Here is a 95,198-nt window from a genome sequence, read left to right as displayed (position 1 = left end):
CCCCAAACCCCCAACCAATTCGACCCGGGGGGGCCGTTTTTGTTTAAAACCCCCCCCGGGGGGGGGGCGGCCCCCCCCCCCCCCCCCGCGGCGGAGCGGTCCTACAGCCAGCCGGGGACCACGAAGACCCCCCAGGTCAGCAGGGGCGCCACCAGGATCATGGACATGCCCCACTGCATGAGCCGCCGGAAGACGCGGTCGCGCTGGTCCGGGGCGGAGTTGGCCACCACGAGCGCCCCGCTGGTGGAGAAGGGCGAGGAGTCGACCACCGAGGAGGAGATCGCCAGGGCGACGATCATCCCGACCGCCCCCACCTCGCCCGCCAGGAGGAACGGCACGGCGAGCGGGATCAGGGCGCCGAGGATGCCGGTGGTGGAGGCGAACGCGGAGACGGCTCCGCCGATCACGCAGATCAGCAGGGCCGCCACCAGCGGGACTCCGATGGCGGCGACGCTGCCGCCCAGGAAGTCGATCGTCCCCATGCGCTCCATGAGGCTCACGTAGGTGACGATCCCGCAGATCAGCAGCACGGTGGACCAGGCGACCCGGTCGACGGCGCCCTTGGCGCTGCGGGGCGAGAAGACGCTCAGCACCACCGCCACGCTGATCGCGGTCAGGCCGACGTCGAGGCCGAAGGCGAGCACGCCCACGCCCAGGGCGACGATGCCGAGCAGGGTCAGCCCCCGGTCCCGGTCCAGGGCGATCGGCGCCTCCTGCGCCACGGCGGTGCCCCCGCCGCCGGCGTCGGTCCTGGTCGCGGTGGCGGTCCGGGCCGCCGTGCCGCCGGAGGCCGGGGCGGCCCCGCCGCCACCGTCCCCGGTTCCGCCCCCGTCCCCGGTCCGGGCGGGGGCGGGGGCCGTCCCGGCGGCGGGGACGTCGCCCTCGCGGCGGCCCAGCAGTTCGCGGCCGCCGAACATGAAGAAGACGGCCACGCTGAGCAGCAGGTTGAAGACGAACGACGCCGCGAAGAGCAGCGGCGGCGACCCCTCCAGGCCGTTGCGCGCCACGACGCCGTTGGTGATGGTGCCGAAGATGCTGATGGGCGAGAACCCGCCCGCGCTGCCGCCGTTGATGATCAGCAGGCCCATGAGCACCGGGTCGATCCGGTGGCGCCGGGCGAAGCCCAGGCCGATCGGCGCGACGATCGCGATGGCGGCGGGGACCACCGCGCCCGCCGCGGTGAGGGCCGCGGTGACGCCGAACATCACCCAGGGGATGAGGGCGACGCGTCCGCCGACGGCGCGGACGGCCACTTGGACCAGCCAGTCGACGGTGCCGTTGTTCCGGGCCATGGCGAACAGGAAGGTGACGCCCACCAGGACGACGAACAGGTCCCCGGGGAAGCCCCCGAACACGTCGTCCGTGGCCTCCCCGGCGACGGTGAGGGCGACGACGAAGGCGGCGAACAGGGCGAGGGCGCCCATGTGGACGGAGGTGACGGTGGCGAGGAGGAAGACCAGGACGAGAACGAGGATGGAGATGACTTCTGCTGGCACGTGCGCGGCCCCCTTGTGAAGGCTCGACGGCGGAGAGTCGGTCGAACATGGCCCGGTGGGCCGGATGCGGCGGCCGCGGGGGTCGGGGGGACCGGCGCGTGGCTGACACCGACATCACTGTGATATTTCACTATGTGAAATATTGATTCTGCTTAGCAGAAGTATGTCTTCCGGTTTTGACTGCGTCAACTGTTGCTTGAGATGTGAGTCACAGTAAAGTGGCGCCACGGGGGGCTCGCAAGGGGGTTGTGATGGTCGGCGTGAACTTTTAGGATCCATTTAGTGGAATCAAGTTTCCACAATGCGGATGCTCTCCGAGAGGATCGCCATGGATGACACCACCGGACGCCACTTCCTCCAGATCCCCGGCCCCAGCAACGTCCCCGACGAGGTCCTGCGCGCCATGTCCGCGCCGACCATCGACCACCGGGGCCCCGACTTCAGCGCGCTGTTCGGCGAACTCCTGCGCGACCTGCGACCGGTCTTCGGCACCGCCGAACCCGTCATCGTCTACCCCTCCTCGGGCACCGGGGCCTGGGAGGCGGCCCTGGTCAACACGCTCTCCCCGGGGGACCGCGTGGTCGTCTTCGAGACCGGCCACTTCTCCACCCTGTGGGGCGGGATGGCCGCCAAGATCGGCCTCGACGTCCAGGTGATCCCCGGCGACTGGCGGCGCGGGGCCGACCCCGACCGGCTCGCCGAGGTCCTCGCCGCCGACACCGGGCACGGGATCAGGGCCGTGTGCGCCGTGCACAACGAGACCTCCACCGGCGTGGTCAGCCGCATCAGGGAGGTCCGCGAGGCCATCGACGCCGCCGGCCACCCCGCCCTGCTGCTGGTCGACACCATCTCCTCGCTCGGCTCGGTCGACTACCGCCACGACGAGTGGGGCGTGGACGTCACCGTCTCCTGCTCGCAGAAGGGCCTCATGCTGCCCCCCGGGCTCGCCTTCAACGCCGTGGGCCCCAAGGCGCTGGAGGCCTCCCGCACCGCGCGCCTGGCCCGGTCCTACTGGGACTGGGCGCCGATGCTGGAGGCCAACGGGCGGGGCTTCACCCCCTACACCCCGGCCACCAACCTCCTCTACGGCCTGCGCGAGGCGCTGCGCCTGCTGAACGCGGAGGGGCTCCCCGCCGTCTTCGCGCGGCACGACCGCTACGGCCGGGCCGTCCGCGCCGCCGTCCGCGCCTGGGGCCTGGAGGTGCTGTGCGCGGACGAGCGCGAGTACTCGGGCGTGCTCACCGGGGTCCTCGTGCCCGAACACCACGACGCCGACCACGTCCGCAGGGTGATCCTCGACCGCTACGACATGTCGCTGGGCGCCGGGCTGGGCCGCCTGGCCGGACGGGTCTTCCGCATCGGCCACCTGGGCCACACCAACGACCTCACCATCGCCGGGGCCCTGGCCGGGGTGCAGATGGGGCTGGGCCACGCCGGGGTGAAGGTCGCCGGCGACGGCCTGTCGGCGGCACTGGAACTGCTGGACGAGCACTGACCCGTCCCCGCAACGGACACAGGAGCGATGGAGGCCACATGACCAGCACCACCGACACGACCGCCGCCGACGGGCTCGCGGGGGAGGCCGCGGACCTGCTCCGCAGGGAGGGGGTGACCGACGCGCGGTTCGACGACTACTCGCGCCACCTGTTCTCCCGCGACGCCAGCATGTACACCATCACCCCGCTGGGGGTCGTCTTCCCGCGCGACGCCGACGAGGTGGCCGCCGTGGCCTCGGTGGCCGGCCGCCTGGGCGTCACCCTCACCCCCCGCGGCGCGGGCACGAGCCTGGCCGGCCAGACCGTGGGCGCCGGTCTGGTGGTCGACATGTCCCGGCACATGCGCGCCGTCCTCGACCTCGACCCCGAGGCGCGCCGGGCCCGCGTCCAGCCCGGCGTCGTCCAGGACGAGCTGAACGCGGCGGCCGCCCCGCACCGCCTGATGTTCGGCCCCGACACCTCCACCAGCAACCGCGCCACCGTCGGCGGGATGATCGGCAACAACTCCGCGGGCAGCGGCTCCCTGCGCTACGGCATGACCATCGACCACGTGCGCACCCTGGACGTGGTCCTGGCCGACGCCTCCCGCACCACCCTGGGGCCGCTCACGGCGGAGCGCCGCGCCGCCCTGGCCGCCCGCCCCGGCCTGGAGGGCGACATCCACCGCGGGCTGGCCCGCGTCCTGGCGGAGAACGCCGACGCCATCGCCACCGGCTTCCCCGACTTCTGGCGGCGCGCCTGCGGGTACCGGCTGGACCGGCTCGCCCGGGACCCCGACTTCGACCTCGCCCGGTTCGTCGTCGGCTCCGAGGGCACCCTGGCGCTGGTCACCGAGGCGCTGGTGGACCTCGTCCCCAGACCGGCGCGGACCGTCATCGCCGTCGGCCACTTCACGAGCGTGCCCGACGCGATCGCCGCCACAGGGGACGCCCTGGAGCTGGAGCCCGCCGCGGTGGAGCTGATGGACCGCACCATCCTGGACCTGTCCCGGCAGCGCATCGAGTACGCCCCGCTGGGGAGCATCCTGCGGGGCGACCCCGACGCCCTGCTGTTCGTCTCCTTCACCGGCGACGACGAGGCCGAACTGGTCGACCGGCTGCGCCGGCTCGCCAAGGCGTGGAAGGCGAACGGCCACGGCTACCACACCCTGGAGGCGGTCACCCCGGCCCAGCAGTCCGCCCTGCTCAAGGTGCGCAAGTCCAGCCTGGGCCTGCTCATGGCGGCGGGCAGCGGGACCCGGCGCCCGCTGGCCTTCGTGGAGGACACCGCCGTCGACCCCGTGCACCTGGTCGAGTACACCACCCGGTTCAAGGAGATCCTGGACCGGCACGGGATGGAGGCGGGGTTCTACGGCCACTGCTCCGTGGGCTGCCTGCACATCCGGCCCTTCGTGGACCTGGCCGTCCCCGGCGAGGCCGAGCGGATGCGCGCCGTCGCCGAGGAGGTCCGCGACCTGGTCACCGAGTACGGCGGCGTGAACTCCAGCGAACACGGCGACGGCCTGGCCCGCAGCGAGTTCAACCGGAAGATCTTCGGGCCCGACCTGTACGCGGCGATGCAGGACGTCAAGCGGATCTTCGACCCGGACGACCTGCTCAACCCCGGCAAGATCGTCAACGCGCCCCCGATGACCGACCACCTGCGCGACGCCGCCCTGCCGCCGGCGCCGCCCCTGCGGACCCGGCTGTCCTTCGAGGTCGTGGGCGGCATGCGCGGGGCCGCCGACCGGTGCATGAACATCGGCCTGTGCCGCAAGACCTCCACCGGGGCCATGTGCCCCTCCTACATCGCCACCCGCGACGAGGAGCACGCCACCCGGGGGCGGGCCAACGCCCTGGTCAAGGCCCTGTCCGAACCCGACCCGGCCGCCGCGCTGGGCGGCGAGCGCCTGCACGAGGTCCTGGACCTGTGCCTGATGTGCAAGGCGTGCAAGAGCGAGTGCCCGCTCGGCGTGGACATGGCCAAGCTCAAGAGCGAGACCCAGTCCCACTACCACGACGTGCACGGCGTCCCGCTGCGCACGCGCATCTTCGGCTCGGTCCGCACCCTGTACCGGCTGGGGTCGGCCACCGCCCCGCTCAGCGGCCTGCCGAACCGGTGGCCGGTGCTGCGCCGCCTCATGGAGCGGGCCACCGGCATCACCGCCCGGCGGCCCCTGCCGGCCTTCGAGCGCCGGAACCTGGTGCGCTGGTTCCGGCGCCGGAGCGCCCCGGCGGGCCCGGCGCCCATGGGGGAGCTGACGTTCCTGGCGGACTCCTTCGCCACCTATACCGAACCGGGGATCGGGCGGGCCGCCGTCGAGCTCCTGGAGCACGCCGGGTGGCGGGTCCGCCTGGAGAGCCGGGGCTGCTGCGGGCGCTCCAGCCTCTCCAAGGGCCTGGTCGACGACGCCAAGGCCAAGGTCGGCGGCCTCGTCGGGCTCCTCAGCGAGGGCGCGGCGGCGGGCACGCCCATCGTGGGCTGCGAGCCCTCGTGCGTGCTCACCCTCAAGGACGAGGCCGCGTCGATGCTGCCGGGCGACCCCCGGGTGGCCGACGTCGCCGGGCGGGTGCGCCAGGTGGAGGAACTGCTCACCGAGGCCCTGGACGCGGGCCGGATCGCCCTGTCCGCCGACTCCTGGCCCGCCGGTCGGCGTATCCTCTTCCACGGGCACTGCCACCAGAAGGCGGAGGTGGGCACGGGCGCCACGGTGGAGCTGCTGCGCCGCATCCCCGGCGCCGAGGTGGTCGAACTCGACGCCGGGTGCTGCGGGATGGCCGGGTCGTTCGGGTTCGAGGCCGAGCACTACGAGATGTCGATGAAGGTCGGGTCCGACCGGCTCTTCCCCGCGATCGAGGCGGAGGGGGAGGACACCGTGGTCGCGGCCACCGGCGTCTCCTGCCGGCAGCAGATCGGGCACGGGACCGAACGGCGGGCCTGGCACCCCGTCGAACTGGTCGCGGCGGCGCTGGCGCCCCGGGACCCGGACGGCGGCGGCACCGGGCGGCGGTGACACCGGACGGCGGGGCCCCGACCGGAGCCCCGCGCGATCGAGACGAGGGAGGGACCATGGACCGGTCCACCGCGACCGGCACCGGCACCGGCACCGGCACCGGCGCCGGAACCGGCGACCAGCGCATCGTCAAGCCGCCGAGCATGGTGGACCTGGCCGCCCGCTCCATCCGGCGGATGATCCTGGCCGGGGAACTGCTGCCCGGCGACCGGGTCGTGGAGAACCGGCTCACGCAGCAGCTGGGCATCAGCCGGCCGCCCCTGCGCGAGGCCCTGCGCCGCCTGGAGCACGAGGGGCTGATCCGCCAGTCCCCGCACCGCGGCGCGGTGGTCACCCCCCTGACCCTGCACGACGTCTACGAGATCATGACCCTGCGCCAGCGGCTGGAGCACATGGCCGTCGAACTGGGGGTGCCCGTCACCGACCCCGGACGGCTGGAGCGCTGCCGCGCGGCGCTGCGCCGCATGGAGGCCGCGGCCGACGCCCTGGACGAGGCCGAGCTCTCGGAGTCCAAGTTCGAGTTCCACACCGCCGTCGTCGGCCTGTCGGGCCACCGGCGCCTGGAGGAGGCCTACCGGTCGATCCAGTTGCAGATGCAGCTGTGCATGGTGCTCAACAGGCACGCGCGGGCGCACCGCAACGAGACCGCCGCCAGCAACGTGCTGCGCCACCACCGCCTGCTGCGGGTCATCGAGGAGGGCGACCCGCAGGCCGTGCTCGCCGAACTGGCCCGGCACGGCGACCGGACCTTCCTCGACGACCTGCCCGGCGACCTGGAGACCGGCAGCGAACAGGCCCTGGCCTGGCTGAGGAGGGAACAGGCCGGGGGCGGCGGGACCGCTCGCTGAGGGGCGCCCCCGGAGGCGGCAGGCGTTCGGCAGGAGGACGGCAGGCCGCCGCGGAAGAGTGCGCGGTGGAGGTGATCCACCGATGATCTTCATCGAACTGTTCGTGCCCCGCGGCACCCTGGACGGGGACCGGCGCCGCCGGCTGGCCGAGGCCCTGGGCGACGTCACCCGGCTGGCCCGGGGAGAGGACATGCAGGACGGGCTCAGGCAGGCCGTCGGCTCCCTGCTCCAGGTGGTGGTGCACGAGCCCGAGGTCTGGGTGGTCGACCAGGGCGTCGCAGCGGACGGGGCGCCCCGGTACGTCGTCCGGGCCCACGTCCCCGGGCCGTGGCGCAAGGCGGTGGCCGGGGCCGTGGTCGAGTACGTGACCGAGGCCGTGGCCGAGGTCGAGGACGACCCGCGCCGCCCCTACCGGGAGCCGGTGGTACAGGTCCAGGTGGTGGGCGTGGCCGAGGGCTCCCTGGGCGTCCTGGGCAGGGCCGTGGACTCGGCGGCCATCGTCGACCTGATGAACGAGCCCCGCCGGGAGGACTACGAGCAGGGCCGGGCCCTGCTCGACCCCGTGTGCGGGGTCTACGTGGTGCTCGACGAGAGCGCGGTCACCCTGGAGCGGGACGGCGTCCTGCACGGGTTCTGCTGCGCCGGGTGCCGTGACGCGTTCATCGAGAAGGAGGAGAAGGCGGCGGCCCGGGCGTGAGCGCGGCCCGCTCGCGGCGCAGCAGGGCGAGCGCCGCCTCCGGGGCCAGCGCGGCCCCGGCCTCGATCCGCGGGAGGTGACCGGCCAGGGCGCGGGTGACCCTGACGACGTCGGGGTGCCCGTCGCCCGGCCCGCCGCGGACCACCCGGGCGGCCCCCAGCACCCGGGCCGCCCGCTCCGGTGCGCCGGCCAGGAGCAGCAGGTCGGCCACACCCACGCCCACGTGGGCGAGCATCGGCGGATCCGCCATGGACACGACCAGGTCGAACGCCTCGGCCAGCCGGGGCGCCGCGGCGTCGGCCGCACCGCGCGCCACCTCCAGGAACCCGGCGGCGGTCGCGTACAGGATGCGGTCCGGCGCCCGGGAGTCCCGCGCCAGGTGGGAACAGGAGTCCAGCAGCTCCCCGGCGGCCGCGAGGTCTCCGTCGTGGCGCTCCAGGTCCGCCAGGCACACGCGGGCGCGCGCCGCCCGCCGGGCGGACCCGCCCCCGGCGGCCGCCTCCCGGAGCTCGGCGCGGGCGGTCTCGGGGTCCCCGGCGTCCACGGCCATCATCGCCCGCCACACCTGTTCCCCGACCCCGAGCCCGCGGGCCCGCGCCAGGTGCCCGCGCGCCTCCTCCAGAGCACCGGCGGCCGAGCAGGCCGCGGCCAGGGACAGCGAGGCCGTGGCCGTCCACCAGGGGTCGCCCGCCTCGGCGAACCCGGCCAGCGCCCGTTCGAGGTCCGCGCGCACTCCGGCGGCGTTCCCGGCGGCCCCCTGGAGAAAGGACGACACCTGCCGCACCAGGCCCCGCTCCCACGGGTCGGGCGCGTCCAGGTGCGGGGCCAGCGCCGCTCCGGCGTCGGCGACCGAGCCGTCGGCCAGGGCGAGCAGGGCGGTCGCGACCGCCCCCTCGGGGGAGCCGGCCCCCGGAGCGGAGGCCGCCCCGGCGGCCGACTCCCCGGCGAACAGCACGTTCAGCAGGTACAGGGCGCAGGTGCGCGGCCCGGTGGGCCGCAGCAGCCGGGCGGCCGCGGCGTGCTCGTCCCGGACGAGCCAGAACAGGCCGAGCACCGACCCCAGCCGCTCGGCCGTGCCGGTGTCACCGCTTTCGTACGCCCAGGCCAGCGCGGCCACCAGGTCGTCCAGGTCGGCGGCCAGCGCCGCAGCGCCCTCGCGCTGCCCCGGACCGCGCAGCCCCGCCCCGAGGTCCTCGGCCACCGCCAGCAGGGCGGCGGCGTGCGCGGCCCGCGCGCCCTCCAGCCGCCCGGCGGCGGCCAGCCGCTCCCGGCCGAACTCCCGCACGGTGTCCAGCATGCGGTACCGGCCCCCGGCGGAGTCCAGCAGGGAGCGGTCCACCAGGGCGTACAGCGCCGGCGCGGGCACGCCCAGCCGGGCGGCCGCGCCCGCGGTGAAGGGGGCGGCGAACACCGACAGGAGCTCGGCGGCCTCCCGCTCGGCCGGGGCGAGCAGGTCCCAGCTCCAGGCGATGACCCCGCGCAGGGTCCGCTGGTGCGGCGGCGCGGTGCGGTCGCCCCCGGTCAGCACGGCCAGCCGGTCGGTCATCTGGGCGGCCAGGTCCGCCAGGGGCATCGACCCCAGCCGGGCGGCGGCCAGCTCGATGGCCAGCGGCAGCCCGTCCAGCGCCCGCCACACGGCGGCGGCCTCCTCCGTGGGGGAGAAGTCCGGGTCGGCGGCCCGCGCCCGGTCGGTGAACAGCCGGCCGGCCGCCTCGGGCGCCAGCGGCGGCACCGGGAGGCGGGCCTCCCCGGCCACCCCGAGCGGCTCGCGGCCGGTGGCCAGGATGCGCAGCCCCGGGCAGCGGGCGGCCAGGTCGGCGGCCAGCCGGGCGGCCGCGTCGACCACGTGCTCGCACCCGTCCAGCACCAGCAGGGTCTCGGTCGTGCCCAGCGCGTCGGCCAGGGTCTCGACGGGGGAGCGGGACGGGCGCAGCCCCAGGGCGCGGGCGGCGGCGTGGGGGACGTCCTGCCCGGCGGCCACCGGGGTCAGGGACACGGTCCGCACCCGCACCCCCGAGGCGGTCCGGGCGGCCTCGGCCGCGAGCCGCGACTTGCCGACCCCGCCGGGCCCGGTGAGGGTGACGAGCCGGTGCCCGGCCAGGCGTTCCCGCAGCCGGGCCAGGTCCGCCTCCCGCCCGACGAACGAGGTCAGCGGTGCGGGCGGCTCTCCTGGGACGCTCCGTGCGGGTTCGCCGCGCAGCGCCCTCAGGTGGGCCCGCCGGACGCGGGGGCCGGGGTCCACGCCCAGCTCCTCCGCCAGCCGGGCCCGGTGCGCCTCGTAGGCGGCCAGGGCCTCGGGGGTCCGCCCGTCGTCGGCGAGCACCTCGATGAGCAGCGCCAGGGGCCCCTCCCGCAGGGGGCGGGCCGCGGCCAGCTCCTCCAGCTCGGCGGCGAGCGCGGCCGGGTCCGCGCCGGGCAGCGCCAGCGCCGCCCCGGCCCGGTCCTCGCGGGCGTCCAGCCGCAGCCCCGTCCACCGCTGCACGACGGCGGCCGCGTAGGGCGGATCGCCCGCGTCGGCCAGGGGCTCCCCGCGCCACAGGCCCAGGGCGCGGTCCAGCGTCCCGGCCGCGGCGGCGGGCCGCCCCCGGCGCAGCTCCTCCCGGCCCTCGCGGACCAGGCGCTCGAAGAGCAGGGCGTCCACGGCGTCGTCCGGCACGTCCAGCAGGTACCCGGCGGGGACCGAGCGCAGGACCGAGGGGTCGGGCAGGGCCCGGCGCAGCCGGGACACCGACGAGTGCAGGGCCGCCTCGGGGTGCTCGGGCGCCGCGGTCCACAGGGCGCCGATGAGGGCGCCGTGGGTCAGCGGCCGCCCCGCCTCCAGGGCGAGCCGGGCCAGCAGGGCCCGTGCCCGTGCCCCGCCCACGGCCAGCCCGTCCGCGCGGACCGGTCCCAGCACCCCCACACGCATGCCCGTATTCTCCCGCACGGGAGGAGGGCCCGTGCCGTGGGGGCCGGGGGCGGGCCCGGGGTGTTCAGCGGGTGCATTCGTGCGGCGCCCGGTGGGGCCGGACCGGGGCCGGCCGTCCGAGCACGGGCGGCGCGGCGAGAGGAAGCCTCGCGGCCGCGCCCCGGAATGATCCGCCGAACACGCCCTAGAGTGGTCGCCCATGAGCACCCCCTCTCTCCGCGCAGTGGAGATCACCCCCGACAACGTCCGCGCCGCGACCGGGATCCGCGTCCGCGCGGACCAGGACGCCTTCGTCGCCCCCGTGGTCCTCTCCCTCGCCGAGGCCTACGCCTCCCGCACGACCGCCTGGCCCCGGCTGATCCTGGACGGGGACCGGCCCGTCGCCTTCGTCATGGCCAATTTCGACCCCGACGAGGAGGACCCCGACCACCGCTGCGGCATCTGGCGGCTCAACGTCGCCGAGGACGAGCAGGGCAGGGGCCACGGCCGCTTCGCCGTGCAGGCCGTCCTGGACGAGGCCCGCCGCCGCGGGCAGAAGCGGGTCACCGTCTCCTGGGTCCCGGGGGAGGGCTCGCCCGAGGAGTTCTACCTCCGGCTGGGCTTCCGTAAGACGGGCCGGGTAGTGGAGGGCGAGACCGTGGGCGAACTCCTCCTGGAGTGAGCCTCACCCCGGCACCCCGGGGCCGGGGAGCCACCAGGGGGATGCCGGGGCGGCGGTGGCCGTATCCGGCCACCGCCACCCGGTCAGTGCAGGCTCTGCCCCAGACCGCCGTCCACCGGCAGCTCCACGCCGGTGGTGAAGGTCGCCTCGAAGCCGAGGAACAGCACGGCCCGCGCCACCTCGGCGATCGTGCCGTGCCGCTTCATCGGGGTGGCCTCGTCGCCGATCCGCCCCATCTCCGCCTTCTCGGCCTCGGTGGCGTTGGTGAACCCTCCCGAGGGGGTGTGGATGAAGCCCGGCGCGACCGTGTTCACCCGGATCCCGCGCGGCAGCAGCTCCGAGGCGAGCACCCGGGAGAACGCCCTCACCGCGGCCTTGGTCCCGCTGTACACGCCCATGCCCGCGGTGCCCGTCAGGTTGGTCACCGAGGTCGTGAACACGATCGACCCGCCGTCGGCCAGCAGCGGCAGCAGCCGCTGCACGGTGAAGAACGGGCCCTTGGCGTTGATCGAGAACATCCAGTCGTAGGACTCCTCGGTGGTCTCGGCCACCGGGCCGAGCCCGGAGACACCGACGTTGACGTGCAGGAAGTCGATGCCCCCCAGGTGTTCGCGCACGCTCTCGGCCAGGGCGTCGGTGTCGGCGAGGTCGGCGGCGTTCGCCCGCACCGCGTGCACGGCCGGGCCGAACCTGCCGCGCACCTCCTCCAGGTTCTTCTCGTTGTTGCCGGTGAGCAGCACCCGGGCCCCGCCGGCCAGCAGCTCCTCGACCACGCCCAGACCCATGCCGTGCGTACCGCCGATGACCACGGCCCGGCGGCCCTCGTAGACGCCCATGTCGTCCCCGTTCGCTCGTGGGGCGGCCGGTCGCCGCCCTCGATGGGACCACGGTGCCCGCGGCCGCCACGGGTGCCCTACGGGAACGCTACGGTTGACGCATGCGCGTGGGGGTGTTGGGTCCGCTGGAGGTCCGGGCGGGGGACGGGAGCCCCGTCGCGGTCCCCGACACCCGGGTCCGCGCCCTGCTGGTGCTCCTGGCGCTGGCCCGGGGGCGGGTGGTGTCCGCCGACCGGCTGGTCGCCGACCTGTGGGGCGAGCGCCCGCCGGCCCGGCCCGCGGCGGTGCTCCAGGCCCGCGTCTCCCAGCTGCGCGGGGCCCTGGAGCGCGGCGAACCCGGCGGACGGGCCCTGGTGCGCCACCGGCCGCCCGGCTACCTGCTGGAGGGCGCCGACCTGGACCTGGACCGGTTCGAGGACCTGCTGGACCGGGCCCGCGGGGCCGCCCCGCGCGAGCGCGCCGACCTGCTCTCCCGTGCCCTGGACCTGTGGCGGGGGCCGGCCGCCGCCGGGTTCGCCGAACTGGACGGGGTCCGGGAGGACGCCGCCCGCCTGGAGGAGCGGCGGCTGACGGCGCTGGAGGACCTCGCCGAGGCCCGCCTGGAGCTGGGCGAGCACGCCGGGCTGGCCGACGACCTGGCGGGCCCGGCCCGCGAGCACCCCTACCGGGAGCGGCTGCACGCCGCCCTCCTGCGCGCCCTGTACGCCGCCGGGCGCCAGGGCGAGGCGCTCACCCGCTTCGAGGAGCTGCGCACCCGCCTGGCCGACGACCTGGGGGCGGACCCCGGGCCGGAGCTGACCGCCCTGCACCGGGCGGTCCTGCTCCAGGACCCGGGGCTGAAGCGGGAGCCCGCGCCGCCCGCCGGGAACCTGCCCGCCCCCGCGGCCGAGCTGGTCGGGCGCGACACCGAGGTCGCGGCCGTGCGCGGCCTGCTGGAACGCCACCGCCTGGTCACCGTCACCGGGCCCGGCGGGGTGGGCAAGACCAGCCTGGCCCTGGCGGCGGCCCGCGGCGCCGCCGCCGACCCGGCCCTGCCGCTGGACCTGGCCGCCCTGGACCGGGACCCGTGCACCGCGCTGGCCACCGCCCTGGGCGTGCGCGACGGGGAGGGCGACCTCACCGGCCGGATCGCCGCGCGGCTGCGCGGCCGCCGCGCCCTGCTGGTCGTGGACAACTGCGAGCACGTCGTGGACGAGGTCGCCGACCTGGCCTCCGTCCTGCTGGCGGCCCTGCCCGACCTGCGGATCCTGGCGACCTCCCAGGTGCCCCTGGCCGTGGCGGGCGAGTACCTGTACCCGCTGGCGCCCCTGGGCACCCCGGCCGACGACACCCCGGCCGCGCTGGCCGCCTCCCCGGCGGCCCGCCTGTTCCTGGCCCGCGCCGACGCCGCGGGCGCCCGGCCCGGCACCGACGCGGACACCGTCGCCGCCGTGGCCGCGATCTGCCGCCGCCTGGACGGCATCCCCCTGGCGCTGGAGCTGGCCGCCACCCGGCTGCGCCACCTGGGGGCCGTCGAGCTGGCCGCCCGCCTCGACGACCGGTTCGCCCTGCTGGGCGGGGGCCGCCGGGACGCGCCCGCCCGCCAGCGCACCCTGCGCGCCGCCATCGACTGGAGCTGGGACCAGCTCACCGACCCCGAGCGCGCCCTGCTGTCCCGGCTCGCGGTGTTCGCCGACGGCTGCGACCCGGCCGCCGCCGAGGCGGTCGGCGAGGGCTCGCTGGACCTGGTCGGCGCCCTGGTGGACCGGTCACTGGTCGTGGCGTCCACCCGCCCGGAGGGGACCCGCTACCGGCTGCTGGAGTCGGTGGCGGTGTACTCCCTGGAGCACTTGGCCGCGGAGGGCGGGGAGCACCGGGCCCGGGCCCGGCACGCCGCGTACTACGCCGGCCTGGCCGAGGGGGCCGACGCCCGCCTGCGCGGGCCGGGCCAGGCGGAGGCGCTCGCCCTGTTGGACCGGGAGGAGGCCAACCTGCGCGCCGCCTCGGACTTCGCCGTCCGGGACGGCGACACCGCCACCGCCCTGCGCCTGGCGGTCGCCCTCACCTGGTACCGCTACCTGCGCGGCCGCACCGCCCTGGCCCGTACCGCCCTCGACACCGCCCTGGCCCTGCCGTCCCCCGCCGGGACCGCCGGGGAGGGGGAGGCACGCGCGCGGGCGACGGTGCTGCGGGCGGCGCTGGCCCGGCCCGCCTCCGACGACGAGTGGTGGCACGACGACACGGACGCCCACCTGGACCGGGTCGCCGACCCCGCGGTCCGGGCCCGGCTGGCCTGGTTCGCCGCGTTCACCCGGTCGGGGCTGGGGGACCCGGCCGCGGCCGCGGCCCGGGTCCGGGCGGCGCACACGGCGGCCCTGGCCGCCGGGGACCGCTGGAGCGCCGCGCTGGCGCGGGTCCTGCTGGCGCTGGCGGCGTTCGGGCGGGGGGATCTGGCCGCGGCCCTGGCCGACGGCCGCGCCGCCGAGGCCGACCTGCGCGACCTGGGGGACCCCTGGGGCCTGCTCCAGGCCTTCGACGCCCTGGCCCAGACCGCCGAGGCGCTGGGCGACCTGGACGAGACCGCCCGGCTGCACGCCGAGGGCCTGCGGATCGCCGAGGACCTGCGGCTGTGGCGGGACGTGTCCCGGCACGCCTCCGGGCTGGGGCGCACGGCCCTGCTCACCGGGGACCTCGACCGGGCCGACACCCTGCACGAACGCGCCCTGCGGCTGGCCGAGGAACAGCACGACACGGTCGCGGCCCAGTACGCGGACGCGGGCATCGCCCTCACCGCGCGCCGCCGGGGCGACCTGGACCGCGCCGAGGCGTCCCTGACCCGGTGGCTGGAATGGAACCGGCGCACCGACGGGCACATCGGCGCGGCGTTCCTGCACACCCAGCTCGGCTATATCGCGGAGCAGCGCGGCGAACCCGCCCGCGCCCTGGAGCTGCACGCCCGCGGCCTCGAGCACGCCCGGCTCAGCGGGGACCCCAGGGCCCTGGCGCTCGCCATGGAGGGCGAGGCCGGGGCGCGCTCCCTGGTCGGGGAGCACGCCGCGGCCGCGGACCTGCTCGACCGGGCCGCAGCCCTGCGCGCGAGCGCAGGGGCGCCGCTGGCCGGGATCGAGCGGTGGGACGTGGAACGCGCCCGCGCGCGCCTGGCGGCGCACGCGGGCGCGGGCGAAGGGGACGGTGAACGGGGAACCGTCCCCGCGGTCAGCGGGTGATGTCGTCCGGGCCGTGCGCGGGCCCGTGGTCGAACTCCCGCCAGGGCTCGTCCGGCACCGGCGGGTACGAGGGCCGCAGGTCCGCCGGGACCGGGCGGTCGGCGGCCGCTTCCACACCCCGGGCCGCGAGCAGTCCCGCCACCGCGTCGCGCAGCTCCGGCAGCATCGCGTACAGCACGTCGCCGGGGCAGGCGGTCGCGTTGAAGTCGCGGTGCCCCAGGATCGCGCTCCGCGGGTTCAGCCCGTAGGCCGCGCACAGCCACGCCAGCGTCTCCACCAGGGAGTTCCGCAGCGGAGCGGTCGGCGCGACCGAGGTGTAGGTGCCCTCGTTCTCGATGCCGACGCACGTGCTGTTGTTGCCGGCGACGTGCGCGCCCACCACGTGTTGCCCCGCGGCGATCGCGGGCAGGGTGCGGTCGCGGCCCTCCATCACGTGCCCGCCGCGGCTGATGGTGAGCTGCTGTCCCGTGTCCGCCCAGCCGTTCGTGTCCATGTGGTGGTTCTGGATCGCCCGGGACAGGGAGTAGGCGTGGGCCAGAGAGTGGTCGGTGCTGTTGGCGGTCGCGGTGTGGTGCACCACGATGTACAGCGGCGGGGAGGCCAGCACCTGGACCGGGCTCGACGGCGGCCGCGCGCCCCAGGCCGCGCGGCCGTGCACCGAGGGCGCGGCGGCGGCCGGGGAGGCGGGGCCCAGCAGGGCGGCACCGCCGAGGACCGCGGCGCCGGTGGTCAGCGCGGCGCCGCGCAGGACGGCGCGCCGACCGGGTCCGTGGGGGTATGACATGGGGGGTTCCCTCGCTATCTCACGGTTCGTGTCCGTTCCACTGCGGAAGTGGAACACGCACCACTGCAACACGGCCGTGAAAGGCGGTCAAAGGGTGACCCGGTACCTTTTCTGACCGGTTCCGGTCAGCGATCCCGGCCCGTGCGGAGGTGGCACGACGGCGCTTCCGGGTGTATCGCGAAGGGCTTTACCATCGGCGTTCCCTGCGCTTCCCGGACCGTTCCGGGCGCCATTCCCCGCCGGCCCCCCGGTGCCCCGGGAAAGGGAAGGGCGCGGTCCTTTCCCGGGAAAGGACCGCGCCCGGCGCACCGGCGGGGCTCAGCCCACGGGCTCGGGGGCGCGGGCGCCGCCGAAGATCTTGGGCAGCCGGCCGCTGCGGTGCAGCCACCAGTCGGCGATCAGCGTGAACAGGGGCGGGACGGAGGCGGCCAGCGCCAGCAGGGTGGGCCACACGCCCCAGCGCAGGTGGACGGCCGAGACAAGGCAGACCACCACGTAGAGGATGAAGGCGATCCCGTGCAGCATGCCGAAGAGCGCCACGCCCTGTTCGTTTCCGCTCCCGAGGTATTTGACGTACATGCCCGCCAATAGGCCGACCCAGGTCAGGGCCTCGACAATGGCGATCACGCGGAAGACGATCGCGTTCACCAGGGCTGCGATGTTCACGGATTCCCTTTGGTCACGATGGTGTGGACACGGGTGATCCCGTCCATGTTCGTACCGGGATCGGTCCCAGGCTAGGGCACGGTTCCGGGCACCCGGTTCCGGGGTCGCGGGTCCCCTCCGGTGCCTCCCCGGGGGAGGAGTCGGAGGACGGCGGTCGCCCCGCCCCGCCGTGCCCCCCCGGCGGGGGCCGTCGTTCCAGGGGGAGCGGCTCCGGGGCTCCTCGAACGGTTAGGCTAGGCTGGCCTTATCCGGGCCGGTCGGCCGAAGGGGGCGGCCTGTCCGCCCCACGGCCCGCCCCGGCCCCTCCCCATCACGACACCCAGGGAGCGACGGCGGTGACACCCCCGACGACCCGCCCGCACGGCGGCGCGCGGACCGCCGCCGAGCCCCCCGGTCCCCGCCGCACGCGCACGGGCCCCGCCCCCTCGGCCCGGCGGGGCCCCGTCCGGGGCCGTGGCGCCCGCCGGGCGCCGCCCGACCCTCGCCCCGACCGCGCCGATCGCCCCGGCCTTCGCCGGTCCGCGCACCGGCCGGGTGCCCACCGCCCGGCCCGAAGACCCCTCCGTCCCGTAACGGAGCCCCGACCGCTGAGGAGCATGGAATGACCACCCCGACCCACGAGCGCCGCCTCGAGAAGTACCCGCTGCGGCCGCGCGTGCTGGAGGTCGCCGAGGTCGAGCGCATCACCCCGCGCATGATCCGCGTCCACCTGTCCGGCCCCGACCTGGAGGGGATGCGCAGCGACAACTTCGCCGACCACGTCAAGCTGTGGTTCCCCAACGAGGACGGGGAGCACGTCCTGCCGGTGGTCGAGGACGACCGCTGCCTCAACTTCCGCGCCCCGGGCGTGGTCTTCCGCGACTACACCGTGCGGGCCCTGGACGGCGGGCGCCTGACCGTCGACTTCGTCTCCCACGACCACGGCCCCGCCGGCCGCTGGGCGCAGGCCGCCCGGCCCGGCGACAGACTGGGCGTGCTGGGCCCGCGCGGCACGGCGTGGATCACCGGCGAGTTCGACTACCACGTGCTGCTGGTGGACGAGACGGCGCTGCCCGCCGCCGCCCGCTACGTGGAGGAGCTGCCCGCCGACGCCCGGGTGTTCGCGTTCTTCGAGGTGGTGGACGCCGCCGAGGAGCAGAAGCTCGACGCCCCCGAGGGGGCGCGGATCACCTGGCTGCACCGGGGCGACGCCGAGGCCGGTACCACCGACCTGCTGTTGGAGGCGTTCTGGGCGCTGGAGCTGCCCGAGGGCGACGGGATGGTGTACGCGGCCGGGGAGGCGACCACCCTCAAGCCGATCCGCCGCCTGCTCAAGGAGCGCGGGTTCGTCCGCGACGTCACCTGCGAGGTGGACGGGTACTGGCGCCGGGGGACCTCCAACCTCGACCACCACGAGGCCGACGACGACGAGTAGCCGGCCCCCCGCACGGCCGCGCCGTGCCCTCCCGCCGGGCGGGTCAGCAGTTGGGCAGGTTGTACGAGGGGTAGTGGCCCGCGTAGGTGTAGAACTTGCCCCCGCGGGTGCGGTACCAGTGGTTCCCGTGCTTGTTGATCAGGGAGCACTCCAGGAGCACGTACTCGCCGGGTGCGACGGTGTCGACGGCGTGCGCGCTCGCGTACGGCTCGGTGCGCACCGGGGCCGTGGTGATCGGGTAGCCGTACACGTAGGCCCACGCGGGCGCGGGCATCAGGGTCGCGGCGAGCGCGCCGGCCGCCGCCACCGCGCCGACCTTCTTGAGCATGCTCTTCATGGGGGGTCCTCTCCTCGGTCCGTCGCGAAAACGGAAATGAAGCGGTGAAATCCCGGGAGGCCGACCTCCGGGGCACGGTCATGCAAGCAGAGGGCCGGAGAAAAAACAAGGCCGATTTCCCTTTCCCGGGGAAAGCCGATGCGGGGGGCTTTTCCCCTGCTCGTCGCCCCCGGGCCCGGGGGCGTACCGGGGGAGGTGCGAGGCCCCTGCCGCGGCGCCGCCCGCGGAGGCGGCCGGTGGCCCCGGCGGTCCGACCGTGCCGTTCGCACCTTTCTGACCTGTGAATACGTGGAGATGGAAGGCCGGGGGGGCTCGGGTCTCCGCTCCGCTCGGGGCGGGATGCCCGCGCCGCGGCGGTGTCCGTCCTCAAATAAAGCTCAAATGGTCGCCTTCGCCGTCGAGGGGGAATCCAGGGGTCCCTAATATAGGGTCGGCCCCTTTCTGTGCCCGAAAAAAAGGGGCCTCCTCCTTTTCTCTCCAACGGGGTTCTCCCGGGGGTGTCCCCGGCGATTTCCGGCGAAGCTCAAATTTTGCTCAACCGGACTCCCGCCCCCGCCGCCCGGCGCCGCCCCGGGCCTACAGTTGCTCTCGCTCCGGCCGGAGTGTGAACCACGACACGCCCCCGAGACTCAGGAGAAACCATGAAGGCCTCTCTCGCGCGCATCGGCGACCGCCTCCTGGAGGGGCTGGCGCCCAAGGCCACGGCCAAGGCCGACCAGTTCGAGTGCAGCTACACCACCTACCGCTGCCGCCTGCCGTACTGCGGCGGCAGCGGCTACTACCTCTCGCGCGACTACAAGTACCAGTGCAGCGACGGCAGCTACCGCTGGGACCCGGTCGGCTGCTGCCGCTGACCCCCTCGGTGGCGGCCCGGCAGCGGGCCGCCACCGGCTCCGCACACTCCCCTCCCGAGGCACACCTTGCTCCCGCTCACCGCACTCTTCCTGCAACTGGCCGTCGCCGGGATCTTCCTCGCCTCCGGGCTCGCCAAGGTCCGCGGCCGCGACAACGAGACCACCTGGGCGGTCCTCGCCGAGCGCCTGCGCCTGCGCCGGCTTCCCGTCCGTACGGCCTCGGCCGCCCACAGCGCCGTCGAGCTGGCGATCGGGCTGGTCCTGCTGACCGGGACCTGGGCCCGTGTGCCCGCCCTCGCCGCGGCCACCGCGCTGTTCGCGGCGTTCACGCTGCTGGCCCTGTACTCCGCCCGCGCCGGGACCGCCGTGCCCTGCTCCTGCTTCGGCAGGGCGCGCACCGACCTGGGCTGGCCGCACGTGTGGCGCAACCTCGCCCTGACCTGCGCGGCGGCGACCGGCCTGGGCTGCGCGTGGGCCTCCGCCGGGGCGCCCCCCGCCTCGTGGGGGGAGATCGGGCTGGCCGCCGCCGCGGCCGCCGCGGTCACGGCCGCGACCGTCTCTTTCGACGACCTGGTCGACCTCTTCGCCGCCGGCACCGGGGAACGGCCCGGCGTCCGGACCCCCCGTTCGTGAACCTGGAGACAACCGTGGCAATCCTCATCGCGGCGGTCGTGCTGCTGACCGCCCTGACCCTGTTCAACCTGATGCTCACCCTGGCCGTCGTGCGGCGCCTGCGGCAGTCGGAGGGGTCCCCCCGGGCCGGGGCCACCCCGCCCGCCGACCTCGCGGACATCCCCGCCGGGATGGAGATCCCCGACTTCAGCGGTGTGAGCACCACGGGGGAGGCCGTCACCTCGGCGGGGCTGCGCGGCCGGATGGCCCTGTACGCCTTCTTCGACACCGGCTGCGGCTCGTGCAAGGAGCAGCTGCGCCCGCTGGTGGACTTCGCCCGCGAGGTGGGACTGCCCCGCGAGCAGGTGATCGCGTTCGTGGGCGACTCCCGGGGAGAGGCCGACGCCTACACCTCGGTCCTCGAAGGGCACACGACCGTCGTCATGCAGACCATCCACCACGAGGCGGGGCAGGCGTTCTCGCTCACCGGCATCCCCGCCTTCGTCTTCGCCGACGCCTCCGGCCGGGTCGCCCGCTCCGCGGTGGCGGTCGAGGACCTGCGGGCCGCGCTCGTGGGGGTGTGATGGGCGGCTCCGGGGCCGACCGCGCCCGCCCGCGGGGCCCGGGGCCGCGCGCCGTGTTCGTCCGGACCCGGCGCTCCCTGGAGATCGCCTGGCGGGCGGCGCCGGTCGCGCTGGCGGCCTACGGGCTGCTGAACGTCGCGGCCGGGCTGCTGCCCGCGGCCGTCACCCTCCTCACGAAGTGGCTGCTGGACACCCTCCAGTTCGGCGCCCAGGCCCCCGGCGTGCCCGGGGCGCTGGCGGGCGAGCCGGTCCGGGTGGTCGTGCTCCTGGGCGTGTGCACCCTCTCCACCGCCCTGTCCGGCCACCTGGTCACCTACCTGGGAGGGCGCATCCGCCGCGAGGTGGGCCTGCTCGTGCAGCAGCGCCTCTACGCCAAGGTGGACGGGCTCGGCGGACTGCGCCGCTTCGAGGACCCGGCGTTCCTGGACCGGCTGCGCCTGGCGCAGACGTCGGCGAGCTCGGCCCCCGAGGAGATCATCGAATCCCTCTTCGGGATCGTCACCACCGCGCTGACGGTCGCGGGCCTCCTCGGCATCCTGGTGACCATCAGCCCGGTGGTCACCGCGGTCACGGTGCTGGCGGCGCTCCCGGCCCTCTTCGTCCAGCTCTCGCTCAACCGCAGCCGGGCCGGGATGATGTGGCGGATGAGCCCCCGCCTGCGCCGCCAGGTGTTCTACCGCGCCCTCATGGTGAACCCGGCGGCGATCAAGGAGGCGCGCCTGTTCGGGGCCGGCGGCTTCCTCCTGGACCGGATGGGCCGGGAGACCGCGGAGGTCAACCGGGCGGAGGAGAGGGTGGACCGCAGGACGGTGGCCGCCCACGCGCCGCTGGCCCTGCTCGGGGCCCTCGTGCCGGCGGGGGGACTGGTGTGGATGGTGGGCGCGGCCGTGCGGGGGGATTTCACCATCGGGGACGTGTCCGCCTTCGTGGCCGCGGTCGCCGGGGTGCAGAGCGCCCTGACGGGAACAGTCGAGACCCTCTCCCGCGCCTACCAGGCGCTCCTGCTCATGGGCCACTACGACGACGTCATGGACACCCCTCCGGACCTGCCCGTGCCCCGCTCCCCGCGCCCCGTCGGGCCGCTGCGCACCGCCGTCCGCCTGGAGGACGTGTGGTTCCGCTACACCGACGACGGGCCGTGGGTGCTCAGGGGGGTCTCCCTCACCATCCCCGCCGGGCGGTCCCTGGCGCTGGTCGGGCTCAACGGCGCGGGCAAGAGCAGCCTCGTCAAGCTCCTGTGCCGCATGTACGACCCGACGCGCGGGCGCGTGCTCTGGGACGGCGAGGACATCCGGGAGACGGACCCGCGGGAACTCCGGGCGCGGATGAGCGCCGTGTTCCAGGACTTCATGGCCTACGACCTGTCCGTCCGGGAGAACATCGCGATCGGCGCCCTGGAGCACGCCGACGACACCGGTCGGATCCGCGAGGCGGCACGCGACGCCGGGGCGGACGGGTTCGCGGCCGACCTGCCGAGCGGCTACGACACGATGCTCTCCCGCGAGTTCTACCAGGGGGAGGCGGACGAGGAGTCGGGCGTCACCCTCTCCGGCGGGCAGTGGCAGCGGCTGGCCGTGGCGCGGGCGCTCATGCGCCGGGGCAGGGACCTGCTGATCGTGGACGAGCCGACCTCCGGCCTGGACCCCCAGGCCGAACGGGAGGTCCACGACCGGCTGCGGGAGCTGCGGAGCGGGACGACGACCGTGCTGGTGTCGCACCGCCTGGGCGCGATCCGGGGCGTGGACCGGATCGTGGTGCTCCAGGACGGGCGGATCACGGAGGAGGGGCGGCACGCGGAGCTGATGGCCCTGGGCGGGGAGTACGCCCGGCTGTTCGCCCTCCAGGCCGAGGGGTACACCGGGCCCGGCGAGGACGCCGGGAACGGGGGCACCGGTGATGGTGACCGTGGCCACGGGGGCACCGGGCGGGACCTGCCCGGGACCGCGCCCGGTCCCGCCGCGGAGGCGATCGCATGACGGCGGCGGGCTGGCTCGCCGCGGCCGCGCTGCTCCCGGTGCTGGCGGCGGTGTACCTGCGCGGGGCTTACGTGGTCGTCACCGTGGACGGCCAGAGCATGGCGCCCGCCCTCGCCGCGGGCGACCGGGTCCTGGTGCGGCGCGGCCGTCGCGGCCTGGAACGCGGGACGGTGGTCGTCGTCGGGCGGCCCTCGCGGGAGAGCGGGTGGCGCGACGCGGCACCGCTGGGCCGCCGGGTCGCCGCACAGGGCTGGTACATCAAACGCGTCGCCGCCAGGGCGGGGGAGGACTACCCCGCGGCCGTCGGCATCGACGGCCCGGTCCCCGCCGAACACCTCGCCCTGCTCGGCGACAACACCGGCAGCATCGACTCCCGGCACCACGGGCCCTGCCCCGAGCACCAGGTCCTCGGAGTGGTGGTCCGCAGGCTGGGACCGCCCCCGCAGACCACCCCCTGACCCCCGCCCGCCCCGGGAGGGCGGGCGGGGGCACGGGGCGCCGTCGGGGGACGGCGCCCCGCGCGGGGGCGGCCGCTCAGCGGAGGGCGTCGGCGACGACCCCGGCGGCGGCCGCGATGAGCTCGTCGCGGCGTTCGGCGTCCTCCTCCTCGCGGCTGGACATGACGGCCACCACGATGGGCTCGTCGCCCTCCCGGGGCCACAGCAGGCCGATGTCGTTGCGGGTGCCGTAGCTGGCGGCGCCGGTCTTGTCGCCGACGGTCCAGCCCTCGGGCACGCCCGCGCGGATGGTCGCGTCGCCCGTGGTGTTGCGCAGCAGCATGTCCACCAGCACCTCGCGGCGGTCCTCGGGCAGGACGTCGCCCAGCGTGTACGCCCGCAGGCTGGTGGCCATCGCCCGCGGGGTACTGGTGTCGCGGACGTCGCCCGGGGTGTACTCGCTCAGGTCCGGCTCCCAGCGCTCGGCCTCGATCACCTCGTCGCCGATCCCGCGCAGCGCGTCCTCGAACCCCTGCGGGCCGCCCAGCTCCTCCAGCGCCAGGTTGGCGGCGGTGTTGTCGCTGTAGCGGACCGCGGCGTCGACGACCTCCAGGAGCGTCATCCCCGTGTCCACGTGCTGCTCGGTGATGGGAGTCCACCCCACCAGGTCGTCCTCGGTGTAGGTGACGACCCGCTCCATCTCCTCCAGGGTGTTGCGCTCCAGGAGCGCCCCCGCGGACAGGGCCTTGTGGGTGGAGGCGTACGCGAACCGCTCATCGGCGCGGTGGGCGATCTCCGCCCCGGTGCCGGTGTCGACCGCGTACACCCCCAGGCGGGCGTCGAACTCCTCCTCCAGGGCGGTCAGCTCCGCCGAGACGTCGACGGGCACGGCGGAGGCGGCGGAGGCGGGCGCGGACGGCGACGGGGACGCCGCGGGTTCGGGGCCGGCGCCCCCGCAGCCGGCCAGCGGGAGCAGGGTCAGCAGGGCGGCCGGGGCCAGGTGTCGCACGGAACGGGTCATCGCTCAAAGGATCCATTCGTGTTCGGAGGGTGTCCGTGTGGGGGCGCGGGCGGCCGCCGGCCGCGCCGCGCCCCCCGGGGGGAGTCAGCCGAGTTCGTCGACCACGATCTCGGCGGCGTCGGCGACGAGCTCGTTGATCGGCTCCGCGTCCTGGGCGTCCTGCGCGGTGAAGACGGAGATGACGATCGGGTCGGCGCCCTCCTCCGGCCACACGACCGCGATGTCGTTGCGGCCGCCGTAGCCGGCCGACCCGGTCTTGTCGCCGACGGTCCAGCCCTCGGGCACGCCCGCGCGGATGGTGTCGTCGCCCGTGGTGTTGCGGACCAGCAGGTCGATGAGGACGTCCTGCTTCTCCTCGGGCAGGGCGTCGCCCAGCGTGTACGCCTCCAGGCTGTCGGACATCGCCCGCGGGGTGCTGGTGTCGCGGACGTCGCCCGGGGTGGCCTCGTTGAGCTCGGTCTCGTAGCGGGCGGGCTCGGTGACATCGTCGCCGATCGCGCGCAGGTCCTCCTTGAAGCCCTCCACGCCGCCGAGCTCTTCCAGGATCAGGTTGCCGGCGGTGTTGTCGCTGAAGCGCACCGCGGCGTCGATGATCTCCATGCGGGTCATCCCGGTGTCGACGTGCTGCTCGGTGACGGGGGAGTACTCCACCAGGTCGTCCTCGGTGTAGGTGACCACCTCCTCCATCTCCTCCAGGGTGTGCTCGGCGAGCAGCGCCCCCGCGGCCAGGGCCTTGAAGGTGGAGGCGTACGCGAACCGCTCATCGGCGCGGTAGGCGACCTCCTCGCCGGTGCCGATGTCGACGGCGTAGACGCCGAGGCGGGCCCCGTACTCGGCCTCCAGAGTGGCGAACCCGGGGTCGGCCGAGGGCGACTCCGAGGGCGCGGCCGACGCGCTCTGGGGCTCGGCCTCGGAGGTGCCGCAGGCGGTGAGGGCCAGCAGCGCCAGGGTGGCGGCGGCCGGTCGCAGTCCGTTGAGACGGGTGGTGCGGGTGAGCATCGGTGGTGCCTTTCGTCTGCGGATGAGCGTGCCGGGTCCGGGGAACGCCGGGCCGGTGCGGCCTCGCCAGCAGTCTGTCCCCCGAGACCTCATGCCGTCCAAGACGGCAATCGCCGTTTCCATGCGTTTCCGGCATAATCTCGGCTCATGGATCTGGTCGGTGCCTGTCGGGCCTTCGTGTACGTGAGCGATCGGGGCGGTTTCACCCCGGGCGCGGCCGCCGCGCGCATTCCGCAGCCGGTGGCCAGCCGCCGGGTGGCGGCCCTGGAACGTCATCTGGGCGGCCAGCTGTTCGACCGGTCCACGCGCAGGGCCGTGCTGACGCCGTTCGGGCGGGAGGTGCTGCCCGCGGCGCGGCGCCTGGTGCGGTTGGCGGAGGAGCTGGAGTACGACGCCGAACGGGCCCGGCACAGCCCCCTGCGGCTGGCGGTGCCGGAGACGTGCGCGACCCGGGACCTGGCGGCGCTGGGCGCCGCGGGGCGCGACGCGGGGCTGCGGCTGGACTTCCGGCCGGGGCCGCCCGCGGTGCGCGCGGCGGCGCTGCGCGACCGCGAGGTGCGGGCGGCGGTGGTGGCGGTGCCGCCGGTGGACGCGGCGTGGCGGGTGCCGCTGGGGGTGGGCTCGGCGACGGCGTTCGAGGTCCGGACCCTGTACCTGGGGACGCTGCGGGTGGGGCGCGGGGAGCGCCCCGGCGGCGGCCGCCGGCTGTGGATCCAGCCGGAGGACGACGTGCCGCACGTGCGCGATCCGCTGTCGCGCTCGCGCGACGCCCTGGGACTGGGGCCCGGACAGGTGCTGGTCGCGTCGTCCCTGGCGGACGCGGCGACGGAGGTCCTGGTCCGCGGCGACCTGCTGCTGTGCCCGGCGGGACAGGCGGAGGCGCTGGGGCTGTACTGGTGCGCGCTGGGCGAGCCGGTGGTGGAACGCGGCTACGATCTGGTGGCCCAAGGGCAGGAGGAGACGGAGCGGCTGCGGGCTCCGCTGGCCGCGGCCCTGGCCCACTGCCTGGACGCCGTACCCGACCCCGCCGTTCCCGCCGCCCCCGAAACCGCCGCCGTCCCCGACCCCGGGAGGACCCCGTGACCGTCGCCACCACCACCGCCCTGCTGCGCGGGCTGCGCCGTGAGCTGGAGGAGGGGGGACTGCGGGGCTCCTTCCTGGTGCGGGACCTGCGGACGGGGGAGGAGATCGGGATCGAGCCCGAGGAGGAGTTCCCGTCCGCGTCGCTGGTGAAGGTGCCGCTGGCGATCGCCGTGCTGGAGCGGGTGCAGGCCGGGGAGCTGGACGGGGCGGAGCAGGTCCCCGTGGACCCGGGGAGGGTGGAGACCTTCGGGCCGATCGGCATCTCCCGGTTCCGCCACCCGGCCCGGGTGGCGGTGGAGGACCTGGTCTACCTGAGCACGTGCCTGAGCGACGGCGCAGCCGCGGACGCCCTGCTGGCGCTCACCCCGCCGGAGCGGGTGGCGGCCTCGCTGCGGGCGGCGGGGATCGCGGGCATCACGGTCCGGCACACGATGGAGGAGCTGCACCACACGCCGGTCGACCGGCTGAACCCCGACGAGGGCCACCTGGCGCACAGCCTGGCCATCGAGGCGGGGACGGCGGGGCGGGGGCACCGGATCCCGCAGCTGGACGTGGCGCGCGCGAGCACGGGGTCCGCGCGGGCCTTCACCGACCTGCTCCAGGCGCTGTGGACCCCGTCGAAGATCCACCCGGAGGTGGCGGCGCGGGTGCGGGGGCTGATGGCGCACAACGTGCTGCGGCACCGCCTGACCCCGGACTTCGTGTCGGACGCCACGACGTGGTCGTCCAAGACGGGGAGCCTGCTGAACCTGCGCCACGAGGTGGGCGTGGTGGAGCACGCCGACGGCGCGGTGTTCGCGGTGGCGGCCCTGACGGAGTCCCGGGTCCCGGCGGTGCACCAGCCGGGCGCGGAGGCGCTGATGGCACGGGTGGCGCGCACCCTGCGCGACCGGCTCCGCTCCGGCTGAGGCGGCCCGGCCGGGTCACAGCGGGTGCAGGCCGGCGGCGGCGTGGCGGCGGACCACCTCGGTGAGCCGGTCCAGGGCGGGGGAGCGCAGGTTCCAGCGCTGCCAGTAGAGGCGGACCTCGACGGGGTGGTCGGGGGCCAGGTGGACCAGCTCCCCGGCCTCCAGGGCGTCCCGGCACTGCCCCTCGGGCACGGCGCCCCAGCCCATGCCCAGGTGGACGGCGCGGGCGAAGTCCTGTGAGGCGGGGATGTAGTGGCGCGGCCCGCTCGGGGCCAGGCCCAGGGTCTCGCGCAGGAAGCGGTCCTGGAGGTCGTCGCGCCGGTCGAAGGTGACCATGGGCGAGCGCGCCAGGAGTCCGGGGTCGCCGCGGCCGCCCAGGTGGCGGTCGTCGAACTCCGGCGTGCACACCACCAGGTAGCGCAGGACGCCCAGCCCCTCCACGGTGCAGCCCTGGACGGCCTCGGGGGTGGAGGTGACCGCGGCCATGACAGTCCCCGAGCGCAGCAGGGAGGTGGTGTGCTCCTCGTCCTCGCGGTGGACCTCGAACGCCACCCCGAGCTCCCCGGTCACGACGGCCAGCGCCTCCAGGAACCAGGTGGAGAGGCTGTCGGCGTTGACGGCGACGGGCAGCAGGCGGTCCCCCTCGTCCGCGCCGAGCTCTCCCAGGGCGTCCTCGTCGAGTACCAGGACCTGGCGGGCGTGGCGCAGGACCACGTCCCCGGCCGGGGTGGTGGCGACCGGTGTGGTGCGCCGGACCAGCACCTTGCCGACGGCCTGCTCCATGGCCCGGACGCGCTGCGACACCGCCGAGGGGGTCACGTGCAGGGCCCGGGCGGCCGCCTCGAAGGTGCCCTCGTCCACCAGGGCGGTGAGGGTGCGCAGGTGCTCGAACTGGAAGGGCATCTTAAGCCTCTCTTAGGGGTTCTAAGAAAGTTTAGCTTTACTGCACATCGGTCGCGGGCCTAGCGTTCTCTCCGTGAACGCGACTCTTCTCCCCGCGATGCTCGGTCTGGGTACCGGGCTCGCCCTCATCGTGGCCATCGGCGCCCAGAACGCCTTCGTCCTGCGCCTGGGCATCTCCGGGCGCACCGCCACGGTCCTGCCGGTGGTGCTGGTCTGCTCCCTGTCCGACGCGCTGCTCATCACGCTGGGCGTGCTGGGCATCGGCGCGGTGATCACGGCCCTGCCCGGGCTGGTGACGGTGGTCCGGGTACTGGGGGCGGGGTTCCTGCTCGTGTACGGGGCGATGGCGGCCCGGCGGGCGCTGCGCCCGGACGGCGGCTCGCTGGAGGCGAGCGCGGGCGAGGTGGTGGGGCGCGGCGCGGCCATCGCGACCGCGGTGGTGCTGACCTGGCTCAACCCGCACGTGTACCTGGACACGGTGCTGTTCCTGGGCTCCCTGGCCAACCAGTACGACGGGGCCCGCTGGTGGTGGGCGGCCGGCGCGGTCAGCGCCAGCTTCCTGTGGTTCTTCTCCCTGGGCTTCGGCGCGCGGCTGCTGCGGCCGGTGTTCGCCCGCCCGGGGGCGTGGCGGGTGCTGGACGGGGTGATCGCGGTGGTCATGCTGGCGCTGGGGGCGCGGATGGCCCTGGGCGGCTGACCGGGAACAGCGGCGCCCGGCTCCGGTCGGCGGAGCCGGGCGCACGGTCGGACCTCAGGCGCGGCGGTAGCGCAGCATGGTGGCCTGGGAGTCGAACACCCGGGACTCCACGAGCTCCAGGCCCAGGCGGCCGACGGAGGCGGGGAAGGCGGGCTTGCCGCCGCCCAGGACGACCGGGTGCACGAAGACGCGGTACTCGTCGACGAGCCCGTGCCGGGTGAGGTCGGCCGCCAGGGCCGAGCCGCCGAACAGGACGAGTTCCTCCCCGGCCGCCTTGAGCTCGGCGACCTTGTCCACGCCGTCCACCACCCGGGTGTTCCAGTCGGCCTTGTCCAGGGTGCGCGACACCACGACCTTGGGCTTCTCCCGCCAGACGGGGGCGAAGGCCAGGTCGTGGGGGTCGTCGGAGTGCTTCTCCGCCTCGGGCCAGAAGCCCGACATCATGTCCCAGACGACCCGGCCGTAGAGGAAGGCGTCGGCGCGCTCGCCCAGGGCCCGGGAGTCCTCGGACAGCTCCGGCCCCATGACCGGCCAGTCGAACTCTCCGTTCGGGCCCTCGATGTAGCCGTCGAGCGACTGGTGGACGAAGTAGGTGAGCTCGGCCATGGGGGCTCCTGCGGGTTCGGTGCCCGGTCCTGTCCGCCGGGCGCGCGCCCACGCTAACGCCTCCCTGCGACAACCGGCCCCTCCTCCCCCCCGACAGCGCGGCGCCCCGCCCCGGACGGTCCGGGGCGGGGCGCTCGGCGGCGGGCTCAGCCCGCGGTCTGCGGGCTCCGGCCGGGACCTGAGTCCTCGGCCTCGGCGACGACCTGTTCCACGGGTTCGGGCAGGTCCAGGCTGTCGCGCAGGCGCACGCGGGGCAGCAGGACGCCGACGAGGACGCCCACCACGGCGATGCCGGTCGCGACGAGGAAGATGTCGCCGGTGGCGGAGCCGTAGGCGCCGGCGACGATGTCGCGGAGGAAGGGCGGCATGGCGTCCAGGTTGAGAGTGCCGCTGCCGGACGCGGCGGCCCCCGAGGCGTCCACCCCGGCGGCGGCCAGGCCCTCGGTGATGCCGGTGGCGACCCGGTTGGCCAGGACGGCGCCCAGGACGGAGACGCCGATGGTGCCGCCCAGGGAGCGGAAGAACGTGATGGCGCCGCTGGCGGCGCCCAGCTCGCGCAGGGGCACCGAGTTCTGCACCACCAGGACCAGGTTCTGCATGGACAGGCCCACGCCGGTGCCCACCAGGAGCATGCCCAGGCCCACGTAGGGCAGGGGGCTCTCGGCGTCGATGGTGGACAGCAGGAAGAACCCGACGGACAGGGTCACCAGACCGGTCATCACGTAGGACTTGACCCGGCCGGAGCGGGAGACCATGCGCCCGGAGACGGTGGAGGAGACCAGGACGCCCAGCATCAGCGGAATGGTGAGCAGGCCGGCCTCGGTGGGCGAGTAGCCGCGGGCGAGCTGGAAGTACTGGCCCAGGAACACGGCGCCGCCGAACATGGCCATGCCCACGGCGACGCTGGCCAGGATGGCGACGGCGGTCTCGCGGCGCACCACCAGGTGCAGCGGGATGACCGGCTCCGACACCCGGGACTCGACCCACACGGCCAGGCCGAGCAGGAGCGCGGCACCGCCGACCATGGCGGCGCTCTGCCAGGAGATCCAGGCGAAGTCCCCGCCGACGAAGGTGATCCACAGCAGCAGGACGCTGACCCCCGCGGCGATGAGCGTGGCCCCCACGTAGTCGACCTTGGTGTCGGGGCGGCGCACGTCCTCCAGGTGCAGGGTACGGGCCAGGACGACCATGGCGACGAGCATGAAGGGAACGCCGATGAGGAAGCACCAGCGCCAGCCCAGCCAGGAGACGTCGGTGATGGCGCCGCCGATGAGGGGGCCGCCGACGGTGGCCACGGCCATGATGGCGCCGATGTAGCCGTTGAACCTGCCGCGTTCCTTGGGGCTGACCAGGCTGCCGATGACGACCTGGACGAGGACCTGCGAGGCGCCCATGCCCAGGCCCTGGAGGGCGCGGAAGGCGATCAGCTGGCCGGTGGTCTGGGCCAGGCCGCACAGCAGCGAGGCGACGATGAAGATGACGATGGAGAGCTGTAGCAGCCGCTTCTTGTCGAAGAGGTCGGCGAGCTTGCCCCAGACCGGGGTCGAGGCGGTGGAGGCCAGCAGTGCGGCGGTGACGACCCAGGTGTACTGCGACTGGGTGCCGTTGAGGGAGCCGACGATCTGGGGGAGGGCGACCGAGACGATCGTGCCGCTGAGCATCGTGACGCCCAGGACCATGAGCAGCCCGGTGAGGGACCGGAGGACGGTCGGGCGGGCCCCGGTATCGGATAACGGACGTGCTGCGCTCACATGCACCCCTGCGAAGAAAAGTAAACGGAGTTGACCTGCTCACCAGCATACATGCACACCGCGCAAATATGCCTTCAGGGCAATTTTTCAGTCCGTGTAACATGTCACCATGGACGTCTCCCCCGGTCTGCGCGAACGCAAGAAGGAGCGGACGCGGCTGCGCATCCACCGGGCCGCGCTGCGACTGATCGTCGAACGCGGCCTGGACGCCGTGACCGTCGAGGAGATCGCCGCCTCCGCCGAGGTCTCCCGGCGCACCTTCTCCAACTACTTCGCGGGCAAGGAGGACGCCTGCCTGTACGGCGACACCGCCCACATGGAGGACTTCCTCACCGTCCTGCGCACCCGCCCCGCGCACGAGTCGGCCTGGACCGCCCTGCGCGCCACCGTCCGCACCGTCTACGACACCCGCGACCTGTCACCGGACCGGGAGTGGGCGCAGAGCACCCGCCTGGCCCTCAAGCACCCCGCCCTGCTGGGACGGCGGCTGGCCGGGCAGCAGGGGTTCCTGCACGAGATGGCCGCGCTCCTGGGGGACCGCGCCCTGCCCGCCGGGATGCACCGCCCCGGACTGCTGGCGTCGGTGTTCCTGTCCGCCCTGCTGCACGCCCTGCACGAGTGGACCCAGGAGGGCACCGGCACCCTGGACGAAGTGGTGGACTCCGTCCTGGACGAGGTCGGCGCCGCCTTCACCGATCCCGCACCGCCGCCCTGATACTGGGGGCATGGACGAACGCCCGCCGCTGCCCGCCACCACCTCACCGCAGGAGGGCGCGCGCACCCCGGCCGCCGCCGTCCTGCCCGCGGGGAGCCTGGAACAGCACGGCCCCCACCTGCCGCTCACCACCGACACCCTCATCGCCTGCGCCCTGGCCGAACGCGTCGCCGAAGCCCACGCGCTGCGGCTGCTGCCCCCGCTGGCGTTCGGCTGCTCCCACGAGCACGCCGCCTGGCCCGGCACCGTCAGCGTCTCGGCGGCCACCCTGCACGCCCTGGTCACCGACATCGCCGACTCCCTGGGCGGCGTCCCGCTGCTGATCGTCAACGGCCACGGCGGCAACCACGTGCTCGCCAACACCGTCCAGCAGTCGGGCGGGCGCATGGCCCTCTTCCCCGGACCCGGCGAATGGGAGGCCGCCCGCACCGCGGCGGGCATCACCACCACCAACGACCAGGACATGCACGCCGGGGAGCTGGAGACCTCCGTGCTGCTGCACACCCACCCCGACCTGGTCCGCCCCGACTACGCGCGGGCCGACCACCGGGCCGACGAACGCGACCACATGGGCACCCTCGGGCTGGCCGCCTACACCGCCAACGGAGTGGTGGGCCTGCCCTCACGGGCGAGCGCCGCCAAGGGGGACGCCCTGCTCGCCCACCTCACCCGGCGGGCCGCCGGACACCTGGCCGCCCTGGAACAGGCGCGCCGCCGCCACGGCGACGCCCGGTAGCGCCGCCACCAGCGCCAGCACCCCGTAGACCACCGACACCGTCAGGCCCTGGCCGGCCCCCAGCCCGGCGGCGCCGAACGCCGCCGCCGTGGCGGCCTCGCGCGGGCCCCACCCGCCCACGTTCACCGGCAGGCTCATCGCCGCCAGCGCCAGCAGCGCGAGCGGCACCAGCCGCGGCGGCGGGGCGTCCACACCCGCCAGGTGGGCGGCCACCAGGAACAGGGCCACGTGCCCGGCCAGCGCCGCCGCCGACAGCGCCAGCACCGCCGGGGCCCGCCCCAGCAGCCCGGCGCGCACGTCGCGGACCGTCGAGGCCAGGAGCCGGCCCGGGCGGGAGTCCCGGAGCCGGGGGAGGAGGGCCGCCGCGGCGAGCAGGGCGGCGACCGCCGCGAGGAGCAGCAGGGAGGAGACCGCCGCGGCCCGGCCCGGACCCCACAGGGCGGAGGGCAGGGTGAGCACCAGCACCGCCACGGCCAGGCACAGCACCACCTGCCCGGCCAGGCGTTCCAGCACCACGGCGCGCACCCCGCGGCCCAGGTCGCCGTTGGCGCGGCCGTGGCCGACCGCCCGGTGGGCGTCGCCCAGGAACCCGGCGGGCAGCACCGCGTTCAGCAGCAGCGCCAGGTAGTAGTCGGCCACCGCCCGGGCCGGGGACAGCCGCAGGCCCACCGCCCGCGCCACCACCAGCCAGCGGGACGCGCACAGCACCGTGGTGACGGCGCCCAGGGCCAGGGCCGCGGCGACCGCGCCGGCGTCCACCACCGCCAGCGCGGCCGTGAACGCCTCCAGCGGGTACCACCACAGCACCCCGCCCAGGATCAGGGCGCCCGCGCCCGCCCGCAGCACCGCGCCCCGGCGGCGGCGCCACCACCCCCGCGCGCCGGGGACCGGTGCGCCGCGGGCACCGGCACCGCCGGGGGCGGCGGGCGCGTGCGGGGGCGGGCGCAGCGTCACGACCGGTCCCCGGGGGGCATGAGCAGCAGGTCGTCGTGGTGGACGACGACGGTCAGCCGCTCCCCGTCCAGCTGCTCCCGGCGGCGGGCGAGGTAGTCCTCCAGCGGCAGGCGCGGCTCCTGTTCGGCGGCGGCGCCCACCCAGCCCTCCAGCCACATCCGGGTCACCGGCGCCGGGTCCGGCCCCAGCCGCCACGGGCTGGGGAAGGTCGTCGCCCGGTACCCCCGGCGGGCGAACGCCTCGATCGCGGCCTCCACGGCGTCGGGGCCCAGGCGCCCGCCCCGGCGCTGGTGGGCGTTGAACGCGGCGGCGACCGCCGCGTCCAGCGGGTCCTCCGGGGTGAGCACCACCCGGCCCGCCACCGACAGCGTGAACCAGGCGGGGCGGCCGGTGCCCGCGACCGCGTCGGCGACGGTGAGGACCTCCTCCCCGGTGAGGACGTCCAGCAGGGCCGAGCCGGCCACCAGCGTGGCCCCCGCCAGGTCGTCCGGGCGCAGCCGGGCCAGCTCCAGCAGGCGGGCCTCCACCCGGGGCGCCGGGACCCGGCCGCCCGCCAGGGCCAGCAGGCGCGGGTCGCGGTCGAACAGCATCCAGTGCCGCACCCCGGCCAGGCGCGGGACGGTCCAGCGGGCCAGCGACCCGGTGCCGCAGCCCAGGTCGGCGACGACGGCGCCGTGCGCCGCCAGGGCCGGCAGCGGGCCGCGGGAACGGGCGCGGGCGTCGGCGCCCTCGCGGGCGGCCAGCCAGCGCGGTGTGAACTCCTGGGTGTCCGCGGTGCTCACGGGGTCACCTCCCGGTCGAGGACGGCGCTCACCGAGCGGGCCGTCTCCTCCCATCCTGCCAAGTCGGCGCGGCGCCGGCGGGCCGAACGCCGAAGCCGTTCCCGCAGCGCCGGATCGGTGAGCCAAAGGCGCAGCGCACGGGCCAGGGCGTCCGGATCCCCGGGCGGGACGAGCAGGCCGGGCCGGGCGCCGGTCCGGTCGCGCCCCAGGGCCTCGGGCACCCCGCCCACGCCGGAGGCCAGGACGGGGACGGCGCGGGCCAGGGCCTCGGTGACGACCATGCCGTAGGTCTCGGCGCGGGTGGGCAGCACCAGCAGGTCGGCCGCGGCGTAGGCGGCGTCCAGGTCGGCGCCGGTGAGCGGGCCGGGCAGGGACACGCGGCCGCCCAGGGGCCGGGCCGCCTCCCGGACCCGGGCCGCCCACGCGCCGCCGCCGGCGGCGGGCAGGCCGGGGCAGGCACAGGTCCAGGGCAGGTCGCGCACCCGGTCCAGGGCGGCGAACAGGAGGTCGTGGCCCTTGCGGGGCGTGGGGGAGGCCGCGCACAGCAGCCGCGTCCCGTCGCCGGGGACGGCCTCGGGGGCCGGGTCCACCCCGGGCGGGGCGACGGCCACCCCGCTCAGGCCGTGGCGGGCGGCCAGGTCCCGGGCCGCCGCCGCGCCGGTGGCGATGACGGCCGCCGCGCCGCGCAGCACCGCCCGCTCCCGGGCCTCCAGGTCGGCGGCCTCGGCGGGGGCCAGGCCGGTCTCGTCGGCCAGCGGCAGGTGGACCAGCACCACGATCCGCGACCGCCCGGCCCACGGCAGGACCGCCTCCGGCACACCGCAGGCCACCAGGCCGTCCAGCAGCACCGTCGACCCCCGGGGCAGGCCCGCCAGCAGCCGCTCCAGGCCCGCCCGGTCACGCTCGTCCGGCCGCGGCCACGCCCCGGGCACCTCCACCCGGTCCAGGCCCAGGACCTCGGCCAGGCGCAGGTCGTAGGTGTGGCCGCCGCTGGGGGCGGAGGGCTCGGGCACCACGAAGACGGTCAAAGGTCCCTCTCGTAGGAGGCCCACGCCACGTGCGACTCGTGCAGCGTCACCGCCACCCTCGCCAGCCCCCGGGCCGGGGCGTCCAGCCGCTCCACCAGCCGGTCGGCCACCACCCGGGCCAGGAACTCGGTGGTGGTGTTCACCCCGGCGAACCCGGGCACCTCGTCCAGGTTGCGGTGGTTCAGCTCCCCCACGATCCCGGCCAGGACCCGGGAGAACTCGCCGATGTCCACCACGACCCCGTCGGCGTCCAACTCCGCGCGGTACACGGTGGCGTCCACGACGAACGTCGCGCCGTGCAGGGCCCGGGCGGGCCCGAACACCTCGCCGCGGAAGCTGTGGGCGACCATCATGTGGTCGCGGACCGTCACACTGAACACCGGGGGTCCTCCCAGGGGTAGACGATGCGGTGGCACAGGGCGGGCAGGGAGCCGTCGGCCAGCCGCGGCAGCACCGACGGCAGGTCCTCGAAGGCGCTCTCCCCGGTCAGCAGGGCGTCGAAGGCCGGGTCGGCGAGCAGCCGCAGGGCCAGCCCCAGGCGTTCGGCGTGGTCGTAGCGGGAGCGGCGGGCGGGCGAGATCATCCCGACCTGGCTGGCGCGCACGGCCAGCCGCTGGGAGTGGAAGTCCCCGCCCAGCGGCAGGATGACGCGCCGGTCCCCGTACCAGCTCAGCTCCACGACCTCCCCCTCGGAGGCGAGCAGCTCCAGGGAGCGGGTCAGCCCGGCCTCGGTGGCGCTGGCGTGGAAGACCAGGTCGCAGTCGCCCATGGCCTCGGCGGGCGCGGCGAACCCCACCCCCAGCGCGTCGGCGGTGCGGGCCCGCCCGGGGTCCACGTCCACCAGCTGCACCCGCGCGCCGGGGATCCGCGAGGCCAGGCGGGCCACACAGCAGCCCACCATCCCGGCGCCCACCACGGCGATGCGGTCGCCGACGAGGGGGGAGGCGTCCCACAGGGCGTTCACGGCCGTCTCGACCGTGCCGGCCAGGACCGCCCGCTCGGCGGGCACCCCCTCGGGCACCGGGAAGACCGCGTCGGCCGGGACGGTGAACAGGTCCTGGTGGGGGTGGAGGCTGAACACCGTCCGCCCCACCAGGTCGCCGGGCCCCTCCTCGACGGTGCCCACGTTGAGGTACCCGTACTTGAGGGGGCCGGGGAAGTCCCCCTCCTGGAAGGGGGCGCGCATCACCCGGTACTGGCCGGGCGGGACGCCGCCGCCGAACACCAGGGTCTCGGTGCCGCGGCTGATCCCGGAGCAGCGGGTGCGCACCAGCACCTCGCCGGGCCCGGGGTCGGCCAGGGGCTCCTCGCGGATCTCCCCGTGGCCGGGGGACCGGATCCAGAACGCCCGCGCTGTCCGCGCCATGGTCCTCCTCGTCTGGCTCGTGGACGCCGTCCGTCCCACCCTCTCAGCCGTCAGGCCCGGTCGCGGTGCAGCCGGGCGATGTCGCGGCCGAAGGACCACACCAGCAGGGCCAGGGCGGCGGCGACCACCGCCGCGGCGGCCGCGGTCGGGACCACCGGTGCCAGGGCGGCCACCAGCGCCACCCCCTGGACGGCGGCCACCGCCTTGCGGGCCCGACTCGGCGGCAGCGGCGCGGCCAGCCAGGGCGCCCACCGGGCGGCCGCGGCGAACACGTACCGCATGGCGCCGATCCCCAGGGTCCAGGGGCCCAGCAGCGGTGCGGCGGCCAGGCTCAGGACCAGCAGCAGGAACGCGTCGGCCTCCATGTCGAAGCGGGCCCCGAAGGCGGTGGCCGTGCCGGTGCGGCGGGCCACCGGCCCGTCCACCAGGTCCCCGGCCAGGGCCAGTGAGGCCACGGCCACCACCGGCCAGGGGGCGGCGCCGTCGGCCAACAGCCCGGCGGTGGCGGCGATGAGGGTGCACCGGGCCAGGGTGATCGCGTCGGCGGGCCCGAACCGGTGCCGGGCCCGCGCGGCGGCCCGCGCCACCAGGGCGGCGCCGGCACCGGCGACAGCTGCGGCGACCGCCCAGCCGGCCGGGCCCAGCCCGACCGTGGCGGTCAGCACCGCCAGCACCGCGAGCTGTCCCGCCGCCGCGCAGGCGAGTGCCCGGTGCGGTGAGCGCCGGTCCGGGCCGCGGCCGGGCGCCGGTGGCGGCGCGGGCGCGGTGGCGGCGGGCTCAGGCATCGGGCAGCTCCGGCGCGGGCAGGTCGTGCCCCAGCCGCTCGCGCTTGGCCACCAGGTAGGGGAGGTTCTCCGGCCGGACCGGGGCGAGCAGGCGTTCGCGCACGGCGACCTTGACCCCGTGCGTCTCCAGGGCGCGCGCCTTGTCGGGGTTGTTGGACAGCAGCCGTACCGACCGCACCCCCAGGTGGCGCAGCACCCGGGCGGCGGGGCCGTAGTCGCGCACGTCCACGGGCAGGCCCAGGACGGTGGCCGAGTCGACGGTGTCGAGCCCGTCGGCGTCCTGCAGGGCCAGGGTGCGGACCTTGTCGAGCAGTCCGATGCCCCGGCCCTCGTGGCCGCGCAGGTACACCACCACGCCCCGGCCCGCGGCGGTGACCACCCCGACGGCGGCCGCCAGCTGGTCGCCGCACTCGCAGCGCAGGGCCCCGAACACGTCGCCGGTCACGCACTCGGAGTGGATCCGGACGGGGACCTCGTCGCGGTCGCGGACCTCGCCGTGCACCAGGGCCAGGTGCTCCCCGCGGTCGCCGGGATCGCGGAAGGCCACCAGGCGGAACGGCCCCCACCGGGTCGCCAGTTCCGCCTCGGCGGCCTCGTCCAGCGCGTCGTCGTTCATCTGCGATCCCCTCGGGCCGTGTCTGCAAGGGACTGCGGACGGGGGAGCCGCTCGGCCTGTTCTCGGACCCGCCCGGTACAACCAGCGCCTGCCCGGGCTTTCGCGATCCGAAACGCGTGTGCTACCTGCCGCCCACTCCCATCAGCCCGTCCGCCAGGGAGCGGCGTGCCACGAGGTAGACGACGAACAGCGGGACGGTGGAGACCACGACCGCGGTGAGCAGCCCGGGCACGTCCACCCGGTACTCGCCCTGGAACTCGTACAGGCCCATCGTGATGACCCGCCGGCCGGCGGACTGGGTGAGGATGAGCGGGAAGAGGAACCCGTTCCAGGCCTGGAGCGCGGAGTAGACGGCGACGGTGCCCAGCCCGGACCGGGACATGGGGACGACCAGCTGCAGGAAGGTGCGCACCGGCCCGGCGCCGTCCAGCGCCATGGCCTCGTACAGCTCCTCGGATATGTCGCGCATGGACCCGACCAGGATCAGGACGCACACCGGCAGGGCGAAGGCGGCGGTGGGCAGCACGATCGCGGTGAGGGTGTCGTACAGCCCCAGGCGGACGATGATGAGGTAGACGGGGATGATGACGGCCTGGGCGGGGATGGCCAGGCCCAGCAGGAACACGCGGAAGGCGGCGTCGGTGACGCGGGTCCGCGAGCGCACGACCGCGTACGAGGTGGTGGCGGACAGGACCACGACCAGGGCGACGACGGCGAGGGTGACCAGGGCGGTGTTGCCCACGAACCCGAGCAGGCCCTTGTCGATGGCGGCGGCGTAGTTGCCCAGGGTGGGGTCCGAGGGCAGGGCCAGCGGGCCCTCGGGCACGTAGTTCTCGCCGCGCTGGATCGTGGCGACGAGCAGGGCGTACAGCGGCAGCGCCACCACGACCAGCCAGACCAGGGCGCCCAGCCCGCCCAGGACGTTGGGGCGCTCGCCCACGCCCCGGTACCGGACCGGTGCGCCGCCGCGCGCCCGCCGGGGCGCGGCCGTGCGGCGCCCCTCCACAGCGGTGCGTTCCTCCACGACGCTCACATCCCCTCCCTGGTGCTGCGCATCGAGCCGAACCCGGTCAGGCGCACCATCACCAGGGCGATGAGGGTCGCGACGATGACCAGCGTGAACGCGATCGCGCTCGCGTAGCCCAGCTCCCAGCTGCGAAAGCCCGCCCGGAACATCAGGTACGGGACGATGGTGGTGTCGGTGCCCGGGCCGCCGTCGGTCATGATGAGCACCGTGTCGAAGTAGGTGAGGGACCCGACGACCATCAGCACCGAGGAGGTGGTCATCGTGTTGCGCAGCTGGGGCAGGGTGATGTGCCAGAACATGCCCAGCCGCCCGGCCCCGTCCATGCGCGCCGCCTGGTAGAGGGTCGCCGGGATCTGCCGGGCCCCGCCCTGGTAGAGCAGCATGTGCAGCGGGATGAACTGCCAGGCGGCGACGAACACGATCACCCAGAACGCGCTGCCGCCCCCGCCCAGCGGGTCCAGGGTGCCCAGGCCCAGGGCCGGTCCCAGCCAGGCGGGCGGGCCGAAGTTGGGGTCCAGCAGGGCCCGCCAGATGATGGCCACCGCCGCCGAGGACAGCAGCAGCGGCAGGAAGAAGACCGCGGACAGGATCGCGCGGCCGCGCTGGCGCCCGGCGGCCCACACGCCCAGGAGCAGGCTGATCGGCGTCTGGAGGGCCCAGCTGGCGACGGTCAGCAGCAGGCTCAGGCCCACGGCGCGGTGCATGAGCGGGTCGCCGGCGAGCCGGGTCCAGTTGTCGAGCCCGGCGAAGGCGGGGGTGCCCAGCCCGCCCCAGTGGGTGAAGGACAGGTACGCCACCAGCAGCATGGGCAGGGCGGCGAACAGCGCGAAGAACACGACGCCCGGCAGGGCCCACAGGGGGCCGGGCCGCCCGGTGCGGGGGGCGGCCCGGCCCTGGGTGCGCGCGCTCACAGGGCGGCCAGGGCGTCGACGAACTCCTGCGGGGTGCGCTGCCCGTTGAACAGGGCCTCGATCTCGGTGACCATCGGGGTGGCGACCTCGGGGGTCAGGGCCTGGTCCCAGGACAGCTGGAAGTGGGGGGCGTCGCGGACCAGCTCGTACTGGAAGACGGCGAACTCCGGGTTGGGGCTGTCGGCCAGGACCTCCTCGGCGTCGGCGGTGGTGGGCACCTCGCCGTTGGCGACCATGTCGGCCACGTACTCGTCCTGGGCGGTGTAGGAGAGGAACTCCAGGGCGTGCTCCAGGTGGGGGCTGTCGGCGGTGACGGAGAAGTAGTTGGTGGGGTTGCCGACGATGTTGGCGGGGTCGCCCTCGCCGCCCGGGATGGGCGGGAAGGCGACGTAGCCCAGGTCGTTCTCGGCGAACTCGCGGGCCTGGTCCAGGTGGGTGGAGTACTCCCACGACCCCATCAGGTGCATGGCGGCGCGGCCCTCGGAGAGCAGGGTGGAGGCGCCGCCCTCGGTGTAGCTGACCGAGGCGTAGGAGTCGCCGAAGGCGCCGCGGTCGACCAGGTCGGCGACCATCTCGGCGGCCTCCAGCACGGCCGGGTCGCGCCAGCCCTCGGAGTCGCCCTCGGCGATGCGGGCGAACACCTCGGGGCCGCCGATGCGGTCCACCAGGTACTGCAGCCACATCTGCTCGGTCCAGGGGTCGGCGCCGGCCAGGGCGAAGGGGGTGACGCCGGCCTCGGTGAACTCGTCGACCAGGGTCAGCACGTCGTCCCAGGTCTGCGGGGGCTCGACGCCGACCTCCTCGAAGACGGCCCGGTTGTAGAAGAGGACGACGGGCTGGGTGCCGCGCAGGGGGATGCCGTACTGGACGCCGTCGACCTTGCCCGACTCCAGGACGGAGGGCAGGAACGCCTCGGCGAGTTCGGGGTCCTCGGCCAGGAGATCGTCGAGGGGTTCGAGCAGGCCCTGTTCGGCGTAGGGGGCGATGCTGCCCGAGCCCCAGTTGAAGAACACGTCGGGCCGCTGCGGGGAGCCCATGGCGGTGCGCAGGCGTTCGACGTAGTTGTCGCCGGGCACCTGGTCGATGACCGCCTGGACGCCGTCGGCGCCCTGGTCGGCGTTGAAGCGTTCGACGGCGCCCTCCTGCACGACGACGAGGGTGTCCTGGTACATCCACACGTGCATCTCATCGGAGCCCTGGGCGGCTCCCCGGCCGCCGCAGGCGGTCGCGGTGAGCAGGGTGAGCGCGGCCAGTGCGGCGGCCGTGCCGACTCGGGGGGTGGTCATCGCGTATCCCTTGGTCGAAACTTTCGGAATTTATTCCGAAACTTGTGGTGCCCGAATGTACGACGCGGCGTGAACCACGTCAATATCCGTTGTGGCCCCGATCACCACCGAATCGGGAGCGGCGGTGCTGAACAGCGCCGGGGCGCGTAGTATCGGGCGGCGTGAGTACTCAGTCGAACCAGGAAGCCCCCGACGGAGCGATCACCGGGCCGGTGACCATCGCGAAAATTGCGGAGGCCGCCGGGGTCTCCGTCCCGACCGTCTCCAAGGTCCTCAACGGCCGCGCCGACGTCGCCGAGGACACCCGGGCCCGCGTGGAGGAGCTCATCCGCACACACGGGTACCGGCGCCGGCGCGCCTCCGGGGGAGGCCGCTCCGCCCTCATCGACCTGGTGTTCCACGAGCTCGACAGCGCCTGGGCCATCGAGGTGGTGCGCGGGGTGGAGAACATCGCCCGCGAGGAGGGGCTGAGCGTCGTGCTCACCGAGTCCGGCGGCCAGACCCCGCGCGACGACTGGGTCGACGCGGTCCTGGCCCGCCGCCCCACCGCCGTCGTCCTGGTCTTCTCCGACCTGGCCGCCGAGCAGCGCACCCGGCTGTCGGCGCGCGGCATCCCCTTCGTGGTGGTCGACCCCGCGGGGGACCCGGGGCCCGACATGCCCGCGGTGGGCTCGGCCAACTGGAGCGGCGGGCTGGCCGCCACCCGCCACCTCGTCGACCTGGGGCACCGGCGCATCGCCGTCATCGGCGGACCTCGCGAGGTGCTGTGCAGCAAGGCCCGCATCGACGGCTACACCTCGGCCCTGGACGCCGCGGGCATCCCCGTGGACCCCGAGCTGATCCGGCACGGGGACTTCCACGTGGAGAGCGGGCGCGACCGCGGCCGGGAGCTGCTCGCCCTGGACGACCCGCCCACGGCGGTGTTCGCCGGCAGCGACCTCCAGGCCATGGGCCTGTACGAGGCCGCGCGCGAGCTGGGGGTGCGCATCCCCGAGGACCTCAGCGTCGTGGGCTACGACGACCTGCCGGTGGCCCGCTGGGTGGGGCCGCCGCTGACCACGGTCCGCCAGCCCCTGACCGAGATGGCGGAGGAGGCCACCCGCATGGCCCTGGTGCTGGCCCGCGGGGGGCGCCCGGCCAACCTGCGCCTGGACCTGGCCACTGCCCTGGTCGTGCGCGGCAGCACCGCGCCGCCGCCCCGGCGCTGAGCGCTACCCGGCCTGTCCGGCCTGCTCCGGCTGGTCGGGCAGGGTCACGGCGATCTCCCCGCCCAGGGAGTGGCCGCCCTCCAGCTTGAGGCGGTCCCCGCTCCAGAACCGCCCCGGGTCGTAGTACCCGGGGCGGCGCCCGGCGGGCAGCAGCCCCATCGCCTCGTAGGTCAGGGCGATGACCTCGGCGCAGTAGGCCGACTCCAGGGCGCGCTCGGAATGCCCGGAGTCCTCGCCGCGGCGCAGGAAGGAGGGCAGGCGCAGGGGCAGCCGCCCGCGCGCCCACCGCCCGGCCATCTGCGCGGTGGAGGGGAAGGGGGTGCCGTCCAGGCGCGCGATCGCCCGCAGCACGGCGTCCTCGGCCTCCCGGCCCACCTCGGGGTCGATCTGGCGCAGCCAGCCGCGCTGGCCGTACTTGCGCCCCCACACCAGGACGGCGTCGCGCAGGTCGTGCAGCTGCACGCCGCGCTGGTGCCTGCCGGTCCACATGTCGGGCAGGGAGCGGCCCAGTTCGGCGTGCCACATCAGCGGGGGCAGGTCCTCGATGACCACCGACATGCCCACGTGGTTGACGGGGCTGTTGGTGGTGATCTGGATGGCGCGGTCGGCCGCGCTCGTTCCGCGGAACACCCACACATCGCCGGTGCGGGTCAGCTCCAGCGCCCGGTCCAAAGAGATCTCGCTATCGGCCACACCGCTAGCCTAGGCACATGCGATGGTGGAAAGTACTCGGAGCGGCGGCTTTCGTGGGTGTGGCGGCCACGGGCGTGGCGATCGCCCGCGCGGAGCGCCAGCGCCGCGCCTACACCCCCGACCAGGTCCGCGACCGGCTGCGGGACCGCGTGGCGCAGGTCTCCGACACCGCCGACCAGGCCCCCGACCAGGACGTTCCCCCGGAGGCCGGGCAGGGGAGGGCGGGGTCGGCGCTGAGCCGGCTCGCGCGCCGCGTGCGCGCTCTGGCCGCGCGCCTCCGGCGCCGGTCCCCGGCTCCCACCGGCCGCTGAGGCCGGTCCGCGCCCTGCGGGGCGTGGCCGGATCCGGTCACCCCCCGCGCGTGTCCCGCGCCCCCCGTACCGCCGCGACGATCCGCTCCGCCACCGCGGCGGGCTCCTCGTGCTCCCAGAAGCGCAGCACGGTCCAGCCGGCCTCGCCCAGGCGCCGGTCGGTGTCGGCGTCGCGCTCGCGGTTGGCGCGCACCTTCTCGGCCCAGTAGGCGGCGTTGGTGCGCGCCGTGGTGTGGTGCTCGGGGCAGCCGTGCCAGAAGCAGCCGTCGACGAACACCGCGATCCGGCGGCGGGTGAAGACCAGGTCGGCGGTGCGGCGCAGCGCGGGCAGCGGCCGGGCCGAGACCCGGTAGCGCAGCCCGGCGGCGTGCACCAGCCGCCGCACGGCCAGTTCGGGGCCGGTGTCGCGGCCCCTGTTCGCGCGCATGCTCTTGCGCACGCCCTCGTTGAGCGCCCTGGCGGGCCGGGGAACAGCCATGCGCCGCATCCTAGGCCGGCCCGGGCGGGCCGTTGCCGCCGCCGGATGTTACCGGCCGGTGTTACCAGTGGGTATTACTGACTGGTAGGTTTGCCGCTGGTGCGGCGGGCATGCCGTTCCCATGGCCTTCGAGGGGGGAGTGCGGTGCGTCGGGACGCCCTGATCCGGATCCGGCCGGTGCCCGAGGCGGGCTTCCGGCTGTTCGTCCTGCACCACGCGGGCGGTTCGGCACAGGCGTACCGCCCCTGGGTGCGCCACCTGCCCGACGACTGGGACGTGTGCCTGCTCCAGGCCCCCGGCCGTGAGGGCGACGACACCGCGTTCCGCGACGCCCGCGCGCTGGCCCGGCACCTGTACGCCCTGATCAGCGCCGACCACGACCGGCCCTTCGGGCTGTTCGGGCACAGCATGGGCGCGCTGGCCGCCTACGAGACCGCGCTGCTGGCCCTGGCCGGGGACGGTCCCGCGCCCGCCTGGCTGGGGGTCTCGGGCTGGAGCCCGGCTCCGGGGCCGGAGTGGATCGAACCCCGCCACCTGCTGCCCGCCGACCGCCTGCGGGCGGGGCTGGCCCGGATGGGCGGCACCCCCGCGGCCACCCTGGAGGACCCCGAGCGGTGGCGGGCCGCCGAACCGCTGATCCGCGCCGACCTGGAACTGGTCGACACCTGGCGCCCGCGCCCGGACACCCCGCCGCTGCCGATACCGGTCTCCGCGCTGGCCGGGGCCGAGGACGCCGGGATGCCGCCCGCGCGCATGGACGCCTGGCGCGAGCACGTGACCGGTCCGCTGGTGCGGCACACCCTCCCCGGCGGCCACTTCTACTTCGTCGGCCGCATCGGTGAGGTGGCCGGGCTGATCACCGCCGACGTCCGCGCCGCCGTCGGGGCCGACGCCTAGCACCCGTTCCCGAGTGCTCTACGACGGCGCCGGGCGGGGGCGGCGCCGGTCGCGGGCCGTCCGCGGCGGTCCGGAAGAACGCGGTCTAGGAGGGCAGGTCGCCCGTGGCCAGGGCGACGGTGGCGGCGGCCGACGGTGCCGCGCGGTGCGCACCCGGCACGGCGCTGAACGTCCTGTGCGGCTCCGGCCCGGGCACCTGCGCCGGGCTGGCCCGCGACCTGGCCGCCGCCGACACCTCCGGCGACTTCACCACCGGGACCCGGGCCTGGCTGGACGGGCTGATCGGGCGGGGCCGCTACACCGAGGACGTGTGGGCCGGGTGAAGCGGGGCGCCCGGGCCCGTCCCCCACGGCGGACCCGGGCGCGCGGTCCCGGCCGGGTGGCGGGGGAGTCGGCCGCGGCGCCCCCCACGACTGGGAGCGCTCCCAGGCCGGGATTCCACGATAGGCGATCCGAAGACCCTGGGTAAAGAGGGGATGACGAACCGTTTCCCCCGGCTTGGGCCGGAGCGGGTAGGCCGGGCCCCGGCCGGGACCCGGCGCCCTGCCCCAACGGATGCCCACTCTTGTCCCCCGACCCCTGTCCCGGTGCTCGCACGGCCGCTACCGTTGTGGTATGAGCCTTGAGCTGCCGACCGAACGACTCCAGATCAGGGAGTGGGAGCTGGACGACGCCGAAGCCGCCCTGAAGATCTACGGGGCCGCCGAGGTGGCGCACTGGCTCACGCCGGAATGGCAACCGGTGAACGACGCGAACGCGATGCGCTCGGTCCTGCACGCCTGGATCGAGGCCGGACCCAACCTCATCCCGCCCGCCGGGCGCTGGGCCATCGTCCGCAAGGAGGACGGCGAGCTGGTGGGCGGGCTGTCCCTCAAACTCCTGCCGCCCTACGAGGAGGACTTCGAGCTCACCTGGGCGCTGCGCCCCGACGTGTGGGGGCAGGGGTACGCCACCGAGGCGAGCCGGGCCGTCATCACCTGGGCCTTCGGGCAGGGCATCGAGGAGATCTTCGCCGTCGCCCGGCCCAACAACGTGCGCGCCGTCGGGGTGGCCCGGCGGCTGGGCATGGAGTGGGTGGGCGAGACCGAGAAGTACTACGACATGCGCCTGCAGGTCTTCCGCCTGCGGCCGAGCTGACGGACCGGGACGAGGGCGGCCCGCCGGGACCGGAGCAGGGTCCCGGCTGGCCGCCCGCGCGCGCCGGTTCAGCCGAGGTGGCTGCCGATGCGCTCGGTCTCCTCCTCGGACAGCCGCAGCGCGGCCGCCGCCACGTTCTCCTCCAGGTGCGCCACCCGCGAGGTGCCGGGGATGGGCACCATCACCGGTGAGCGGTGCAGCAGCCAGGCCAGCGCCAGCTGCACCGGGGTGACCCCGCGCTCGGCGGCCATCGCCGCCAGCGGCGAGTCCGGCCCGGCCAGCGCGCCGCGGTCCACCGGGGCCCAGGGCAGGAACGCGATCCCGTCCTTCTCGCACTGCTCCAGCACGTCCTCCGACTCCCGGAAGGAGGGGGCGTACTGGTTCTGCACCGAGGCGATCGGGGTGATGGCGCGGGCCGCCGACAGCTCGTCCACGCTCACCTCGCTCAGCCCGATGTGGCCGATCTTGCCCTCGGCGCGCAGGTCGGCCAGCTCGCCCAGCTGGTCGGCCAGCGGCACCTCGGGGTCGATGCGGTGCAGCTGGAACAGGTCGATGCGCTCCAGTCCCAGGGTCCGCAGGCTCATCTCCACCTGCTGGCGCAGGTACTCGGGGCGGCCCAGCCGGTGCCACAGGCCCGGACCGGTGCGCACGAACCCGGCCTTGGTGCCGATGACCAGGCCCTCGGGGTAGGGGTGCAGGGCCTCGCGGATGAGCTGTTCGCTGATCTGCGGGCCGTAGGAGTCGGCGGTGTCGATGAAGGTGACGCCCAGTTCGACGGCCCTGCGCAGGACCGCCAGCGCCTCGTCGCGGTCGCGGGGCGGCCCCCACACCCCCTCGCCGACGATCCGCATGGCGCCGAAGCCGAGCCGGTGGATCGGCAGGTCGCCGCCGAGGGCGAGGGTCCCCGAGAGGGCGGCGGGCTCCGCCGCGTCGTACTGGTCGGTCACGGATGTCCCTTTCGTGTGCGGCCCACCGCCGGGAACGCGGCCGGGCCGGTGTTCCGGGCAGGATCTCAGGAGGCGGCGGCGCCCGCAAGGCGCCACGGAAGCCCCGCCCGGACCGGGCTCAGGAGAAGTCGGCGCGGTGGTCGGCGGCCCACTGTGCGTAGGTGCGCCCCCTGCGGCCGGTGATCTTCTCGTAGTCGGAGGAGACCAGGCCGGAGGGGTCCCAGCCGTCGGGGGCCTCCCACAGCAGCCAGTCGCAGATCTCCGGCGGGACGCCCTGGGAGATCCACAGTTCGCGGGCCTCCTCGTTGCTCAGGTGCACGAACCGGATCTCGCGGCCCAGGGCCGCGCCGATGGCGGCGGCGCGTTCGGCGGCGGTGACCGTCTCCGGACCGGTGAGGGTGTACGCCTTCCCGTGGTGGCCGGACCCGGTGAGGGCGGCGACGGCGGCGTCCGCGAGGTCGGCCTCGTGGACCGGGGCCCAGGGGCGGTCGCCGTGCGGGGCGCGGACGACGCCTTCGGCGCGCACGGATCCGCTGTAGGAGTCCAGGTCGTTGGCCATGAACTCGCCCGCGCGCAGGTGGGTCCACTCCAGGCCGGAACGCTCCACCGCCTCCTCGACCGGGCGGTGGTGGCGGTAGCCGAAGTCCGTGTCGTCGCCGTCGGAGACCGAGGTCGAGGACAGGACGACCACTCGCCGGACCCCGGCCCGGCGCATCAGGTCCACCACCGCCGCGGCGGTCTCGGCGACGGGGAACAGGAACACGGCGTCCACGCCGTCGAAGACCCCGTCCAGGGTCGCGGGGTCGGCGAGGTCGCCCGCCGCGACCTCGACCCCGGCGGGGAACGTGCGGCGGGACGGGTCGCGGGTGAGGGCGCGGACGCGCAGTCCGCGTTCCCGGAGCTCCGGGACGACCAGCCCGCCCACGGTGCCGCCGGCGCCGGTCACCAGGACGTGTTCGATCTTTTCGGAATTCTTGTTATCCATAGTGGGACACTAGTGTCCCACTATGGAAGCGTGCAAGTCCCTTATGGGAGGAGGGGGTAGGTTGGCGCCATGACGACCACCGACAACCCGAGGTCAGGGGCCCGCAATCGGACCCGGCGCGCCATTCTGGCCGCCGCGGCCTCCGTCCTGGGCCGGGACCGCAACGCCCCGATGGCCGCCGTCGCCGAGGCCGCCGACGTGGGCCGCAGTACCCTGCACCGCTACTTCCCCGACCGGGAGAAGCTCGTCGAGGCGACCTTCGAGGACTCCATCGCCGAACTCGGCCGGGTCATGGAGCAGGTGCGCCCGGAGGAGGGTCCGGCGGAGGAGGCGCTGTGCCGGGTGGTGAACGGGCACGTCGAGGTCGGCGACCGGATCCTGTTCGCCTTCGGCGACACCGCGACCGTGCGCCGCTACGGCGGGCTCCGCTCCGGCGAGCCCGAGGAGCCCGAGGTGCTGGTGCGGCTGTTCGAGCGGGGCCAGGCCGAGGGGGTCTTCGACCCCGACGCCGACCCGGCCTGGCTGGTGCACGTCATGTGGGCCCTGCTGTTCACCGGCCTGGAACGGGCCCGGGCCGGGCGGATCTCCCCGCAGGCCGTGGCCTCCCTGGTGCTGCGCACCCTGGAGAACGGCGTCACCGCCCGGTCCTGAGGCGCCGGGCCCGTAAAAGGGGTGGGGTCAGTGCGTCAGGGGGCGGCCACGGTGACGGGCGGGGTCAGGGTGACGCGGCGCCGGCCGCAGGCGCAGTGCTGGTAGGAGACCAGGCCCTCGCTGGTGGTGTGGGCGGATTCGGTGGTCCAGAGGTGTTCGTGCTCGGTACGCATGCCGCCAGTCTGATGTAATGGCATTATGCATATCAACCCTTACGGTCAGGACCCGGTGGGACTCGCCGTCGACCTGGTCAACCGGCCCCCGGAGGACGCGGACGACCTCGCACGGCGCTGCGCCGAGGTGGGGTTCGTCCTGGAACGCGAGGTCGGCGCGGACGACCTCGCCCGGGTCCGCGCCTTCCTCCGGGAGTGGACCGGTGTGGTCGACGCCGCCGACCCCCCGGAGCGGGCCGACCGCCTCAACCCGCTGCTCGTCGAGTTCGCGTCCGCGCCGCGCCTGACCGACCACACCCGTGACGGCTGGCACCTGCACTACCGCCCCGACGACCTGCCGGCCCACCGCCAGATCGCCGCGCTCATCGCGGTGGGCACCGCCCTGCACCTGACCGGGCGGGGCATGGACCGGCTGGGCCGGTGCGCCGCGCCCGACTGCGACCGGGTCTTCGCCGACTTCTCCCGCAACGGCCGCCAGCGGTACTGCTCGCCCGCCTGCGGCAACCGCGACGCCGTGCGCCGCCACCGCGCCCGCCGCCGGGCGTAGGCGCCCCGGGCGGCGTACATCCCCCGGCGGACGCCGGGTGTCCACCCGGGGCCGACGCCGTGCCCCCTTCCGCCCCCGCAGGATGAGGGGGCACCTGTGGTACAAGGAGGAAGGAAGAGGCCCTTGAACGGCTGGAAGGCACTCGGCGCGTCCCTGCTCGGCCTGGTCGTCGGCACGGTCGCCGGATTCGTCCTGTCGGAGGTGGTCGCCGTCGCGCTGCTCCTGTTCGGCGGCGGCGACCTGCCCTCGTGGGCACCCGGAGTCAAGTACCTCATCGTGGTGGGCGCCGCCGCCGGCCTGGTGGGCGGACCGCTGCTGGCGGCGCGCGGGGGGCGACAGGACGTATGACACGGCGGGACACGGGCGAACACGTCTTCGGCGCCGGCGCGGACGCCGCCATCGCGGCCGTGACCGCCCTGGCCCTGCTCGGCGCCGAGACCTTCTTCTCGCTGGACCGCGGGTCGGCGCCGCAGCCGCAGTCCCTGGCCGTGCTCGCCCTGGGCGCCGCCTCGCTGGCGCTGGTCGGCCGCCGGCCGCTGGTCACCGCGGTCGCGGTGGGCCTGTGCCTGCCCCTCTACTACGTGGCCGGCACCGCCGACACGTGGGCGGCGTGGCTGCTGCTCCTGGTCGCGGTGCTGCGCATGGCCGCGGTGGGGCTGCGGACCGCCCCCGTGGTGACCGTCGCGGTGGCGCTGGGGCTGTTCGCCGTCGCCGAGGCGTTCGCGTTCAACCCGTGGCGGGCCCTGCTGGTGCTGGCCTGGACGGTGGCGATCGCGGCGGTGGCCGCGGTCCTGCACCAGCGCGCCGCGCACCTGCGCGCCGCCCAGGAACGCGCCCTGGAGGCCGAGCGGACCCGCGAGGAGGAGGCCCGCCGGCGCGCCACCGAGGAGCGGCTGCGCATCGCCCGCGAGCTCCACGACGTCATCGCCCACGACATCTCCCTGGTCAACGTGCAGGCCTCGGCGGCCGTGCACCGCCGCGACCCCGAGCAGGCCCTGGAGGCGCTGGAGGCCATCAAGGCCATCACCAAGGACACCCTGCGCGAGCTGCGCGCCACCCTGGGGGTGCTGCGCCAGGTCGACGAGGCCGAGGGCAACGCGCCGGTGCCCGGTACCGACCGGCTGCCCCACCTGGTGCGCGCCGCCGCCGAGGGCGGCCCGCCGGCGCGCCTGACCGTGGACGGCGCCCCCGCCGGCGGCCCCGCGGAGATGCCCGCGGTGCCCGCGCCGGTGGGGGCCGCCCTGTACCGGATCGTGCAGGAGGCGCTCACCAACGTGCGCCGCCACTCCGACGCCACCGCCGTCGAGGTCGCCCTCACCACGGAACCGGGCGCGGTCACGGTCCGGGTGTCCGACGACGGGTCGGCGACCGCGGAACCGGTCGAGGGCAACGGCCTGACCGGGATGCGCGAGCGCGTCACCGCCCTGGGCGGTACCTTCGAGGCCGGCCCCGGGACCGGGGGCGGCTTCCGGGTACGGGCCCGCCTGCCGGTGGACCGAGACGACTGACCGCCCCGGAGAGGAACCGCAGCGTGCACGACGCCGGCCCCGACACCATCGACGTTCTCATCGCCGATGACCAGACCCTGGTGCGGGCGGGCTTCCGCTCCATCATCGAGGGCGAGCCCGACCTGCGGGTGGTCGCCGAGGCCGGGGACGGGGCGCAGGCGGTGGAGGCCGCCGCGCGCACCCGCCCCGACGTGGTGCTGATGGACATCCGCATGCCGGGCACGGACGGGCTGGAGGCCACCCGCCGGATCGCCGCCGACCCGCGCCTGGCGGGGGTGCGGGTCGTCATCCTCACCACGTTCGACCTCGACGAGTACGTGTACTCGGCGCTGCGCGCCGGGGCCAGCGGGTTCCTGCTCAAGGACACCGAGCCCGCCGAGCTGCTGCACGCCGTGCGGGTGGCCGCCCGGGGCGACGCCCTGCTGGCCCCGGCGGTCACCCGCAGGCTCATCGCGGAGTTCGCCGACCGCATCAAGGAGCCGCCGCCCGCCACCCGCCTGGCCGGTCTCACCGAGCGCGAGCGCGAGGTGCTGGCCGCCGTCGCCGCCGGGCTCAGCAACGAGGAGCTGGCGGCCCGCCTGGTGGTCTCCCCGGCCACCGCCAAGACCCACGTCAGCCGGGTGCTCACCAAGCTCGGGGCCCGCGACCGCGCCCAGCTGGTGGTGATCGCCTACGAGACCGGCGTGGTCCGCCCGGGCTGGCTCTCCTGACCCCGCCGACGGGTCACAGGCCCGCGTCGCGGCGGGAGACCGACGCCAGGTCCGCCTCGATGCGCGCGGTCGCCTCCAGCAGGGCGGGCAGCAGGTCGCGGCGCACGTCCTCGATCGAGGACCGGTTGGCCTGCGCGGACACGTTCGCGGCCGCGATCACCCGGCCCGCGGTGTCGCGGACGGGGGCGGCGATCGACCGCAGCCCCTCCTCCAGCTCCTGGTCCACGATCGCGTACCCCTGCTCGCGCACCCGCAGCAGCTCGGCGCGCAGCCGCTCCGGGTCGGTGACGGTGAACCGGGTCAGCGGCTCCAGGCGCACCCGCTCCAGGAAGGCGTCGATCTCGGCCTCGTCGCGGTCGGCCAGCAGCACCCGCCCCATCGACGTGGCCACCGCCGGGAACCGGGTGCCCACCCGGATCGACACGGTCATGATGCGCGAGGTCGCCACGCGGGCCACGTACAGGACGTCGTCGCCGTCCAGCACCGACACCGACGCCGACTCGTGCACCCGCGCCGAGAGGTCCTCCAGGTGCGGCTGGGCCACGTCGGGCAGCCCCGCCGACGCCACGTAGGCGTACCCCAGCTCCAGCACCCGCGGGGTGAGCGAGAACAGCCGCCCGTCGGTGCGCACGTACCCCAGGTCGGCCAGGGTCAGCAGGAAGCGGCGGGCCGCGGCCCGGGTCAGGTGCGTCTCGCGGGCCACGTCGCTCAGGGTCATCGACGGGCGCTCGGCGGAGAACGCCCGGATCACCAGCAGGCCGCGTTCCAGCGACTGCACGAAGTGGGCGCCGCGTTCCGGTTCGTCTTCGGTGGGCATCTGCTCTTCCTGGGGACGAGGGCACGGGAAAAGGGCCGGAGCGGGCGACAGGGCCCCCGGCGATGTTCTCATACCGCACACCGTGCCGGTGCCCCGGCCTCCCCGGGGCCGCTGCGATGATGGGCCCGCACCTGGACACCGCCACGGAAGGGGACACCGGACCCATGAGCGTCGACCTGCACTACGTCGAGAGCGGACCCGCCGACGCGCCCCCGCTGCTGCTGGGCGGCTCGCTGGGCACCACCACCGAGATGTGGGAGCCCCAGGTCGAGGCGCTGTCCGCCGCGTTCCGGGTGATCCGCTTCGACCACCGCGGCCACGGCCGCTCCCCGGTCCCGGCCGGCCCCTCCACCATGGCCGACCTGGCCGGGGACGTGGTGGCGCTGCTGGACCGCCTGGGCATCGGGCGCGCCCACTACGCCGGCCTGTCCCTGGGCGGGATGGTGGGCCAGTGGCTGGCGGTCCACCACGCGGAGCGCCTCGACCGCCTGGCCCTGCTGGCCACCTCGCCCTACGCCGGCCCGGCCGGGCCCTGGCACGAACGCGCCGCCCTGGTGCGCGCCCGGGGCACCGGCGCCGTCGCCGACACCGTGGTGGGCCGCTGGTTCACCCCGGACTTCGCCCGGGAGCACCCCGGCGACGTCGCGCTCCTGCGCGACCTGGTCGCCGCCACCGACCCGGAGGGCTACGCGGGCTGCTGCGAGGCCGTCGCGGGCTACGACGTGCGCGGCGACCTGCCCGGCGTCACCGCCCCCACCCTGGTCGTGGCCGGGGCGGAGGACCCCTCCACCCCGGCCGACCGGCACGCGGACGTCATCGCCCGGCTGGTCCCCGGTGCCGGGTACACGACGCTGCCCGCTACCGCGCACCTGGTGTCCTGGCAGCGCCCGGACGAGGTGAACGCCCTGCTCCTGCGGCACTTCTCCGCGCAGGGGTGACGGGCCCGGTCCCGCCGGAGCGCTCCAGCGGGACCCGGCGCCTCACCGCTTGACCGCCACCCCCGAGTACTCCCACAGCTTGACCGTCAGGTCGCCCGGCCGGGTCCGCGGCGCGATCTCGGGGTGGCGCCAGCTGGCGCAGTCGACCGCCCGCGGCTCCTCGTCGCGGTCGTCGGACCAGGCGCTCACCCGGTCCAGCCCCTCGAAGGCCGCCGCGGCCTCCTTGGGGGAGCGGACCCGCCCCCACGGGGTGCCGAAGGACAGCATCTTGTCGGTGACCCACGCGGCGGTCTCGGGGTCGTCGGACACGATGTGCGAGTAGATCAGGAAGGACCCCGGGGCCACGCGCTCCATCAGCCGGGCCACCATGCCGAAGGGGTCGGCGCTGTCGGGGATGCAGTGCAGCATCGACACCAGCATGACGCCCAGCGGCCGGTCGGTGTCCAGCAGGTCGCGGGTGAGGGGGGCGGTCAGGACGGGCTCCACCCCCTGGGAGATGTCGGCCATCAGGAACCCGGCGCCCCGGCCGCCCGCCAGCAGCGCCCGGCCGTGGGCGATGACGATCGGGTCGTTGTCCACGTACAGGACCCGGGCGTCCGGCGAGACCCGCTGGGCGACCTGGTGGGTGTTGTCCGCCGTGGGCAGCCCGGCCCCCAGGTCCAGGAACTGGTCGATGCCCTGCGAGGCCGCGTACTCCACCGCCCGGGTCAGGAACGCCCGGTTCTGGTGGGAGAGCGTGAGGAACTCCGGTAGCTGCGCAAGGAGGACGTCACAGGCCTTGCGGTCCACCTCGAAGTTGTCCTTGCCGCCGAGCAGGTAGTCGTACATCCGGGCGACGCTGGGGGTCTCCATGTCGATGTCGGGGGGGAAGCGGTCGGCCATGTGCGGTCCGGGGCGGCACCCGGCGGACGACACCGCCGGGCAGAGGGCGCCCCTGCCTCCTTCGTCGTGTGGGTGCGGTCGTCGCGCGCGGGGGCGGCGGTGAGGAAGAGAGGGCCCGTACGGACGGGGCGGAGGACGCGCGGTGCGGGGCTGCGGACCGGCATCGTCGACCTCCTGTGCTCGGGCGGCGCGGGACGCGCGCGCCGAACGGGTTCCCGTTTTCCCGTGCGGGAATCCGCCACGCCGTGCGACGTGATCTTGAGCCGAATCGTAACCGCCCCGGTCACTTCCCACGGGCGTTTTCCCGAGGAAATCGCAAATCGCGTATTCGATCGGCCCGTGTTCATGTTCCCGGGCGCGGGAATGGCGGCAGTTCGTCGGCCAGCGCGCCCGGAGCGGCGGCCCTGATGCGGTCCCCGGAACCCGAGGGTATATCCACCGGCCCCGGCGGGGAAGGCGCCGACCAGAACGCTGCCGCCGAGTCCGGTGCGTGATCGGAGGGGTCGGTGACGTCTTCGATTATCGCCTCGGAGACATTATCCCGAGCTGTCTCCTCTGGGACCGAAGGTCCTTTTATGCGCCCGGCCGCCATCACCCGGGTGCGCAGCGCGCCCCTGTCCATACCCGCCCACCGGGTGAGCGAGAACGGGTCCCGGTCCGCCTGCGCGGCCAGGGCCGCGGCCGCCGCCCGCAGGTGCGCGCACACCCCGTCCCAGCGGTCGCAGGAGCAGGTGGCCACCAGGGCGTCCCAGCCCCGCGGCACCAGGTCCACCCCGAACATCGTGCACACCCGCCCCACCGGTACCGGCAGCTCGCCGGCCAGCACCCGGGCCCGGAACACCTCCTGGGAGGCCAAGGCCTCGCACACGCGGTCCCACAGGGCGTCGTCGGGCACCGCGCGGATCAGGCTCACCTCGAACCCGCCGACCCGCGCGGTGACCTCGCCCGGGCGCACCGACAGCCGGTCCACCGGGCCCGGGACCGACGGGCCCAGCCACTGCTCCACCTGCTCCGACCAGCTCACGCCACCGCCTCCGGGGCCAGGCGCACGACCTCGCGCAGGTCGTCCACCGACAGCCCGGCCAGCCAGGCCTCGCCGGTGGCCACAGCGCCCCGCGCCAGGGCGCTCTTGCGTTCGATCATCTCGTCCACCCGCTCCTCCACGGTGCCCACGCACACCATCTTGCGGACCTGCACGTCGCGCCGCTGCCCGATCCGGAACGCCCGGTCGGTCGCCTGGTCCTCCACCGCCGGGTTCCACCACCGGTCCACGTGCACCACGTGGTTGGCCGCGGTGAGGTTGAGGCCGGTGCCCGCGGCCTTGAGCGAGAGCAGGAACACCGCGGGGCCGTCCAGGGTCTGGAAGCGGTGCGTCATCTCCTCGCGCTCGGCGCGCGGGGTGCCGCCGTGCAGCCACAGCACCGGCACCCCCAGCCGCGAACGCAGATAAGGGGCCAGCCGGTCGCCGAAGCGGGCGTACTGGGTGAAGCACAGGGCCTTGTCGCCCTCGGCGGCGGCCGCGCCCAGGATCGACTCCAGCCGGTCCAGCTTGCCCGACCGGCCCGCCAGCGCCGAGCCGTCGCCCAGGAACTGGGCGGGGTGGTTGCAGATCTGCTTGAGCCGGGTCATGGTCGCCAGCACCAGGCCCTTGCGTTCGCGCTCGTCGGCCTCGCGCAGGCGCTCGGTCATCTCCTCCACGACCGCCTTGTACAGGGACGCCTGCTCGGGGGTGAGGGTGCACCAGGTGCGCATCTCCACCTTCTCCGGCAGGTCGGCGATGATCGACCGGTCGGTCTTGAGGCGGCGCAGCACGAACGGGCCGGTCATCCGCCGGACCCGGGCGGTGTCGGGGCCGTCCTCCCCGGCCACGGCCTCGCGGAAGGCGGCCGCGGAGCCGAGCAGGCCCGGGTTGGCGAAGTCCATGATCGACCACAGCTCCTCCAGGTCGTTCTCGACCGGGGTGCCGGTGAGCGCGATGCGGGTGCGCCCGGGCAGGGAGCGCACCGCCCTGGCCTGGAGGGTGTCGTGGTTCTTCAGGGCCTGGGCCTCGTCGCAGACCACGCGCTGCCAGGGCAGGCCCGCCAGTTCGCCGGTGTCGCGGGAGACCACCCCGTAGGTGGTGATCACCAGGTCGCAGCGGCCGACCAGGCGGGCCAGGTCGTTGCCGTGCGGGCGGTCGGGGCCGTGCTGGACGTGGACGCGCAGGTCGGGGGCGAAGCGCTCGGCCTCGCGTCGCCAGTTGCCGACCAGGGACACCGGGCAGACCAGCAGGGTGGGGCCGGTGTCCAGCGGACGGGCGTCGGCGAGCAGGGCCAGCAGCTGGACGGTCTTGCCCAGGCCCATGTCGTCGGCCAGGACCGCGCCCAGGCCCAGCTCGCCCAGGAACCGCAGCCAGGAGGCGCCCCGCTCCTGGTAGGGGCGCAGGTGGGCCTTGAACCCGTCGGGGGTGCCCAGGGGGCGCAGGTCGGCGGCGGCCGAGCCGTCGAACAGGGCGCCCAGCGGGCCGGGGGCGACGACCTCCTCGACCGGCAGCGGCGGGGCCTGGCCGGCGCCGACCGCGGTGCGCACCGCCTCATCGGGGCGCATCCGGCGCCCGCGCGTGGAGATCCACTCCAGCGCGGCCTCCAGGCGCTCGGGGTCCAGCTGGGTCCAGCGGCCGCGTACCCGCACCAGGGAGCGCTTGAGGCGGGCCAGCTCGGCCAGTTCGGCCAGCTCCTCCTCGGTGAGGGGGGCGGTCTCGCCGTCGGGGTCGCCGCGCAGCACCACCTCGAAGGACACGTCGACGATGTCGGAGGGGCCGATGCCGCCGACGCCCTTGCGGCCCTTGACGGGTTCGGCGGTCATGCGCAGGCCCACCCGGGGGCCCTTGCGCAGCTCGGGCAGGACCACCCCGAAACCGGCGGCGGCCAGCGCGGGCGCGGCTTCGGCGACGAACCGCTGGGCGTCCTCCACACCGAGCAGCAGCCGGGAGGGGGCCAGGTCGCCCAGCGCCCGGCCGACCAGCGGGTGGTGGCGCGCGGCACGGCGCAGGTCGGCCAGGGCGGTGACGGAGACGTCGGGGGGAAGCCAGGCGGCGCCCTCGCCGGACCACACCTGCTCCAGGGGCAGGCGCAGGCCGGGGTCGGCGACCGAGCGGACCCAGAACTCGACGGTCCAGGGGGTGCCGCGGTCGGGTTCGCGCAGCAGGAACAGCAGCCCGGCGCGGCCCGCGCCGCGCACCCGGGAGCGCCACTCCTTCAGGGCCGGCCGCAGCCGGGCGGCGGCCTCGGCGTCCAGCACGGGGTCGTTCCCGGTCAGCGCGGCGGCCAGCAGCGCCTCCGGGGTGTGCGCCGTGCTGGAGGGCGACGGGCGGGGGGCCTGCCGCCGGAGGCGTCCGTTGAGGGCGGTGCGGCGGGCCACGGCGTCGGTGAGCAGCTCCACGGGTGCCAGCACGCAGGCGCGGGCGACGGCGTCGGCGGAGGCGCCGGGCAGGTGGGCCCGCGCGGAGGCGGGCAGGGAGGCGGTGAGCGCGGCCAGGTGCTCCTCGGCCCAGGAGGCGGGGGCGGGCCGCCACCGCGCCCGGGGCGGCGCGCCCACCAGGTCCGGCAGCACACACCCGGCGTCCACCAGCGCGCGGGCGAAGGCGTCCACCGCGGCCAGGTGGCGCAGGGACGGGCCCGCCCCGTCGGGCGGGGAGCCGAGCAGCCGGTCGGCGGCCGCGGGCGGCAGCCGCAGGCCGGGCACGGTCCAGGTGTGGAACGCGGCGGGCTCCACGGAGGCCCGCGCGGAGTGGTCGGGGGCGGCGGTCGTCCCGGGCAGCCGCAGCTCCAGCACGGTCCGCTCCGGCGCCGCCCGCCCTCCAGCGCCCCCGTCGGAAGCGTCGGGCGACGGGTGCTCCGTCCCGCCGGCCAGGGCCTCCAGCGCCCGGTGCCCCAGCGCGAACGGGTGCGGCCGGTCCCCGGCCCGCCCGGTGCCGGGGGCCTCGCCCTCACCCCACACCACCAGCGCGTCCCTGTCCCACACCCCGTGCAGCACCCGCATCCGTTCCCCCGTTCCCCTCGGGCCCCAGTATCCCGGTCCCCGCCGACACCCCGGGCGGCGGGACGCACGAGGGCCCTGGCGTCCGCCGGGGCCCTCGGGTGCGCGGGGAGGTCAGAGGCGTTCGGGGACCTCGTTGCCGACGGCGAGGATGCCCTCGCGCATGCGGGTGCGCCACAGCAGGACGCCGCCGATGATGAAGAACGCGATCAGCGACACCACCGCCACCCGGTAGCCGCCGGTGATCGACACCGCGACCGTCACCGCCAGCGACCCCAGGAACGTGGAGCCCTTGTCGGAGATCTGGTAGAGGCTGAAGTACTCGGCCTCCCGGCCCTTGGGGATGAGCTGGGAGAACAGCGACCGCGCCAGCGACTGGGTGCCGCCCAGCACCAGGCCGATGCCCACGCCCAGGGCGATGAACAGCGGCACGTGGCCCGCGGGCAGGAAGTAGGCGGCCGACACCAGGCCGCCCCAGACCACCAGCGTCACCAGGACCGTGCGCTTGGACCCCAGGTACCGGGACAGCCAGCCGGTGGCGAAGGCGCCGGCGAAGGCCACGAACTGGATGATGAGGATCGTCAGGATCAGCGTGCCCTGCTCCAGGCCCAGGTCCTGGGTGGCGAAGGGGGCGGCGTAGCGGATGGCCGCCTGCACGCCGTCGTTGAAGAAGATGAACGCGAGCAGGAACAGGATGGTGTTCGGGTACTTGCGCATGTCCTTGAGCGTGCGCCCGAACTGCCTCACCGACTGCCCGATCCTGGGCGGTCCGCCGGTGGCCAGCGCCCCGTAGCGGTTGCGCAGGGGGCGCAGCGCCAGGACGGTGAAGCCCAGCCACCAGACGCCGCAGGACGCGAACGCGATCCGGGCGGCGTCCGCGGCGCCGATGCCCAGCGCGTCGGTGTTGAGCACCAGCACCAGGTGCACGACCAGCAGCAGCGCCCCGCCCAGGTAGCCGATGCCCCACCCGGACACCGACACCCGGTCGCGCTCGTCTGGGGTGGAGACCTCGGGCAGGAACGCGTTGTACACCACGATCGAGAAGCCGTACAGCAGGTTGGCCAGCAGGAACAGCACCGAGGCCGCCAGGTAGCCGTCGGCGGCGAAGTACAGGCCGACGGTGGCCGCCGAGCCGCCGAACGCGGTCCAGAACAGCCACCGCTTCTTGTGCCGCGAATGGTCGACCATCGCCCCGAACACCGGCAGGAGCACGATCTGGACGAGGATGGCGGCGGTGGTCAGCGCCGGGTACAGCGCGTTGGGGTGCAGGCCGAACAGCCCCAGCGACAGGTCCGGGTCCAGGCACGCCTGCGAGGTGTCGGCGCCCACCGACGAGCAGGCCAGGCCGCTCAGGTAGGGGCCGATGAGCACGGTCACCACCGAGGTGATGAACACCGAGTTCGCCCAGTCGTACAGGTACCAGCCGCGCTGTTCGCGGCGGCGCTGCGCCGGGTCGGGGGAGGGTTCGGAGTGCGCGGTGGCCTCCGGGGCGGGGTCGGTCATGGTGGGGGTTTCCTATCCGTTGTGGGCTCTGGCGGGGCCGCCGGCCCAGCGGCCGCGGCGGACCAGCACGTCCCGCAGCGCGGTGGTGTTGTCGGTGACGATCCCGTCGACGCCCGCGTCGAGCAGGCGTTCCATCACCTCGGGTTCGTTGACGGTCCACACGTGGACCTGGATCCCGAGCCGGTGGGCCGTGTGGATGAGGTCGCGGCTCAGCACCGGGAACGAGCCCTGCCACATCGGGATCTGCGCGCACAGCGGGGCACGGGGGGCCAGCGGCCGCAGCAGCGGGGACAGGGAGGCCACGCGCAGCCGGGCCACGTCCACCGGGCCGCAGGAGGTGGCGACCGGACGGGGGAAGAGGGCCCGCGCGCGGTCCAGGCGCCGCTGGTCGAAGGAGCCCACGCACACCCGGTCCCAGGCGCCGGTGCGGCGCAGCACGTCGATCAGGGGCGCGACGGCGCCGTCGGCCTTGAGGTCGATGTTGAACCTCGCGTGCGGCCAGCTCCCGAGCAGGTCCTCCAGCAGGGGGACGGGCTCGCGCCCGCCGACCCGGGCGCGGGCGACCTCGCGGTAGGGGAGGTCGGCGATGGCGCCGGCCATGTCGGTGGTGCGGTCCAGGGTGTCGTCGTGGAACGCCATGAGGACGCCGTCGGCGGTGGCGTGCACGTCCGTCTCCAGGTACGTGTAGCCCAGGTCCACGGCGTGCTGGAAGGCGACGGCCGTGTTCTCCAGCTCGGTGCGGCGCACGCCCTGGTCGTCGGTGATCCACCCGCCCCGGTGGGCGAGGGCCAGCGGCACGGGGGAGGAAAGGTACGCGTGAGTCACTCAGGCAGTATGCCGCCTGCGGGGGAGGCCGTGGCGGGGGGCGGGTCGGGCGGTGGCCGAACCGAAACCTGGTATGCCAGGTGGATCGGGGCCGTACGAGGGGGCTCTGTGAGGGGGTGTGACCGGATGTCGTCCCCTGGGAAGGGAAACGTTCATGTCCCACTCGCCCGACCGTCACCACGGGCCCCGCGGGGCCTGCCCCCGCCCGATCTGCTCCGGCGCGCAGGACCCGCACGTCCGGCGCACCGCCGCGCCGCCCCCGGCGAACCCGTACCGTCCGGCGGCCACCCCGGCGCGGACCCCGCCGCGGCGGACGCCGCGGGGCCGCTGCCACGCACCGCTGGAGGGGCACCGCACCCCGGGGGAGGTCCACCTGCTGGCCCAGCAGATGGCGGAGGTCCTGGCGGGGCGGCGCACCCCCGAGGCGATGCGGGACCGGGTGGGGGTGGCGGTACGCGAGGAGCTGCGGCGGCTGCGGGGCGCGCTGCCCTGCCGGTCGGCGCCCCGCCTGGAGCGGGTGTTCCACCAGCGGGTGGGCGAGGGCCTGGAGGCCAGCGCGGTGATCGCCTGCGACCTGCGGGCACGGGTGTTCGCGTTCCGGGCCCGGCGCCGGGACGGGGTGTGGATCTGCACCGACCTGGAGACCGACGGCTCGCTCCGCCGACCGATGCCGTAAATGCCCTGGATATTCCCTGGAGTGCGCGGATAGGGTCCGTCAGGGGCGGGATCCGCCCCTGACGGACACGGCCGACCGCACCCCCACGGTCGCGCCCGGACCGCGGCGGTCCCGGACACACGGGCCCGCCGCCCGACGAGCGAGGAGGGGCGCCCCCGGGCCCCGCGCCGGGACGCCGACATCTGCATGAAACCCACCGACATCGTTCACCTGCACACCGTCGGCGCGCCGACCCTGTCCCCCGACGGCTCGCGTGCGGTGTTCTCCGTGGTCCGCCCCGACCTGGAGGAGGACGCCTACCTCGGGTCGCTGTGGTCGGTCCCCACCGACGGCTCGGCCGCGCCGGCCAGGCTGACCCGCGGCGACCGGGACCGGTCGCCGGTGTTCTCCCCCGACGGCCGCTGGATCGCGTTCCTGCGCCCGGACGGGGACAAGCGGCCGCAGATCCACGTCCTGCCCGCCGACGGCGGCGAGGCGTGGAAGATCACCGCGCACCCGCTGGGCGCCGGGACCCCGGTGTGGAGCCCGGACTCGACCCGGGTGGCGTACACGGCGCGGATCCCCGAGGAGAAGCGGTACGTGGACGGCGAGCCCGGCAAGGAGCCGCCGCGCCGGATCACCCGCCTCAAGCACAAGCTGGACGGCCTGGGCTACCTCACCGACCGGCACTCGCACGTGTTCGTGTCGGCGCCGATCGACCCGGCCGCGGAGGCGGGGGAGCCGGTGCAGGTCACCAAGGGCGACTTCGACCACTCCGGGGTGGCCTGGAGCCCGGACGGCGGCGAGCTGGTGTTCTCCGCGGCCCGCCACGAGACCCACGACACCGACCTGGTGGAGGACCTGTGGGCGGTGGCGCCGCAGGCCGGGGCCGAGCCGCGGCGGGTCACCGACGGGACCCTGAGCGCCGGGGCGCCGGTGTACTCCGCGGACGGGTCGACGGTGTTCTTCCTCGCCGACCGGCTGGGCGAGGACCTGCGCGACTTCGTCGGCCGGACCACGGCGGTGTGGTCGGTGCCCGCGGACGGCTCGGCCGCCCCGACCCGGCTCACCCCCGAGGAGGACCCGCGCTTCGTCGGCTCCCTGGCGGTGACGGAGGAGGGCGTGCTGGCCACCGCCGAGCGGCGCGGGGCGGTCGACCTGCTGCTGGTGCCGTTCGGGGGCGGGGAGCCCGCGGAGGTACTCGCCGACAAGGTGCAGGTGCAGGCGTTCGACGCGGCGGCCGGGGTGACCGTGGCCGCGGTGGCCGACGGGCGCAGCAGCGGTGAGCTGGTGGCGGTGGAGGCGGCGGGCGCCCGCGCGCTGACGTCGCTGGCCGCCGGGGTCGACCCGCTGCCGATGACGGAGCTGGTGGCGCACACCGCCGACGGGTACCCGGTGCACGGGTGGGTGGCGGTCCCCGAGGGCGAGGGCCCGCACCCGGTGCTGCTGATGATCCACGGCGGGCCCTTCGCGCCCTACGGCCACCAGGTCTTCGACGAGACGCAGGTGTACGCGGCCGCCGGGTACGCGGTGGTGATGTGCAACCCGCGCGGGTCCTCCGGGTACGGGCAGGAGCACGGCCGGGCGATCATCGGGGCGGTGGGCGAGGTGAGCGCCACCGACCTGCTGGCCTTCCTGGACGAGGCCCTCGAGGACGAGCGGCTGGACGCCTCCCGGGTGGGCGTGCTGGGCGGTTCGCACGGCGGGTTCATGACCACGTGGATCGCGGGCCACCACAGCGACCGGTTCCGGGCGGCGATCAGCGAGCGGGCGGTCAACGCGATCGACAGCTTCAGCGGCTCCTCCGACATCGGGTCGCTGTTCCCCGAGCCGCTGTACGGGCCGGCGGAGAAGTGGGCGGAGCAGAGCCCGCTCACGTACGCGGACCGGATCGATATCCCGGTGCTGATCATCCACTCGGAGGAGGACTGGCGGTGCCCGGTGGAGCAGGCCCAGCGCCTGTTCGCGGCTCTGAAGGCGCGCGGGGCCGAGACGGAGATGCTGCTGTTCCCCGGTGAGGGCCACGAGCTGTCGCGGTCGGGGCTGCCCAGCCACCGGGTCGCGCGGTTCGAGGCGATTCTGGAGTGGTGGTCGCGCCACCTGTGACGCACGGGGCGGGGGAGGACCGCCTTCCCCGCCCGTGGTTCGCATGATGCACGTCACATTTTCAGCTGACTTGACCCCGTTTTGGTGCTCTTCTCCGGGGCAGAAAACGGTGCCGTTCCCGCGCACCGGCGGGCTTTGCCGCATTCGTGAAGCAACCCCGCAGGTCGGAAGGTTGCCCAAGGAAAAGTAACGAAAGGGTCGCGTGCGGTCCAGGGGGTGGATTACTGTTCCCTCAGGCCGGGTCGCCCCCGTGAGTCGCCACCAGGGCGACGGCACCCGGCGCCGCCGCGCTCCGCTCGCTCCGAGTCCTTTTCCCACGAGCGGAGGCCGCCGCAGAACGCCCGGCACCCGCGCGATCCCTCGCGCCCCCGACGCCGGGACCCCCTCGCTCCCGCATCCCCTGCGCGCCCCTCCGGCGCGCCCTCGGGATGCCCTGCGCCGGTAGGCGGGTGTGGGAGGAAGGCAGTCGGTCCCTTGACTCGCAACCCTGTCACCGGTGGTGCCCGCCGCCGCTTCGCGACGGTCGGCTTCGCCGCGCTGGGCGCGGTCGTGCTCTCGTCCGGCGTCGCCGCCGCCGAGCCGACCGCCGAGGAGGCCCAGGAACGGTACGAGCAGCTCCAGGAGGAGCTGTCGGGGCTCAACGAGACCTTCAACCAGGCCGAGGAGGACCACGAGGCGGCCCAGGCCGAGCTGGAGGAGATCCAGGAGCGCCTGACCGAGGCCGAGGACGAGCTGGAGGAGATGTCCGGCAAGGTCGCCGGGATCGCGCAGGTCGCCTACACCGGCTCGCCCTACAGCATGTTCACCGTCCTGTTCGGGGGCGTCCCCGACGCCGCGCTGCAGAACGTCGCCGACCTCGACTACCTCTCCGAGGGCCAGCAGGACGTGCTGGCCGGGTACATCGAGGAGGTCGAGCACAGCGAGAGGCTGCACGCCGAGGCCGCCGAGACCGAGGAGCGGGCGGCCGAGGCGCTCGAGGAGGCCGAGACCGCCCAGGAGGACGGCGAGGCGGCCCTGGAGGAGCAGGCCGAGGTGCTGGAGAGCCTGGGCGGGGTGGACCCCACGTCGGTGGAGGTCGCCGGCTCGGGCGGCGGCGGGACCGAGGCGGCCGCCTCGGGCGACGTGCAGGCGGTCCTGGACTTCGCCCGCGCCCAGATCGGCAAGCCCTACGTGTGGGGCGGCACCGGCCCGAACGGGTACGACTGCTCGGGCCTGGTGCAGGCCGCCTGGGCCCAGGCCGGGGTGAGCCTGCCGCGCACCACCTACGACCAGGTGAACGCCGGGACGCGGATCTCCCGCGACCAGGTGCAGCCCGGCGACCTGCTGTTCTTCTACAGCGAGTCGGCGCCCAGCCACGTGGGGATCTACTCCGGCAACGGCATGATGATCCACGGCTCCAACCCGTCCAAGCCGCTGGAAGAGGTGTCGCTGGCCGCGTACTGGGACGGTGTGTTCACGGCCGCCGTCCGGGTCGGCTGACCGGGCGCGCCCTTCCGCCCCCTGGAGCGCCTTCCGCCCGGGGCCGCCGGAGCCCTCGCCGGGTGCCGGCGGCGGGCGCGGACGCCCCGCGGTCTCCGGACCGCGGGGCGTCTCGTGCGTCCGAGGGCGGTTCCGTGTCGATACGGGGAGGTCGGAACGGACGGGGGACACCGGGGCAAGGCTCCCCACGGTGACGCGAAACAGGGCTATAGTGACTCTGTGTCACTGAATAAACACGTAGGGTCTCATGTCGACGGGGTATCGCACCGCGGCCGGGTCGAGCGCGTCCTCACCCGGGTCTTCCGCAACGACTGGAGTGCGCTGACGCCCCCCGACATCGGCGGGTGGACCCCCGACCTGAGCGTCAGCGTCGTCATCCCGGCGCGCGGCGGACAGGACCGGCTCGACCTGGTCCTGGCCGCCCTGGCCGGACAGACCTACCCCGAGCACCTGGTGGAGGTCCTGGTCGTCGACGACCACTCCCGCCCGCCCCTGCGCCTGCCCGAGCTGCGCCCCCGCCGGTGCCGCGTCCTCACCGTGCCCGACGGCACCTGGGGGGCCGGGTACGCCCGCGCCTACGGCGCCCACGCCGGGACCGGCGACATCCTCGTGTGGCTGGACGCCGACACCGTCGTGGGCCGGGAGTTCATCGAGGCCCAGGCCCGCTGGCACCACGTGCACGCCGAGGCCGTCACCCTGGGACGGGTGGCCTTCGCGGACTCCGCTCCCGACAGCCCCGCCGAACTGCTGGCCCAGGTGCGGGCCGGCACCCTGCACGACGAGATGGCCCCCGGGCGCGGCCACGAGTGGATCGAACGCGTCCTGGCCGACAGCGACGACCTGCGCGACGCCGACCACCTGGGCTTCCACGCCTACCTGGGGGCGGCCGCGGCCGTGCGGCGCAGCCTCTACGAGGCGGCCGGAGGGGTGGACCCCGACCTCGACCTGGGCCAGGACACCGAGTTCGGCTACCGGCTCTGGCAGGCGGGGGCGGTCATGATCCCCGAACCCGCCGCCACCGCCTGGCACGTGGGCCCGGCCGGCACCGCCCGCACCCGGCTGCCCTCACAGCGGTTCCGCACCGAGGTGCTGGCCGAGCTGATGCCCCACCCGCACGCCTACCGCGAGCGCGTCCCCGCGCACCGGCGGCGCGTCCCGCTGGTGCACGCCGTGGTCGACGTGGCCGGGGCGCCCTACGACCTGGTCCGCGGCTGCGTGGACCGGCTGCTCGACAGCGCCGAGACCGACCTGGCCCTGACCCTGGTCGCCGACTGGGAGGGCGCGGGCACCGCCCCCGGCGCCCCGGTCGGACCGCACCTGGACCTGCGCCTGATCCAGGCCAACTACCTGCGCGACCCCCGCGTCTCGTTCGCGTCCCGGACACCGCGCACCGGCTTCCCCTCACCGTTCCTGCTCCAGGTCCCGGTGGCCTGGGGGCTGGGCCAGGTGGCGCTCTCGCGCCTGCTCGCCGGGGCCGAGCGCTCCCGCGCCGGGCTCACCGAGCTGTACCCGGCGGCCTCGCCGACCCGGGACGCCGGGGTGCGGCTGTGGCGCACCCGCGCCCTGGCCCGGGCGCTGCGGGTGCGCGGGGAGGACGAGGATCTGGGGGACGTGGTGGCCGAACTGCACGGCCGCTACCGCATCCACGCCGGGCAGGACACGCTCACCGACCTGTCCCTGTACCGGTCCGTGCCGCCGCCCCCGCGCCCGGTCCCGCGGGTCGAGCGCACCGCCGCGGCCGGGGACGCCGGGGCCCCGCGGGACACCGGACGGGCCGGGGACCCGCCGCCGGAGCGGCGGGCCGGGCGGCTCGCCCGCTGGCGCGAACGCCTGGCCGGGCTGGCCAGGCGCCGCGGCCGCGGGTGAGGACCCCGCGGGTCAGGACACGGCGTCGATGGACGTCAGCAGCTGCTCGCGCAGGGACGCGTTGATCGGGGTGGACCCGGTCTCCGCGGAGGCGGCCTCCTGGCCCTCCTCGCTGATGACGTAGCGCAGGAACGCCTTGACCCGCTCGGCCTCGGCGTCGTCGGGGTAGTCCAGGCACACCGCCTCGTAGCTGACCAGGACCAGCGGGTAGGCGCCCTCGGCGGTGGTGCCGTAGTCCAGGTCCAGGGCCAGGTCGTACTCGTTGGTGGCGTCCTCGCTGCGCGGGGAGTCGGCCACGACCTGCGCGGCCGCGTCGGGGGAGATCTCCACGAAGGAGTCGCCCACACCCACCGACACGGTGGACATGCCGTGCACGTGGGACATCTCCACGTACCCGATGGAGCCCTCGGCGCGCTTGACGGTGTCGGCGATGCCGCTGTTGCCCTGCGCCGACTCGCGCGGGGTGACCGGCCACTGCCCGTCGGCCTCGTGCGGCCACTCGTCGGGGGCGGCCGTCTGCAGGTACCGGGTGAAGTTCTCGGTCGTGCCCGAGTCGTCGGCGCGGTTGACCGGGGTGATCTCCAGGTCGGGCAGGTCGGCGTCGGGGTTGTCCGCGACGATCTCCGGGTCGTTCCACCGGGTGATCTTCTGGTCGAAGATCTTCGCCAGGGTGCCCGGGCGCAGGTTGAGGGAGTCCACGCCCTCCAGGTTGAACACCACCGCGATGGCCACCGTGTAGGCGGGCAGGTTGATGGTGTCGGATCCGCCGCAGCGCTCCATGGCGTCGGCGTTCTCCTCCGGGTCCACCGCCGCGTCGGTGCCCGCGAAGGCGACCGCGCCGTCGATGAACTGGTTGCGGCCGCCGCCCGAGCCGATGGAGTCGTAGTAGACGCGCGAGTCGCAGGCCGACTGGTACCCGGCGATCCAGGTCGTCATCGCGTTCTCCTGGGCGCTGGACCCGGCCCCCGACAGGCTGCCGGAGAAGCACTCCAGGTCGTCGGGGACGGCCGGGGGCGCGGCGTCGCGCACGGCGTCGTCGCTGCCGCAGGCGGTGGCCGCCAGCAGCAGTCCGGCGAGGGCGGCGCCTGCCGCGGCGTGGGTCCGGGAGCGCTTGTTGGACGGGAGCACGACTTGCTTCTCACCCTTTCATCGGTGTCGGTGACCCCATGGTGTGCACCGACGCGTCGCCCGCCGTGGGCGCGTTCTGGCAGGTGTACGGAACACCGCCGAAGAATTTAACCATTGCGTCCGCGATGCCCGGCACCGCCCCCGGCGGGGCCGGCGACCGCGGCGCGGGCGTGCATGACACGCGGGGGAGGCGGGCAAGGGTAGGGGCGTGATGAGCACGCACCGCATCCCGACCGTCCCCGTGACGTCAACCTACCGCCTGCAACTGCGTCCGGAGTTCACCCTCGTCGACGCCGCCGGGGTGGTGGACCGGCTGGCGCGCACCGGAGTGGGCGCCCTGTACCTGTCGCCGGTCCTCCAGGCCGCCCCGGGGTCCGCGCACGGCTACGACGTGGTCGATCCCACAAGGATCTCCGCCGAGCTGGGCGGGGAGGAGGCGTTCGCCGCGCTGGCCGCCAAGGCCCACGAGGCCGGCATGGCCGTGGTGGTGGACATCGTCCCCAACCACATGTCGGTGGCCCGCCCCGACGCCAACCCCTGGTGGTGGGACGTGCTGGAGAAGGGCAGGGGATCGGCGTACGCGCGGTGCTTCGACATCGACTTCGACGCGGGGCCGATCCTCCTCCCCGTGCTGGCCGACGACGGCGACGGCGGCCGGGCCGCCCTGGCCGACCTGCGCGTCGTCGACGGCTGCCTGGCCTACCACGACAGAATCCACCCCCTGGCCGAGGGCACGTACACGCCCGGGGACGACGCGCGGACCGTCCACGAGCGCCAGCACTACCGGCTGGTGTCCTGGCGGCGCGGCGACTCCGAGCTCACCTACCGGCGGTTCTTCGACGTCAGCGAACTGGCCGCGGTGCGGGTGGAGGACCCCGGCGTGTTCGACGCCGTGCACGCCGAGATCCTGCGCCAGGCCGACCTGGGCCGCATCGACGGGCTGCGCGTCGACCACGTCGACGGGCTCACCGACCCCGGCGGGTACCTGCGCACCCTGGCCGCCCGCTTCCCCGGCTGGATCGTGGTGGAGAAGATCCTCGCCCCCGGCGAGGACCCGCCCCGGTCCTGGCCCGTGGCCGGCACCACCGGCTACGACGCCCTGCGGGTGACCGGCGGCGTGTTCGTCTCCCCGTCCGGGGAGGCCGACTTCACCACCCTGGCCGCCGACCAGGGGGTGGAGGTGGACATGGCGGCGGTCGACGCCCACGCCCGCCACGCCGCCGCCACCGACCTGCTCGCCGCCGAGGTGCGCCGCATCGCCGCCCTGGTGCCGCCCCGGCCGCCGCGCGACGGCCGCCCCCTGGACGCCGCGGCCCTGGAGCGGCGCGCCGACGCGGTGGTCGAGCTGCTGTGCGCTTTCGACGTGTACCGCTCCTACCTGCCCGAGGGGGAGGACGCCTGGGCGCGGGCGGTGGAGACCGCCACCCGCCGCCGCCCCGACCTGGAGCCGCACCTGGAGGCGATCGACGACCGGGTCCGCGCCGACCCGCGCGGGGAGCCCGCCCGGCGCATCCAGCAGACCAGCGGCATGGTCGTGGCCATGGGCACCGAGAACACCGCGTTCTACCGGGCCACCCGGTTCGCCGCCCTGAACGAGGTGGGCGGCGACCCGGCCGACTTCGCGGTCGCCCCGCAGGAGTTCCACGCCGACGCCGCCCGCCGCGAGGCCGCCGCCCCGCACACCATGACGGCCCTGTCCACCCACGACACGAAACGCTCCGAGGACGTGCGCGCCCGCCTGGCCGCGCTGGCCGAGGTGTCGGAGGGGTTCACCGAAGCGGTGCGCCGCTGGACGGACCGGTGCGCCCTGCCCGAGCCGTCCCTGAACCTGCTGGGCTGGCAGACCCTGGTGGGCGCCTGGCCCATCGACGCCGAGAGGCTCACCGACTACCTGCTCAAGGCCGCCCGCGAGGCCCGCCTGGGCACCTCCTGGACCGCGCCCGACGCCGACTTCGAGGACCGCGTCCGCGCCTGGCCCGGCCGGGTCCTGGACGACCCGTCCCTGCACGGCGAGGTGCTGTCGGCGGTGGAGTCGGTCCGCGGGGCCGGGTGGTCCAACGCCCTGGGCCAGAAGGCCGTGCACCTGCTCGGCCCCGGCGTCCCCGACGTCTACCAGGGCACCGAGCTGTGGGACCTGTCCCTGGTGGACCCCGACAACCGCCGCCCGGTGGACCACCGGCTGCGCGAGGAGCTGCTGGCCCGCCTGGAGGAGGGGTGGCTGCCGCCGGTGGACGGGTCCGGCGCGGCCAAGCTCCACCTGGTGCGCACCTGCCTGCGCGTCCGCCGCGACCTGGAGCCGCGCGGGTACCTGCCGCTGGAGGCCTCCGGCCCGGCCGCCCGGCACGCGCTGGCCTTCGCCCGCACCTCGCGCGGCGCGTCCCACCCGGACCTGGCCGCGGTGGCGACCCGGCTGCCGATCACCCTGGCCGACGCCGGGGGCTGGGCGGACACGGTGCTGCCGCTGCCCTCGGGACCGGGGGTGTGGCGCGACCTGCTCACCGGCCGCGAGATCGCCCCGACCGACCCCGACGGGCTCACCGCCCCGGCCCTGGCCGGCCTGCTGGACCGGTACCCGGTCGCGGTGCTGCACCGCTCCTGACCGGGACGGGGCCGGGGCGGGGCGCCGGTAGGCTGGCGGCGATCATGACGAGCACGAACACCGCAGGCGGCCCGCGGCCGCGCATGCCCGAGACCGCGTTCACCGCCCTGGCCTGCCCGGCCTGCGGGCTCGACCTCGCCGCCACCGGCCGGGGGGTGGAGTGCCGGGCCGGGCACGTGTTCAACGTGGCCCGCGAGGGGTACGTCAGCCTGCTCACCGGCGCCACCCCGCCCGGGACCGGCGACGACAAGGCGATGGTCGCCGACCGGACGCGGTTCCAGCAGGCCGGGCACTACGCCCCCATCGGCGACGCCCTGGCCCGGACCGTGGCCCGCGAGGCGCCCGGGGCCCCGTTCGTCGTGGACGTGGGCGGCGGCACCGGCCACTACCTGGCGCGCGTGCTGGAGGAGGTCCCCGGCGCGGTCGGCCTGACCGTGGACGCGTCCAAGTTCGCCGCCCGCCGCGCCGCCCGGGCCCACCCGCGCGCGGGCGCGGTCACCGCCGACGCCTGGCGCGGGCTGCCGCTGCGCGACGGCACCGCCGACGTCCTGCTCAACGTGTTCGCCCCGCGCAACGCGGAGGAGTTCTCCCGTGTGCTGGCGCCCGGCGGGCTCCTGGTGGTGGTCGTGCCCGAGGCCGGCCACCTGGCCGAGCTGCGCGCCCCGCTGGGGCTGCTGTCGGTGGACCCGCGCAAGGACGAGCGCCTGGAGAAGGGCCTGCACGGGCACTTCGACCCCGCCGGCGTCGAACCGCTCCGGTTCACGATGGACCTCGCCCGCGAGGACGCCGCCACCGTCGTGGGCATGGGCCCCAGCGCCCGCCACCTCGACCCCGCCGAACTCGCCGGCCGGATCGCCGCCCTGCCCGAACCGGTCGCGGTGACCGCCTCGGTGCGCCTGCACCTGTACCGGCCGCGCTGAGCCGGGTACCGCGGGGCCGCCCGGCGGGGAGGAACCGCGGAAGCCCGCGGAACCCGTGTGTCGCGCGGGTGGGCCGCCGCGCCTTCGGGTAGGCAGGTGTCCGTGAGCGAATCGGAGATCATCACCGACGGGTCCCCCACACCGGGACTGGGAGTGGACGGCGACTTCGCGGTCTGGGCACCGCACCGCGACCGGGTGCGGCTGCGCCTGGGCGAGGCCGGGGACCCCGCCCCCCGGGTGGTCGACATGGAGCGCGGCCCCGACGGGTGGTGGCGCGTCCGGGCCGACGGGGCGGGGCCCGGCACCGACTACGCCTACCTGCTGGACGACGACCCCCTCCCGCTGCCCGACCCGCGCTCCCTGCACCAGCCCCACGGGGTGCACGCCCCCGGCCGGGTGTACGACCACGGGGCGTTCGCCTGGGAGTCCGAGTGGACCGGGCGGCCCCTGGCGGGCGCGGTGGTCTATGAGATGCACGTGGGCACCTTCACCCCCGAGGGCACCCTGAAGGCGGCGATCGACCGGCTGGACCACCTGGTCGGCCTGGGGGTCACCCACGTGGAGGTGATGCCGCTCAACGCGTTCGACGGCACCCACGGCTGGGGCTACGACGGGGTGCTCTGGTACGCGGTGCACGAACCCTACGGGGGGCCCGACGCCTTCAAGGAGTTCGTGGACGCCTGCCACGGGCGGGGGCTGGCCGTCCTGCTGGACGTGGTCCACAACCACCTGGGCCCCTCGGGCGCCTACCTGCCCCGCTTCGGCCCCTACTTCTCCGGGGAGAACGCCTGGGGGCCCTCCCTCAACCTCGACGGACCCGACTCCGACCCCGTGCGCCGCCACATCATCGACAACGCCCTGGGGTGGCTGCGCCACTACCGCCTGGACGGGCTGCGGCTGGACGCCGTGCACGCCCTGCGCGACGACCGGGCGGTGCCGATCCTGGAGGAGCTGTCCGCCGAGGTGGACGCGCTGGCCGCCGCCCTGGGGCGGCCGCTGTCGCTGATCGCCGAGTCCGACCGCAACGACCCGCGCACGGTGCTGCCGCGGGAGGCGGGCGGGACCGGCATGACCGCCCAGTGGTCCGACGACCTGCACCACGCGCTGCACGTGGCGCTCACCGGCGAGACCCACGGCTACTACGCCGACTTCGCCGGGCCCGACGTGCTGCCCGCCGTGCTGACCGGGGTGTTCCGGCACGCCGGGACGTACTCGTCGTTCCGCGGCCGCACCCACGGGCGGCCGGTGGACACCGCGCGCGTGCCCGGGTACCGGTTCCTGGGGTACCTGGCCACGCACGACCAGATCGGCAACCGGGCCCGCGGCGACCGCATGGGCGAGCACGTGTCCCCGGGGCTGCTGGTGTGCGGGGCGGCGCTGCTGCTGTGCTCGCCGTACACACCGATGATCTTCATGGGGGAGGAGTGGGCGGCCACCACCCCCTGGCCGTTCTTCGCGTCCTTCACCGACCCCGACCTGGTGGAGGGCGTGCGCAACGGGCGGCGGCGGGAGTTCGCCGCCCTGGGGTGGGACGCCTCGGAGATCCCCGACCCCATGGACCCGGCCACCCGGGACGGGGCGGTGCTGGACTGGTCCCAGCCGGGGCGGGAGGGGCACGCCGAGGTCCTGGAGGCCTACCGCGCGCTCATCGCGCTGCGCCGGGCCGAGCCGGAGCTGGCCGACCCGCGGCTGGACCGGTTCTCGGTGACGGCCTCGGGGGACGGGCGGTGCCTGGTGCTGGTGCGCGGATCGCTGCGGGTGGTGTGCAACCTGGGCGCCGAGCCCGCCGAAGCGGGGCTGGACGCCGTCCCGCACGAGCTGCTGCTGGCCAACGGGATGCCGGAGACCGACGGGCGGCGGGTGCGGATCCCCGCCGAGAGCTTCGCGGTCCTGCGGGTGTGATCCCCGGACGGGGGAGGCCGCGGACGGCGGGTCCCGGCACGCCGCCTCCCCCGAGCCGGGTCAGGTCGGCAGGAGGTCGATGGGACCGGCGAACCCCGCCTCGGCCCGGTCCCGTTGGACGATGATCCGCAGCGCCTCGGTGCCGCCCGGGACCGTGCAGCCCATCGTGAAGTCATGGGTGCCGCCCTCGACGGTCGGCAGGGGGGTCTCGCTCCGGCCCTCGTACGGCCGGCCGTCGACCTCGCAGGAGGCCGTCAGGGAGGACAGGTCGAAGGGGCGCCCCAGGCCGGGGTCCTCCACCGTGACGACGAACTCCACGCGCCGTCCGTCCCCGGTGTCGGCGGTGACGACGACGTCGTCGACGGTGTAGAGGACGTCCACGGTGTCACCCGGATCCGTGTCGCCCTCCACCCCGAACGGGTAGGGGACGGCCACCGGTTCGCCGAAGGGGGTGCCCTCGGGCAGGGGGTCGGGGGAGGAGCAGGCCGTCAGGGCCAGGAGCGGCGCGAGGAGTGCGACGCCGGGGGGAAGAGCACGCATGTGCGCATCCTAGCCGCCGGCCCCGCGCGGCGGTCGGCGCGGTCCTGCGAGTGTGAGCGGGCGTCAGCCGGGGACGCCGGTGAACTCCAGGCGTTCGCCGTGGTGCTCGACCGCGACGAGCAGTTCCCCGGAGCCCTCGGGGACCGGGCACTCCATGGCGAAGGCGTGGGTGCCCGCCTCGGCCTCGCCGGGCGCGTCGTCGGTGACGGCCGCCACCGGGCCGTCCCCGGCGTCGCAGGTGACGGCCATGTTCCCCATCCCGAAGACCCTGCCCAGGTCGGGGACCTCCACGGTGAGGGAGAAGCCCACGGTGCCCGGTGCGGTGGCGGCCACGTCGTCGACGGTGTACAGCACCTCGGCGGTGCCGTCGTGCTCGTGCTCGTAGGCCCCGACGGGGAAGGGCACGGCCACGGGCTCGCCGAAGGGCGTGCCCGCCGGCTCCGCGCCGGGGAGGGCCGACGGGTCCACCCGGGGGGAGGGGGCCTCCGGCGGCGGGACGGTGGGCCCCGGCCCCGTGCCGTAGCCGGACCCGGCGGGGAGGAACTCCAGCCCCGGTCCGGGGGAGGAGCAGGCCGCCAGAAGGGCGATCGGCGCCAGGAGTACCAGGCGTGAGGGGAGGCTCCGCAGGGGGACGTTTCGCATGGGGGCACTGTAGCCCCCGCGCCCCGGGGACGCGGGCCGGACCGGGCGGCCCGGCCCGCGGGCGTTCACCGGCGCAGGTGCTCGAACACCGTCAGCCACTGGTCGGGGGAGACGAACCCCACGGGCGCGTCCCCGGGCACCCGCGCGGCCGCCAGCGCCCGGTCGACCCGGCGGGCCGGGTGGGCGCGGCGCAGCGACGCCCGCAGCGAGCCGCCCACCCCGGAGAACCCGAGCTCCACCAGGCGGCGGTAGCCGTCGGCGTCGGCCGGGCCGAGCAGCGGGTCGGCGCGTCGGCGCAGCAGCAGTACCCCGGCGTCCACCCGGGGCACCGGGTGGAACCGGTGCCGGGGGATGCGGCCCGCCCGCTCCCACGACCAGCGCGGCCAGGTGAGCACGGTGAGCCTGCTCCAGCGGCCGTTGCCGCCGGTGCGCTTGGCCGCGTACTCCCACTGGGTGATGAGGGTCGCCCCGGTCAGCGCGGGCGCGGCCAGGCACCACCGCACGATGTCGGCGGTGCGGGAGTAGGGGATGTTGCCGACCACCGAGAACGGCTCGCGCGGGGGCCGCGCCCGGGTGAAGTCGGCGCACACCACCCGTACGCCCGGGTGGCGGCGGGAGACTCGGTCGGCGAGCCGGGCGTCCAGCTCGTAGGCGACCAGTCGGCCCGCGGCCGGGGCCAGGAAGCGGGTGATCGCCCCGGCGCCGGGGCCCACCTCCAGGACCAGGCCGTCGGGGTCCACCCCGGCCAGGCGCACCACGCGGCGGGCGGCGGCGGGGTCGGTGAGGAAGTTCTGGGACAGGCGCCGGCGGTCGTTCCCCGGGCGCGGTCGTACGGTGCGTACCACGAGAGGTCCTTGTCGGCCGCCCGGAAGGGCGGCGTCGGGGGACGGGCGGCACACCGCAGGAGCGGCCCGAGGGCACGCGTACGAAAAGGAGGCCCGCCGACCCGTCCCGAGGGAAAGGGACGCGGTCGGGCCCGGACCGGGGCGCTGTCAGAGGAAGGACGGCCCCCCTGGCACCGCCGACATCGCACCGGGGAAGGTACGGGAACGGCGGTGCTCTCGGAGGGGTCCGGTCACCGGCCCGGGCCGCTGGGGCGGGGCCGGAGTTCGAGGTCGTGGGCGCGCGCGGACCGGGCCGGGGCACGGTCGGTCACACCGAAGAAGGCCGACATGGCTTCACCGTAGGGGCACTGCCGGGGCGCGGGCAACGCATTTATTAATGGCTCGCGACCGGCGGCCCGGAGCCGGGATACTCGGGGCCATGCTCGACTTCTCCGCCTACGACACCCGCAACTACCGCACCGTCGACGTCGCCACCGGCTACGACGGCTGGTCGGCCACCTACGAGGACTCGGTCCTGGACGCCATGGACCTGGCGCTGCTGGAGCGCCTGCCCCACCCCGACTGGTCTCAGGTGGGCCGCGTCGCGGACCTGGGCTGCGGCACCGGGCGCACCGCCGCCTGGCTGCGCGGCAAGGGGGTGGCCGGCGCCATCGACGGGGTGGACCTGAGCCCGGGCATGCTGGAGCGGGCCCGCGGGCGCGGCGCCCACACCACCCTGGCCGAGGCGGACGTGCGCGACACCGGGCTGGCGGGCGGCGCCTACGACCTGGTGGTGTCCTCGCTGATCGACGAGCACCTGCCCGACCTGGCGCCCTTCTACGCCGAGGCGCGGCGCCTGGTCCGCCCCGGCGGCCTGTTCCTGCTGGCGTCCTACCACCCGCAGTTCGCGATGGTGTCGGGGATGCCCACCCACTACACCGACGCCACGGGGGAGTCGGTGGCGATCACCACCCACGTCCACCTCATCAGCGGGCAGCTGCGCGCCGCGCTGGCCTCCGGGTGGACCCCGGTGGACATGGTCGAAGGGGTGGTGGACGACACCTGGGTGGCGGCCAAGCCCAAGTGGGAGAAGTACCGGGGCCACCCGGTCTCGGCCGCCTACGCCTGGCGCGCGGTCTAGGAGAGCAGGGCCTCCAGCCACAGGGCGCGGTGGCGGGCGATGTGGTCCGCCGCCGGCCCCCAGTGGTCGGCGTGGCCCTGGGCGTACAGGTCGGCCCAGGGGGCGCGGCCGGTGCGGCCGCCCTCCACCAGCAGGTCGTACATGCCGCGCACCCGGTGGTGGGCGGCGTCGGGCAGCTCCTCGCGCTGGGCGCGGTCGCAGCCGTAGCCGTCGGCCAGGGCCCGCAGGCGGGCGGCCTGGGCGTGCGGGTCGCCGCCCGGGTGCAGGGGCACGAACCCGTGGGCGGCGTAGCCGAGGTCGCCCATCCGGGTGCCCGGGCCGGCCCCGTCCCAGTCGATGAACACCCACCGGTCGCCGTCGCGCACCAGGTTCCACGGGGCCGGGTCGTTGTGGCAGACGACCTCCTCGCGCGGGTCCGGGATGGGCACGTCCCATACCGCCTGCTGCGGGTGGCGGGGCCGGTAGGAGGCGGTGAGGTCGTGCAGGCGGCGGAGCAGCCCGCCCAGCCGGCGCAGCTCGGCGGCGGTGAGCGGCGGCCCCTGGTCGGCCAGGGTGCCGGGCACGTACTCCAGCAGCTGGTCCCCGGTCAGGGAGCGCCCGTAGGAGCGGGGCGCCGCCTCGTAGCCGTGCTTCTCCAGGTGCCGCAGCAGGTGGACGACCGAGGGCGCGGCCCGGTGCCACTGCTTGCGGACGGTGCCGCCGACCCGCAGCACCGGGCCCGAGGTGTTGCCGCCGTGCAGGACCTCGGCGTCGGCGTCCCGGCGGGGCGGGGGAGAGGTGGGTGTCATGGGGCCCATCGTCCGGGGCCGGGCGAGCGGGTGTCCAGGGTTTTTCACTTGGAGGCGGCGGCCTCGGCGCGGTCCATGTCGGCGTCGCCGATGAACAGCAGCCACACCAGGACCACCGCGCTCAACGCCCCCATGGACGCGAACACCCAGGTCAGCCCGGCGAACTGGGCGATGACCCCGCCGGCGGCGGCGCCCAGGGGCATGGTGCCCCAGGCCAGCAGCCGGTAGCCGCTGTTGAGCCGGCCCAGCAGGTGGTCGGGGGTGATGCGCTGGCGCAGGGACACCGTGGTCACGTTCCACACGGCGATGCCGAGCCCGCCGACGAAGAACCCGGCGCCGACGAGGTACGGGTCGGCGGTGAGGGCGGGCACCCCGACCAGGACGACGAAGGTCACCGCGGAGACGCGCATGGACAGGGACCGGCCCAGCAGGCCCACGACGCGGGAGGCGGTCAGGGAGCCCAGGATGACGCCCAGCGCGGAGGTGGTGAGCAGAACGCCGTAGGCGGGCTCGGTCAGCCCCATGGGGGAGTCCGGCCCGACCGCGTAGAGCACGAACACGGCGAAGGCGGCGCTGCTCGCGAAGTTGCTGATGCCGACCATCGCGGCGAACGCGCGCAGCAGCCGGTGCCGCCACAGGTAGCGCAGCCCCTCGGCGATGTCGGCGCCCATGGTGGAGGGCCGTTCGCGTTCGACCCGGAACCGTCCCGGGACCAGGAGCAGCGCCCCCACGGCGACCAGCCACAGGGCCGCCGGGGTCGCCAGGGACAGCGCCAGCCCGGTCGCCACCAGCAGGCCGCCCAGGGGCGGGCCGACGAACTGGTTCATGGCCATCTCGGTGGCGTGCAGGCGGCCGTTGGCGCTGTCGAGCCGGTCGCGCGGGACCAGCTGGGGCAGGATCGACTGGGCCGAGGTGTCGTAGAGGGTCTCGGTGACGCCCACGCCCAGGGCGACCGCGTACAGGACCCAGATCCCACCGGTGCCGGTGGCCGCGGACAGGGCCAGGAGGGCGGCGAGCACGGCGCGGGCGGTGTTGGCGGCGAGCATGATCCGGCGCCGGTCCAGCCGGTCGGCCAGGGCCCCGGCGGGCAGGGAGAACAGCAGCCAGGGCAGGGACAGGGCCAGGGACACCCCGGCGACGAGCAGGGGGGAGTCGGTGAAGCGCAGCGCGGCCAGGGGGAGCGCGATCTTCAGGACGCCGTCGGCCAGGTTGGACAGCGACGACGAGGTCCACAGGCTCCAGAAGGGGCGGCCCAGGCCACGGGGGGTGGAAGGGGAGGTCATCGTCCGATCCTGCCAGGGCGATCGAGAGAACTCAATCGATTGGACGAATCCCGATCGTTGTAGCATCCGACCATGGCAGACGCAGAGCAGTACGCGCCGGAGCCCGCCGCACCCGTGCGTGAGCGCCGCCCCGCCACCCCCGAGGAGACCAAGGCGCTGGGGCATCCGCTGCGGGTCCGCATCCTGCGCCTGTGCCTGGACGAGAAGACCAACAAGGAGCTCGCCGAGCGCCTGGGCGTCTCCCCGGGCACCGTCCTGTACCACGTGCGCCGCCTCGTCGACGTGGGCTTCCTCGTCCCCGGCATCCCCCGCACCGGGCCGAGCGGCGCCCTGGAGAAGCCCTACCGGGCCACCGGCGAGACCTGGTGGCTGGACAGCCCCCTCCAGGACGCCGGGCCCGCCGCCGCCCACGCCCCCGTGCAGGCCTTCCGCCGCGAGCTCGACGAGGCCGGGCCCGGGGCGGTGCGCACCTTCTCCCGGTTCACCCTGCACCTGTCCGACGAGGACATCGCCGAGCTGGACCGGCGCATCGTCGCGGTCCTGGACGAGTTCGTCGCCACCGACGGCGAGCGCCGGGACCGCCCCCGCTATAGCGGCATGTTCCTGCTGCACCGGCCCTCCGGAGCGGGCGGCCCGGACCCGGAGACGGAGACGGAGCGGGGCGCCGGCGCCCCGTGAACGGAAGCGGCCCCGTCAGTCCCCGTACCGCACGTACAGGAGCGCCGCCGGGGCGGCGGGCACGACCGCGGCCGCGATCCCGGCGTCGGGCAGGGGTACCGCTCGGGTTCCACACCCCAGCGCAGAGCCCCGCGCCCGATTCGGGCCGCCGGGCCGGGGCGCCGCCGGGGCGGCGGGCACGACCGCCCGGCACCGCCGCCGTGAGCCCGGTGACCGGGCAGGGGCGCCGCCGGGGGCCACGCCGCAGCGCAGGGCCCCGCGCGCTCGGGGCGCGGGCTCAGGGGCGCTGGATCCGGCGGCCGGTGACGCGTCCGGGGACGATCCGCAGGACCTGGTCCCGGGGGCCCGAGGCCCAGGGGACGGGCATCCGCCCTTGCGGGATGCGGGAGAGCTCCCCCGCGTCGCGCACCCACCGGCAGCGCCCGGTGAACAGGGCGCTCCAGCCCTCGCGGCGCTCGTCGTCGAAGTGGTCCACCTGGAAGGAGGCGTAGCCCCGGGCGTACCGCATGACGGTGCCCGCCAGGCTGGTGCGCAGCACGATGGTCTCGTTCATCAGGGCGTAGTTGACCGGGAGCACGGTCGGTGCGGCGTCGCCGTCGATGGTGAAGGCGATCCGGCCGATGTCGCGGGTGGCCGCCAGGTTGAAGCACGTCCGGCGCTCCAGGACGGTGAAGGTCGCCTCGGGATCCCCCTCCGCGAGGTCGATGCCCAGGAGTATCGCGGAGTCGTCGTCGAGCCGGCGGGTCCCGGCCAGCAGATCGTCGCCGTGAGCCCGGCCGGGTGGCACCGCCGCCTGCCCCTGTGCGGTTCCGGTATCGCTTTCACGCACCATCGCGGCCCCCCGAGATCGGTCCCCCGTTTTGCTCGATCCCCACCATTGTCGCTGCTCAGCGGGTCGGGGCTGGTGCCCTACGGTCCCCGGGACGCCGGCGGAGGTCCTCTCCCGAGCGCCTACCCGGGAGGCCCTAGTCCCCAAACAAAAAGGGACGTTGTGCCCCATAGGCGACAACGCCCGTTGTCTAAGCTGGGAAAACGGGACCTGTGTCACCGGTGGCACCGCCGTTCGGACGGCGCGCACCCGCGGCGCGCTGCCCCACAATGGGGCTCGGCGGCCCGGGACCGGGACCACCGGTGAGGAGATGGGGTGCGTACCTGATGCACGGCGACGAGACGATCCGGGTGTTCCTGGTCGACGACCACGAGATCGTCCGCCGGGGAGTGGGCTCCCTGCTGGACGACGAGGACGGCGTCGAGGTGGTGGGCGAGGCCGGCACCGCGGCCCAGGCGCTCGCCCGGGTGCCCGCCCTGGCTCCCGACGTGGTGGTGCTCGACGTGCGCCTGCCCGACGGCGACGGGGTCACCGTCTGCCGCGAGATCCGCTCCCTGCTCCCGGACACGCGCATCCTCATGCTCACCTCCTACTCCGACGACGAGGCCCTGTACGGCGCCGTCATGGCCGGGGCGTCGGGCTACATCCTCAAGCAGATCCACGGCACCGACCTGGTCGGCGCCGTGCGCACGGTCGCCCAGGGCCGTTCGCTGCTGGACCCGGAGTCCACCACGCGCATGCTGGAGCGGCTGCGCGAGGAGGCGGGCCGCAAGGACCCGCTGGGCGAGCTCACCGACCAGGAGCGCCGGGTGCTGGAGCTGATCGGCGAGGGCCTGACCAACCGGGAGATCGGCGCCCGCATGTACCTGGCGGAGAAGACCGTCAAGAACTACGTCTCGCGGGTGCTCGCCAAACTCGGCATGGCCCGCCGCACCCAGGCCGCCGCCTACGCGGTCCGCCTGTCCCTGGGCGGTTCCTGACCGGTCGGGCGGGCGCGGCGCCGGGGCGTGCCCCGCCCGGGCCGGGCGCGCCCGCTCAGGCGCGGGCGCGGGCGGGCACCGCCCAGCGCACCGTGGTGCCCCCGCCCGGGGCGGAGTCGATCTCCACCGAACCGCCGAGCTCCTCGGCGCGGGAGACGATGTTGCGCAGGCCGCTGCGGTGCGCGTCCTCGGGGATGCCCGCGCCGTCGTCGGAGACCCGCAGCACCACCCGGCCGTCGGCCACCGACACCTCCACGTCCACCGCCGTGGCGTGCGCGTGCCGGGCGGCGTTGGACAGCAGTTCGCGCAGCACCGCCACCAGGTGCCCGCCGGTGGCCTCGTCCACGGCGGTGTCCACCGGCCCCTGGGTGAGCAGCCGGGGAGCGAACCCCAGCGGGTCGGTGGCCCCGTTGACCAGGTCCAGCACCCGCGAGCGCAGCCGGGAGGAGTCCTCGCCCGAGCTCTGCAGGGCGAAGATCGTCGAACGGATCTGCCGGATGGTGTCGTCCAGGTCGGTCACCGCGTTCTGCACCCGCTGGGACGAGGTGGCGTCGTCGATCCGCCGCACCGTGCCCATCAGGGTGATCGCGGTGGCGTACAGCCGCTGGATGACGGTGTCGTGCAGGTCGCGGGCGATGCGGTCGCGGTCCTCCAGGACGCTCAGCCGCTCGGAGTCCAGCCGGGCCTCGGCCAGCTCCAGGGCCACGGCCGCCTGGTCGGCGAAGGCGGCCAGCATGCCCATCCACGCGGTCGGGAACTCCTCCCGGCCCGCGGCGCGCGCCAGCAGCAGCACGCCCCGCGCCCCGCCCGGGGGCCCGAACGGCAGCACCAGGATCGCCCCCAGGCCCAGTTCGGCCAGGAACTCGATGCCCGGGTCGCAGTGCTCGGAGATGTCGGTGCGGATCGGGTCGCCGCTCAGGTAGACCCGCCCCAGCAGGGTGCCCGGGGTGCACGCGAGCGTGGCGCCCCGCACCCCGGCCGCCAGGGACGCGCCGCGGCGGCCGTGCACCGCCCCCTCCGGCGACCCGTCCCCCTCCGGGGCGTCCCACACCCGCACGGTGAGGGTGGCCGGCTCCTCGCCCGGCATGGCGATGACGGAGAGGTCGGCGTGCGCCATCAGCCGCGCCCGCCGGGCCACCAGCCGCAGCACCTCCTCGGGCGGCGCGCCCGACAGCAGCCGGGTGGTGATCTGCCCGGAGGCGTCCAGCCAGGTCTCCCGGCTCTGGGTCTCGGCGAACAGCTGGGCGTTCTCGATGGCGGTGCCCGCCGCCGTGGCCAGGGCGCGCAGCAGCAGCTCGTCGTCCCCGGTGAACTGCCCGCCGTCGCGCTTGTCGGTCATGTACAGGTTGCCGAACACCCGGTCGCGGATGCGGATGGGCACCCCCAGGAAGGTGCGCATCACCGGGTGCCCCCTGGGGAAGCCCACCGACTCCGGGTGGTCGGAGACGTCGCCCAGGCGCAGGGGCTCGGGCTCCTTGATGAGCAGCCCCAGGATGCCCTCGCCGCGGGGCCAGTGCTCGATGGAGGAGATCTCGTCCGGGCGCAGCCCCACCGGGATGAACCGGCTCATCTCGCCGTCGGGCCCGATCACGCCCAGCGCCCCGTAGCGGGCGTCGACCAGGCTGCTCGCGGTCTCGGTGATGCGCAGCAGCAGGGGGTCGAGCTCCAGGCCCTCACCGATGGAGACGACCGCCTCCAGCAGGGTGCGGATGCGCTCCTGGGTCATGGAGATCTCGCTGAGCCGGGAGCGCACCTCGTCGAGCAGGTCGTCCAGCCGCACCTCGGGGAGGGACAGCCGCTCCTGGCCGGGGGCGGTGCCTTCACCGTCACTCATGGGCGTTCTCTCCACCGTTTCTCCGAAGGTCTCCTCCGAGTCTAGGGGCGCCTTTCCGCCGCCCGTATCCGGAGTGCCGAACCCCCGGTGCCCACGGTCACATCCCACGAGGTCACGGGCCTTCCGGAGTTTCCAGATCCATAGAGATCAAAGGTTGAACTCTTTTTATCGGGAAAATGGGACCTTCTTCCCTTGATTTTCCGTCCCCTGCCTGGAGGGGCCGCGGTGGGCGATTTTCCGATCACCAGTGGATCGCATCCCGAGGAGAGTCCCGGACCACCGAGGACCCCTCCCCGAGGGTCTCGGCGCCCACGACCCTCCGCCCCTTCAGGGTAGGCCGGTCCGGCCCGCCCGGGCGGGTTGTCCACAGGGCCGGCCTCCCACCCGTTCCCCCGGTTCTGTGTGCGCTGGGGACCGCCATCGGGTACGGCTGGAGTGAGCCGCCCACCGACCCCGAGGAGCCCTCCTTGCCCGAGACCGAACCCGGAGCCGTCCTGTTCGACCTGTTCGGCGTGATCGCCCGCCACCAGTCCGCCGAGGGGAAGGAGCGCCTGACCGCCGCCATGGGCACAGCCGACCCCGCCGCGTTCTGGGACGCCTACTGGGACCTGCGCCTGCCCTACGACCGCGGGGACCTGGACGGGCCCGCCTACTGGAGGGCGGTGGGGGAGCGGCTGGGCCGCGAGGTGGACCCGCCCCTGGCCGCCGAGCTCATCGCGGCCGACATCGACAGCTGGCGGGCGGTGGACCCCGACATGGTCTCCCTGGTGGAGCGGCTGGCCTCGCAGGGCCGCACGGTGGGACTGCTGTCCAACATCCCGGTCGAGCTGGCCGACCGCTTCGAGGAGGACAACCCGTGGCTGGCGGCGTTCTCGGTGCGCGCCTTCTCCGGCCGCCTGGGGGTGGCCAAGCCCGAGCCCGAGGTCTACCTGTGGTGCCTGGAGCGGATGGCGGTCGACCCGGGGGACACCCTGTTCGTGGACGACCGCGGCGAGAACGTGGCGGCCGCCGAGGCGCTGGGCATGGCCGGGCACCTGTTCACCGGCCGCGCCGCCCTCGAGGCGCGCCTGTAGACACACGGCGGGCCCGGGGAGCGCACCGCTCCCCGGGCCCGCCGCCGGGGGGTCAGCCGCGCGCGGTGACCCTGACCGGGGTGTCGTCGAGCGAGTCGTCGCGGGTCTCGCGGGTCAGCAGCAGCGCGACCAGCGTGATCACGCTGACCAGCACCAGGTAGCCGCCCACCCACGCGATCCCGAAGGTGCCCGCCAGCCAGGTCGCGATGTAGGGGGCGAACGACGCGCCCAGCAGCCCGGCCAGGTTGTAGGCGGCCGAGGCCCCGGTGTAGCGCACGTTGGTCGGGAACAGCTCCGGCAGCACCGCCGCCATCGGGCCGAAGGTCAGGCCCATCAGCGACAGGCCGATGACCAGGAAGGCCAGCACCCCGACGGTCCCCGAGCCCAGCAGCGGGCCCATGGCGAACCCGAAGACGATGATCGCTGCGGTCACCGCCACCAGGACGGGCTTGCGGCCGAACCGGTCCGACAGCAGCCCGGCGACCGGGGTGAAGATCCCGAAGAACACCACGCCCACCAGCAGGAACACCAGGAACTGGGAGCGGTCGTAGCCCAGGCCGGTCTCCGGGTCGGTGCCGAAGCCCAGCGAGAAGACGGTCATGAGGTAGAAGAGCACGTACGTGGCGACCATGACCAGGGTGCCCAGGATCAGGGCGGCCCAGTTGCGGCGGAACACCTCGACGATGGGTGTGCGCACCTGCTCGCCGGCGGCCAGCACCTTGGCGAACGCGGGGGTCTCGTGCAGGCTCAGGCGCACCCACAGGCCGACCACGATGAGGATCGTCGACAGCAGGAACGGCACCCGCCAGCCCCACGCCAGGAACGTCTCCTCGCTCATGGCCTGGCTCAGGATGAGGAACACGCCGTTGGCGAGGAAGAACCCGATGGGTGCGCCCAGTTGCGGGAACGTCCCGTAGAAGCCGCGCTTGCCCGCGGGGGCGTTCTCGGTGGCCAGCAGGGCGGCCCCGCCCCACTCGCCGCCCAGCCCCAGCCCCTGGCCGAACCGGCACAGCGCCAGCAGCAGCGGGGCGAGGACGCCGACCTGGGCGTAGGTGGGCAGCACGCCGATGCCGACGGTGGCGATGCCCATGGTGAGCAGGGACGCCACCAGGGTGGCCTTTCGGCCGACGCGGTCGCCGAAGTGGCCGAACACCCAGGAGCCGATGGGGCGGGCCACGAACGCGATGGCGAAGGTGGCCAGCGACTGCAGGCGGGCGGCCATCATGTCGCCCTCGGGGAAGAACAGCGCCGGGAAGACCAGGACCGCGGCGGTCGCGTAGATGTAGAAGTCGTAGAACTCCACGGACGTGCCCACGAGGCTGGCGGTGAGCACCTTGCGTCGCGGGTTGGTCGGCGGGTCCATCGGTGCGGGGGTGCCGCGCTCCGGTGCCGGGTGCTGTTCGGCGACGTCCGTCATGGGACTTCTTTCCAGGTCAGAGCAATGGTCTGCAAAGGGAGGATGACCGGATCGTAGACCTAATGGACACTATGTGGGATATTTGTCTCGCCATATGGACAAGGGGTGGGGGTTGCGTCCGTCCCCGAGAGGGCGCGGAACCGCGGAACGCCTTTCCCGCAGGGGGTCCGGGACGGTCTATGGCGTCGGCCACATCCGGGGGACCGGCGCGCGGGCATGTCACATCCGCGGCGGTCCGACCCGTCCATGGGGGGACGGAACACTCCACCGGGAGGCACCCCATGGTCCACGAACTCCTCGTCCTCGGCGCCGGATACGCCGGACTCGCCGCCGCCCGCCGCGCCGCCCACCACGTTCGCGCGAACGGCGCGGGGCTGCGCGTCACCCTGGTCAACGCCACCGACACGTTCGTCGAACGGGTCCGCCTGCACGAGGTGGCCGCCGGGCGCGACGTCGGCGTCCACCCCCTGGTCGACTCCCTGAACCCCGCCATCGACCTCGTCGTCGGCCGGGTGGAGGCCCTGGACACCGAGGCGCGCACCGTCGACGTCCGCACCGGGGACCGGGTCCGCACCCTGCGCTACGACACCCTCGTGTACGCGCTGGGCAGCACCGCCGCGGCCGACGCGGCACCCGGGGCCGCCGAGCACGCGGTCACCCTGGCCGGGCTGGAGGGCGCCCGCGAGGTGGCCCGCCGCATCGCCCGGGAGCGCCCCCGCACCCTCACCGTCGTCGGCGGCGGACTGACCGGCCTGGAGGCCGTCACCGAGATCGCCGAGGCCCACGCGGGCATGGACGTGCGGCTGGTGACCTCGGGCCCGGTGGCGGCCGGCGTCAGCGTCAGGGGACGGGCCCACGTCCGCCGGGTCCTGGACCGCCTGGACGTCTCCGTCCGCGAGCACACGCGGGTCGCCGCGGTGGAGGCGGACCACGTCAAGTTGGAGGACGGGGACCTGCTGGAGAGCGACCTCACCCTGTGGAACGCCGGGTTCGACGTCTCCCCGCTGGCGGCCGGGGCCGGGCTGGCCGTGGACGGCTCCGGGCGGGCCCTCGTCGACGGCACCCAGCGGTCGGTCTCCCACCCGGACGTGTACGTGGTGGGCGACGCCGCCCACGCCGACGCCGTGGACGGCCGTGAGCTGCGCATGTCCTGTGCGATGGGGCTGCCCATGGGGACCGCGGCGGCCGACGCCGTCGCCGCCCGGCTGGCCGGGCGCGAGCCGGACGCCGCCCCCTTCGGCTACCTGTTCCAGTGCGTCAGCCTGGGGCGGCGCGACGGGCTCATCCAGTTCGTGCACGCCGACGACTCCCCGCGCGGGGCCTTCCTGACCGGGGGCCTGGCCGCCCGCTACAAGGAGATGATCGTGTCGTCCGCCTACGGCGGGCTCCGGGGGAGCGGCAAGCAGGGCTCAGCCGAGGGGTATCTGTGGCTGGTGCGCGGGTCGGCCCGCCGGTTCCTGCGCCGGGCCGCCTGAACGGCGGGGCTCAGCCGCCCGCGGCCCCCTCGGCGCCCCCGGGGCGCCGGGGCACCGCGCCGGTGGGGACGACGCGGGTGCAGGCGCTCCTGAAGCGCTTGACGAGCTCCCCGTTGGCGCGGTCGCTGCGCTCCACCCACTCCCGGGCGGCGGCCTCGTCGCGGCCGCCCGCCAGCTGGCGGCGCAGCAGGCGCTCCTCGCGCAGCGCGTCGTCGGCCTCCACGTACCAGAGTTCGGCGAACAGCGGGCGCAGGGACCCCCAGGGCTCGGCGTCCCAGGCCAGGTAGTTGCCCTCGGTGACGACGAGCCGGGTGCCGGGCCCGATCACGTGGCGGGCGGCGACGGGCTCGTGCAGCCGCCGGTCGTAGTCGGGGACATAGACCGGGTGGTCGGTCTCGGTGAGGAGCCGCCGCACCAGGGCGGCGTACCCGTGCGCGTCGAAGGTGTCGGGGGCGCCCTTGCGGTCCAGCCGCCCCAGCCGCTCCAACTGGGCGTTGGACAGGTGGAAGCCGTCCATGGGCAGGTAGCCGGCGGTGCCCGGGGAGGTCCGGGCGTCGGCCTCGGCGACCAGCCGCCGGGCCAGGGTGGACTTGCCCGCCCCGGGGGCGCCGGTCAGGCCGAGCAGGGCGCGGCCCCGGACGGGGAGCAGGGCCAGGGCGTCGTCGACGAGGGCGGCCAGGGCTTCGGGCATGGGTAGAGGGTACGCCCTCGCGGTGTCCCCGTGTCCGGGGGCGGGGAAGGGGCCCCGCGGCGCCGCCGCGGGGCCCGCCCGGCTCAGGGGGCGTGCCCCACATGGGCCAGCGCCTGGCGCAGCAGGACGTCCTGGCCGTCGTTCATCTCCGCGTGGACCACCGGGTCGGCGGCCTCGGCGGGGGTGAGCCACACCAGGTCCAGGGCGTCCTGGCGGGGCTGGCAGTCGCCCGACACCGGCACGATGTAGGCCAGCGCCACCGCGTGCTGGCGCGGGTCGTGGAACGGGGTCACCCCGGGGGTGGGGAAGTACTCGGCGACGGTGAACGGCTGCGGGGAGGCGGGGACCCGGGGCAGCGCCACCGGGCCCAGGTCCTTCTCCAGGTGGCGCAGCAGCGCGTCGCGGACCCGCTCGTGGTACAGGACCCGGCCCGAGACCACCGACCGGTGGAACCGGCCGTCGGGGGTGGCCCGCATCAGCAGGCCGACGTGGGTGACCTGGCCGACCTCGTCGACCCGGACCGGGACGGCCTGCACGTACACCAGGGGCATGCGGCCGCGGATGCCCTCCAGCTCCTGGGCTGAGAACCAGCCGGGTCGGGTCTCGGCGGTTTCGGTCATGGGGTGCGCGGCGCGGTCCCGCCCGGCAGGGCGGAAGGGGTGCGCCGCTCCCTCCCTTCTGTGCGCTGTGCGTCGGCCCGGGGCCTCAAGGACACCATGTGTCCCTACCGCTTTTACCGCACCCGGGCCCCCGGGGCACGGTGCGGGGGTGCGTCCGGGTGTGTCCGAGAGAGGTGTGCGGGCCTTCTCCCGGGGCCGTGAGCAACCGGCCCGGGGGTGAGGTGAACCTGTCCCCGCGGCCACATCGGCGAGTTTTCGGGGGTTTTCCTCGCAAAAGCCTGACGGAACCTCTCTGGAGAGGTTACGATCTCGTACGCGGTTGCGTAGTGGAAAGATTACGTCCGGTGAGAGGTGGCCTCGAGTGGCACGGGATGTCCGGTTCCAGGAATGTCTCCCGCACACCGGTGTGACGGTGGTATCGGTGGAGGGCGAGATCGACCTGGCCACCGTCCCGGGCCTGCGCGCCCGGTTGGCGGCGGCCCGCGAGGAGGGCTGTGAGTGCCTGATCGTGGACCTGGCGGGTGTGGGATTCCTGGACGCGAGCGGCGTGGGAGCCCTGGTGGCGGCGCGGCGGGCGATGAACGCCCGGGGCGGCCGCCTCGTGCTGGCCCGGCCGCGCCCGGTCGTCTCCCGGGTCCTGGGGATCCTGGGCCTGGACCGGGTCTTCGAGATCGTGCCCGCCCCGGCCGCCCGCTGAGCACGCCCCGGCCCCCGGCGCGGGACCCGCGCCGGGGGCCGGGGCGCGGACAGGGGCCTTCGGGCCAGGGGGAGGGGACGCCCGTGCTCCTCCGGGGGCGGGGGCCGTGATGCGGCGCCCCCGGCCGTGATGGACACGTCGTCGCCGGAGGCCCCGGCGCCGCACCGGCCCCCGGTCCGGGGCCGCGCCCCCGGGCAGCGGGCGGGCCCGGACCCGCGCCCCCGCGCGGGCCCGGGGGAGCGCTCAGCCGCGCTCCCCGTCCGCCCCCTCCGGCTCCCCGTCCCGCTCCAGGAACTGGGTCAGCAGGTCCGGGACGGCCAGCGCCGCCCAGGCCAGCCCCTGGCCCAGCCCCACGTCGGCGGCGGTGTACATGCCCTTGCCCGAGGCGGTGGTGGCCGACACGTGCGCCAGCCCGGCCCGGCGCTGGAACGGCGTGCGGGTGATCCGCCAGCCGATCACCGCCGACCGCTCCAGGGTCGTGGTGTCGCGCACCGCCATGCCCCGGCGCACCACCAGGTAGCGCGGGTGCAGGCCGTGCCCCAGCGCCCGGTGGGAGCCGACCGCGTACCAGAACGCCACCACCGCGAACGCGGCCCCCAGCAGCCACCAGCCCCAGGGCGGGGCGGCCTCCACCAGGTGGGTGACGACCGGCAGCGGGTTGAGCTCCTCCTCGATCTCGTGGGCGGCGTCCCACCACGCGGCCTCGGCCAGCGTGTGCAGCCACGCCAGCCCGCCGGCGACGGCGAAGCCCGCCAGCGAGGCCCACCCGGCGCGTACCAGGCGGCGGCTCAGGGCCGACCGCGGGTGCGCGGTCAGCGGCAGGTCCAGGGGCGACTCGGGGGTGCGCATCAGGTCCGCGGCCAGCTCCCGGGCTCGGTCCCGGGGCATCGGCGGGGAGAGGCGGCTCTTGGCCTGGGTCTTCTCCGCGTCCGCGGCCCCCAGGCCGGTGGCGACCGCGCGCACGTCCGCGCCTCCGGCGGAGCGCAGCACCAGGGGCTCGTGCAGGGTGACCCCGTTGAGGCGCCGGCCCTCGATCGTCAGGGACTGACTGTTGAGCAGGCCCCGGCGCATGACCACCGTTCCGTTGGACTCCCGGGTCAGCCGGTAGTCCCACCAGGTCTCCACCGCGACGGCCACCAGGACGACCGTGCCCGACACCAGCAGGCCCACCAGTGCCGCCGGGACGACGAACAGCAGCCGGGCCATGACGAACGCACCGATCTCCGCGGTGCTGGGCAGCCCGGTCTGCTCGGAGATCCACCGGTAGATCCAGCCCTCGGACTGGGCGTTGGCGCCGATCAGGGCAGCTATGGCACCGATGCCGATGCCCAGGGTGGCGGTGGTGGCCGGGGCGTAGGCGAACCAGCGCCGGTCCAGGCGGGCCAGCTCCAGGCCGTCGGCCTCCTCCGCGCCCTTCGCGCCCTCCGCCCCTTCGGCGTTCCCGGCGGCCGGCGCGTCGCGGTACAGCAGCTCGCGGCGCAGCCGCTCGCCCTGGGCGGCGGTGACGAACTGGAGTTTGACCTGGTCGGATCCGGAGTCGACCTGTTCGCCGGTGCCGACGGTGACGACGCACAGGCCGAAGGGCCGGGCGTAGACCGGCGCCGCCACGTCCACGCTGCGCACGCGCTCGCGCGGCACCGAGCGGTAGGCCTTGGCGATCACGCCCGAGCGCATCTCCATGCGTTCGTCGGTGACGCGGTAGGAGACCGCTTTCAGGACCATCATGTCCAGGGCGGTGAGCCCGGCGATGAGCGCCAGGGCCCCGGGCAGCGGGGCCAGCGCCCACCAGGCCAGGTCCAGGACGATCAGGACGACGGTGCCCACGACGGCGGCGGGGACGATGAAGAGGGCGCCGGCGGCGGTATTGGCCCACACACTGAGCGGGCTCAGGCCCTGCCAGTCGCCCAGCGGGCGTTCGGTCGGGGGTCGCTGTGCGGTGGTCACGTGGCATCCCCCGGAACCGCCTGGGTGGTCTCGGTGAGCTGGTCGGCGACCCGGGTCGCCAGGGCGTGGTCCAGACCCGCGATCTCGATCGGCCCGGCGGCCGAGGCGGTCGTGACGGTCACGCTGGACAGCCCGAACGCCCGCTGGAGCGGCCCGCGCGCGGTGTCCACGGTCTGGATGCGCGACATGGGGGCCACCCGCCACTCCTGCCAGAACCAGCCGCTGGAGGCGTAGACGGCGGTGTCGGTGACCTCCCAGCGGTGGACCCGGTACCGCCACTGCGGCATCACGAAGGTGATCAGCAGGCCGGGGACCCCGATGGCGGCGGCCGCGAGGAGGAACCAGAAGCGGACCGGCTCCCAGATCAGGGCGGGGACGACGGGGACCGCGGTGAGGACGACCGTCGTGATCAGCGAACGGGTGGTCCACCAGCGGACGGCCCGGGGGTCCACGCGGTGGTGCGGCGGGCGCAAACGCGGTGTGTCGGTGGTCATCGCGTCCACGTCTCCTCTCGGTCTTGTGGGCCCCTGTGGCCCGGCTCCTATAAAAAGTGATATCACAATGCTATGCTCGCGTCATCACTTGAGAGGGAAGGAACGCACATGACCGAATCCGCCACCCCCGCCCCCCGTTATCGGGAGGCCCCGCAGTACCGGGAGACCACGGCCAAGAGCCGCGACGGCATCGGCATGTTCCTGCTGGCCCTGCTGATCGTGCTCGCCGGCGCCGCTGTCGCCGGGACGCCCTTCCTGGTCGAGGCCGTGCCGCTCCTCGCGGCGATCATCGCCGGCGCCGTCATCGCCGTCGTCGGCCTCTTCCTCATGCTGGGGCTGACCATGGTCTCCCCCAACGAGGCCCGCGTCGTCCAGCTCTTCGGCCGCTACGTCGGCAGCGTGCGCACCGACGGCCTGCGCTGGGTGAACCCGCTGACCGACCGCAACGCCGTCTCCACGCGCATCCGCAACCACGAGACCTCCGTCATGAAGGTCAACGACGCCTCGGGCAGCCCCATCGAGATCGCCGCCGTCGTCGTGTGGCAGGTGGAGGACACCGCCCGCGCCACCTTCGAGGTCGACGACTTCGTGGAGTTCGTGTCCATCCAGACCGAGGCCGCCGTGCGCCACATCGCCGGCCACTACCCGTACGACTCCTACGACGCCGAGGGCGCCCTGTCCCTGCGCGACAACGCCGACGCCATCACCGAGCGCCTGTCGGAGGAGGTCGGACAGCGGGTCGAGGCCGCGGGCGTGCGCATCGTGGAGTCCCGCTTCACGCACCTGGCGTACGCGCCCGAGATCGCCCAGGCCATGCTCCAGCGCCAGCAGGCGGGCGCCCTGATCGCCGCCCGCCAGGAGATCGTCGAGGGCGCCGTGGGCATGGTCGACCGGGCCCTGTCGCGGTTGTCCGAGGAGCACGTGGTCGAGCTCGACGAGGAGCGCAAGGCCACCATGGTCAGCAACCTGTTGGTCGTGCTGTGCTCCGACCGCCCCGCCAGCCCGGTCGTGAACACGGGGACGCTGTACCAGTGACGGGGTGAGGTGGCCGTGCCGGAGCGCAAGAAGGTGCTGCTGAGGCTCGACCCCGCCGTCCACGACGCCTTGGCGCGGTGGGCGGGCCAGGAGCTGCGCAGCACCAACGCCCAGATCGAGTTCCTTCTGCGCCGCGCCCTCGACGACGCGGGGCGGATGCCGAAGGAGGCCGGGGACATCCCCCGCCGCGGCCGACCCCGCAAGGAGGGGCCCGGGTCCCCGGACTCGGATGGCTGACACCCCCTGCGAGCACGAGGCGCCGGACACCCGCGGCGGGTGTCCGGCGCCTCGCCGCCGTCAGGGCCTCAGAGCGCGGCCGCGGCGGCGCGGCCGGCGGTCCGGCCCGAGAACAGGCAGCCGCCCAGGAAGGTGCCCTCCAGGGCGCGGTAGCCGTGCACGCCGCCGCCGCCGAACCCGGCGACCTCGCCCGCCGCGTACACGCCCGGCAGCGGGGTGCCGTCGGCGCGCAGCACCCGCGCGTCCATGTCGGTGTGCAGCCCGCCCAGCGTCTTGCGGGTGAGGATGCGCAGGCGCACCGCGATCAGCGGGCCCGCCTTGGGGTCGAGGATCTGGTGCGGGGACGCCACCCGGATCAGCTTGTCGCCCCGGTAGTTGCGGGCCCCGTGGATCGCCGTCACCTGGAGGTCCTTGGTGAACGTGTTGACCATCTCCCGGTCGCGGGCCACCACCTCGCGGGTGACGGTGTCGGGGTCCAGCACCCCGTCCCCGGCGATCTCCCGCATCTTCTCGATGAGCGCGGGCAGCCGGCCGGCGACCGCGAAGTCCACCCCGTGCTCCTTGAACGCCTCCACCGGTCCGGGCGCGCCCGGCAGCGCGCGCTTGAGGAGGAGCCGGACGTCCTTGCCGGTCAGGTCGGGGTTCTGCTCCGAGCCCGACAGCGCGAACTCCTTCTCGATGATCTTCTGGGAGAGCACGAACCACGTGTAGTCGTGGCCGCTCTTCATGATGTGGTCCAGCGTGCCCAGGGTGTCGAACCCGGGGAAGTACGGGGCGGGCAGCCGCTTGCCGGTGGCGTCCAGCCACAGCGACGAGGGCCCGGGCAGGATGCGGATGCCGTGGCGGGACCAGATCGGGTCCCAGTTCTGGATGCCCTCGGTGTAGTGCCACATGCGGTCGGGGTTGATGATCTGCGCACCGGCCTGCTCGGTGATGCCGAGCATGCGCCCGTCCACGTGCTCGGGGACGCCCGACAGCATGTGCTCGGGCGGGGTGCCCAGCCGCTCGGGCCAGTTCTTGCGCACCAGGTCGTGGTTGGCGCCGATACCGCCGGAGGTGACGACGACCGCCTGCGCGGACAGCTCGAACTCCCCGGCGGCGTCGCGGTTGCTGGCCCGGCCGCGCTCGGCGTCGCTGGGCGCCAGCACGGTGCCGCGCACGCCCGTCACGGCCCCGCCGGTCACGACCAGCTCGTCGACGCGGTGGCGGAACCGCAGGGAGACCAGCCCCCGCTCGGCGGCGGCGCGCACCCGGCGCTCGAACGGGGCGACCACGCCCGGGCCGGTGCCCCAGGTGATGTGGAAGCGGGGGACGGAGTTGCCGTGCCCGTCGGCCAGGTAGCCGCCGCGCTCGGCCCAGCCCACGATGGGGAAGAGCCGCAGGCCCATCTGCCGCAGCCAGGAGTACTTCTCCCCGGCGGCGAAGTCCACGTACGCCTCGGCCCACCTGCGCGGCCACGCGTCCTCGGGGCGGTCGAAGCCGGCGGTGCCCATCCAGTCCTGGAGGGCGAGCTCCCTGGAGTCGCGGATGCCCATCCGGCGCTGCTCGGGGGAGTCCACGAAGAACAGGCCGCCGAAGGACCAGAACGCCTGTCCGCCCAGGGACTGCTCGGGCTCCTGGTCGAGCAGGATCACGTGCTTGCCCGCGTCGGCCAGTTCGGCCGCCGCCGCCAGGCCCGCCAGTCCCGCGCCGACGACGATCGCGTCGGCCTGATCCGCTGCGCTGCTCATGGGGGTCGTGTCTCCTCGACTCGGTCGGCCGTGCCCGCGGCACGCTGTGCGCGATGGTGACGACTGTGCTCCCTCGCCGGGCGCGGGGCAAGGGGCATGTGTGCCGTACGCCACAGCTTTTGTCAGCCTGTGACAAACCCGCAGGTATCCGGCATGATCATTCGGCCCGCGTGCGCCCGCTCCCCGCTCGACCGCGCCCGCGCAGGTCCCCGCCCCGACCGTCGACCGAGGATCCCCGTGTACTTTCCCCCTGCGGCCTTCGACCCCGGCCCCGCGGCCACCGTCATCGGCTTCGCGCTCCTGCTCTTCCTGCTCGCGGTCCCCTACGCGGTGTCCGCCCTGCCCCGGATCGCGCCCGTGTTCACGCGGCCGTCCGGCCTGGTGGCCCTGACCCTGCTCCTGTCCGCCGTGGAGGTGGCGGCGGTCATCGCCTTCCACGCCACGGCGGTGCACGGCCTCACCCTGCGGGACCTGGTGCCTGGGGGCTTCCAGGAGACCGCGCCCGAGTGGCGGGTCCTGGTGGGGGAGGAGCCCCCGTTGTGGCTGGTGTCCGGTGCGGTCGCCGCCCTGTTCGCGACCTTCGTGGTGTGGGCGGTGCGCGAACGGGCACGGGTGCCCGAGCCGTGGCACACCCCCTTGGCCTGGTGGTCGGGCGGGGAGATGCTGCTGTACCGGGCGTCCCTGCCCCTGGGGCTGGCGTGCGGCGTCGCCGCGTACTATCTGGTGCTGTACCCGCTGCTGGCGGCGCACTTCGGGCCGCTGACCGGGGTGCTGGTGGTCGCCCTGGTGTCCGGGTGCCAGTACCGGACGTCCGGGCCCGCGGCGATGCTCTGGTGCTGTGTGATCGAGGCGGGCCTCCTCGGGCTCTACGCCTTCGTGCTTCCGGGAGGGCTGGCCGCGCCCCTGCTCCTGTGGTCCCTGTTCGGGGTGGTGCTCGGCCGGATGGCGGCGAGGCAGCGCCTCGGGGAACTCGGGGATCCGGTCCTGGAGGTCACGGTGCTGGACGCCGACGGCGCGCCGGTGCCGCGGCGGGAGGACTGACGTGTACTTCGTCCCGCCGGGCTTCGAGCCCGGACCGACCGCCCTGGCGGTCGCCGCCGTCCTGCTGCTCGTGATGCTGCTGCGTCCGCTCTTCTCCACGCGGACGTACGCGGACGCCCCCGGGGCGCCCGCCCCTCTCACCCAGCTGGCCGTCGTCCACCTGGGGTTCGTCCTCGCGGAGGTGGTCCTGTCGGTGGCCTTCCTCTACACCCTGCACGCGGCCACCCCGGCCGCCCTGGGCCTGGACCCGATGGCGGTGGGGCCCGAGCACCTGTGGATGCCGGAGGGGGCCGGGCACTGGTTCGGCCCGGCCGCCGGCGTCGCCCTGGGCGGGTTCGCGCTGCT

91 protein-coding genes (1 of these 91 only partly in view) are annotated in these 95,198 nt (G+C 75.1%); 45 read left to right on the top strand and 46 right to left on the bottom strand.

What is annotated here, in order from left to right:
* Positions 1–101: 101 nt before the first annotated feature.
* Positions 102–1,496, bottom strand: coding sequence for an SLC13 family permease (locus tag ACFVNO_RS24865; protein ID WP_378896036.1), 1,395 nt, complete (start codon positions 1,494–1,496; stop codon positions 102–104).
* Positions 1,497–1,824: 328 nt separating this feature from the next.
* Between ACFVNO_RS24865 and ACFVNO_RS24860 the strand changes: the two genes are divergently transcribed.
* The 4 genes from ACFVNO_RS24860 (at position 1,825) to ACFVNO_RS24845 (ending at position 7,529) form a co-directional block, all read left to right on the top strand.
* Entirely contained in the window at positions 1,825–2,991 is a 1,167-nt protein-coding gene (locus tag ACFVNO_RS24860; RefSeq protein WP_378896034.1) for a pyridoxal-phosphate-dependent aminotransferase family protein, read from the top strand.
* A gap of 38 nt (positions 2,992–3,029) precedes the next feature.
* The gene (locus ACFVNO_RS24855) at positions 3,030–5,984 is read left to right on the top strand and encodes an FAD-binding and (Fe-S)-binding domain-containing protein (protein ID WP_378896032.1); all 2,955 of its coding nucleotides are present in this window, start codon (positions 3,030–3,032) and stop codon (positions 5,982–5,984) included.
* 56 nt (positions 5,985–6,040) lie between these two features.
* The gene (locus tag ACFVNO_RS24850) at positions 6,041–6,832 is read left to right on the top strand and encodes a GntR family transcriptional regulator (protein ID WP_378896030.1); all 792 of its coding nucleotides are present in this window, start codon (positions 6,041–6,043) and stop codon (positions 6,830–6,832) included.
* Between the two features lie 82 nt (positions 6,833–6,914).
* Positions 6,915–7,529, top strand: coding sequence for a YHS domain-containing protein (locus ACFVNO_RS24845; protein WP_355264134.1), 615 nt, complete (start codon positions 6,915–6,917; stop codon positions 7,527–7,529).
* Here the strand turns inward: ACFVNO_RS24845 and ACFVNO_RS24840 are convergent.
* Positions 7,492–10,437 (bottom strand): ATP-binding protein, encoded by a 2,946-nt coding sequence (locus ACFVNO_RS24840; protein WP_378896028.1) that lies wholly within the window; start codon positions 10,435–10,437, stop codon positions 7,492–7,494. The genes ACFVNO_RS24845 and ACFVNO_RS24840 overlap by 38 nt on opposite strands.
* A 199-nt stretch (positions 10,438–10,636) precedes the next feature.
* Between ACFVNO_RS24840 and ACFVNO_RS24835 the strand changes: the two genes are divergently transcribed.
* A complete protein-coding gene (locus ACFVNO_RS24835) occupies positions 10,637–11,098 on the top strand; it encodes a GNAT family N-acetyltransferase (RefSeq protein WP_355264140.1) in 462 nt (153 codons plus the stop codon).
* Between the two features lie 83 nt (positions 11,099–11,181).
* Here ACFVNO_RS24835 and ACFVNO_RS24830 read toward each other — a convergent pair whose 3' ends face one another.
* Positions 11,182–11,934 (bottom strand): SDR family oxidoreductase, encoded by a 753-nt coding sequence (locus tag ACFVNO_RS24830; RefSeq protein ID WP_220561429.1) that lies wholly within the window; start codon positions 11,932–11,934, stop codon positions 11,182–11,184.
* Between the two features lie 101 nt (positions 11,935–12,035).
* Between ACFVNO_RS24830 and ACFVNO_RS24825 the strand changes: the two genes are divergently transcribed.
* Positions 12,036–15,140, top strand: coding sequence for a BTAD domain-containing putative transcriptional regulator (locus tag ACFVNO_RS24825; protein ID WP_378896025.1), 3,105 nt, complete (start codon positions 12,036–12,038; stop codon positions 15,138–15,140).
* On the opposite strand, the gene ACFVNO_RS24820 is transcribed toward ACFVNO_RS24825, so the two are convergent.
* Positions 15,130–15,924 carry a peptidoglycan recognition family protein gene (locus ACFVNO_RS24820; RefSeq protein ID WP_355264146.1) on the bottom strand — a complete coding sequence of 265 codons (795 nt, stop codon included), beginning with the start codon at positions 15,922–15,924 and terminating at the stop codon, positions 15,130–15,132. The genes ACFVNO_RS24825 and ACFVNO_RS24820 overlap by 11 nt on opposite strands.
* A gap of 318 nt (positions 15,925–16,242) precedes the next feature.
* Positions 16,243–16,590, bottom strand: coding sequence for a DUF3817 domain-containing protein (locus tag ACFVNO_RS24815; RefSeq protein ID WP_355264149.1), 348 nt, complete (start codon positions 16,588–16,590; stop codon positions 16,243–16,245).
* Positions 16,591–17,191: 601 nt separating this feature from the next.
* Here ACFVNO_RS24815 and ACFVNO_RS24810 point away from each other — a divergent pair.
* Positions 17,192–18,004 carry a siderophore-interacting protein gene (locus tag ACFVNO_RS24810; protein WP_378896023.1) on the top strand — a complete coding sequence of 271 codons (813 nt, stop codon included), beginning with the start codon at positions 17,192–17,194 and terminating at the stop codon, positions 18,002–18,004.
* A gap of 43 nt (positions 18,005–18,047) precedes the next feature.
* Here ACFVNO_RS24810 and ACFVNO_RS24805 read toward each other — a convergent pair whose 3' ends face one another.
* A complete protein-coding gene (locus ACFVNO_RS24805; protein ID WP_355264155.1) occupies positions 18,048–18,341 on the bottom strand; it encodes a hypothetical protein in 294 nt (97 codons plus the stop codon).
* A gap of 641 nt (positions 18,342–18,982) precedes the next feature.
* On the opposite strand from ACFVNO_RS24805, the gene ACFVNO_RS24800 reads away from it, so the two are divergent.
* The 5 genes from ACFVNO_RS24800 to ACFVNO_RS24780 all read left to right on the top strand — a co-directional run bounded on the left by ACFVNO_RS24800 (position 18,983) and on the right by ACFVNO_RS24780 (position 22,825).
* Positions 18,983–19,195, top strand: a complete 213-nt coding sequence (locus tag ACFVNO_RS24800; RefSeq protein ID WP_220561423.1) for a hypothetical protein — start codon at positions 18,983–18,985, stop codon at positions 19,193–19,195.
* A 66-nt stretch (positions 19,196–19,261) separates the two neighbouring features.
* Positions 19,262–19,828 (top strand): MauE/DoxX family redox-associated membrane protein, encoded by a 567-nt coding sequence (locus ACFVNO_RS24795; protein ID WP_378896020.1) that lies wholly within the window; start codon positions 19,262–19,264, stop codon positions 19,826–19,828.
* A 14-nt stretch (positions 19,829–19,842) separates the two neighbouring features.
* The gene (locus ACFVNO_RS24790) at positions 19,843–20,391 is read left to right on the top strand and encodes a TlpA family protein disulfide reductase (protein ID WP_378896018.1); all 549 of its coding nucleotides are present in this window, start codon (positions 19,843–19,845) and stop codon (positions 20,389–20,391) included.
* Positions 20,391–22,367: an ABC transporter ATP-binding protein gene (locus tag ACFVNO_RS24785; protein WP_378896016.1), complete on the top strand. Its 1,977-nt coding sequence runs from the start codon at positions 20,391–20,393 to the stop codon at positions 22,365–22,367. Before ACFVNO_RS24790 ends, ACFVNO_RS24785 begins: the two co-directional genes overlap by 1 nt.
* The gene (locus ACFVNO_RS24780) at positions 22,364–22,825 is read left to right on the top strand and encodes a S26 family signal peptidase (protein WP_378896014.1); all 462 of its coding nucleotides are present in this window, start codon (positions 22,364–22,366) and stop codon (positions 22,823–22,825) included. Before ACFVNO_RS24785 ends, ACFVNO_RS24780 begins: the two co-directional genes overlap by 4 nt.
* Positions 22,826–22,901: 76 nt before the next feature.
* Here the strand turns inward: ACFVNO_RS24780 and bla (ACFVNO_RS24775) are convergent, their stop codons facing one another.
* Positions 22,902–23,825: a class A beta-lactamase gene (gene bla, locus ACFVNO_RS24775; protein WP_378896012.1), complete on the bottom strand. Its 924-nt coding sequence runs from the start codon at positions 23,823–23,825 to the stop codon at positions 22,902–22,904.
* A gap of 84 nt (positions 23,826–23,909) precedes the next feature.
* Positions 23,910–24,824 carry a class A beta-lactamase gene (gene bla / locus ACFVNO_RS24770; protein WP_378896010.1) on the bottom strand — a complete coding sequence of 305 codons (915 nt, stop codon included), beginning with the start codon at positions 24,822–24,824 and terminating at the stop codon, positions 23,910–23,912.
* Positions 24,825–24,971: 147 nt separating this feature from the next.
* On the opposite strand from bla (ACFVNO_RS24770), the gene ACFVNO_RS24765 reads away from it, so the two are divergent.
* Together ACFVNO_RS24765 and ACFVNO_RS24760 are read left to right on the top strand one after the other, a co-directional pair.
* Positions 24,972–25,907: a LysR family transcriptional regulator gene (locus ACFVNO_RS24765; protein ID WP_355264178.1), complete on the top strand. Its 936-nt coding sequence runs from the start codon at positions 24,972–24,974 to the stop codon at positions 25,905–25,907.
* On the top strand, positions 25,904–26,815 hold the full coding sequence (locus ACFVNO_RS24760) for a serine hydrolase (RefSeq protein ID WP_378896007.1): 912 nt from the start codon (positions 25,904–25,906) through the stop codon (positions 26,813–26,815). Before ACFVNO_RS24765 ends, ACFVNO_RS24760 begins: the two co-directional genes overlap by 4 nt.
* A gap of 15 nt (positions 26,816–26,830) precedes the next feature.
* Here ACFVNO_RS24760 and ACFVNO_RS24755 read toward each other — a convergent pair whose 3' ends face one another.
* Complete coding sequence (locus ACFVNO_RS24755; protein ID WP_378896005.1) at positions 26,831–27,718, bottom strand: LysR family transcriptional regulator ArgP; 888 nt, start codon at positions 27,716–27,718, stop codon at positions 26,831–26,833.
* A 97-nt stretch (positions 27,719–27,815) separates the two neighbouring features.
* On the opposite strand from ACFVNO_RS24755, the gene ACFVNO_RS24750 reads away from it, so the two are divergent.
* Positions 27,816–28,415: a LysE/ArgO family amino acid transporter gene (locus tag ACFVNO_RS24750; RefSeq protein ID WP_355264607.1), complete on the top strand. Its 600-nt coding sequence runs from the start codon at positions 27,816–27,818 to the stop codon at positions 28,413–28,415.
* 54 nt (positions 28,416–28,469) lie between these two features.
* On the opposite strand, the gene ACFVNO_RS24745 is transcribed toward ACFVNO_RS24750, so the two are convergent.
* A complete protein-coding gene (locus ACFVNO_RS24745) occupies positions 28,470–29,021 on the bottom strand; it encodes a dihydrofolate reductase family protein (protein ID WP_355264184.1) in 552 nt (183 codons plus the stop codon).
* A 146-nt stretch (positions 29,022–29,167) separates the two neighbouring features.
* The gene (locus tag ACFVNO_RS24740) at positions 29,168–30,700 is read right to left on the bottom strand and encodes an MDR family MFS transporter (protein ID WP_378896047.1); all 1,533 of its coding nucleotides are present in this window, start codon (positions 30,698–30,700) and stop codon (positions 29,168–29,170) included.
* A 181-nt stretch (positions 30,701–30,881) separates the two neighbouring features.
* Here ACFVNO_RS24740 and ACFVNO_RS24735 point away from each other — a divergent pair, with 181 nt between their 5' ends.
* Both ACFVNO_RS24735 and ACFVNO_RS24730 read left to right on the top strand, forming a co-directional pair.
* Complete coding sequence (locus ACFVNO_RS24735) at positions 30,882–31,487, top strand: helix-turn-helix domain-containing protein (protein ID WP_355264187.1); 606 nt, start codon at positions 30,882–30,884, stop codon at positions 31,485–31,487.
* Positions 31,488–31,497: 10 nt separating this feature from the next.
* On the top strand, positions 31,498–32,223 hold the full coding sequence (locus tag ACFVNO_RS24730) for a creatininase family protein (RefSeq protein WP_355264189.1): 726 nt from the start codon (positions 31,498–31,500) through the stop codon (positions 32,221–32,223).
* Here the strand turns inward: ACFVNO_RS24730 and ACFVNO_RS24725 are convergent.
* The 10 genes from ACFVNO_RS24725 to ACFVNO_RS24680 all read right to left on the bottom strand — a co-directional run bounded on the left by ACFVNO_RS24725 (position 32,110) and on the right by ACFVNO_RS24680 (position 40,978).
* Complete coding sequence (locus ACFVNO_RS24725) at positions 32,110–33,177, bottom strand: lysylphosphatidylglycerol synthase domain-containing protein (protein ID WP_355264192.1); 1,068 nt, start codon at positions 33,175–33,177, stop codon at positions 32,110–32,112. The genes ACFVNO_RS24730 and ACFVNO_RS24725 overlap by 114 nt on opposite strands.
* The gene (locus ACFVNO_RS24720) at positions 33,174–33,959 is read right to left on the bottom strand and encodes an SAM-dependent methyltransferase (RefSeq protein WP_355264195.1); all 786 of its coding nucleotides are present in this window, start codon (positions 33,957–33,959) and stop codon (positions 33,174–33,176) included. Before ACFVNO_RS24720 ends, ACFVNO_RS24725 begins: the two co-directional genes overlap by 4 nt.
* Positions 33,956–34,987, bottom strand: coding sequence for a glycosyltransferase family 4 protein (locus tag ACFVNO_RS24715; RefSeq protein ID WP_378896002.1), 1,032 nt, complete (start codon positions 34,985–34,987; stop codon positions 33,956–33,958). Before ACFVNO_RS24715 ends, ACFVNO_RS24720 begins: the two co-directional genes overlap by 4 nt.
* Positions 34,984–35,367 (bottom strand): 6-carboxytetrahydropterin synthase, encoded by a 384-nt coding sequence (locus ACFVNO_RS24710; RefSeq protein ID WP_220561407.1) that lies wholly within the window; start codon positions 35,365–35,367, stop codon positions 34,984–34,986. Before ACFVNO_RS24710 ends, ACFVNO_RS24715 begins: the two co-directional genes overlap by 4 nt.
* Positions 35,355–36,353 carry a zinc-binding alcohol dehydrogenase gene (locus tag ACFVNO_RS24705; RefSeq protein ID WP_378895999.1) on the bottom strand — a complete coding sequence of 333 codons (999 nt, stop codon included), beginning with the start codon at positions 36,351–36,353 and terminating at the stop codon, positions 35,355–35,357. Before ACFVNO_RS24705 ends, ACFVNO_RS24710 begins: the two co-directional genes overlap by 13 nt.
* A gap of 50 nt (positions 36,354–36,403) precedes the next feature.
* Positions 36,404–37,138 carry a CDP-alcohol phosphatidyltransferase family protein gene (locus ACFVNO_RS24700; protein WP_355264204.1) on the bottom strand — a complete coding sequence of 245 codons (735 nt, stop codon included), beginning with the start codon at positions 37,136–37,138 and terminating at the stop codon, positions 36,404–36,406.
* Positions 37,131–37,754, bottom strand: coding sequence for a GTP cyclohydrolase II (locus ACFVNO_RS24695; protein ID WP_355264207.1), 624 nt, complete (start codon positions 37,752–37,754; stop codon positions 37,131–37,133). Before ACFVNO_RS24695 ends, ACFVNO_RS24700 begins: the two co-directional genes overlap by 8 nt.
* Positions 37,755–37,875: 121 nt before the next feature.
* Positions 37,876–38,787: a carbohydrate ABC transporter permease gene (locus ACFVNO_RS24690; RefSeq protein ID WP_378895997.1), complete on the bottom strand. Its 912-nt coding sequence runs from the start codon at positions 38,785–38,787 to the stop codon at positions 37,876–37,878.
* On the bottom strand, positions 38,784–39,692 hold the full coding sequence (locus ACFVNO_RS24685; protein WP_255646616.1) for a carbohydrate ABC transporter permease: 909 nt from the start codon (positions 39,690–39,692) through the stop codon (positions 38,784–38,786). Before ACFVNO_RS24685 ends, ACFVNO_RS24690 begins: the two co-directional genes overlap by 4 nt.
* Positions 39,689–40,978 carry an extracellular solute-binding protein gene (locus ACFVNO_RS24680; RefSeq protein ID WP_355264211.1) on the bottom strand — a complete coding sequence of 430 codons (1,290 nt, stop codon included), beginning with the start codon at positions 40,976–40,978 and terminating at the stop codon, positions 39,689–39,691. The genes ACFVNO_RS24685 and ACFVNO_RS24680 overlap by 4 nt, the downstream gene beginning before the upstream one ends.
* A 200-nt stretch (positions 40,979–41,178) precedes the next feature.
* Between ACFVNO_RS24680 and ACFVNO_RS24675 the strand changes: the two genes are divergently transcribed.
* A complete protein-coding gene (locus tag ACFVNO_RS24675; protein WP_378896045.1) occupies positions 41,179–42,186 on the top strand; it encodes a LacI family DNA-binding transcriptional regulator in 1,008 nt (335 codons plus the stop codon).
* A gap of 3 nt (positions 42,187–42,189) precedes the next feature.
* Here ACFVNO_RS24675 and ACFVNO_RS24670 read toward each other — a convergent pair whose 3' ends face one another.
* Positions 42,190–42,864 (bottom strand): hypothetical protein, encoded by a 675-nt coding sequence (locus tag ACFVNO_RS24670; RefSeq protein WP_378896043.1) that lies wholly within the window; start codon positions 42,862–42,864, stop codon positions 42,190–42,192.
* Between the two features lie 32 nt (positions 42,865–42,896).
* On the opposite strand from ACFVNO_RS24670, the gene ACFVNO_RS24665 reads away from it, so the two are divergent.
* A complete protein-coding gene (locus ACFVNO_RS24665) occupies positions 42,897–43,190 on the top strand; it encodes a hypothetical protein (RefSeq protein ID WP_355264214.1) in 294 nt (97 codons plus the stop codon).
* Positions 43,191–43,227: 37 nt separating this feature from the next.
* Here ACFVNO_RS24665 and ACFVNO_RS24660 read toward each other — a convergent pair whose 3' ends face one another.
* On the bottom strand, positions 43,228–43,668 hold the full coding sequence (locus ACFVNO_RS24660) for a very short patch repair endonuclease (RefSeq protein WP_355264217.1): 441 nt from the start codon (positions 43,666–43,668) through the stop codon (positions 43,228–43,230).
* Between the two features lie 144 nt (positions 43,669–43,812).
* On the opposite strand from ACFVNO_RS24660, the gene ACFVNO_RS24655 reads away from it, so the two are divergent.
* The 3 genes from ACFVNO_RS24655 (at position 43,813) to ACFVNO_RS24645 (ending at position 45,702) form a co-directional block, all read left to right on the top strand.
* Positions 43,813–44,565 carry an alpha/beta fold hydrolase gene (locus ACFVNO_RS24655; RefSeq protein ID WP_355264220.1) on the top strand — a complete coding sequence of 251 codons (753 nt, stop codon included), beginning with the start codon at positions 43,813–43,815 and terminating at the stop codon, positions 44,563–44,565.
* Between the two features lie 104 nt (positions 44,566–44,669).
* The gene (locus tag ACFVNO_RS24650; RefSeq protein ID WP_355264223.1) at positions 44,670–44,888 is read left to right on the top strand and encodes a hypothetical protein; all 219 of its coding nucleotides are present in this window, start codon (positions 44,670–44,672) and stop codon (positions 44,886–44,888) included.
* Positions 44,889–45,180: 292 nt separating this feature from the next.
* On the top strand, positions 45,181–45,702 hold the full coding sequence (locus ACFVNO_RS24645) for a GNAT family N-acetyltransferase (RefSeq protein WP_355264226.1): 522 nt from the start codon (positions 45,181–45,183) through the stop codon (positions 45,700–45,702).
* Positions 45,703–45,770: 68 nt separating this feature from the next.
* On the opposite strand, the gene ACFVNO_RS24640 is transcribed toward ACFVNO_RS24645, so the two are convergent.
* Both ACFVNO_RS24640 and ACFVNO_RS24635 read right to left on the bottom strand, forming a co-directional pair.
* Positions 45,771–46,649, bottom strand: a complete 879-nt coding sequence (locus ACFVNO_RS24640) for an aldo/keto reductase (RefSeq protein ID WP_220561397.1) — start codon at positions 46,647–46,649, stop codon at positions 45,771–45,773.
* Positions 46,650–46,767: 118 nt separating this feature from the next.
* Complete coding sequence (locus tag ACFVNO_RS24635) at positions 46,768–47,634, bottom strand: NAD(P)H-binding protein (RefSeq protein ID WP_378895992.1); 867 nt, start codon at positions 47,632–47,634, stop codon at positions 46,768–46,770.
* Positions 47,635–47,703: 69 nt separating this feature from the next.
* Here ACFVNO_RS24635 and ACFVNO_RS24630 point away from each other — a divergent pair, with 69 nt between their 5' ends.
* Positions 47,704–48,285 carry a TetR/AcrR family transcriptional regulator gene (locus ACFVNO_RS24630; RefSeq protein ID WP_378895990.1) on the top strand — a complete coding sequence of 194 codons (582 nt, stop codon included), beginning with the start codon at positions 47,704–47,706 and terminating at the stop codon, positions 48,283–48,285.
* Between the two features lie 35 nt (positions 48,286–48,320).
* Here ACFVNO_RS24630 and ACFVNO_RS24625 read toward each other — a convergent pair whose 3' ends face one another.
* Positions 48,321–48,458: a hypothetical protein gene (locus ACFVNO_RS24625; RefSeq protein ID WP_220561394.1), complete on the bottom strand. Its 138-nt coding sequence runs from the start codon at positions 48,456–48,458 to the stop codon at positions 48,321–48,323.
* Between the two features lie 25 nt (positions 48,459–48,483).
* Between ACFVNO_RS24625 and ACFVNO_RS24620 the strand changes: the two genes are divergently transcribed.
* The 4 genes from ACFVNO_RS24620 to ACFVNO_RS24605 all read left to right on the top strand — a co-directional run bounded on the left by ACFVNO_RS24620 (position 48,484) and on the right by ACFVNO_RS24605 (position 51,223).
* Positions 48,484–49,005 carry a CGNR zinc finger domain-containing protein gene (locus ACFVNO_RS24620; protein ID WP_355264237.1) on the top strand — a complete coding sequence of 174 codons (522 nt, stop codon included), beginning with the start codon at positions 48,484–48,486 and terminating at the stop codon, positions 49,003–49,005.
* A 123-nt stretch (positions 49,006–49,128) separates the two neighbouring features.
* Positions 49,129–49,353: a DUF5957 family protein gene (locus ACFVNO_RS24615; protein WP_355264240.1), complete on the top strand. Its 225-nt coding sequence runs from the start codon at positions 49,129–49,131 to the stop codon at positions 49,351–49,353.
* A complete protein-coding gene (locus ACFVNO_RS24610; protein WP_378895987.1) occupies positions 49,350–50,513 on the top strand; it encodes a sensor histidine kinase in 1,164 nt (387 codons plus the stop codon). Before ACFVNO_RS24615 ends, ACFVNO_RS24610 begins: the two co-directional genes overlap by 4 nt.
* A gap of 23 nt (positions 50,514–50,536) precedes the next feature.
* The gene (locus tag ACFVNO_RS24605) at positions 50,537–51,223 is read left to right on the top strand and encodes a response regulator transcription factor (RefSeq protein WP_355264246.1); all 687 of its coding nucleotides are present in this window, start codon (positions 50,537–50,539) and stop codon (positions 51,221–51,223) included.
* Positions 51,224–51,236: 13 nt separating this feature from the next.
* On the opposite strand, the gene ACFVNO_RS24600 is transcribed toward ACFVNO_RS24605, so the two are convergent.
* A complete protein-coding gene (locus ACFVNO_RS24600; protein WP_355264249.1) occupies positions 51,237–52,040 on the bottom strand; it encodes an IclR family transcriptional regulator C-terminal domain-containing protein in 804 nt (267 codons plus the stop codon).
* 164 nt (positions 52,041–52,204) lie between these two features.
* Here ACFVNO_RS24600 and pcaD point away from each other — a divergent pair, with 164 nt between their 5' ends.
* Positions 52,205–52,978, top strand: a complete 774-nt coding sequence (gene pcaD, locus ACFVNO_RS24595) for a 3-oxoadipate enol-lactonase (RefSeq protein ID WP_378895984.1) — start codon at positions 52,205–52,207, stop codon at positions 52,976–52,978.
* Positions 52,979–53,020: 42 nt separating this feature from the next.
* Here the strand turns inward: pcaD and ACFVNO_RS24590 are convergent, their stop codons facing one another.
* From ACFVNO_RS24590 to ACFVNO_RS24570, 5 genes are all read right to left on the bottom strand, one after another.
* Positions 53,021–53,860: an SAM-dependent methyltransferase gene (locus tag ACFVNO_RS24590; protein ID WP_355264255.1), complete on the bottom strand. Its 840-nt coding sequence runs from the start codon at positions 53,858–53,860 to the stop codon at positions 53,021–53,023.
* Between the two features lie 343 nt (positions 53,861–54,203).
* Entirely contained in the window at positions 54,204–54,884 is a 681-nt protein-coding gene (locus ACFVNO_RS24585) for a hypothetical protein (protein ID WP_355264258.1), read from the bottom strand.
* The gene (locus ACFVNO_RS24580; protein ID WP_378895980.1) at positions 54,881–57,880 is read right to left on the bottom strand and encodes an SNF2-related protein; all 3,000 of its coding nucleotides are present in this window, start codon (positions 57,878–57,880) and stop codon (positions 54,881–54,883) included. The genes ACFVNO_RS24585 and ACFVNO_RS24580 overlap by 4 nt, the downstream gene beginning before the upstream one ends.
* A 111-nt stretch (positions 57,881–57,991) precedes the next feature.
* Positions 57,992–59,380, bottom strand: coding sequence for an MFS transporter (locus ACFVNO_RS24575; RefSeq protein ID WP_355264264.1), 1,389 nt, complete (start codon positions 59,378–59,380; stop codon positions 57,992–57,994).
* Positions 59,381–59,392: 12 nt separating this feature from the next.
* Complete coding sequence (locus ACFVNO_RS24570) at positions 59,393–60,205, bottom strand: glycerophosphodiester phosphodiesterase (protein ID WP_355264267.1); 813 nt, start codon at positions 60,203–60,205, stop codon at positions 59,393–59,395.
* Between the two features lie 154 nt (positions 60,206–60,359).
* On the opposite strand from ACFVNO_RS24570, the gene ACFVNO_RS24565 reads away from it, so the two are divergent.
* From ACFVNO_RS24565 to ACFVNO_RS24550, 4 genes are all read left to right on the top strand, one after another.
* Positions 60,360–60,881 carry an Rv3235 family protein gene (locus ACFVNO_RS24565; protein WP_220561383.1) on the top strand — a complete coding sequence of 174 codons (522 nt, stop codon included), beginning with the start codon at positions 60,360–60,362 and terminating at the stop codon, positions 60,879–60,881.
* Positions 60,882–61,067: 186 nt separating this feature from the next.
* On the top strand, positions 61,068–62,966 hold the full coding sequence (locus ACFVNO_RS24560; RefSeq protein ID WP_378895977.1) for an alpha/beta fold hydrolase: 1,899 nt from the start codon (positions 61,068–61,070) through the stop codon (positions 62,964–62,966).
* 474 nt (positions 62,967–63,440) lie between these two features.
* Entirely contained in the window at positions 63,441–64,445 is a 1,005-nt protein-coding gene (locus ACFVNO_RS24555; RefSeq protein ID WP_355264273.1) for an NlpC/P60 family protein, read from the top strand.
* 219 nt (positions 64,446–64,664) lie between these two features.
* Positions 64,665–66,311, top strand: coding sequence for a glycosyltransferase (locus ACFVNO_RS24550; protein ID WP_355264276.1), 1,647 nt, complete (start codon positions 64,665–64,667; stop codon positions 66,309–66,311).
* Positions 66,312–66,323: 12 nt separating this feature from the next.
* Here ACFVNO_RS24550 and pstS read toward each other — a convergent pair whose 3' ends face one another.
* Entirely contained in the window at positions 66,324–67,439 is a 1,116-nt protein-coding gene (gene pstS / locus ACFVNO_RS24545; protein ID WP_355264279.1) for a phosphate ABC transporter substrate-binding protein PstS, read from the bottom strand.
* A 211-nt stretch (positions 67,440–67,650) separates the two neighbouring features.
* On the opposite strand from pstS, the gene treY reads away from it, so the two are divergent.
* The 3 genes from treY to treZ all read left to right on the top strand — a co-directional run bounded on the left by treY (position 67,651) and on the right by treZ (position 72,860).
* On the top strand, positions 67,651–70,038 hold the full coding sequence (treY, locus tag ACFVNO_RS24540) for a malto-oligosyltrehalose synthase (protein WP_378895974.1): 2,388 nt from the start codon (positions 67,651–67,653) through the stop codon (positions 70,036–70,038).
* A gap of 83 nt (positions 70,039–70,121) precedes the next feature.
* Positions 70,122–70,958 carry a putative RNA methyltransferase gene (locus ACFVNO_RS24535; RefSeq protein ID WP_378896041.1) on the top strand — a complete coding sequence of 279 codons (837 nt, stop codon included), beginning with the start codon at positions 70,122–70,124 and terminating at the stop codon, positions 70,956–70,958.
* A gap of 102 nt (positions 70,959–71,060) precedes the next feature.
* On the top strand, positions 71,061–72,860 hold the full coding sequence (gene treZ, locus ACFVNO_RS24530; RefSeq protein ID WP_378895972.1) for a malto-oligosyltrehalose trehalohydrolase: 1,800 nt from the start codon (positions 71,061–71,063) through the stop codon (positions 72,858–72,860).
* Between the two features lie 60 nt (positions 72,861–72,920).
* Here the strand turns inward: treZ and ACFVNO_RS24525 are convergent, their stop codons facing one another.
* From ACFVNO_RS24525 to erm, 3 genes are all read right to left on the bottom strand, one after another.
* Complete coding sequence (locus ACFVNO_RS24525) at positions 72,921–73,400, bottom strand: hypothetical protein (RefSeq protein WP_220561377.1); 480 nt, start codon at positions 73,398–73,400, stop codon at positions 72,921–72,923.
* A gap of 63 nt (positions 73,401–73,463) precedes the next feature.
* Positions 73,464–74,042, bottom strand: coding sequence for a hypothetical protein (locus tag ACFVNO_RS24520; RefSeq protein ID WP_378895969.1), 579 nt, complete (start codon positions 74,040–74,042; stop codon positions 73,464–73,466).
* Between the two features lie 65 nt (positions 74,043–74,107).
* A complete protein-coding gene (erm, locus tag ACFVNO_RS24515; protein ID WP_378895967.1) occupies positions 74,108–74,887 on the bottom strand; it encodes an ErmE/ErmH/ErmO/ErmR family 23S rRNA (adenine(2058)-N(6))-methyltransferase in 780 nt (259 codons plus the stop codon).
* Positions 74,888–75,305: 418 nt separating this feature from the next.
* Between erm and ACFVNO_RS24510 the strand changes: the two genes are divergently transcribed.
* On the top strand, positions 75,306–76,007 hold the full coding sequence (locus ACFVNO_RS24510; RefSeq protein WP_378895965.1) for a class I SAM-dependent DNA methyltransferase: 702 nt from the start codon (positions 75,306–75,308) through the stop codon (positions 76,005–76,007).
* Here the strand turns inward: ACFVNO_RS24510 and ACFVNO_RS24505 are convergent.
* Both ACFVNO_RS24505 and ACFVNO_RS24500 read right to left on the bottom strand, forming a co-directional pair.
* Complete coding sequence (locus ACFVNO_RS24505) at positions 76,004–76,795, bottom strand: phosphotransferase (protein WP_355264299.1); 792 nt, start codon at positions 76,793–76,795, stop codon at positions 76,004–76,006. The two genes, ACFVNO_RS24510 and ACFVNO_RS24505, sit on opposite strands and share 4 nt — an antisense overlap.
* A gap of 44 nt (positions 76,796–76,839) precedes the next feature.
* Positions 76,840–78,078, bottom strand: coding sequence for an MFS transporter (locus ACFVNO_RS24500; RefSeq protein ID WP_355264302.1), 1,239 nt, complete (start codon positions 78,076–78,078; stop codon positions 76,840–76,842).
* A 72-nt stretch (positions 78,079–78,150) separates the two neighbouring features.
* Between ACFVNO_RS24500 and ACFVNO_RS24495 the strand changes: the two genes are divergently transcribed.
* Positions 78,151–78,756, top strand: a complete 606-nt coding sequence (locus tag ACFVNO_RS24495) for an ArsR/SmtB family transcription factor (RefSeq protein ID WP_378895962.1) — start codon at positions 78,151–78,153, stop codon at positions 78,754–78,756.
* Between the two features lie 277 nt (positions 78,757–79,033).
* Here the strand turns inward: ACFVNO_RS24495 and ACFVNO_RS24490 are convergent, their stop codons facing one another.
* Positions 79,034–79,588 (bottom strand): pyridoxamine 5'-phosphate oxidase family protein, encoded by a 555-nt coding sequence (locus ACFVNO_RS24490; protein ID WP_355264307.1) that lies wholly within the window; start codon positions 79,586–79,588, stop codon positions 79,034–79,036.
* Between the two features lie 323 nt (positions 79,589–79,911).
* Here ACFVNO_RS24490 and ACFVNO_RS24485 point away from each other — a divergent pair, with 323 nt between their 5' ends.
* The gene (locus tag ACFVNO_RS24485) at positions 79,912–80,565 is read left to right on the top strand and encodes a response regulator transcription factor (protein WP_220561367.1); all 654 of its coding nucleotides are present in this window, start codon (positions 79,912–79,914) and stop codon (positions 80,563–80,565) included.
* A gap of 55 nt (positions 80,566–80,620) precedes the next feature.
* Here ACFVNO_RS24485 and ACFVNO_RS24480 read toward each other — a convergent pair whose 3' ends face one another.
* Positions 80,621–82,399, bottom strand: a complete 1,779-nt coding sequence (locus ACFVNO_RS24480; protein ID WP_220561366.1) for a GAF domain-containing sensor histidine kinase — start codon at positions 82,397–82,399, stop codon at positions 80,621–80,623.
* 467 nt (positions 82,400–82,866) lie between these two features.
* Between ACFVNO_RS24480 and ACFVNO_RS24475 the strand changes: the two genes are divergently transcribed.
* Complete coding sequence (locus ACFVNO_RS24475) at positions 82,867–83,472, top strand: HAD family hydrolase (RefSeq protein WP_378895959.1); 606 nt, start codon at positions 82,867–82,869, stop codon at positions 83,470–83,472.
* A 52-nt stretch (positions 83,473–83,524) separates the two neighbouring features.
* Here the strand turns inward: ACFVNO_RS24475 and ACFVNO_RS24470 are convergent, their stop codons facing one another.
* A complete protein-coding gene (locus ACFVNO_RS24470; protein WP_378895957.1) occupies positions 83,525–84,889 on the bottom strand; it encodes an MFS transporter in 1,365 nt (454 codons plus the stop codon).
* A gap of 281 nt (positions 84,890–85,170) precedes the next feature.
* Between ACFVNO_RS24470 and ACFVNO_RS24465 the strand changes: the two genes are divergently transcribed.
* Entirely contained in the window at positions 85,171–86,364 is a 1,194-nt protein-coding gene (locus ACFVNO_RS24465; RefSeq protein ID WP_378895955.1) for an NAD(P)/FAD-dependent oxidoreductase, read from the top strand.
* Between the two features lie 10 nt (positions 86,365–86,374).
* Here ACFVNO_RS24465 and ACFVNO_RS24460 read toward each other — a convergent pair whose 3' ends face one another.
* Positions 86,375–87,055: a nucleoside/nucleotide kinase family protein gene (locus tag ACFVNO_RS24460; protein ID WP_378895953.1), complete on the bottom strand. Its 681-nt coding sequence runs from the start codon at positions 87,053–87,055 to the stop codon at positions 86,375–86,377.
* 83 nt (positions 87,056–87,138) lie between these two features.
* Positions 87,139–87,675 carry an NUDIX hydrolase family protein gene (locus ACFVNO_RS24455; RefSeq protein WP_220561362.1) on the bottom strand — a complete coding sequence of 179 codons (537 nt, stop codon included), beginning with the start codon at positions 87,673–87,675 and terminating at the stop codon, positions 87,139–87,141.
* A 361-nt stretch (positions 87,676–88,036) separates the two neighbouring features.
* On the opposite strand from ACFVNO_RS24455, the gene ACFVNO_RS24450 reads away from it, so the two are divergent.
* Entirely contained in the window at positions 88,037–88,372 is a 336-nt protein-coding gene (locus ACFVNO_RS24450; RefSeq protein WP_378895951.1) for an STAS domain-containing protein, read from the top strand.
* A 243-nt stretch (positions 88,373–88,615) separates the two neighbouring features.
* Here ACFVNO_RS24450 and ACFVNO_RS24445 read toward each other — a convergent pair whose 3' ends face one another.
* Positions 88,616–90,316 (bottom strand): PH domain-containing protein, encoded by a 1,701-nt coding sequence (locus ACFVNO_RS24445; RefSeq protein ID WP_378895949.1) that lies wholly within the window; start codon positions 90,314–90,316, stop codon positions 88,616–88,618.
* Entirely contained in the window at positions 90,313–90,810 is a 498-nt protein-coding gene (locus ACFVNO_RS24440; protein ID WP_355264329.1) for a PH domain-containing protein, read from the bottom strand. The genes ACFVNO_RS24445 and ACFVNO_RS24440 overlap by 4 nt, the downstream gene beginning before the upstream one ends.
* Positions 90,811–90,918: 108 nt before the next feature.
* Between ACFVNO_RS24440 and ACFVNO_RS24435 the strand changes: the two genes are divergently transcribed.
* Together ACFVNO_RS24435 and ACFVNO_RS24430 are read left to right on the top strand one after the other, a co-directional pair.
* Entirely contained in the window at positions 90,919–91,845 is a 927-nt protein-coding gene (locus tag ACFVNO_RS24435) for an SPFH domain-containing protein (protein WP_355264332.1), read from the top strand.
* Between the two features lie 15 nt (positions 91,846–91,860).
* On the top strand, positions 91,861–92,082 hold the full coding sequence (locus ACFVNO_RS24430; RefSeq protein WP_220561357.1) for a hypothetical protein: 222 nt from the start codon (positions 91,861–91,863) through the stop codon (positions 92,080–92,082).
* A gap of 68 nt (positions 92,083–92,150) precedes the next feature.
* Here the strand turns inward: ACFVNO_RS24430 and ACFVNO_RS24425 are convergent, their stop codons facing one another.
* On the bottom strand, positions 92,151–93,812 hold the full coding sequence (locus ACFVNO_RS24425; protein WP_378895946.1) for an FAD-binding dehydrogenase: 1,662 nt from the start codon (positions 93,810–93,812) through the stop codon (positions 92,151–92,153).
* A gap of 237 nt (positions 93,813–94,049) precedes the next feature.
* Here ACFVNO_RS24425 and ACFVNO_RS24420 point away from each other — a divergent pair, with 237 nt between their 5' ends.
* Positions 94,050–94,853 (top strand): hypothetical protein, encoded by an 804-nt coding sequence (locus ACFVNO_RS24420; RefSeq protein ID WP_378895945.1) that lies wholly within the window; start codon positions 94,050–94,052, stop codon positions 94,851–94,853.
* Between the two features lies 1 nt (position 94,854).
* Positions 94,855–95,198 carry the 5' portion of a hypothetical protein gene (locus tag ACFVNO_RS24415; RefSeq protein ID WP_355264340.1) on the top strand. Its footprint extends 472 nt past the window's final position, so 344 of the gene's 816 nt are visible here — the first part of the coding sequence; its start codon is at positions 94,855–94,857; its stop codon lies off the right edge, out of view.

The organism is Nocardiopsis sp. NPDC057823, from assembly GCF_042797335.1.
Taxonomy (GTDB): domain Bacteria; phylum Actinomycetota; class Actinomycetes; order Streptosporangiales; family Streptosporangiaceae; genus Nocardiopsis; species Nocardiopsis changdeensis.
The sequence above is the reverse complement of the archived record's forward strand: the minus strand, read 5'-3'. Positions and strand labels throughout refer to the sequence as shown.

Bases quoted from the DNA above. Each gene is read 5' to 3' on its own strand.
- ACFVNO_RS24660 (WP_355264217.1), bottom strand. From the start codon at position 43,668: ATGGCTGTTCCCCGGCCCGCCAGGGCGCTCAACGAGGGCGTGCGCAAG.
- ACFVNO_RS24490 (WP_355264307.1), bottom strand. From the start codon at position 79,588: ATGGTGCGTGAAAGCGATACCGGAACCGCACAGGGGCAGGCGGCGGTG.
- ACFVNO_RS24860 (WP_378896034.1), top strand. From the start codon at position 1,825: ATGGATGACACCACCGGACGCCACTTCCTCCAGATCCCCGGCCCCAGC.
- ACFVNO_RS24785 (WP_378896016.1), top strand. From the start codon at position 20,391: ATGGGCGGCTCCGGGGCCGACCGCGCCCGCCCGCGGGGCCCGGGGCCG.
- ACFVNO_RS24610 (WP_378895987.1), top strand. From the start codon at position 49,350: ATGACACGGCGGGACACGGGCGAACACGTCTTCGGCGCCGGCGCGGAC.
- ACFVNO_RS24460 (WP_378895953.1), bottom strand. From the start codon at position 87,055: ATGCCCGAAGCCCTGGCCGCCCTCGTCGACGACGCCCTGGCCCTGCTC.
- ACFVNO_RS24825 (WP_378896025.1), top strand. From the start codon at position 12,036: ATGCGCGTGGGGGTGTTGGGTCCGCTGGAGGTCCGGGCGGGGGACGGG.
- ACFVNO_RS24695 (WP_355264207.1), bottom strand. From the start codon at position 37,754: ATGAACGACGACGCGCTGGACGAGGCCGCCGAGGCGGAACTGGCGACC.
- ACFVNO_RS24800 (WP_220561423.1), top strand. From the start codon at position 18,983: ATGAAGGCCTCTCTCGCGCGCATCGGCGACCGCCTCCTGGAGGGGCTG.
- ACFVNO_RS24620 (WP_355264237.1), top strand. From the start codon at position 48,484: ATGCATATCAACCCTTACGGTCAGGACCCGGTGGGACTCGCCGTCGAC.
- ACFVNO_RS24440 (WP_355264329.1), bottom strand. From the start codon at position 90,810: ATGACCACCGACACACCGCGTTTGCGCCCGCCGCACCACCGCGTGGAC.
- ACFVNO_RS24535 (WP_378896041.1), top strand. From the start codon at position 70,122: ATGCCCGAGACCGCGTTCACCGCCCTGGCCTGCCCGGCCTGCGGGCTC.
- ACFVNO_RS24635 (WP_378895992.1), bottom strand. From the start codon at position 47,634: ATGGATAACAAGAATTCCGAAAAGATCGAACACGTCCTGGTGACCGGC.
- ACFVNO_RS24845 (WP_355264134.1), top strand. From the start codon at position 6,915: ATGATCTTCATCGAACTGTTCGTGCCCCGCGGCACCCTGGACGGGGAC.
- ACFVNO_RS24680 (WP_355264211.1), bottom strand. From the start codon at position 40,978: ATGACCACCCCCCGAGTCGGCACGGCCGCCGCACTGGCCGCGCTCACC.
- ACFVNO_RS24700 (WP_355264204.1), bottom strand. From the start codon at position 37,138: ATGCCTGAGCCCGCCGCCACCGCGCCCGCGCCGCCACCGGCGCCCGGC.
- ACFVNO_RS24455 (WP_220561362.1), bottom strand. From the start codon at position 87,675: ATGACCGAAACCGCCGAGACCCGACCCGGCTGGTTCTCAGCCCAGGAG.
- ACFVNO_RS24830 (WP_220561429.1), bottom strand. From the start codon at position 11,934: ATGGGCGTCTACGAGGGCCGCCGGGCCGTGGTCATCGGCGGTACGCAC.
- ACFVNO_RS24630 (WP_378895990.1), top strand. From the start codon at position 47,704: ATGACGACCACCGACAACCCGAGGTCAGGGGCCCGCAATCGGACCCGG.
- ACFVNO_RS24735 (WP_355264187.1), top strand. From the start codon at position 30,882: ATGGACGTCTCCCCCGGTCTGCGCGAACGCAAGAAGGAGCGGACGCGG.
- ACFVNO_RS24465 (WP_378895955.1), top strand. From the start codon at position 85,171: ATGGTCCACGAACTCCTCGTCCTCGGCGCCGGATACGCCGGACTCGCC.
- bla (WP_378896010.1), bottom strand. From the start codon at position 24,824: ATGCTCACCCGCACCACCCGTCTCAACGGACTGCGACCGGCCGCCGCC.
- ACFVNO_RS24480 (WP_220561366.1), bottom strand. From the start codon at position 82,399: ATGAGTGACGGTGAAGGCACCGCCCCCGGCCAGGAGCGGCTGTCCCTC.
- ACFVNO_RS24525 (WP_220561377.1), bottom strand. From the start codon at position 73,400: ATGCGTGCTCTTCCCCCCGGCGTCGCACTCCTCGCGCCGCTCCTGGCC.
- ACFVNO_RS24705 (WP_378895999.1), bottom strand. From the start codon at position 36,353: ATGGCGCGGACAGCGCGGGCGTTCTGGATCCGGTCCCCCGGCCACGGG.
- ACFVNO_RS24485 (WP_220561367.1), top strand. From the start codon at position 79,912: ATGCACGGCGACGAGACGATCCGGGTGTTCCTGGTCGACGACCACGAG.
- ACFVNO_RS24755 (WP_378896005.1), bottom strand. From the start codon at position 27,718: ATGCCCTTCCAGTTCGAGCACCTGCGCACCCTCACCGCCCTGGTGGAC.
- ACFVNO_RS24505 (WP_355264299.1), bottom strand. From the start codon at position 76,795: ATGACACCCACCTCTCCCCCGCCCCGCCGGGACGCCGACGCCGAGGTC.
- ACFVNO_RS24435 (WP_355264332.1), top strand. From the start codon at position 90,919: ATGACCGAATCCGCCACCCCCGCCCCCCGTTATCGGGAGGCCCCGCAG.
- ACFVNO_RS24740 (WP_378896047.1), bottom strand. From the start codon at position 30,700: ATGGTCCTGGGCGTCACGATGCTCAGCGGCACGATCGTCTCGGTCGCC.
- ACFVNO_RS24730 (WP_355264189.1), top strand. From the start codon at position 31,498: ATGGACGAACGCCCGCCGCTGCCCGCCACCACCTCACCGCAGGAGGGC.
- ACFVNO_RS24495 (WP_378895962.1), top strand. From the start codon at position 78,151: ATGGCAGACGCAGAGCAGTACGCGCCGGAGCCCGCCGCACCCGTGCGT.
- ACFVNO_RS24750 (WP_355264607.1), top strand. From the start codon at position 27,816: ATGCTCGGTCTGGGTACCGGGCTCGCCCTCATCGTGGCCATCGGCGCC.
- ACFVNO_RS24500 (WP_355264302.1), bottom strand. From the start codon at position 78,078: ATGACCTCCCCTTCCACCCCCCGTGGCCTGGGCCGCCCCTTCTGGAGC.
- ACFVNO_RS24745 (WP_355264184.1), bottom strand. From the start codon at position 29,021: ATGGCCGAGCTCACCTACTTCGTCCACCAGTCGCTCGACGGCTACATC.
- ACFVNO_RS24855 (WP_378896032.1), top strand. From the start codon at position 3,030: ATGACCAGCACCACCGACACGACCGCCGCCGACGGGCTCGCGGGGGAG.
- ACFVNO_RS24820 (WP_355264146.1), bottom strand. From the start codon at position 15,924: ATGTCATACCCCCACGGACCCGGTCGGCGCGCCGTCCTGCGCGGCGCC.
- ACFVNO_RS24810 (WP_378896023.1), top strand. From the start codon at position 17,192: ATGACCACCCCGACCCACGAGCGCCGCCTCGAGAAGTACCCGCTGCGG.
- ACFVNO_RS24835 (WP_355264140.1), top strand. From the start codon at position 10,637: ATGAGCACCCCCTCTCTCCGCGCAGTGGAGATCACCCCCGACAACGTC.
- ACFVNO_RS24580 (WP_378895980.1), bottom strand. From the start codon at position 57,880: ATGCGGGTGCTGCACGGGGTGTGGGACAGGGACGCGCTGGTGGTGTGG.
- ACFVNO_RS24560 (WP_378895977.1), top strand. From the start codon at position 61,068: ATGAAACCCACCGACATCGTTCACCTGCACACCGTCGGCGCGCCGACC.
- ACFVNO_RS24780 (WP_378896014.1), top strand. From the start codon at position 22,364: ATGACGGCGGCGGGCTGGCTCGCCGCGGCCGCGCTGCTCCCGGTGCTG.
- ACFVNO_RS24510 (WP_378895965.1), top strand. From the start codon at position 75,306: ATGCTCGACTTCTCCGCCTACGACACCCGCAACTACCGCACCGTCGAC.
- ACFVNO_RS24645 (WP_355264226.1), top strand. From the start codon at position 45,181: ATGAGCCTTGAGCTGCCGACCGAACGACTCCAGATCAGGGAGTGGGAG.
- ACFVNO_RS24565 (WP_220561383.1), top strand. From the start codon at position 60,360: ATGTCCCACTCGCCCGACCGTCACCACGGGCCCCGCGGGGCCTGCCCC.
- ACFVNO_RS24850 (WP_378896030.1), top strand. From the start codon at position 6,041: ATGGACCGGTCCACCGCGACCGGCACCGGCACCGGCACCGGCACCGGC.
- ACFVNO_RS24425 (WP_378895946.1), bottom strand. From the start codon at position 93,812: ATGAGCAGCGCAGCGGATCAGGCCGACGCGATCGTCGTCGGCGCGGGA.
- bla (WP_378896012.1), bottom strand. From the start codon at position 23,825: ATGACCCGTTCCGTGCGACACCTGGCCCCGGCCGCCCTGCTGACCCTG.
- ACFVNO_RS24600 (WP_355264249.1), bottom strand. From the start codon at position 52,040: ATGCCCACCGAAGACGAACCGGAACGCGGCGCCCACTTCGTGCAGTCG.
- ACFVNO_RS24575 (WP_355264264.1), bottom strand. From the start codon at position 59,380: ATGACCGACCCCGCCCCGGAGGCCACCGCGCACTCCGAACCCTCCCCC.
- ACFVNO_RS24590 (WP_355264255.1), bottom strand. From the start codon at position 53,860: ATGGCCGACCGCTTCCCCCCCGACATCGACATGGAGACCCCCAGCGTC.
- pcaD (WP_378895984.1), top strand. From the start codon at position 52,205: ATGAGCGTCGACCTGCACTACGTCGAGAGCGGACCCGCCGACGCGCCC.
- ACFVNO_RS24520 (WP_378895969.1), bottom strand. From the start codon at position 74,042: ATGCGAAACGTCCCCCTGCGGAGCCTCCCCTCACGCCTGGTACTCCTG.
- ACFVNO_RS24765 (WP_355264178.1), top strand. From the start codon at position 24,972: ATGGATCTGGTCGGTGCCTGTCGGGCCTTCGTGTACGTGAGCGATCGG.
- ACFVNO_RS24470 (WP_378895957.1), bottom strand. From the start codon at position 84,889: ATGACGGACGTCGCCGAACAGCACCCGGCACCGGAGCGCGGCACCCCC.
- ACFVNO_RS24625 (WP_220561394.1), bottom strand. From the start codon at position 48,458: ATGCGTACCGAGCACGAACACCTCTGGACCACCGAATCCGCCCACACC.
- ACFVNO_RS24665 (WP_355264214.1), top strand. From the start codon at position 42,897: ATGCGATGGTGGAAAGTACTCGGAGCGGCGGCTTTCGTGGGTGTGGCG.
- treY (WP_378895974.1), top strand. From the start codon at position 67,651: ATGAGCACGCACCGCATCCCGACCGTCCCCGTGACGTCAACCTACCGC.
- ACFVNO_RS24840 (WP_378896028.1), bottom strand. From the start codon at position 10,437: ATGCGTGTGGGGGTGCTGGGACCGGTCCGCGCGGACGGGCTGGCCGTG.
- ACFVNO_RS24805 (WP_355264155.1), bottom strand. From the start codon at position 18,341: ATGAAGAGCATGCTCAAGAAGGTCGGCGCGGTGGCGGCGGCCGGCGCG.